This is a genomic window from Rhodohalobacter sp. 8-1, from assembly GCF_038150125.1.
Lineage (GTDB): Bacteria > Bacteroidota > Rhodothermia > Balneolales > Balneolaceae > SW132.
The window spans coordinates 1-115,343 of record NZ_JBBVMF010000002.1; the positions used below are offsets into that span (position 1 = coordinate 1).

Consider the following 115,343-nt stretch of genomic DNA (forward strand, 5'->3'; position numbering starts at 1 on the left):
ATCAGGATAAAATCCAACCCGCCTTGTAGCAACTACAATGGCTCTATGCGGAAGTTGAGCTAAAGAACATTTTGTGGGCACAGAGATAAATATTTGAAACTTTAAAAACGGTTTCGCCCCTGCGCGTAACAAAATGCCCCGGCAGGGCCCCATACAAGCGCCGTGTAGTTGACGGCGTGCAGTGCGGGGGTTAGCCCAACGCGACAACATGGATAAACTCATCGCGGCGCAGAAATTAACCTGGTTCGGGATCTGAGATTTAAGCGCCGCGCTAAGTAATCCTAAGCAGCTGTCACCCCGAGCGCAGCGCTAGCGTAGCCGAGGGGTCTCCCTGTTATTGGAAGGAGCTTTGAAAAACTCTTGACATGTACCCGTGTATTGGCGGTTGCGTAAAACAAAATAACCCTACCAATGACAGTTTGTAAAAAGTACCGTTTTTGAGCATCTAAAGACGATTTCATTTTTTATAGGCACTTGCCTTCTCACTTACAGATATACAACTGGTTTCGCCCCTGCGCGTAACGAAATGCCCCGGCAGTGCGGGCTTAGCCCAACGCGACAACATGGATAAACTCATCGCGGCGCAGAAATTAACCTGGTTCGGGATCTGAGATTTAAGCGCCGCGCTAAGTAATCCTAAGCAGCTGTCACCCCGAGCGCAGCGCTAGCGTAGCCGAGGGGTCTCCCTGTTATTGGAAGGAGCTTTGAAAAACTCTTGACATGTACCCGTGTATAAGCGATTGTGTGAAACAAAATAACCCTACCAATGACAGTTTGTAAAAAGTACCGTTTTTGAGCAGATTTCAACAATTTCAGAATCTTAGCCGCATACTTTTGGCCCGCCAAAAGTATGCAAAAGCTCCCGGCTGTGATGGCTTCCGGGCACGGTTTGCCCCGCACGGGTACACAATGAGAATGCTCACCTTGTGAGCGCTCATTGCGATTTCTCCCGTGCCTGCCCTCCGAAGCCTTGGCACAGTAAGGGCTGTGGTGCAACACATGCTATCCCTTCACCCATCAAGGCCGGACATTATTCTCCTAAATAATATCTAGAGAGCAGGAACTTGGATTTTCCTGTCACCTACAAAATGGTGTTGCACTGTTTTTGGCAAGATTAGGTGCTACCAATGATAGATGCTCAACGTGGTGTTTTCTCCCCATACTTTCCCCATGTGGACAAGTGGACCGCTACCCCGCAGTAGCGGGACTAAAAAGAAAAAGTAATCATGCCAAAGGCATCACTATGTGAAAACCTCCCCGACAGAGGTGTTCTGTCGGGGCACGGGTACACAATGAGAATGCTCACTGCGCAAGCGCTCATTGCGATTTCTCCCGTGCCTGCCCTCCGAAGCCTTGGTAAAGTAAGGGCTGTGGTGCACCATAGGCACAGGCAACCCATGCTATTTCGCTGTCGCGTTCAAAAAATGAGCTCCACCCATCAAGGCCGGATGCCTTCTTCCCAATCAACGTTGCTGGTACAATTCAAACAAAGCGAGATAGCTGGAAAAATGGATCAAAAAAAAACGGGACACCCGGTGACCATTTTTTTTAACCGTAAGTCATTGATACTCAATGCCCGAAATTTATACTCCAAAAAAGTGTGGAAGTTAGGAAAAGTTATGACATGAGCTATTTCTATCACTTTTAAAGGAAACGTATGTTTCAGTCACTACATCGCCATTTCGGGGAACTTTAGATAGCTTTTCAAAAAAGGAAATAAAGCCCGAAAGTAACCGCCATATTGTGCGGATTGAACTCTAGGTCGGGCCGGTTTCCTGAACTTAGAACCCCCAGCATAAAACGTGTTTCAAGCCCCACTTTTGTGTTTAAACCGAATTCTGAGCCCGCCCCTAGAACAATACCGACATCACGATTTTTATACTGTTTGGTAATTTCATTTTCGAACGCTTCTTCGAACTCTATGCCGATCGGGCCGCCCCGGTTTGTTCCTGAAAATTTGGCATCAAACAGGTAGCTGCCATAGATGCCGCTGGTCAAATGAAACGTAAATTCCGGCCAGGGACGCGGGAATTGACCACGATCGGGAGGCGCGGTTGTCAGTTGGAGTAGAATTGGCAGGTGTATGTAATTCAGTTCGGTACTGCTGAACGTCTGAAATTCAACACCCCTCATGATAAAGAAATCGCTGTAACCGGCACCGAGCTGAATAAATGACGGCTCAAACTGAAGTCTGAGGTTGTTGGAGAGATAATGCCGGGAGACAATTCCCGCCTGCCACCCGTTTGTAAATTCCGGTGAAAAATCGAGATTAACATCATCCAGGTTAAATTTGAAATTATTCAGATGTGAACTGAAGTTCAAACCGGCCGCTGCCCCCAATCCAATTTTTTGAGAATGTGAAACTTCGGGTTTCATCGAGATGATAACCAGCGAAAGAAGAAGAATAAAATTCCATTTTAAAACCGGCCGATGCTTATTGAATGGCATAATACACGTTTATTTTGATTCATAGGTGGTTTAACTCCGAGACTGTCCAAAAAGGCGTCATCCCGCGCTTGACGCGGGATCTCCCATCTTAAAAGAGGTAGGAGATTCCGGATCGGGGTTCGGGATGACGGTATTAATAGATACATTTTCTAATATCCGCCCTTTTGGACAGCCTCAAAAGATAAAAATCCGAGACTGTCCAAAAGTCTGGACCAATTATACAAAACTTAAACATTTTAATTGTTTGATAAATGAATTGTTAAGATCCCCTCCGGCTAAAGCCGCTCTCCTTTCGAAGAGTAATGTCACTAACATTAGCCAATTTTGACGTTTTTCCCCGTACTTTTGAACGGTCAAAAGTACACAAAACCCGCCGGGCTGGTGATTCCTTCCGTCGGGATTTGTGGTCCGCTTTGCGATGTAAAAACAAAGGTCCGCATCACTTTGTCAACCTAATCAAAGATTCGGCCGGTAGGTTTTTACACCCATCGCATGCACTCCCCACAAACCCCCAAAGGGATGCCTGCGGCGCAACCACCTCCGTCAGCAATCAAAGGCTGGGCTACCTGAAAGTTAATGAACGGCTAATTTGCCTTTATAAATTGGTACAATACCTCTTGAGAGCTTAGAATGGTTGTTGAGGGCAGGGGAATCCCGCCCTCGAAAGAACTGGCGATTGAGGGAGCCGTAAGATCTGCGGAGACCTTTTATCTTACCGGCTCTAAACAATTAATTAAGCGTTAAGAGTGGCGGACCATTGATAAAAGGTAGCAGATATTACGTGACCGCGTCTCCCGACAGCTGTCGGGATCGCAGCCTTGATTTTTTCGCCGAAGGCATCCCTATGGGAGGTTCGTTTTGCCACGAAGTGATCCCTACGGGGCATTAAGGCAAAATGAACAGGAGACCTTTTGAGATCAACAAATCCATTTACTTATCTAAATTTTTCAATAAGGAAACAGGAAAATATTCATTAAAGTTAGTGACATTGCCTCGAAGAGGAGATAACGAATGACCGCATTACTTTTAGATTTTAAATTTTATTCGGCCAAATGAGCAGACACCACCTACACAATTCGGAGGCCGGATAGATGAAAAGCTCTTACAAATTTACAAGTAATAATTTTGTCTAACCACACAAAACAACGAGAGCCATCTAAATTCTATTCAGTGGAAACTATCCTGATTAAACAAATCGTAAAGCGCATATTCGATTGAATAATTACAAATCACTTTCTGTTTTAGATCTTAAATCTATCGAACAGAGATTACAAAAATATAACTTAACAGAAAAACTCATATAAATTTTGTAAGCTTGAGCCGAAACAGATTAGGTTTCTCATTAAGAGAGGGGTATTTGCAAAAAGAACGGTTTTGCACAGCTCTCTGGGGGAATATTTACATTGGCCGGGGTATTTTAGCGCACGTCATTAATTGCTTATGATACCCAATATCTGCGAATTAGATTATAAATTGAATCATCAAATACGGTATACATGCTAAAAAAACTCAGCTTAGTCTTAATTATTAGTTTTGCATGGGGTATCACTTCGGAATTGGAGGCCCAGTTCCAGTCGGATACCGGTGGGGCGCTGGTTCGTATTACCCAGCCCGGACAACTTTCGGATACACTCAGTGTTTGGGGAGACGTTCTCACACCGGGTCGATATTTGGTTCCGAGGGGATCCACTTTAGCTGAATTCATGCAGTACGCGGGGGGGCCGAACAGCTCTCGAAACGTAGGCAGAGGTAACCCATGGTCACGATTAAGGCTATCTGTTACTGTCTCTCAGTATGATGCTGTTACGCAGGAGATGGATTTGATGAAGTTTCATCTCAGATTTAACGACGAGGTGCCGCGGGAAATGAGGGAATTCAGATTGACGAACGATGATATCGTAACGATAGAAGTTCGGCAGGCCCCGGGTTTTTTGGATGTTCTGGGGGTAGTGGGGCCTATACTTGCTACAGTTACAACGTCTATTCTGCTGTACGACAGGGTAATACGTTAAACTTTAAATATTGAATTAGAAAATTGGGTTTTGCAGACATGCCTGAACCGGAATGGGAGATGCCGCATCGGAGTGCGGCATGACGTTTAAACTTTGTGACAACCCACAAGAATATTTATTTAGAACCAAAAAGAGCATGAAGAGAAAAGCAGGTAGTGAATTCAATTTTGTTGAAAGCTCATTAAATGATTGTTATAACTAACCAATTTCAGAAAGACGTGAAAATCAGCAGATATGAAAACAGGTAAGCCTAAAAATACATTTCAGATTTTAAATTCTTATCTGGATAAGAAAGACAAAAGGAGTATTGTCTTCATCTTGTTCCTGTTTTTAACGGCATCTGTTTTAGAGGTATTTGGCCTCGCTTCACTTATTCCCGTTTTACAAATAGCAATGGACTCTTCTGCAATTCAGGAAAACCAGTATATAAAGTCGGTATATGATTTCTTTGGGTTTGAATCAGAGCGAATGTTCCTTCTTGCTACGGTTTTGAGCATTTTTACTTTCTTCCTGTTTAAGAACCTGTTTATGCTTGGCGTAAAATATAAGCAGCTGAAGTTTACGACAACTCTTTCCATGAAAATTATAAAAAAGCAGTTTGAAAAATATTACTCCCTGGATTTTTGGAAATTTAACAGGGTAGGAGTCTCAACGATTTTGAACCACGTCAATCGGGTGCCGGATGTTTTTTCTTCAAAATATTTGTACAACTACTTTCAGCTTTTTACTGAGTTCATTGTAATCACCATTATTGTACTGGGTATTGCGATCTATAAGCCCGTACTCTTTTTGCTAATGGTTATAGTTTTAGGGCCCACCACATGGTTGGTTTACGCTGGCTTAAAAGGAAAGATCCAGGAGTATGGCAATAGAGTGGATTCACTGATGCCGGAGGGTTTCAGCCTGGTCAATGACTCTTTTAAAGGATATGCAGATCTAAAACTGGCCGGGAAGTCCGACATGTTTATGGACAGGTATTTTAAGAACAGAAAAAAAGTTTATAATCTTCAGGTTAGGTCCGGAGTGCTGAATGATGTACCGGTTAAAGCAATAGAATTAATTGCAATTAGTGGTATTGTGCTGATATTTATCTATTCACTGTTCATAAGCAGCCAGCCGGAACAGGTACTGGTACTTTTGGGAATATTTGTTGCAGCGTCTTACCGAATTATGCCCTCGGTTACCAGAATATTGAGCTCATTAATGACGATTAAAAACACTCAATATTCGGTGGATTGCCTGGAACTCTATAAGGATTATATCAAAGAAGCGGAAGCTTCCCGCAGCGGCGTAGCGAAACCCGTTAATTTTATGGACTCAATAAAGTTTCAAAATGTGGGTTTCTCCTATCCTGATGCGTCGGAATATGTAATAAAAAACATAAACTTTGAAGTCAAGCGAGGTGAAAAAGTAGGGTTTATTGGCCGTTCAGGGTCCGGAAAAACTACGTTAATCAATATACTACTCCGGTTTTATGAAGAAACGGAGGGCTGCATCGAAGTAGATGGAACGCCGTTGACCCACGAGCACCTGGAGTCCTGGAGGGAAAAGTTGGGGTATGTACGCCAGGACGTATTTATTCTTGACGGTACTATTGAAGAAAATATCACGCTCGCAGATAAACATGTGGATCAAGAAAGATTAAGCCGCGCAATTCAACTGTCCTCACTGAAGGGGGTAATGGAGGAACTATCCGAAGGAACAAAAACGCATGTTGGAGAGAATGGATCAAGAATGTCCGGGGGACAAAAGCAACGGATTGGTATTGCAAGAGCACTTTATCATGAAGCTGAAATTTTAGTCTTTGATGAAGCTACAAGTGCCCTGGATAATGAAACAGAACAAGAAATCACTGAGGCGATTAACAGACTTTCTGAAACGGACATAACCTTGTTTATTATTGCACACAGGGTCACGACTCTTAAAAACTGTAACAAGATATTTGAGTTGAAAGATGGGGAAATATTCACACAAAGATCCTATAATGAACTCTTGAATGCTGTAAACTAATCTGCTGATATTAATGAGAGTAGCTTATATAACACATACAAATATTTCTATTTCAGAGACCTTTATATCTGATTTAGTGACCGGTTTAAATGAGCATGAAGATCTTGATTTGACCTATTTATCAGGCGCTGCATGTGATGGTGGAAATAAATTGAGTGATTTGAATATTAATGCAGTATATACTGGGTTTTCTTCAAAATATGATTTGGTTTCCCGTATTCTCTTCAAAATAGGCCAGATGGTTGGAGGAGGGAAAGAGAATTTATTCAAAATGTTCTTTAACCGAAAGATTGCAGAGAAACAGTTAAAGGGTGTCTTAAATGACGATTTTGATGTTGCACTGGTCGACTATGCCACAACCGGTGTGTTGGTTTACAGGCTATTGTCTAAAAAAAAAATCCCATTCATTGTACACGTTCACGGTTATGATATTACTTCATCTCTGAGCGACCCGTATTATGTGAAAGAACTTCAAAAGATATTTACCCTGGCAGAATTTATTGTTTGCCCCAGTGAGCATACGAAGCGGCGATTGGTTTTGCAGGGATGCCCTCAAAAAAAAATTAAAGTCATCTATCGCGGGATTATTCAGGATAACATTAAGCCACTATCCTGGAATGAAAGAAAACAGAAGGATCCAGGAGTGGTTTTTTTCGGACGACTGACACTAAAAAAGCACCCTGTTGCATTATTACACGCTTTTCGCATTGTAAAGGATAAGATACCGAATGCATATCTTTCTATTATTGGGGAAGGGCCGCTAAAAGAGCAGGTAGAATCAACGATTGACCGATTGTCGCTAAATAGTTGCGTCACGATGTATGGCGCATTAGAACAGAATGAAGCATTTAAAATTCTCAGAAATCACTGGGTGTATGCTCAACACAGTGCTACATCATTAGATGGAGACCAGGAAGGGTTTCCCTTTAGCCTGGCTGAAGCTGCCGCGCATGAACTCCCTGTCGTTTCTACAATTCATAGTGGGATAACTGAAAATGTGGTGGACAGAGTAACCGGTTATCTCGTACAGGAACACAATTACGAAACGATGGCTGAGAAAATTATTTACCTGATACAAAATCCGGAAGCAGCTGAAAGGATGGGGAAACAGGGAAGGCTGCGGATTCAAGAGCTTTGCAAACAGGAAAAAAGGATTAAAATGATTAAGCAACTATTAAGCAATATTGCATGAATATTCTCTCGTTAAAAGTGGATATGGCGAATATCTATATAAATTAGTTGAAGAACGAAAGTCGAAGGTCAATGGATAATACATCCGTTTTTTGAACTCTAACTTTCAACTAATAAGTAGACTAAAATATTTTAAAATGAAAATACTCAACGAACCCTTACCCGGCCTGCTCCTCATCCAGCCCGATGTTTACCGGGATGAGCGCGGATTTTTTTTGGAGACCTGGCAAAAAGAGCGTTATAGGGAAATTGGGATCGAAGAAGAATTTGTGCAGGATAACTGGTCTCGCTCAAACAAAGGAGTGCTGCGAGGACTGCATTACCAAAAGAAATATCCACAGGGGAAGTTGGTGAGTGTACGCAAGGGACGAATTTTTGATGTGGCTGTAGACATACGGAAATATTCTTCCACATTTGGTGAGTGGTACGGCAAGGAGCTGAGTGATGATAACCATCTTCAACTCTATATACCGCCGGGTTTTGCACACGGTTTTACTGTCCTGTCAGAGGAATGTGATTTTGCCTATAAATGTACGGACTACTACCGGCCCGGCGACGAGGGCGGAATTGCCTGGAATGATGGAACTCTGAACATAGATTGGCATGTAGAGAACCCGATTGTTTCGGTGAAAGATGAGCAATTGAATCCATTCAGTGCTGTTATTTTGGCTAATTCTGAGAAATACCCAACCTAAATATTACTTTCATCGGGAGATTGTAAAACCATTTTATTTGACATTAAATGGGTGTAAGAAAGTAGAGGTAAATCAAAATATTACGAATGAAGTTGAAATACATATATTCTGAACGACATATACAAGGTCAAGTTGCTTTGCAGATTGTTTATGAATCGGAATTAAATTAATAGAAATGAACATAATAAAAGTGGCAAGATTTGTTAAAAATCCAAGAAAATATATCCAGTATACAGCAAATGTAATGGCCAAAAAAAAAATAGAAAACCAAAAATTTGTTCCAATAACAGATACAAAAGAAAGCGATATATTTATTGCAGGCTATCCTAAGTCAGGAAATACCTGGATGCAAAATTTAGTAGCCGGTCTCCTTTACGGAATAGACCCAGTTTTTTTACCAGACAGGTTAACCCAAGAGCTAATTCCAGATGTACATGGAAAACAATATTATAAGCAATTTTTAGATTTCACCTGTTTTAAAACGCATAATTTACCTCAACCTGAATATAGACGCGTCATTCATTTGGTAAGAGATGGGCGCGATGCAATGGTTTCTTACTATAACATGAATAAAGCGAATGGAAAAAATTACTCTTTTGAGGAAATGGTTGTAGACGGAAAAGGTATTTTTCCATCAAAATGGCATAAGCACTGCCTGGCGTGGACAGATAATCCTTATTGTTCAGATTTATTAGTAGTACGATATGAAGATTTGATTGCTAAACCATTGGTTGAAATGCAAAGGGTCTGCGATTTTATCGGTATTGAAAGACCACTTGCCTTAATAAAAAAAGTTGTAGATGGAAATGTCTTCGAACAAATGAAAAGAAAAGAAAAAAAATTTGGATGGAACAATGAACAATGGGATAAGAAAAAAAACTTTATTCGTAAAGGAAAATTGGAAGCTACAAAGAGGAAATGCCAAAGGAGTTATTGTCATTTTTCAATCAAGAAGCCGAGAAGGCATTAAATTTATTTTCTTATGCAAATTAATATGAATATTAAATCTCCACTCTCTCCCGATAGCAAAGCTATGCTGATAGAGAAAATACCCACGGATATTATAAAAGAACGTTATTATAGGCTGTATGAAATAAATGTAGGTTTTAATATACCCTATGTTTTGAAATATAGATGTGAAGAGAGTGGATATGAGTTTTTTTATCCGTTCGACTTAGGAGGTGATTCTTCTTTTTATGAACAGCTCCAGCGTATAGACTGGTACTACATGCCTTGGAAATGGGAACATGGAAAAGCAGTAGAACACGTTGGTAAAAACGATAAGGTACTTGAGGTTGGTTCAGGAAATAGCTCTTTTGTAGAACATTTAACTAAGAAAGGTTTGCAGGCGACAGGTTTGGAACTTAACGAGGCAGCGGTTCAATCTGCGCAAGAAAGAGGATTAAATGTACTGAAAGAAAATATTGAAAATCATAGTAAAAAAAATCTTGGTCAGTATGACTTAGTATGTTCTTTTCAAGTGTTAGAACATATATCGGATATATATCCCTTTATTGCTGGAATGATTAAATGTTTGAAACCAGGAGGAACATTAATTATTTGCGTACCTAACAATGATTCTTTTATCAAAAAAGCAGAGTGGAATATACTCAATATGCCTCCTCACCATATGGGGTTGTGGAGCAAAAAATCATTGGGATATCTTTCTGAAATATTTCCTTTAAAAAACTCTAAATTTCTTTATGAACCTTTACAGTCCTACCATTATAGTTGGTACCAAGGCATAATTGAAAGTTTGATAGGTAAAATACCAATTATTCGCAACGTTTATTACCACTTTTCTTTAAGCAAAATAGCCGGCCGATTGATTCCTTTGATATCTAAATCCATTACAGGACACTCAATTATGGCTATATATAAAAAGGAATGACGACCAATGAGAATACTTCATATATCCACTTCTGACCAAGGCGGTGCTGCAAAAGCGTGTTTACGTTTGCACAAAGGCTTTTTACAACAATCAGTAAACTCAAAAGTATTATTAAAAAATAAAACGAATAACGAAATATCAGGGACCTATAAAATTTCTCACCATGCCATAGAACGCAGTTTTAAAACAAAACTAAACACAAAAGCAGTAAGTATTTTAAAAGAACTAAATCTTTATAAAGCTAAGCCCGACCCTTTTTTGCTGGAGCGTCCCGCAGGTTTGGAAATGTTTAGCTATCCATTTTCTAAGTACGATATTACCAAATCTGATCTATATAAACAATCAGATATCATAAACCTGCACTGGGTTGCCAACTTTTTAGACTATCCGTCTTTTTTTAAAAAAAACAAGAAACCTATAGTTTGGACTTTGCATGATCAAAACCCCTTTCTTGGTCTAGAACATTATTCAGAAACTATTGTAGGAGTAGATGAGAAAGGATATCCAATTAAAAGAGAATTAAGCAAATTTGAAAGAAGTAAGTTCAAACAATTTGAAGATATTAAAAAGCAAGCATTAAATACGGTAGAAAATCTTACAGTGGTAACTCCTTCTGAATGGCTGGGTAACGAAGCAAAAAACAGTCCTGTTTTTGAAAATTTTGACTCCAAAGTAATACCATATGGTCTCAATTCTGACATATTTAAAACTTTGAACAAAACATTTTGTCGTGAATTTTTAAATATACCAGAAGATAAAACAGTAATGTTGTTTGTAGCAGATTCTATTTCTAACAAACGTAAAGGTTATGAGTATCTCCAAAAGGCATTAAAACAAATAAAAAAAAATTGTGTTTTATTGTCAGTAGGGTCAAAGCAGAGCCAACTCAATCAAAAAGATAATTATTTGGAACTTGGTAGAATACAGGATGAGCGTCTTATGAGCATTATATATTCAGCAGCAGATGTATTTGTAATTCCGTCGCTTATGGATAATCTGCCAAATACAGTACTTGAATCCATCATGTGTGGTACACCTGTTATTGGTTTTCCTGTAGGCGGCATACCGGATATGATCCAAGGCGGCGAAAACGGCTACTTGACAGAAGAAATTTCCGTTCCGGCATTAGTAAAAGTGATTGAAATATTTTTAAGCAATCCAAATGTCTTTGACCTTAAAAAAATAAGAGAGAACGCGGTTAAAAAATATAGCTTGTCAGTTCAAGCAAAAGCATATAAAGCACTTTACACAAAACTTCTTCATTAAAATTTCTGTGTAAGTTTATGTAAAACTCAAATTACAGGTAATATTAAAAGCAGCAGAGAATAATAGATTAGCAACATGAAACTCTCCATCATCACCATCAACTACAACAACAAAACGGGCTTAATCAAAACCGTGGAGTCTGTTATTCATCAAACCTTCCAGGATTTTGAATACATTATCATAGATGGAGGAAGTACCGATGGAAGTAAAGAATACATACAGCAGATGCAAGAGCATTTTGACTACTGGGTCTCTGAGCCGGATAAGGGTATTTATAATGCGATGAATAAGGGGATAAAAGTGGCGAAGGGGGAATATTGTTTATTTTTGAATAGTGGGGATATGCTCTATGATGATTTTTCTTTAGTTTATTTGTTTAAAAACTCCTTTGAAGAAGATATAGTTTACACGAACTGCTACTTTCACGAAGATGATAACACCACATTAAAAAAGAAAACGTTTCCTATACCTGAAAATTTAACTATGGATTTTTTTTGGAAAGATATGCTTTGTCATCAGGCGATGATATTTAAAAGAAAATTTCTAGAAAATTATTCTAAATATGATGAAAAATACAAACTTGCATCAGATTTAAAATTAGTAGCTACTTCAATTGTTTTCGGAAAAGCTACGTTAAAAAAGGTTGAAATATTTTTATCAGTTTATGATTTAAATGGTCAATCTGCCTCAAGCAGATATTTATATGAAGATGAGAAAAGAAAAATTTTCCAAGAAGATTTTTCTTTTTTTTATGAGGATTATTGTAAATATGAAAAAACTGAATATGAGCTAAATGCTATAAGAAACCATTTTTTAATCAAGATCTTAAAAAAGATTAAAAATTTTCTAGTATTAAAATGAACATACTATTTATTACTCATGATGCTAGCAGAAGTGGTGCCCCTATTTTGTTACGTAATTTTATGGGATGGATGAAACGTAATACTAATCATGAGTTTCAACTCTTATGTAGAGTTGGAGGATCATTAGAAAGTGACTTTAAAAGTCATGCAGATGTAAAGTATTTTTATCCAAAACATCTAAATAATCCTAAAACAGTTTTACAGAGAATAATAAATAGGATAGGATATTATAAATATAGAATAAAAAAACACCATAGGGATCTTTTTTTACATTATAAAAAACAAGATTTTGATTTGATATATTCTAATACTGTCGTGAATACAGATGTATTAGTAGTATTAAAGAAATTAGATGTGCCAGTATTAACACATGTAAGAGAGTTAGAATCTACAATAGAACATTTTGGTGGAAAATATTTAATAAGAGAATTGGATAAATATACTGATAAGTTCGTAGCAGATAGTTATGCGGTTAAGAAGAATTTAGTAGATCAACATAATGTAGTTGATAAAAAAATTGATGTAATTTACGAATATGTAGAAGTACCTGAAAAACTGCCGGATACAGAAATTACTAGTACGTTGAAAAGTAAACTAGAAATTCCAGAAGATGCTTTTATTGTGGGAGCATCTGGAGGGGGCCTGTGGCGTAAAGGATATGATTTATTCATTCAAGCAGCAGTAGCAATTTGTAATAAAGAAGGAAATGAAAACGTATATTTTTTGTGGGTAGGAGGATTTAAAGAAGATAAAGAAGCGGAAATAAGATTTGATATTCATAAGGCAGGTTTAAAAGACAGGATCCTATTTGTAGGCTCACAAAAAAAACCGTTAGACTATTTTTCATTATTTGATGTGTTTGTGTTGGCCTCACGAGAAGAACCATTTGGAATCGTTGGTATGGAATCTGCCCTCTTTGAAACTCCTATCATTTGTTTTAACAATTCTGGTGGCATGCCAGAATTTATAACTGAAGAATGTGGAATAGCAGTACCGTATCTAAATATTCCCAAGTTGGTAGAGGCCATTTTATTTTTTAAACACAACCCTAAACTAAGGGAACAATATGGGCGTAATGCTAAAAATAAAGTATTAACCCAACATACTTTGGAAGTTAAATCCAAAGAACTTTTGAAAATTATGGAAAATCAATTATGGTAAGTATTGTTATTTGCCATAGAGATAAAAAACTTCTAACACAGTTTAAAAAGAACGTAAAGGAAACCATTGGTTCACCATTTGAATTTGTAATTATCGACAATAAAGCAAATGACTATAATATTTTTCAGGCTTATAATTTAGGGATTGAGCAAAGTCAATTTGATATTATATGTTTTTCACACGAGGATATAATTTTTCATACCCAAGACTGGGGGAAAAAAGTGAAAAAGCATTTTGAAGATGAAAACACGGGCATGATTGGTGTGGTTGGTGGTAATGCCTTCCCCAACTGCCCTTCTCCCTGGTGGAATAGCAACTATTTGAATGATCATTTAATTCACAACATCCAGCATTGGAAAGATGGGTTTACACCTCAACAAAGTGTAAATTCTCAGCCTTATAATAACATTAAAAACTGCACACTAGAATATCATAATCCTACAGGAGAAAACAGGATTAAAGCGGTAGCTATAGATGGTTTCTTGATGTGTGCTCATAAACGAGCTTTAAAAAAGTGTAAGTTCGATGAAAAAACTTTTAATGGATTTCACTGCTATGATACCGATATATGCTTACAGGTCGGTCAAACGCATAATATCTATGTAGTTTACGATATTTTGATTGAACATCTTTCTATGGGATCGGTGGCCAGGGAATGGGCTAAAGCTGCAGAGGCATTGGCTGATAAATGGAAAGATCAACTCCCATTTTTTGCAAAAGAAGTGGATGCTCAAAAAATCCCTCGCTATCAAGCTAAATGTTTACTGACATATTGTTATTGGATAAAGGGCATGGACATGCCAGATCATGAAATTAAAGAAATTATCCGTAAATATTTAAACCTTAACCATCGCTTTGTATCCCAAGAAAGTTTATTACTTTGGCTATGGTCAAAATTAGGGTATAAGCTCGCGAGGATTCCTTATCGTCTATCAAAAAATTTAATAAATTAAATGCAAAAAAAACCTTTGGTATCCGTTGGAATTCCGGTTTATAATCGGGAAAAATTTATACAAAACGCTATCTACAGTGTTTTAAATCAGACTTATCAAAATTTCGAAATTATTATTATTGATGATGGATCCACAGATGCTTCTATCTCCATCATTGAATCTATAAAAGATTCCCGGATTAAGCTTTTTAAAAATACAGACAACAAAGGTGTAGTTTATACAAGAAATAGATACTTAAAGGAAGCCCAGGGAGATTATATTGCTATCCTGGATTCTGATGATTCCTGGTTGCCAACAAAACTTGAGAAGCAAATCGCCTTTTTAGAAAATAATCCAAACTATGGCATTTGCGGGTCCTGGGCCTTACGTAAATACACTACAGGAAAAGAAGATATCTGGAAATACCCCAATACAGATGATGAAATTAGAGCGAGATTACCTTGGGGGTCTGCCATAGTGCACTCCTCAATGATGTTACGACGCAGCATTTTATATAAATATGATATCGAGTACAAAAAAGGATTCGATTCTGTGGAAGATTATGATATGATTCGGCAGTTTGTTAAATACTCTAAAGCGTATAATATAGAAGAACCTCTTATTGTTTATAATATTCACGGCAATCAAATTACAGTAGAGGATAATAGAGAACAGGTTTTAAAGGCTATTTTAGTGGGTGAACAATATTTAAATGATTTAGATATAGAATTTTTTAAAGAGGAAAGAGCTATTTACAAAAATGTATATAAGTTTGAGTTTTGTTTAGATGTTGGTGAACTCAAAATATTAAAAAATCTTTTGGAGAGAATTATAAACAGGATCGAAAACATTGCAAAGTGCAATTCAGATGCATTTAAAAAAACAATATCAAATAAATGGTTTTTATCCTGTTATCACAGTACGCAAAATGGTTTAAAAGCAATTACTATTTTTAATTCCAGCAAAGGCGAATTAGCCTGCGTATTTTCACCTATCCAAAAATTAAAATTTTATTTAAAAGCGATATTAAAAAGATAAATGAAAAAGTTAAAAGTAGGATGTTTTACTCATACACACTAGTGTGTCAGAGACCTTAATTTATGATTTAGTCAAATCCTTAAATAAAGTCAAGAATATCGACTTACTTTTGTCACAGGGAAATTGACTCCACCAATAGTAGATTTTGAGCTGCAATCCATAGCTACGGGATATTCCGAAAAGTTTGAAGATTTAAGCTTTAAGGCATTTAAAATTGGGCGGGTGTTTGGTAGTAAAAGTTATAAATTTAAATACTCTGTCAAGCGTAAAAATTCCATAGCGATGACTGAGAAAATTATCTATCTGATACAAAATCCGTAAGCAGCTGAAAGGATTGGAAAACAAGGAAGGTTGCAGATTCAAGAGTTTTGCAAACAGTGAAAACGGATTAAAATGATTAAGCAACTATTAAGAAATTTTGCATGAAGATTCTCTATTTAGTCGACCGATTATGAAAGTTCTGATATTTGTACAAAAGTTTGGAAGTATTACCACAACATTTATCTATAATGAAATTTTAGAGTTATCAAGACATCACAATGTATTGGTGGTATGCTGTGAAAGGGGAGATGAAGAGAAATATCCGTTTTCAAACGTTATAACAGTCCCCTTGAGAAATAACCGTATCATTAAAAAGGTTAAATGGCTGCTCTATAAATACGATATAAAAGCACTTCACTATAATCTTATCTTTAAGAGAAAGATCAATAATTTAGTGGCTGAATTTAAACCTGATCTAATTCACGGACATTTTGGTAATGAGTCGATGGTTTTCTTTAAAAATCTCGAAAAGAAGTTTTTGGAAATCCCAACAGTCGTAAGTTTTCATGGCTATGATGCGTCATCAGAATTGAAAGAAAGTTCAGTTTACATTCGAGAGTTGAGACATTTCTTTAACGGAAAATATCCGAGAAAGGCGATCTTTTGTTCAGAATATCTGCGAAATAACCTGAAAAATGCAGGTGTTCAGATCACTGACAATAATTCAGATATCTTATTCTATGGAATTAATACGAATCAGTTTTCCCGAAAGAGATATCATGAAAAAAGTGTATATCGGTTTTTGCAGATTTCATCGTTCAGGGAAAAAAAAGGACATCTTTACACAGTAAAAGCATTTGCTAAATTTTTAGAGAAAAATAATAGAAAAAATGTTGAACTTGTGTTGGCAGGAGGGGGCCCTCTGCTAAAAGAAATTAAAGAGTTCACAAAAAAACTAAATATCACTGATAAAGTTCATTTTCCAGGATGGGTGAATCATGAAGAAGCGCAAGAATGGTTAGAAAGCGCCGACTGTTTTCTTCATCATAGTGTAACGGCCAAAAATGGTGACACTGAGGGCATGCCGAACGCTATTATTGAAGCAATGGCGATGGAACTTCCAGTAATATCCACAGTCCATGCCGGAATACCCGAAATAATTGAGCATCGAGTGCACGGATTACTTACTAAGGAAAAAGATGTTGATACGTATTCAATTTACATGGAAGAAATTATGGCTTGGTATTATCTAAAGAGAAACAGAACAAAAATTGTAGAACAGTTTTCTATACCAGCTCATTACAATAAATTGAATGATATTTATCAGGATATCGCAAGTAATTGTGATAGAATCCAAGAAAATTCGGAAAATTTCTGATACTAATATATCATAGAAATCCTATATGGTATCTACGATGTGGGTTAAAGCATCTGAATCCACTTTCGATCAGGAAGTCATTTTTTATTGGTTTTGCTAAGACCTTTCCAAAAATTGTGAATTTATCAATCTATTTTGATAAATATTGAAATAATTTGAAAATTCTCAATTTCTCACCGTATCTCGGATTAAACTCTAAAAGCCTTTCAGGTTATGACACCCATATAAGAGATATGATTTATGCCTTTGAAAAGCGGGATTGTTAGGTATTGCTATTGATTATGGGAGGCACTGAGAAAACAGAAGAAAACAGTGTGGGAAATTCAGGAAAAAGGCCTGTCAGGCTCTGTAGGATATAGACCTGATTTGGTCTGATTATTTCGCCAAATGAAAATTGGATGGAGCTGTACAAAATTTTAAATAGCCTGTATTAGGCAGAGAGCATATTTATGAAAATGGATAAAAAATTATGACTTACTTTACCTTTGGGGAAGGTTATTCTGGCGTTTATCAAAGCCAAGTAATAGAGGTGTGTGAATATTTAAATCAATTAACAGATGTAAATATTCGCCTTATTTCTTTTGTTTCAATCAGAAATTTTTTTGCGAACCGCAAAAAGATAAAAGAAAATTATACGTACTCTATTGTCATACCGATGCTACCTAAGGCGTCTACATGGAAACTAAACTTACCAATTCTGGTAATTCTTTCAATTTTCCTGAAAGAAAAAAAATTTATCTGTAGAAATGTAAAAGCCACAGTACTGGTTCTCTATATGAAAAAAATTGGATGGGCAAAAATAGTATGTATGGATGGCAGGGGTGCCTATGCAGCTGAACAAACAGAGTATCTGAATAAAGAAAAAACAAACACTGAATTATATTCCTATTTAGAAAAAAAAGCTGTTCTCGGTTCAGATTTCAGGATTGCGGTTTCAACGCAATTGGTTCGATACTGGAAAAAAAATTACTCTTATCAAGGAGATGACCACGTTATCATTCCTTGTACGGTAAAAGCAAATGACACAACAAAAGCGTTTTCTAATGAAAAGTGTGTAAGGGCAAAAAAAGATTTAGGATTTTCGAACAGTGATATTCTGATGGTTTATTCAGGTTCGTTAGCTGAATGGCAGTCATTTGATTTGCTGAATAGTTTTCTTGAAAAGATGCTTAGAAATAATAGCCATAGTGGGATTCTTTTTTTAAGTAAGAATCATGAAACAATAGAAAAATTGACTCGAGAATTTCCCAGACAAGTGGCCAGGCGATGGGTAGAACCTGATGAAGTATACGACTATTTATCGGTGTGTGATTATGGTTTATTAATAAGAGAAGAAAGTATTACTAATCGAGTTGCGGCTCCAACCAAGTTTGCAGAATACTTATTAGCAGGTTTATCAATAGTTATTAGTGAAAGTATTGGTGACTATTCGGATTTTGTTCGAATTAATAAATGCGGATATGCAGTGAAAAAATTGGATGAATTAGATTTTAAACTTGATACATTAACCCAAAAAAAGAAAGATAAAAATCAACAATTGGCAAAAAATTATTTCACTAAAAAATCAAAAATAAATACGGAAAAGTATAAAATATTAATAAAAATGTTAGCATAGCTTGCATGAAAATCCTCATATTTACAGACGGCATTTACCCCTACACCATAGGCGGTATGCAAAAGCACTCCTACTACCTGGGGAAGTTTTTAGCACGGCTTGGTGTGGACATAGATATCATCATTCCCAGGCAAAAAAAAAATCCGGAGAAAAGGGCAGAGAATTTTCTTACTGACATAGAGATGAAACACATTTCATTTATTGAAGTGGACTTTCCCAGGGCCCGCTACTTTCCCGGCCACTATGTTTATGATAGTTATCGGTATTCAGAAAATATTTTGCAGAAAACTGAAGGTACGCTTACCGACTACGACTATATATACTCACAAGGTTATACCGCCTGGGCGCTACTAAAAAAAAGAAAGAATAACCGTCCACCCATCGGCGTAAACTTTCATGGAGTGGAAATGTATCAGCCATCCGACGGATTTAGATCTCACCTGAAAAAACTCCTGCTTCGGCCACCCGCTAAGTATTGTTTGAAAAATGCGGATGTTGTCTACTCTCTCGGTGGAAAGCTAACAGAACTTTTAAATCGGGTAACAGGAAAAGATCATATCGTTGAGACATCCATTGGAATTGAAGGCAATTGGCTGGACAATCCTAATTTTTCAACAACGGGAACCCGGCGGTTTGTTTTCGTGGGCAGGTATGAGAAGCGTAAAGGAATTGAACTTCTTAACAATGTGATTCAAAAGAATAAAGATGCTGATTTTACTTTTGAGTTTATTGGCCCAATACCAGATAACAAACAGGTTTCGCACCCAGCGGTAACCTACCATGGAGCGGTTTACGAAGAAGAGCGTATTATAGAGATTTTGGATCGGAGCGATGTACTTTTCTGTCCAAGTTACTCAGAAGGAATGCCTACTGTCATTCTTGAGGCGATGTCTCGTGGTCTTGCCGTGGCAGCAACGGATGTAGGAGCTGTCTCCTGCCTGGTTTCTGACAAAACAGGCTGGCTGATGGAGGCGGGTGACGTAGGTGAACTGAACGAGGTATTCCGGAAAGCAATTTTAATCAAGTCGGATGATTTAATAGAGAAAAAAAAGAATGCTCACGAATTGATTAAATGCCGGTATACATGGGAAAAAGTGGCAAAAAGAAATTTAAATGTTATCAAAGAGTTATTGAATTCAAAATAATTTCTTAAAGATTCATTCTTGCTTAAAGTTATAAATAGTGTAATAAAGAAAGTTTTAAACTGCTCAACTGGTAGTGTTAGAATCAAAAGATTTATCTTTCAATTTACCATAATGCTTTAACCCATCGGGGTGTACTATTCCAACCTGTGCCGGTATATAGGGTATTTCAAGAATGAGTGCTATTGCTAACCGGTGATTTCCTGCATGTGCAAAAATTGGGTTACCATTTCTGTCAATATGAAAGTAAATTCCATTATGTTCTAATCCATCTTCTGGAAAGCCAAGTTTGGAACTTGTCTTGAGATAATCGTCATCTTTTATCTCATTGAAGATAATGTCAAGCTTTCGATATCTGGCTTGAAGATCATTTAAAGTTCTTATGTTATCAATATAGTTTTCTCCGGATTCATAGCTCTCCTTAATTTCTTGAAAGGATTCGGTTTTGTTCCAAGGCACGCCATTGACCCAATGTTCAAAACAACTTTTTATCTTCGTGAGATTGTACAAATTTTCAGTGCGCTGATCCCAGTTGCCACTTCGAACAGTTCCGGAATAATTTCTGCCAAATGATCTATCTTCTCTTACCAACGTTGCTCTTGTACAATTTAAAGTTTTGATCCAAATTCTCTCCTTATGTTGAGGTGCAATTTTGCCGAAAAATAATCTGTTTAAGACATTTATTTTAAATTTTTGCTCGTAATAGCGCTGATATCGGTATTTGAAGATTTTAGCAATAGATATTTCCTTTATATTTAGTTTCATAATTCTCTTATAAATCGAAATAAAATCGTACCCCGAACACAGCATTTTTGGGCTTAATGTTATTAATGAAATTTAATTAAGCTTTCAATTAAAACATCCCCAACTTATGTTTTTGTGCACTAAAGTAATTTACAAAAAAAACTATTGTTGACTGTAAGAGGGTATGCCCATTTAAATCCTTTAAGCGGTTTCACGCGGAGTTGCCGTATCTGCTAACGATGTAGGGGCTGTGTCGTGCCCAGCTTCTGACGAATACGGCTGGCTTGTGGAGGCAGGAAATTTGCATCAGTTAAACGACGTCTTTTTTAGAAGCGACATCTTTAAACTCTGAAGTGTTGCTCCAAAAAAGACGAAAGCTTATAAACTGATTAAAAGCCGTTACACATGGGAAAAAGTCGCAGCAATTAATCTTGTGGCGATTCACAACATGTTGTCTCAGGATCATTAAAGCATCAATTACAAAGAATTTTAGTTTTTTAACTCCTGTTGATGCAATCTAATGCAAACTTTGCTGAAACATGCACATATTAAATGTTTAGCATTAAAATCTTTCAAAGGAATTACGAGCAAATACCGTTTCATGATAAATCAGCTCTCAATCTCATTAAGAGAGAACATCTTTTTTTATTTCCTGGCTGTAACTTGGCTGGCTGTGGGTATTGCATTAGGAAATCTTGCTATACCGGTCATTACGTTATCTGTTCTGTATTTGCTACAAAAAGGGATGTACCTGGAACTTTTCTTTGGATTTCTATTTGTTCTTGCAATTGCTAATAGCAGGGAACCGGCACTTCAGTTCGCAAAACCTTTGAGAGAGATTTATATAGTGCTGTTGCTGGTACCTTTAGTTCTAAACTCAAGAATTCGAGTAAAGATCAATCTTCCGTACTATTTTTTTCCATTTTTTTTGGTTGGCTTGGGTACACTTTTTATAAGTGTTGATCCGCAGTTGTCATTTCTGAAGCTCTTATCTTATTTCCTGATTCTTTTCATCGTTCCTGTATATGTGATGCACTTATATGAAACATTTGGTGATTATTTTCTCAAACAAATATTTTATTTCATAATAGTTATTCTTATTTCAGGATTTGTTATTCACCTCGTTAACTCGGAGTTAACTACTCTTTCGGGAAGATTCAGGGGGATCTTTGGCAATCCGAACGGGCTAAGCACCTATATTCTGTTGTCAGCTGTTTTCATGGAAATTACGAGACACTTTAAGCCTGACATTTTCACTAATTCTGAAAGATACTTTTTTTTGATAGTAGCCGCTGTTGCGTTATTAATGTCGGCATCAAGAACCGGGTTGTTTTCTCTTCTCTTATTTTACGTTCTTATATACCTGTTTAATTATTCAAGGGTTTTAGGCTTTTCTTCAGTCATAATTGCAGGATTTTCTTATCAGTTAATCTTTTCCTATTTGCCGGATATTGTTTATTTCTTAAATCTTGAGGATCATCTCAGAATAGATAGTTTGGAAGCTGCCGGTGGTCGAGTAGTTGCTTTCGAATTTGCATGGTATCATATACAAGATAGCTTTTGGTTTGGGCATGGATTTGCCTATAACGAGTATATCTTTGGAAGATTTTATGATATGCTGAGTGCATTGGGACATCAGGGTGGAACACACAATGCATATCTTTCAATGTGGCTGGACACAGGATTAATTGGGCTGTCATCCTTTGTTGGCGCCTGGGCTATACTTTTTTTGAAGGCGTCGAGGGTAAGTACAATTGCACTTCCATTCGCGGTTGTGATTGCTTTTTCCAGCTTTTTTGAGTCTTGGCTGGCCTCCTCTTTAAACCACGTGACTATTTTAATGATTATGAATATTTCACTCCTTTTAATACTTGGTTATTGTGCAAACGACAAAATTGATGAATAAAAAAAAATTCTTATACCTTTATTCTGAACTTGCTGATTATTTTGTTGCATGTATTCGCCATCTGGAAAAGAACTTTAACGTAGAAATTCACCTTGTCAGGTGGCCTGTAAATAGTGAGGCTCCATTTCAGTTTGAATTCCCCGAAAATGTAACGGTCTATGAAAGAAGACGTCTGAGTAGCTCAGAGATGGTTGATTTAGCAAAGAAAATAGATCCGGATCTTATCTATTGTTGTGGGTGGATGGATAAAGATTACCTGAGGATTTGCAAAATGTTTAAAAATAGAATTCCTGTCTTGGGAGGAATGGATAACCATTGGACCGGATCGTTTAAACAGCAGATTGCAAAAATATTGAGCCCATTTACAATTCAGAAATATTTCACCCATATGTTTGTTGCAGGGGCACCGCAAAGAGTGTACGCCAAAAAGCTTGGGTTTAATGACACACACATTTTAGAAGGGTACTATTCAGCAGACTTTTATAAGTTCAACAAGATTTATAAGCACTCTAAGGAAAATAAAGAGAGACAATTTCCCCATAAATTTCTTTATGTAGGGCGCTACATTGAGAAGAAAGGTATTAAAAATTTATGGAAAGCATTCATTGAGCTGAATAATGAAATGAATATGGATTGGGAGTTATGGAGTTGCGGAACCGGTGATCTTGAAAATCTAAAACCCACACATCATAAAATTATACATTTGGGCTTTTTACAGCCGGAAGATCTCGCTGAGATTGCGAAACAGACCGGTGTTTTTATACTTCCATCTCATTTTGAACCCTGGGGTGTTGTTGTTCATGAATTTGCCGCGGCGGGATTTCCTTTGATTTGTAGTGATAAAGTGGGATCTGCGCATAAATTCTTGAAAAATGAAGAAAATGGATTCACCTTTAGTTCAGGAAACTCAAAGGAATTAAAAAAAGCTATGAAAAAAATTATTCTAACGTCAGACTCTGAACTTTCTCAAATGGGAAAAAAAAGTGTGGAATATGCTTCATTGATTACTCCAGAAACCTGGAGTAAGAATCAAATTGATCTTATTGATTCATGACTTTATACAGTAAACAGGATGGGTAAAACGAACTAAGTAAATGATAATACTATTCAAGAGGTAATCGATTAATGTGTGGCATTAACGGAATTTTAGGGGAAGATAACAGTGATCTGCTTCACAAACAGATCTTTGCTATGAATGAATCGATATCTCATCGTGGCCCTGATGACTCAGGAATACTGCTGGATGGAGATCTTGGTTTGGGGCATCAGCGTTTATCAATTTTAGATCTCTCAGAGGCTGGACACCAACCCATGCTCAGTCGAGATAAACGCTACTCTATCGTATTTAATGGTGAAATCTATAATTATAAAGAGATAAAAGAACAGCTACCTGATTATAGGTTTAAATCAAAAACGGATACGGAAGTAATTTTAGCCTCATATATTAAATGGGGGAAAGAGTGTGTTGAGCGATTTAACGGAATGTTCGCTTTCGCCATTTGGGACAGTGATGAGAGAAATCTTTTTATCGCCCGGGACCGCATAGGAATCAAACCACTCTATTATTATAGGAGCGACAGTCTTTTTTTGTTTTCATCTGAACTGAGGGCACTGCTGAACAGTGGCCGTGTACCACGTAAGTTAAACAAAAATGCAGTGGCAGATTATCTGCGCTATCAGACGGTTCATGCGCCTTATACGATGGTTGAAGATCTGTTTATGCTGATGCCCGGGCACAGCATGACCATCAGTAGAAATAATATAGACATCAATCAATATTGGCACGCAGAAAAGTTTATCTCCGGAAGACCTGTGGGGAACTACGATCAGGTAAAAAAGAAAGTAAGAGATTTGCTTTTAGAGTCAGTAGAAAAACGATTAATAGCGGATGTACCTATCGGTGCATTTCTCTCAGGAGGGATCGATTCCAGTGCTATTGTAGGATTGATGAGCGAGGTAAGTCCCGGGAATGTGAAAACATTTTCTGTTACTTTTGACGAAGGGGAGTTTGATGAAGCTGTGTACTCAAACATGGTTGCCGAAAAGTTTAAAACCGATCATACTGAAATCCGGCTAAAACCGGATAATTTTTTGGATCTTATTCCGGAGGCCCTCAATGCAATGGACCATCCAAGCGGTGATGGGCCAAACACATATATAGTTTCTAAGAAGACAAGAGAATCAGGGGTAACAGTCGCTTTGTCCGGGCTTGGAGGCGATGAATTATTTGGTGGGTACCCGGTGTTTTCTCACTCTTTAAAACTTGAAAAATTCAGATTGTTGGCAAATCTACCTCATACATCAAGGATGTTTTTTTCAAATCTTTTAAAAGCATCATCAATCAATAGAGCTCTAAATAAGGCTGCACGTGTTTTCGAAAAAGAAGACTTTGACATATCCCATTCATATCCTGTTTCAAGGGAGATTTTTACAGATTTAGAATTAGGAGATCTTATCAATAAAAACAACCATTATCATCAGTCTAATCGGGTAAAAGATATTGTTACATATTTGAATCCGATGTTAAACTCGAATGCACTGATCAGTAAAATTTCGATTGCAGAGATGCAAACGTACATGGTGAACACACTTTTGAGAGACACGGACCAGATGAGTATGGCGTCCGGGCTTGAAGTTCGCGTTCCTTTCTTAGATCACGATTTGATCCAATATGTTCTTTCATTATCTGATGGTATTAAAGTACCATCAACTCCTAAAAAATTGCTTACAGATGCATTGGGGGATCTGCTTCCCGATGAAGTTGTGTATAGAAAGAAAATGGGATTCAATTTACCCTGGGAGCACTGGATGAAAAACGAATTGCGAGAAAATATAATCAGTAATATTGACACATTAAAAGAAAATGAGTTTTTCCATGGAGAAACTGTAGAAAGATTAAAGACCGATTTTTTTGAAGAGAAGACAAACGTTCATTGGCTTAAATTATGGCTGCTATTTGTACTGCAGGAATGGATGAATAAGAACAACGTTGAATTGTAATCTTATTTATAGGTCCATATTTGGGGTAAGATGAAAAAAAATATATTAGTTTTTACTAAATATTATCTTCCGGCCTACAAGGCTGGCGGTCCCATAAGGTCAGTATCTAATATGATTGATTGGCTGTCTGATGATTATGAATTTAAGGTGATTTCATCAGACAGGGATCTTGGGGATGAATCACCCTTTGAAAACAAGGAGTTTAACTGTTGGTTAAGTGATGGAAAATCCCAAACATTTTATCTTTCGGGTAAAGGTAGTTGGAAAAAACTCGCAGACCTTGTTAGAGATGGTAAATATGATTTGATATATCTGAATAGTTTTTTTGATATCAAATATTCTATTTTTCCTCTAATAATAAATAGACTTTTCAAAAAAAAGCCGGTTTTGTTATCTCCTAGAGGAGAGTTCTCAAGTGGCGCCCTGGCAATAAAATCCCTTAAAAAACAGGTTTTCTTAAAATTTATAAATAAAAGCGTACTGTTTGATGATATATACTGGGGTGTTACAAACGATTTGGAAAAGAATGATCTGATAAGTGCTCTAGATATAAACCAAGATAAAATCTACACGCTGCCCAATCTTCCTTCGAGTAATATTCGGCCCCTATTCTTACCTAAAAAAAAACCCGCTAGCTTGAAGATTGCTTTTCTATCAAGAGTTTCACCGAAAAAAAATCTTAAGTACGTAATAGAAATATTGTCAAAAGTATCCAGCCATGATGTCGAATTGAATATGTATGGTGTTATTGACGACAGGCACTACTGGGAAGAGGTCAAAAAGGAAATAAAAAACTTACCGAAAAATGTAAAGGCGATTTACAGAGGGACTGTCCGTCACGATAAGGTTTTTGAGACAATTGAAAAACATCATCTATTTTTTCTGCCAACGTTAGGTGAAAATTTTGGACATGCGATCTCTGAATCTCTATTGTCAGGCACGCCGGTGCTAATCAGCGATCAAACGCCCTGGAGAAATTTGGAGGAGAAAGGGCTGGGGCACGATCTCTCACTTTCTGATAGAAATGGTTATTTGAATATTATCACTAAGTATGCTGATATGAGTCAAGTTGAAATGAATCGGGTAAAAGAGGGAGTATACAGTGAAATTCGGAAAAAAAATGTTAAGTATGCTGTTGAACAGAGCCGAAGCGTACTTCAGAAAATATTAGAAGACGAAAGTTAAGAGCTCTTAGAAATTAGAATTATTTAAAAGTGTGGTTTTACAAAACCATTTATGATATAATGATTTTGATTTATCATAAATGGTTGAACTAATATTAGACAAAAATTTTTGGCTTTAGGGTTCCAAGAAAGAGGATACTATGTTTGAGGGGAAGACGCTTTTAATAACCGGGGGGACCGGATCATTTGGTAATGCTGTGCTTCGAAGGTTTCTGGATACGAACATCGGAGAAATTAGAATCTTCAGCAGGGATGAGAAGAAACAGGATGACATGCGACAACATTACAATAATGATAAGATTAAATATTTTATCGGTGATGTGCGGAATAAGCGATCTATCGATATGGCAATGTCAGGCACTGACTACGTTTTTCATGCTGCAGCGCTGAAACAAGTGCCATCCTGTGAGTTTTTCCCAACAGAGGCGGTACGAACCAATGTACTGGGCTGTGAAAATGTAATTGACAGTGCTGTTCTTAATGGAGTGAAAAAAGTAGTTGTTTTAAGTACCGATAAGGCGGTCTATCCAATTAATGCAATGGGGATGTCGAAGGCACTTAGCGAAAAAGTGATGGTTGCTAAGTCAAGGTCGTTTAATGGAGATGGAACCGTTTTATGTGGAACCCGCTATGGGAATGTAATGGCCTCAAGAGGATCTGTGATTCCGCTTTTTGTAAAGCAAATAAAATCGGGAAAGCCTATCACAATTACAGATCCGGAAATGTCCCGTTTTATGATGACTCTTGAAGATGCTGTTGAACTGGTTCTCTTCGCGTTTAAAAATGGAAACAGTGGAGATATTTTTGTCCAAAAGTCGCCCGCTTGTACTATAGGCGTACTCGCCGAAGCACTTCAGAAACTTTATCAGTCAAACAGTGAGGTAAAAATAATTGGAACTCGTCATGGAGAAAAGCTTTATGAGACGCTGGTAAACAGGGAAGAGATGGCTAAAGCAGAAAATCTGGAAAACTACTATCGGGTTCCTGCTGATACCCGTGATCTGAATTACGGTAAATTTTTTACAGAAGGGCAGGAAGACATCTCTAACGTTGAAGATTACACGTCCCACAATACGGATAGACTGGATGTGGAGGGGACAAAAAAATTGCTAATGAAACTTCGGATTATCCAGAAAGATGTACTGAAAGAAGAATTTGAACCGATTTTGGAGCCTTAATCACTATGAAGAAGGTAGGTATAACCGGACAATCTGGTTTTATAGGTACACATCTGGCAAATACGATCAGGTTACTGCCGGATGAATTTAAATTAATCCCATTTGAAAAAGAGTGGTTTAAGAATGAGAAAGCTTTGGCATCATTTGTTGCTGAATGCGACTGTATCGTACATCTCGCAGCGGTGAATCGCCATGGTGATCCACAGGTTATTTACGACACCAATGTTGAGCTTGTAGAATCATTGATTGACGCCTTAGAGACCTCGGGAACCGCTCCCCAGATAATTTTTTCATCTTCCTCCCAGGAAGAGAAAGATAATCTCTATGGGAAATCAAAAAGAGATGGGAGGAGAAAACTTGCTGCATGGGCAGAAAAACATAGCGCCATTTTTAACGGCCTGATCATTCCGAACGTATTCGGCCCTTTTGGAGATCCTTACTACAATTCAGTGGTTGCAACGTTTTCTCATCAGCTTACGCACGGGAAAACTCCTCAAATCCATCAGGATTCGATGATGAATTTGATTTATGTAGGGGAGCTTGTAGAAGAGATGCTTGATCGAATACGCAGTCCGGAACGTTCTGAGGCAGAGTATTCTCAGGTAAATCACACATCAGAATGTAAGGTATCTGAGCTGCTTGCTCATCTCAGGCGATTTAAGGCAAATTATGCTGAAAAAGGAGTGATTCCCGAACTGAAAGATACGTTTGAGCTAAACCTGTTTAATACATTCAGAAGTTATTTAGACCACAAAGAGCACTTTCCGGTTAAATACACCCTTCATTCGGATTCTAGGGGCAGCTTTGTGGAAACTATTCGGCTCAACTCCGGAGGACAGGTCAGTTTTTCAACGACGGTACCCGGAATCACCAGGGGAAATCATTTTCACACTCGCAAAATAGAGAGGTTTGCGGTAATAAAAGGGGAAGCAAGAATAGATATGCGCCGAATTGGGACTAATGAAGTACTTTCATTTCGAGTTTCCGGTGAAAAACCCGGCTATGTGGATATGCCGATTTGGTATACGCACAACATTACAAATACCGGCGAGAATGAACTGTATACGATCTTTTGGATAAATGAATTTTACGATCCTGAAGATTCTGATACCTACCCCATAGAGGTTTAGCTTTGAAAAAGGATACAAAAAGACTTAAAGTTGTAACGGTGGTAGGGACCCGGCCTGAAATAATTCGACTTTCAAGGGTTATACCCCTGTTAGATGATTATTTGAATCAGGTAATCGTTCATACCGGGCAAAACTATGATTACGAGCTTAATGAGATTTTTTTTAATGATCTGGAACTGCGCAAACCTGATTATTTTCTGGAAGCAGACCGCTCCTCGATGGGAGCTGCTGTTGGTGATATCTTAAAGAAAACTGAAATTGTTTTAAAAAAGGAAGAACCGGATGCGATGTTGGTGCTCGGGGACACGAACTCATGTCTCTCTGCATATATCGCAAAACGCCTCCATATTCCGGTTTTTCATATGGAAGCCGGAAATCGATCCTATGATTTTAATGTGCCTGAGGAGGTAAATCGCAGAATTATAGATCATATTGCAGATTTTAACCTGGTATATACCGAGCATGCAAGAAGACATTTAATTTCTGAGGGCCTGCCTCATCGAAGAATTTATCTTACGGGTTCTCCCATGAAGGAAGTACTGGATTACTACAGGCCGGGAATTGAGAAGTCAACCATACTTTCTGAGTTAGAGCTTAAAAAGAGAGAGTATTTTTTGGTTTCAACCCATAGGGAAGAGAATGTAGATAATCCCGACAACCTGAAGAAAATACTAGGCGTGCTGGAACGGTTGAACAACGAATTTAAAGTACCTGTAATTGTTTCAACACATCCCAGAACTCGAAAAAAAATAGAGGAGCTGGGCAGGGTTAAAACCAAAGCAGACATACGGTTTTTAAAGCCTTTTGGATTTCTTGACTATAACAGACTACAACTGGATTCACTTTGTACGCTATCTGATAGCGGAACAATAAGTGAGGAGTCTTCAATCTTATCTTTTCCGGCGGTTTCCATTCGGGAATCGATGGAGAGGCCCGAAGCACAGGACGCCGGAACTGTGATTTTATCCGGGTTTGATCCCGATATTATTTTGCAGGCCGTTCGGCTTTCAGTTGATAAACAGGCAAGAGGATCCATTGTAGAAGACTACAATATTGAGAATACATCGATGCGAGTATTAAAATTAATACTCGGTAATACAGGACTCAGTAACCGTTGGCACGGTATTAATTTCTAAAGGGGTAACAATGAAAAAAAGAAAAAAAATATTGGTTCTTGCGGAGGTATTCTATCCGGAGGACTTTTTAATTAATGACCTGGCTTCAGAATGGATTGATAAGGGGTACGACCTGGAAATTTTGGCAAGGGCCCCATCCTATCCCTACGGGAATGCTTATGAAGGGTATAAAAACCGTTTATATCAGCAAGATAGTTACAAAGGAGCCGTAGTCCATCGTATAGGTTTTGTGAAAGGGTATAAGAACTCGGTCATAAAAAAAATACTGAACTATATTCTTTTTGTAATTATCGGAACCGCGGTCATGCTGAAAATTGGAAGGAGGTTCGACAGGCTTTTTATCTATCATACCGGGCCATTAACACTTGCGCTCCCCGGTACAATTGCTAAAAAAATCTATAGAATGAAAGTTTCAATATGGACACAAGACCTCTGGCCCGATACCGTATATGCATATGGTTTTAAGAAAACGCAACTGCTGCATCTTTTTCTTACAAGACTTGTGCGGTTTGTTTACAAAAATTGTGATCATATTTTTGTTACCTGCAGTGGATTCTCAAAGAGAATTCAGGAATATGTTCCCGGTAAAGAAATTTCTACAGCTCCGAATTGGCCAATAATAAATAGCTTCGAAGCTCCTGATGAAAAGGTGGATATTGAACTACCTGAGGGATTTAACTTTACGTTTACAGGTAACGTTGGGAAAGTGCAGAACCTGGAAAATGTCATTATGGGTTTTGGAATTTTCCAAAAGAAAAACCCTGATGCGTACCTGAACATAGTGGGAGATGGCTCTAATTTGGATAATTTAAAAGATCTCGTACAGAAAGAGAGCATTGGGGGCGTGAAATTCTGGGGGCGTTATCCTGTCTATACCATGCCCGGATTTTATGCTAAAAGTGATGTGCTTGTACTCTCCCTAATTGAAAGTCCAATCTACGAATTAACAATACCCCTAAAGTTTCAAACCTATCTTACTGCCGGTAAACCTATTTTTGGGATTATTAATGGGGATGTAGCAAAATTAATTAAAAACAACCATATAGGTTTTACTGCAGATCCTAAAAGCTTGGTACACATATCCAATGCTTTTGAGAATATTTTACAATCACTTCGAAAATCAGATTCAGAGCTGGAAATAATGGCCGGAAATTGTAAAAATCTTTTGGAGAGTCAATTCAATCGAGAGCTGATCATTGAAAACCTGACATCTTCCAACTAGATTTTATTAAAATCAATGATTGTGATTTCTGAAGAGGACATCCCTGAGATCAACTTTTTTTGTTTCTAATTGTATACTGCGGTAATAAAATGAGCTTATATGCGATGCTTTAAATCCATCATTTCATTAAAGCCTGAGTTAAAGTCATTAGTGCAACAGCGCGGTTTTTTAAGGTTCTCTGGATGGGTAAAAGGTAATTAAATTTTTGTATGGGGTCTAATATTCAAATAGCGCTCTTCTGTTTTGTTCTGCTAATTCGTGATGTCCTTTAGATCTGTACCCTTAAGAAAAACCGGCGGATCACTCCGGTTCGGTGTTCCACGGTTCCTTTGTTATGTGATGTATAGGGTCACTGGTAAAGTACAAACTGGCATCTAGTTTTCTTGCCAGCGATTGGTGATTTGCAAAGGCCTTATCGTAATCGACGGTCACGGTTTTGATGAATGACATAGGAAACCGGGCCAGACTCTGCTCAATAGCCGTCTTCGTTAGCTCAGTATGCCGACTGGTGGTCTTTTTGAAGGTGGATGAGCAGTGTTGCTCGGTCGGTGATGTCCAATAGAGCTGCTTTGTGAGCGTTATCCGTCCATCAGGTCTATTTCCACGGCTCCAAGGCGACTGCGCTTGCCGACGACCTCTGGGCGTTGTTCTATGGAGGAGCGCCCGATGAGAAGTCCCCCCAGGAGTCGTTATAATTGTCTCATTTGTGCCGTCGCCGGCTATGCTTAATGTGTTCTTATAGAGTTCTTTGCTGGCCGGGTTCTTTTGGCCTTTTCCTCTCCAGATCTATTGATAGATCACTTCATGACTATCCGCGTCTACTCCCTGCACGCTCCAGCGTCCACTGATCAGTTCCGAGCTGAGTTTTTCGGTCTCCAGCCACTGAGTGGCCTGGTCTTTCAATCCCTCGGTAAATCGAATATGCTTATGTTTACCGCTGTGATGGTAGGTTTTACGCTAAGCCGCCTCCGGGCGATATTCGTTGGCATAGCGGCCACGGGTGGGGACATTGCAGGATAGTTCACGGGAAATAGTTGACTTCTGAACGCCGATAATTTGCGCAATTTTAGTGAGTGGAGTGAGTGGAGTGAGTGGAGTGAGTGGCCCGCCTCAGGCAGGGCTTTAATCTTGTAACGATCGTTAAGGTCAAGTTGTTTTTATTTTTGCATGATAGCACGAATATAAACCGCTTGGCCGAAAACCCTGAGGCGCGCGCCCCTCAGGGTTTAATATCGTGTTTCACTTATTACTTGAACTCAGAAAATATTATAGATTCGGAAAAAATATATTAGAATTCCCTTTTCTAATGTAACGATTGTGTAGTGTCATCATCTTTTAGAGTAGTGATAACTAAAAAAAACCAAATGAAGAGTTTAAATCTGTCTCCACGGGTATCAATTCTGGTTGCTTTACTGACATTATTGTTTCATTCGGGATATGCTCAGCTTCCCCAGGATTATCAGTACCAGGTGGAACTTCGCAATTATATGGCATCTCTTTCAGAAAGTGATTTTAATATTGAGATTACAGGTTTAAACTACCAGGACGTTAATATTTTACCGGAAGATGAACTCTTCAAAACATGGATTTTGAGAATAAATCGGGGCCGGTCTCATCCTAGCTTTGAAGGTATTACGAGGAGAGCGCGGTATTTTACTTTGGAAGAAATTGAAAGAGACGGTGCCGTCTATATGGATATAGGCCGGGGAGAGTTTCATGATCCTATTGCAACGGCCTGGTGGGCAAACTGGGACTTTTCCGGTAATCCGTACTATAATAGCAGAGCGATTAAACTTAGGGCGGCTATAACGGTTATGGTGGATATGATAATGCTGGAGAGATACCACGCAGAAGGAAAAGGTCGCAGATCCGATTTCGCAGGAACCAGTCTTCTCCGAATGGGTTATGTATATGGAATTGTAAAAGATGTGCTTCCAAATAGTGTGCGTCAAGCTTATGAAGAAGGGATGGTCCGCCTCATGTCGAGAATAGAAGATTGGGGGCCAACTTTGATACATGCTGATATGGATATGTTTGCCGTTGCCGGTGTATGGGCAGTAGCAGAAAGCATGGATAGTAATGATATGCGACAACGGGCACGCGATTACGTGTCGAGATTGTTCGATGGTGCTTATAGAGATGCCGGATACATTCATCATGGCGGAGGTTTTGATCCATCATACCAGGGAATAACTTTTGCATTTGTCGGCTGGGCTGCGATGATTTCAAAAGACCCTTTTTTATTAGAAAAGATGGAAGAAATGAGCAGATTGAAAGCATACTTAAGTTTTCCAGATCCGGATGGAAAATGGCATGGGCCCTCAAACTTTGCCACTTCAAACGATGCAGGGTCGCCAAATGATCAATGGGGCCCTTATCATAGAGACATTGGTATTTCGATGTTAACGGATGAAGCGAAATACCTGATAGGATCGGGAAAAGATCGCCCGCATTGGTACATGGTTGGTATACCTGAACCGTGGGAGCTACAGGAAATAACAATATCTGATCTTCGTAGGATTAGTGACAGAATTATATTAGATGGAAAATCAGACAGAGAACCCGCTGTTTGGAGTGAAGATCATTGGACTAATATCATAAACTTTGCACAGGAATATTATATCGATGGGTTTTACCAGGAGCTTAAAGATCTTAAAAGTAAAGACTCTCCTCTGTTAAAGGCCCCTTTAGAACGGTCAGAAAATTATACTGAGAATTTTGGCGATGAATTATTAATTGCTAAAAGAGACTCTTTCGCTCTAGCCATACACACAGGCCCCCTTTCATATTGGGGGGATGAAACCAACATCTCTGGTCTCGGTGGTGGTGGCGTTTCCACATTTTGGACGGTTGAAACAGGCCCTGTAATACTTGGAAAGCAGAGAGGGTTTCAGAACAATTCAACCGGACCCGATCGGTGGGAAGATTGGGAATTATGGCCTGTCCACGCTATCAGTGGTACTACCGAAAATGGAAAACCTTTCAGTTCTGCAAGACAACGACTGCCTGAATCTACCTTTGAAACGAATGATTCTACAATATCTGTTCGAGTTTCAGGTGTTCTTAATGATCGATATGCAGCACCGGATAATGCACTTCAGGGCGAGGTAACCTATCGCAGAAAGTTTGAAGTAGGTAATAATGGTCTATTGGTTGAGTCATCACTCATGAGTGATGGTATCGATAATTTCAAAAAACTCTATGAGATTGTACCGATTTTTATCGGGAACAGGCAGGAAATAGGTGTGAATATTTTCTTCAGGTCACAAAAGTCTGATTGGATTGAGGCAACTGCTCAGCTCCAGTATGAGATTGACCAGGTAAGAATTGATCGATTTAACGGGAGTATATACATCAAATTTGATCAACCCCAAGCGGTTCGGTTATCGCCTGAGATCTGGAGCACCGATTATCAAACCCGATCTGAAGCGCGGAATATTATGATAGATTTAACTGGTGTAAATGAAATTGGCGAATATAAAATTTCCTACAGCATATCTACTGAGGAGAAGTTTATTTTTAAAAATAGCAATGAGGATAGCAGCGGGAAGGACAATAATGATTCAATAGGAACTTCCACAAATGAGTATAGTGAAAATGTGAGAGGCAATGAGTTAAAGCAAAATTATCCCAATCCGTTTAATCCGACGACAGAAATCCAGTTTGAATTAAAGGAGCCCCAACAAGTGTCTTTGACTGTTTATGACCTAACCGGAAGAAAAATTAAAACGCTTGCTGATAAATTTCACAGTAGAGGTATTCATAGCGTAACATTCAAAGCAGACAATTTAGCCAGCGGGATCTATTTATATAGATTGGTGACGGAATCCTCTACTCAAATTATTAAAAGAATGACTTTAATAAAATAAATCAGCGGCTAAAGATTTACGATATAACTGGCTGCCTGGTCTTTGAGATTTTTTATGGTTTGGAAGAGATTGGTAAACAGTTAGAGATATCTTTTAAATGCACTGAACCTGCCGAGCGGAATTTACATATACCGCTTGATTACGGGAAATGAAATCTTTGCAAGAAAAATGACGCTAATTAACTAAACCCCTGCACTGAAAGCACGGGGGTTAGAGACGGACTAAAGTCCTATAATAAGATGAAATCTGAGTTATCATCATCTTCCTTGCTTATGTGATGCTCAAGTTACGCCTGAACCATTTGATCCGTAATATTTCTTGTGCTTCATGCTCCGTACCCTGTCGCCCAAAAGTGCCTGCCCCAGTATCTTTTCTTGTACTTAGGATATTCTTTCTATAGCAGGCGTGAGCTTCTACCTTTTACCCGTTTCACCAGATGACTTATTGAGATTGGAGGTAGATACTCAATATGAATCTGTACATGATCTTTACTCACATTACCTTTCAATACCTATACTTCCTCCACTTCACAGGCCTGATTGACCAGCTCTCTGCATCGCTTTTGAATATCTCTTTTCAGCACATGGTGTCGATATTTGGTAACCCACACGATGTGGCACGTCAGTCGAGTGGTCGTGTGGCTTCCTTTGCGCATTGGTTTTGCCATAGCTCAAACAATACCAAATATTAGCCTTTTCGTAACATTAAAGTTCTGCACTGAAAGTGCAGGGTTTTAACCCTCTGCTTGGACCAATAAATTTCGTGAAAGCTACTTTGATACAGGCAAAATTTTTCGGAATCAGTTGCTGAGAATGAATCGTGGTCGAAGCAATCCTTTAATAGCCGTACTAACCCGATTAACAAAGAATTTCATTCGTTCAATTATTGTGAGAATGAGTAAAGTTTTTATGGTATTTAGTCGCGGTGGATATATATCGCCAATCGAAGGTTGCTATGTTCGTAAGTTCACGGTAAAAGAGAATGGAGTGATGATTGGCTCAGTATAGTGTCCGATGGATTTTACAAGCTGTGTTATCTTTATGAAATAATTCCGCTCTATTTGGAAAACCGGAAGTATTTGTTGTATTATCTTAAAAATTTGAGAGTCTTATTAGGAAATGCAAAGTACTATTGTTATGAAATTAGTTTCTATACCCCGCGGATTGGTATTAAGTTGTGTCATGGTATTGGCGGGTTCCTATTCGCTGCAGGCACAACTGCCTCAGAATCATGCATACCAGGTAGAGCTCAGGAATTTTATGGGGTCGCTTTCAGAGGAAGACTTTGACGTAGAACTGCGGCCCCTCACCTTTCAGGAGGCCTATTTTGATGACGGTGATAAGGTATTCCGCTCCTGGATTTTGCGTGAGAACCGCGGCCGAAACCATCCGACCTTTGCCGGGCTTTCCAGGCAGGCGCGATATTTCACCCTTTCGGAGATAGAACGGGGTGGTGAGGTCTATTTGGATGTTGGACGAGGACAGTTTGTATCTCCTATAGAAACCGCCTGGTGGGCCGGATGGGACTACCCCGGAAACCCATACTACAATCATGAAGGGGTTAAACTGAGGGCGGCTGTAGCTGCAATGGTGGATATGATGATGCTTGAGCGGTATCACGAGGACGGCAAGGGCAGACGCTCCGATTTTGCGGGTACGAACCTTCTCCGGTACGGTTATACCTACTCGGCTGTAAAAGATGTGCTGCCTGAACCGGTCAGGGCAGCGTTTGAAGAGGGAATGGTTCGCCTGTTTTCCAGAATTGAGGAGTGGGGGCCCACGCTTATCCACGCCGATATGGATCAGTTTGCGGTAGCGGGCGTGTGGGCAGCCGCCGAGAGTATGGACAGCGACGATCTGCGCCGGCGGGCCCGGGAATATGTGGCCGGGGTGTATGAGGGGGCGTATCACGAGGCCGGGTATATTGACCACGGCGGAGGCTTTGACCCCTCTTACCAGGGAATCACCTTCTTTTTTGCGTCGTGGGCGGCACTTCTTTCCGATGACCCGTTTTTAAAGGAACGACTTTCTCAGATGAGCAAGCTGAAGGCCCATCTGAGCTTTCCGGAGCCGGATGAAAAGTGGACCGGTCCTTCTCATTTTGCTACGTCAAATGATGCGGGATCCCCAAATGACCAGTGGGGGCCACTGCACCGGGACATTGGAGTCGGGATGATCAGCGATGAGGCTAAATACCTGCTTTGGTCGGGAAAGCAGCGCCCGCACTGGTACCTGGAAGGCCTGCCGGAAATCTCTTCCATGCTGTGGGAAATTGAGTCAGATTTCAGAAGAATGAGCAATCGTATAACTGATGATGGAGTGTCTGACCGTACACCTGCCACATGGAGTGAAAATCACTGGACAAACGGACCGATGGCCGCTCAGGAGTATTATATGGATGGGGCATACAGGGCGTACAAAGATCTGCTGGATAGTAATTCGCCGCTTATGAAGGCCCCCATGGAGCGGGACGAACAGTTTAGTCATCAGTTTGGGGATGATTTTTTGATTGCAAAAAGAGATAACTTTGGGCTTGCCGTTCATACAGGGCAGCTATCCCGGTGGGGATCTGAGACAAAAATATCGGGATTGAGCGGCGGAGGCATTTCTGCATTTTGGACGAAGGAAACGGGATCTGTTATCCTGGGATTGCAAAAAGGATTCCAAAACAGCACCACCGGCCCTGATAAATGGGAGGAGTGGAGGATCTGGCCGGTTCACGCAATCAGCGGTGAAACCGCCGCCGGACAGCCATTCAGCAGCGCGAGGCAGAAGCGGCCGAAATCTGTCTATGCTATGAATGAAGGGGATCCCTCCGTGCAGGTGTCCGGTGCGATCAATGACGACAATGCGGCGCCGGATAATGCGATCACCGGGGAGATGAGCTACCACCGGGAGTTTACGGTAAAAGAGGATGGCGTGAGGGTTCACTCGCGGGTAGAGTCCGACGGAACCGATGAGCTGCGCCACCTCTATGAAATGATCCCGATCTATTTGGGGGACCGTCAGGAGTTGAATGTGGAGATCTTTTTCAAGCCGGTAACATCCACCTGGGTGGAGGCAACGGCAGACCCCGTGGAAAATGTGATGCAGGTGAGGGTCGATCGTTTTGAAGGCAGCATAATTATAGAGTTTGATGAGCCGCAGACGCTGCAGCTTTCTCCGGAAGTTTGGACCACGCGCTACCAGACGCGCTCACGGGCGCGTAATGTTATGGTGTCACTTCTAAATAACAACTCCACTGATGAAGGGTTGAATTATGGAGTTGTCTATTCTATTTATAGTGATCGCGACTATAATAATGACAGTGAGGTAGAAGCACCACCGGATTTCCCGGGTTTGTTGTCACCTGAAGATGGAACAACCGGGACCTCTCGCAATCCGAAACTGAGCTGGAAACAGGCAATTGGGGCTGACAACTATGGGCTGAGATTGGCCAAAGACTCTGGTTTTGAAGAAATAGTGATTGAACAGAATGGTATTAGTCAAACTACATATGAATTGGAGAGCCTGGATTTCCAAACCACCTACTACTGGCAGGTGACTGCAAGGAATGAAGCCGGCACAAGTAATTGGTCGCAGGGGTGGCGGTTTACCACTCGTCCGGAGCCCCCCGCCCAGCCGTCAGCGCCGCAAATTGTATCCCCGGCTGACGGGTCGACGATGATTTCTATACATCCGGTGTTAAACTGGCAGGCCTCAGAGGGAGGTGAACGTTACGGGCTTCGTGTGGCAACGGACAGTGGGTTTCGTGATGTGGTGATTGCTGAAACGGGGATTACCGGTGGCAAATTTAAAGCAGAGAACCTGGACGATGAAACCACCTACTACTGGCAGGTGACTACAATGAATAGTGCCGGCATAAGTGAATGGTCGCAGGGGTGGAGGTTTACCACCCGTCCGGCGCCCGCCGTTCTGCCGTCAGCGCCGGAGCTTGCATCCCCGGCTGACGGGTCGACGACGATTTCCATAAATCCGGTGTTAAACTGGCAGGCCGCAGAGGGGGGTGTAAGTTACGGGCTTCGTGTGGCGACGGACAGTGGGTTTCGTGACGTGGTGATAGCTGAAAGTGGGATAACCGGCGGCGAATTTAAAGCAGAGGATCTGGACTATGAAACCACCTACTACTGGCAGGTGACTGCAAGCAATGAAGCCGGCACAGGTGACTGGTCGCAGAGGTGGAAGTTTACCACCCCTCCGGAGCCCCCCGCCCAGACGTCAGCGCCGCACCTGGGATCACCGGCTGACGGGTCGACGACGATTTCCATACATCCGGTATTGAACTGGCAGGCCTCTGAGGGGGGTGAACGTTACGGGCTCCGTGTGGCGACGGACAGTATATTTAGTGATGTGGTAATAGCCGAAACGGGGATGACCAGTGGCGAATTTAAAGCAGAGGGTCTGGACTATGAAACGACCTACTACTGGCAGGTAAATGCAGGCAATGAAGCCGGCACAAGTGACTGGTCGCAGGGGTGGCGGTTTACCACCCGTCCGGAGCCCCCCGCTCAGCCGTCAGCGCCGCACCTTGGATCCCCGGAGGACGGGTCGACGACGCTTTCCATAAACCCGGTGCTAACCTGGCAGGCCTCAGAGGGAGGTGAACGGTACGGGCTCCGTGTGGCGAAAGACAGTGTGTTTCGTGATATGGTGATGGCTAAAACGGGGATGACCGGTGGCGAATTTAAAGCAGAGGGTCTGGACTATGAAACCACCTACTACTGGCAGTTGACTGCGAGCAATGAAGCCGGCACAAGTGACTGGTCGCAGGGGTGGAGGTTTACCACCGGTCCGGAGCCCCCCGTACTGCCGTCAGCGCCGCACCTGGGATCACCGGCTGACGGGTCGACGACGATTTCCACAAACCCGGTGTTAAACTGGCAGCCATCTGGACAAAGTCAACGATACGGGCTCCGCGTGGCGACGGACAGTGTGTTTAGTGATGTGGTGATAGCTGAAAGTGGGATAACCGGTGTCGAATTTAAGGCAGAGGATCTGGACCTGGACTACGAAACGACCTACTACTGGCAGGTGACTGCAAGCAATGAAGCCGGCACAAGTGACTGGTCGCAGGGGTGGCGGTTTACCACCCGTCCGGAGCCCGCCGCTCAGCCGTCAGCGCCGGATCTTGCATCACCGGGTTTGTTGTCACCTGAAGATGGAACAACCGGGTCTTCCCGCAATCCGGTGTTAAGCTGGCAGGCCGCAAAAAGAGGTGAAATTTACGGACTCCGCGTGGCGACGGACAGTGTGTTTAGTGACGTGGTGATAGATGAAACATGGATTACAGGTGGCGAATTTAAAGCAGAGGATCTGAACTATGAAACGACCTACTACTGGCAGGTGAATGCAATGAATAGTGCCGGCCTAAGTGACTGGTCGCAGGGGTGGAAGTTTACCACCCGTCCGGAGCCCGTCGCTCTGCATTCAGCGGCGCAGCTTGTATCACCGGGTTTGTTATCACCTGGAGATGGAACAACCGGGACTTCCCGCAATCCGGTGTTAAACTGGCAGGCTGCAGAGGGAGATGTAAGTTACAGGCTCCGCGTGGCGACGGACAGTTTGTTTAGTGATGTGGTGATAGCTGAAGCGGGGATTGCCGGTGGCGAATTTAAAGCAGATGGTCTGGCCCATGAAACCACCTACTACTGGCAGGTGACTGCAATGAATGAAGCCGGCACAAGTGACTGGTCACAGAAATGGAGTTTTATCACTGAATCAGATGATGATTTGGTAGATGAAATAGTCTTAATGCAAAATTACCCGAATCCATTTAATCCCAATACCACTATTATATTTCGAGTAGATGATAATCAACACGTTACATTAAATGTTTATGATTTAAACGGCCGGTTGGTTTCTACACTCTACGATGGGGTGGCAGCCAGTGGGGGGCTGATAGAAGTAACATTTAATGCTCTTAATTTGTCAAGCGGCATCTATATATACCGTTTGATTATAGGAAGTGAAGTGATTACGAAGAGGATGACGCTAATAAAATAGATATTGGTTTTGTACTTTTTTTTGAAAACAGCTGGCTTTAATCCTGCTTTTAAATCGTTGTTGTGTTCTGACAATGAATAGGTATTTAAACGTAGTTTAAATGCAGAAGATAACTTTCCCAAATTAAGGTTCTCAATATTGTCGGTAAGTGATATTTTTTCCTGACTTCCGCATTGGTACACCCTGTCAAGATTTAAATGTAAATATCATATTTATGTGACTCTTTACGCGTCTGCATTAGTTCCTGTGTTCGATTCTTTTTAATGATTTCGTCTTTTGAGGACATGTCTTGTCGCTTTTCAATTTAGGAACGGTTACGCGCCTGCGCGTAACAACAAGCTCTGGCAAGGGCGGCAGCTTACTAGCCCCGTATAAGCGCCGTGGTTCTCCCCAACGGGGTGCCTTCGGCGTCGGCGCGCAGTGCGGGGTTTAAGACGAGCAGACAACCCTAGAGTCCCGATGCGGGTGATTTCGCAGAAGAAACGTATTTAGACGAAGGGGAGAAACGGAAGTTAAACCGTGGATTCATCATGGTGTGGATGCGGGCTTTCGAAGGGTATTGTAACCTGATAGTAATAGATTGTAATCAATTCCTTTGGGCCTCTTACTTTTGACCGTTCACTTATCCCCTGGGGAAAAGTACGGGCAAAGACGTCAATTTGAGCTAATGTCAGTTACATTGCCTTCGAAGTGCGACACTCCAAAATAAGCTTTGTATTGACCAAAAAGTTAAGGGGTCTTAGTTGATACCTCGCGGGCTCTGCCCGTGGTAGTTCATTATTCTCAGTTGGTGAAATTTTTTTAAGAGTGGGGAAAAGTGATATCATCTAAATTGAAGCGAAGCACCATTAGAAAAAAGCATTTTTTGTAACATATCTATCACTTGATAGTCTTGATAGAAAATGCAATGTACTATTGTTATGAAATTAGTTTCTATATACCCCAGGTTGGTTTTAAGTTGTGTAATGGTACTGGCGGCCTCCTATTCACTGCAGGCCCAATTACCTCAGGATCATGCATACCAGGTGGAGCTCAGGAATTTTATGGGGTCTCTTTCAGAGGAGGACTTTGAGGTAGAACTGCAGCCCATCAGCTTTCAGGAGTCTTATTTCGATGATGGTGATAAGGTATTCCGCACCTGGATTATGCGTGAGAACATTGGACGAATTCATCCTACTTTTGCCGGCCTTTCCAGGCAGGCGCGATATTTCACCCTTTCGGAGATAGAACGGGGTGGTGAGGTCTACCTGGATGTTGGACGGGGACAGTTTGTTTCGCCTATAGAAACCGCCTGGTGGGCCGGTTGGGACTATCCCGGAAACCCATACTACAATCATGAAGGGGTCAAACTGAGGGCGGCTGTAGCTGCAATGGTGGATATGATGATGCTTGAGCGGCATCACGAGGATGGCAAGGGCAGGCGTTCCGATTTTGCGGGTACGAATCTTCTCCGGTATGGTTATACCTATTCGATTGTAAAGGATGTGCTGCCTGAATCGGTCAGGGCAGCGTTTGAGGAGGGAATGATGCGCCTGTTTTCCAGGATTGAGGAGTGGGGGCCCACTCTTATCCACGCCGATATGGATCATTTTGCGGTAGCGGGCGTGTGGGCAGCCGCCGAGAGTATGGACAGCGATGACCTGCGCCGGCGGGCCCGGGAATATGTGGCCAGGGTATATGAGGGGGCGTATCATGAGGCCGGGTATATTGACCACGGCGGAGGCTTTGACCCCTCTTACCAGGGAATCACTTTCTTTTTTGCGTCGTGGGCAGCGCTTCTTTCCGACGACCCGTTTTTAAAGGAACGAGTTTCTCAAATGAGCAAGCTGAAGGCTCACCTGAGCTTCCCGGAGCCTGATGGAAAGTGGACCGGGCCCTCCCATTTTGCCACATCAAATGATGCGGGATCTCCAAATGACCAGTGGGGATCACTGCATCGTGATATCGGAGTCGGGATGATCAGTGATGAGGCCAAATACCTGCTTTGGTCGGGAAAGCAATGGCCGCATTGGTACACGATAGGCCTTCCGGAGATCTCTTCCATGCTTAGTCGGATTCAATTTGATTTTGGAAAAATGAACAATCGGATAGCTGATGATGGAGTGTCTGACCGTACGCCCACTACGTGGAGTGAAAATCACTGGACAAGCGGGTCAATGGTCGCTCATGAGTATTATGTGGATGGGGCATACAGGGCGTACAAAGATCTGCTGGACAGCAATTCGCCGCTTATGAAGGCCCCAATGGAGCGGGACGAACACTTTAGCCATCAGTTTGGGGATGATTTTTTGATTGCAAAAAGAGATAACTTCGGGCTTGCCGTTCATACAGGGCAGCTATCCCGGTGGGGATCTGAGACAAAGATATCGGGATTGAGCGGTGGAGGCATTTCTGCATTTTGGACGAAGGAAACAGGATCGGTTATCCTGGGATTGCAAAAAGGGTTCCAAAACAGCACAACCGGCCCTGATAAATGGGAGGAGTGGAGGATCTGGCCGGTTCACGCCATCAGCGGTGAAACCGCCGCCGGACAACCATTCAGTAGTGCGATACAGAAGCGGCCGGAATCTGTCTATACCATGAATGAAGGGGATCCCTCCGTGCAGGTGTCCGGTGCGATCAATGACGACTATGCGGCGCCGGATAATGCGATCACCGGGCAGATGAGCTATCACCGGGAGTTTACGGTAAAAGAAAATGGAGTAATGGTTCACTCGCGGGTAGAGTCCGACGGAACCGATGAGCTGAGTCACCTCTATGAAATGATCCCGGTCTATTTGGGGGACCGTCAGGAGTTGACTGTGGAGATCTTTTTTAAGCCGGTAAATTCCACCTGGGTGGAGGCAACGGCAGACCCCATGGAAAATGTGATGCAGGTGAGGGTAGATCGTTTTGAAGGCAGCATAATCATAGAGTTTGATGAGCCGCAAACCCTGCAGCTTTCCCCGGAGGTATGGACCACGCGCTACCAGACACGATCACAGGCTCGTAATGTTATGGTGTCACTTCTAAATAACAACTCCACTGATGAAGGGTTGAATTATGGAGTTGTCTATTCTATTTATAGTGATCGCGACTATAATAATGACAGTGGAGACGATGGATCAGGAGAAGATGAGTACAATGAATCAGGAGATGATAAGCGAGAAATTGAATTAAAACAAAACTATCCAAACCCCTTTAACCCCAACACAACGATAAAATTTAGTGTAACTGAAAATCAGCACGTTTCGCTACATATATATGATTTAAGCGGCCGGTTGGTTGCTACACTTTACGATGGTACGGCAGCAAGCGGAGGACAAACTGAGGTGACGTTTAATGCTCTGAATCTGTCGAGCGGTATTTATATATATCGTCTTGTTACGGGAAATGAAATTCTTACAAGAAAAATGACGCTGATAAAATAAAGTTTTTTACCGGTTTTTTTGAGGCTGAAAATTAAAAAAAGTTTAATTTTCAAACGCTCATTATTTGTTATGTTCTACTTTTATTAAAAATAGGGTATAACATCTAAATGAAGAGTGACATAGGTTCATTCAGTACTGCTAAAGCACTGTACATCAGTTTTCGGGAGAAAATAGTGTAGATGTTATTCAATTCACTCCCGTACCTGATTTTTATTCCCATCGTTTTTTTCAGCTACTGGTACATCTTCAACCGGAGCCTGAAGCTTCAGAATCTATTCCTGATCGGGGCCAGCTATCTCTTTTATGGATGGTGGGACTGGCGGTTTCTGGGCTTAATTATTTTTAGCTCCACAGTAGATTATCTGATTGGTCTTCAGCTTGGAAAAACAGAGAAAAAGAAGGACAGAAGGAGCCTTCTCTGGATAAGTATTCTTGTTAATGTCGGTTTTCTCGGTTTTTTTAAGTACTTCAACTTTTTTGTTGAATCGTTTATTGATGCATTCTCATTTTTTGGATTACAGCTACATGCCAATACACTCAGTATAGTACTTCCCGTGGGAATTAGTTTTTATACGTTTCAAACCATGAGCTATACGTTTGACGTGTACAAAAAGCGGGTTCCCCCTACAAATGATGTAATTGCGTTTTTTGCCTATGTGAGCTTTTTTCCACAGCTGGTTGCCGGGCCTATTGAAAGAGCGGAACGTTTTTTGAGTCAGTTTCTGGAAAAGCGCAGCTTCAATTACGGCGAGGCGGTAGATGGGATGCGGCAAATTCTCTGGGGGTTTTTTAAAAAGATAGCGATTGCGGATAACTGTGCGGTTTATGTAGATCAGATTTTTGGAAATCCGGACGCCTATCCATCAAGCACCCTGTTTTTAGGCGCAGTGCTATTCGCCTTTCAGATTTACGGGGACTTTTCAGGATATTCGGATATAGCAATTGGTACTGCCCGTCTTTTTGGTTTTAATCTTATGCAGAACTTTGCCTATCCTTATTTTTCACGCGATATAGCTGAGTTTTGGCGGCGCTGGCATATATCGCTATCCACATGGTTTCGAGACTATCTGTATATACCTTTGGGGGGAAGCTGGGGCGGGAAGTGGCTGACCGTCCGAAATCTCTTTATTATTTTTATTGTAAGTGGTTTTTGGCATGGGGCTAACTGGACATTTATAATTTGGGGAGCGTTGCATGCCCTCTATTTTCTTCCGCTTTTTCTTACCGAAAGAAATAGGGTGCACATGGATGTCGTTGCAAAAAACAGGTGGTTTCCATCAATCAAAGAATTTTTTCAGATAGGCATCACTTTTCTACTAACCACTTTTGCATGGATCTTCTTTCGGGCAGAAACGGTTACCGGTGCATGGAGCTATCTGTCGGCGATTTTTTCCCGTGATATCCTGGCATACCCGGCAGGGTCCGGTTTAACAGCCGTTTGGCACCTGCTACTGTTTATGATAGTCATAGAGTGGATACAACGAGAAGAATCTCACGGTTTAACCGGGGGGGTATTCAACAATCGGTTCCTCAGGTGGGCTCTCTACTTTGCTCTGTTTTTTATGATCATGTTATTGGGCAATTTTACGGGCAGCGATTTTATCTATTTTCAATTTTGATGTATGAAGAAATTTATAAGAAATTTTGCCCTGTTTTCCGTTATATCAATTTCAGTTTTAATAGGATTGGTTTATAGGTATGCTGATGGAACTATCGATTCATTTTATCTGAGATTTACCACACCGCCTGCAAAATCATTAATCATAGGGAGTTCACGCCCGGCTCAGGGTATTCAGCCACACCATCTGGAAAAAGGTCTTGAAGATATTGATTATGAAGGGCCTTTTTTGAACTTCTCTTTTACTACAGAAAACTCTCCGTTTGGGCCTTACTATTATGAGGCTATCAAAAAAAAGCTGAATCCGAAAGCTAAAGATGGAATATTTATTATAGGTGTAGATCCCTGGCAATTTTCGGTTGACCAAGGAAATAAAAATGATCCGCGACGTTTTCGGGAAGCTGACTATGCACCGGGTAATATGACGTTTATGTCTATGGATCCTAATTTTGAATATCTCATTAAAAACTTTGACGGTGGATTTCGTGAAATAATTCGTAACAGAAGAGATCCCTACAGGAGGCTCCACAAGAATGGATGGCTTCAAATTAATATTGATACTTCAAGCGTAGATCTTAAAGAAAGGATGTATGATACAGCCGAGAGCTATATTCAAATGGGGAATGATAGAAATTTTTCTACAGTGAGATTAGACTATCTGGACAAAAAAATTGAACTGTTTAAAAAACACGGATCGGTGTTTTTAGTTTTGATGCCTGTTTCAGAAGCGGTCAGAGAGGCGGAAGAGATTTTTATACCCAATTTCAGCAAGATGATGGAAAATCTGGCAGGGGAAAAAGGTGTAACCTATTTGGATTTCACTTCATATTCAAACAGCTATCTTTATACAGATGGCCACCATCTGTACAAAGATGATGGAGCAAGATTTTCACTACTTTTGGCTGAAAGATTAAAATCACATCTTGAGTAAAGAAAAGAGCTCTGATTTGATCAACCCCTGATAGTTTAAACTGGCTCTATGTTGATCGATTTTGCTTTTATTTTTATAAATCCTTCACTGTGCCATCAGCTACGGTGGCTTGCTACTGATGAAAGATTTCAAACATGACGCTTACGCCTCATACTTTACCCGAAGGGGACAGGTGGACCGCCACGCAGGAGCGGGACTAAAAGAAGAAAGTAATCATGCCAAAGGCATCACTATGTGAAAAGCTCCCCGACAGAGGTGTTAGCCCAACGCGCCAACATGGATAAACTCATCGCGGCGCAGAAATCAACCTGGTTCGGGATCTGAGATTTAAGCGCCGCGCTAAGTAATCCTAAGCAGTTGTCACCCCGAGCGCAGCGCGAGCGTAGCCGAGGGGTCTCCCTGTTATTGGAAGGAGCTTTGAAAAACTCTTGACATGTACCCGTGTATAAGCGATTGTGTGAAACAAAATAACCATTCCATTGACAGTTTTGTCTGACCCATCCCCCCAGCACCTTTCAGTCGGTTGCCGGACAAGCACCTATGCCGCAAACGCACGACATATGGAAGGGGAGCGCTTCACAAAGTCCATCACAAATAATCGGAATCTGTCACTTCTTAAATGGTGTAGCGCCGTTTTGAGGCAAGATTGATCGCTTGAGGGAAATCCCCTCTATGAGAGGGGAAATGGTATTGAAAACTGCGGACCGCAGATTTTCAAAGCGAGGGGTGTGTTGAAATGGCCTGGAATTGGAGTATGCCTACAATTATTTCAAGGCCGGACACCTCAGTCCCAAAGAACATTTTGTGGGCACAGAGATAAATATTTGAAACTTTAAAAAGGGTTTCGCGCCTGCGTGAAACGAAATGCCCCGGCAGGGGCATAATGTCCGTAGCCCCATACAAGCGCCGTGTAGTTGACGGCGTGCAGTACGGGGTTAGTAAGTGCGGGCAGACCAGGTGCCCCGAGGCACTTGATTCCGCAGAAGAATTGAATTTAGTCGACGGGGAATTCGAATCATGTAAACCGTTTATATATCATGAGCTGATGGGGTGCTTTTGAAATTTAAATTTATCCCTATAACCGCACACTACCCTCACTCGCAAAACGCATATGGCTTTTGGATCTAAAAACGCATCCTGACACTTATTAAATAGTGTTGCCCGGTTTTTGGGCAAAATTAGGGACTACCGATGACAGTTTGTAAAAGTGCATTATCGCAGTAAAATTAGTACCAATGGTTCTTGTCTTGATACTTTTGAACCGTCAAAAGTATCCAAAAACTCTCGGCTATGATTGCTTCCGGGCATGCTTTGCCCGCGCGGTTACACAACATCAATGGCTCCCGGGGGGAGCCGATGTTGCGATTTCTTCCGCGCTTTGATGCAACCCATGCCACTCCTCCACCAATCAAGGCCGAATGGACTGGGTGCTTAGACATTTTTTATCAGTTAGACTCAGCGCAGAAACTATCTGTCACCTTTTAAATAGTCTGGCCCCGCTCAACTACGTTAAAACTTGGTAGAGCAGGCTTTTGGGCAAGATTAGTTGCTACACATGACAGTTTTGTTGCTAGAGGGAAATCCCCTCTCAGTGAGGGGAAATGGAATTGAAAACTGCGGAGCGCAGATTTTCAAACCGAGGGGTGTGTTGAAATGGCCTGGAATTGGAGTATGCCTACAATTATTTCAAGGCCGGACACCTCAGTCCTAAAGAACATTTTGTGGGCACAGAGAAAAATATTTGAAACTTAAATATCAGTTTCGCGCCTGCGCGAAACGAAATGCCCCGGCAGGGCATCATGTCCGTAGCCCCATACAAGCGCCGTGTAGTTGACGGCGTGCAGTGCGGGGCTTAGCCCAACACGCCAACATGGATAAACTCATCGCGGCGCAGAAATCAACCTGGTTCGGGATCTGAGATTTAAGCGCCGCGCTAAGTAATCCTAAGCAGTTGTCACCCCGAGCGCAGCGCGAGCGTAGCCGAGGGGTCTCCCTGTTATTGGAAGGAGCTTTGAAAAACTCTTGACATGTACCCGTGTATAAGCGATTGTGTGAAACAAAATAACCCCACCGATGACAGTTTTGTTGCTAGAGGAAAATCCACTCTCAGAGAGGGGAAATGGAATTGAAAACTGCGGAGCGCAGATTTTCAAATCGAGGTGTGTTTTGAAATGGCTTGGAGTCAAAATTTACTTACAGTTTACTTCAAGGCTCCGGAGCACACCCTCATTATACTCATCAATTCATTCCAAAAATGGCTCAAAATTCTAAAAATAATTGATTTCAAGATGATACCTCGTGGGCTCTGCCCACAGCTGGTTCATTCAAAAAACCTGACGGGTTTTATCAGACTGCATATCGTTGATTTAACTCTATAAGCTTGTGAGTGTATATTTACTTTTATTTAAACTCTCAACAGACTTTCGGATAATTTCTTCTGAGTAATCACCAAATAGAGGTCCGGACGTGACCTGATGCATATTAATGTCCTGGTTTATTAGATTGAGTTCAATCATTACAGGCTCGAACTGATTATCGATGGTAACGTCCCATGAAATGAGGTCAAAGTAGGGAAGTCTTTTGTGACGGGTGAGGCATAGTTCTACGGCTTTCCCGTAACCTTCAATCTTTGTGTCTTGAAAAGATAGCAGTGAATCAGGATGCTTAAACGCTTTCTCAAAGTATTCGTATTGAGCAAAATTATTAAATGTTCCATCAGGTTTTACGGAAATAAACAGGCCACCACCTGTAACATTGTCAATTACAGAATTGACCCTTCCAAATCTCGCAATTGTGGATAGATGTAAGATATTATCACCATATCTGAACGTGAGGATTCTCAGTGTATTAACAGATGTGCTGTTAAATTCACTTAATTGAGAGCTTTGTTCAACTTTTTTCTGAATAATGAAATCCTCAGAGCATTTTTTCAGATATGGTATAATGTCTGCTTTATCAGTTTTAGAAATTAAGGCTCGTACATCCCTGCCGCCGCCGGTTATTCTTATAGTGGGCTTAACGATTAGCGTTGTAGCCGTGTCTTTTAGTATATCTACAGCTTCCTTTTCTGAAACTTGTTCAAGTTTCGGGCTGTAAAATCTTCCATGTATATATCTGAGTACCGTTTCGGGGAGATTAAGGTTGCCGAAAAGATTTTCATAATTATTTTTATCAACGTATGCCATGGCAAGGTCATAATTTACCAGGTAAGGCTCGACAGCTAAATAGAAAATGTCTTCCGGCACATACCATATATCTTTTTTGTTGTTCAATGATTGATAAAATGCATGCCACTTTGTGTTTCTATAAAATGGAAGGGCGGCTTTAAAACTGTTCTTAACCTGTTTCAAATACGAAGAATCACTTTCATGAACAGGAATTGACTTCCGGACATATTGTTTCAGAAGGTCCCGAAAGTGATTTACTCTCTTGCGTTTGTTGTAAAAACCATAAAACTGACTAAGATTCATTCGTTTTTCTCTGATAGCTGTTTTACAAAATCTTCAACTCTTAATAAATAGCTTAAATTCTGATTAAAGAATCCCTCTTCAAAAATAAATTTACCTTCCTTAAAAACGAGCCTGCCCGGCTTTCCATCTATGTACAATTCAGATTCATCCCGTGTTATTTCCGGTGTAGTACCAAAAAGAGCGTGTACTTCATTTACAAGGAAATTGTCATCAGTCGTTTCAAAAAAATCAATGGATATATTCCTGAACCCCTGTTTTTCACTAATCTCTCTGATCATAAACAGTAGCTCATCTGGAGGTTTTCCCCAGCCTGTTAGTTTTGACCCGCTTGCAAATCCGTTTTTTAGTAATTTTCTTCTTCCAAAAAAAGAATTTCCGATTTTAATCAGTCTCCATTCCCACTTTATATCTACATATTGTTGGATTATAACAAAATTTCGTTGACTTATCGGGGTGCCGGGTAGTTTTATTTTGAGTCTGGAAGGACGAAACTTATACTTATAAAAGGGTGAAAATCGCCCAAATGCCCTGTTAATTAAAGTGAGCGCCTCACTTTTATTTTTTACTATATCTACTCCTGTTGCACTAGATCCAATGTTTGTTTTAAACACAAGCGGGAACTCATTTCTGGATATAAAATCTGTTGCATCCTCTTTTGTCTGAAAAACATGTGTTTTTAAGTGAGGGAAACCAAAGTGTTCCAGCCAGTCACCCGCAACTCTTTTGTTTTCATATAGAAAAAGAGAATCATATGATGGGTACATGGGAATACCAAGTATGCTGTGTATAAAATATAACCTCTCCATATAAATAGTATTGAACTCCTGAGTTTGACTTGGAGGTCGAACCAGCAGTCCGTCATAATTCCCTTTTTTAAGATCTTTAAGCCAATAATCTGATTTAAAGTCAATAACCTCATAATCAATGCCCAAATCTTCACAGGATGTAATGTACTGTTTATAGCTGTCGTCAAAACTTGTAAGAATTCCGAGTGTCATGTTTGGGTTGATTTTTTATTTGGTTAATAATGACTTAGACTAAATTGAGCTGAATATAAGTTATGTGTTAAAGAAGACAATATTTCCCGGGTTATAAAAATAAGCTGATGAGTTAAAAATATTTAACTGTTCTACAATTAGGGTTGAATATTCTGATATTGATCCCGGATACTAAACAATATAGTGTGGTTTCAACGGTAAATTGTTGCATGCAAGTCATCGGATGAGTCAACTATGATTGACATTTTAATCCAAAGTGGTTTAATTCCCCCTTATCCCAACGGGATCCCCGCGGGGAAAGGGGGACACTCCATAATAAACTCAATATTGGATCAAAAGTTATAGATGCTAAGTTGATACCTCGTGGGCTCTGCCCCGAGGTAGTTCAGTAATGGCTCGATTTTTCAAAATAACTCATCCGATGACTACCCGACAATTCATCTGTGACACGACAATAGTGTACTGTTGAAAAGTATAGTTTAAATGTATAAGGAGTTGGCGGCTTAGCATAATGAATCAAATTAAATTAGTTATCTGGGATCTTGACGAAACGTTTTGGAGAGGTACACTATCTGAGGAGGGTATTGTCCCTGTTCAGAAAAATATTGATCTCATAGCTGAATTGACAAACCGGGGCATTATTAACAGCATATGCTCAAAAAATGAGTTTCGGCAGGCTAGTGAGAAGCTCAAAGAGTTAGACGTATGGAGCTATTTTATATTTCCTTCAATAAGCTGGGACCCCAAAGGACCTCGGGTAAAACAGATTATTGAACAGTGTCAGTTGAGAGCAGAAAATATTCTGTTTCTGGATGATAATCATTTGAATCTCGAGGAGGTCAAATATTATAACGAAGGCGTTATTGCGGAAGAACCGGAATATATTTTCCAAATTCTGGGTAGTCCGGCACTTAAGGGTAAAGATGACAGAAGTCATTCGAGACTGGGTCAGTACAAACTTCTTGAAAAAAAAGCAGAAGAGAAAAGTGAATACTCGTCAAATCTGGGATTCTTAAGAGACTCAAACATTCAGGTCGAAAAAATCAGTGATTTAGCCCCGATCAAAGATCGGATTGAAGAGTTGCTAAATCGAACAAATCAGTTAAACTTCACTAAAAAAAGATTAAGTGAGGCTGATGTTGAAGCGTTGATCAGCGATGGTAGGTATAATAATTTTGCAGTAAGGGTAAAAGATCGATTTGGCGATTATGGAGTGGTGGGCTTCATAAGCTATGATCCGGCAGAGCACTGTCTGAATCATTTTGTGTTCTCTTGCAGGATATTAAACCTGGGTATAGAACAGTACTTTTATAAACATCTTAATGAGCCTGAACTAACTATTGAGGGAGAGGTGATCTCCTCCCTTGACGAGTTTAGTGAGATAGATTGGATTTCAGAATTAGATGATTCTGATAAAGGTGATTGCCCTATAATTGAAAATGGTAGTAGGTCGAAATCGAAGCTGTTATTTGTCGGGAGCTGTGAACTGGGCTCGATATTTAACTATCTGGCCGCATACTCAGAAAACATTCAACTGCATGGCGTAAAAACAAGTGATGAGAATTTACCTGAATTTTCAGACCACCTGGAGACAATTATCGCCGGCAACACATTACCTGAACACATTATTGATGAAAAATGCAAACTTCCATTTATAAGCCGGAAGTATGCAATGGCAAACAGGGTGAATGCTTACGATTACGATGTGCTGATATACAGTGTTGTTGCCAATTACGGCCGAAATGTATATAGTCATAAAAAGCATGGTTTCAGGGTAGCATGGGGCGAATACAAAAAGAATTTGACGCGTCCGGAGCCTGAAAAAAGGCTAATGGACCTTTTTGAGAGAAGAAATTTCGATGCCGATCATTTTTTAAAAAACTTCAGAAGGGATTTTAACCATTTAGGATATCTTGAAAGTGAGCGTTTTCTGGAGCTGCTTAAAGAATTAAGAAGCAGCATTCCTGAAACTATTCCAATTCTATTTATAAATGGTTCAGAGATTAATACAGATGTAATAAATGAGCCCGACGCTGCTGATCGACACAAAGAGATGAATAGTGTTTTATCAGAATTTATTGCCGGGTCGGATAGTACCTATTTGATTGATGTTCGAAAGCTGATTGAAGGTGAAAAGGAGATGGGCACTAATATTCGAACATTTCACCGCCAGGTTTATAAACGACTGGCTGATGAAATAGTACGGCTGATAGATAATGAAGCTGGAATTGAACTAAAGAAAAACGCATTAAAGGAAGCGCAAATTCTCTGGAGCCACTACACGTTCAGAAGTTTACTTTGGTTGAAAAGCCTGCCACTACTCAGACAGCCATTTATTATGAATATGTATAGGAAGATCAGAAAAGAGGGCTAATTTTAAAGGCTCACTATTGATTTGTGTGGGATGTGTAATTAATTAATTTGCGTATAAATGTATTGAGACCGTTCAGCTATCCGGCCATCAATTTGCCCTGGTGTTAAAATGAGCAGACATCATCTGTCACACATCTGAGACCGGGAATTTGAAAAGCCTAAAAAATCTACAGTGAATTATTGTGCACCTCACATAAATCAACAAAGGGTCAAAAATCTATTAAAAACTTGTAAGTGCGTATTTGCTTTTATTCATTTCTGTAATCGATTTTTTGATAATCTCTTCTGAGTAATCTCCAAATAACGGGCCATTAGCAACCTGATGAAAATTGATCTCCTGGTTTATAAGGTTAAGTTCAATCATTATAGGTTCATTTTGCTCATCTATGGCAATATCCCACGAAATAAGGTCGAAATAGGGTAAACGTTTATGACGCGTAATACAAAGCATTACTGCTTTTTCAAATCCATCTATCACTGTGCCTTTAAAGGGTTTTAATGAATCCGGGTGTTTATCTATTTTTAAATAATTTTGACTGTATCCGAAGTTATTTAAGCTTCCATCCGGTTTTACTGAAATAAATATTCCACCACCGGCCTTATTATCTGTAATAGAATTTGCCCTTCCAAACCTGGCTACGGTAGATAAATACAATATGTCTGTGCCATATCTGAACGTTAGTATTCGCAGTGTATTCAGAGATGTACTGTTAAATCTACTTAGTTGAGAATTTTGTTCAATTTTTTTCTGGATGATGAAGTCTTCAGTACAACTTTTCAAAAAGGGAATGAGATTTTTAATGTCACTCTCTGAACTTAACAGACGCACGTTTCTCCCCCCGCCAGACGAACTTATAGTGGGTTTTACTATAAGAGGATAGGTTGTTTTCTGTATTATATTTTTTGCTTCGGCCTCAGAAATGGGATCAATACTTGAGTTATGGAACTTTCTCTTCATATATCGAAGCACTGTTTCAGGATGATTTAAATCACCAAAAAGATTCTCGTAATTGTTTTTATCAACATAAGCGAGCGCCAGATCGTAGTTCACCAAATAAGGTTCCACGGCTAAATAGTAAATATCTTCCGGTACGTACCATAACTCTTTTCTGTTATTTAAAGACTGATAAAAGGCATGCCATCTGGTGTTTCTGTAGTATGGGTGAATAGATTTAAGGTTTTTCCTGACCTGCTTTAAGTATGACCGGTCATTCTCATAGACAGGACTGGACTCTCTCTTATATTTTTTTAGAAGATTCCGGAAGTGCACTGCTCTCTTTCGTTTACTATAAAAGCTGTAGAGTCGATCTGAAGTCATTTTTCTTATCTATAAAATATCGGCAGAAATATTTTTGAATACCTGTTTTTCGCTAATCTCCTTAATCATTAACAGCAGCAGTTCCGGTGGTTTCCCCAGCCATCGAGCTTTGAACCGCTTATAAAACCATCCTTCAACAACTTTCTTTGCGAAATATAAGAGTAACCGATTTTATCACTCTCCATTCCCACTTGATTTCCGCTAAGTAAATGAACGTGGTCGGCCATCCCGCCTATGGAATACAATGTCTGAGATTTCTCATGAACAATTCCGGCTATGTATTTATAGAGCTCTGTACTCCATTTATTCTGAATAAAACTAGATCGTCCTTTGACGGCAAAAATAAGCTTTGCGTATAGTTGTGAGTAGGTATTTGTCATAATCTCTATGGTCGAATAAGATTTTGATTAGTTTAAATTATCTGCTCTAGTAAACTAAATTTATACTGAAGATGATATGGGAATTAGACATGTCTATGGCTATGCCGCACCTAAGGCGCTTTATAACTTACGCCCATACATTTAACCCGTGGTCAGCGCTGCGCACTAACCATGGACTACGGACATATTGCACCTAAGGTGCTCACATGTAATCTACAATTTCTCATGTAAAAAATTTGGCCTGTGATTATTAATAACGCCAAGTTTAAATAAGGTACCTGGGTGTCCCAATTCGGAATTCAGGAAATTAGTCTGTTGTCTAAAGATAAATCCAAATCTGCACATTCTGTTTGGTAAAGAAACTTTGCCAGCAAGTTATATTTAATCCTAAAAATTATTTGGGTTTTATCCTTTTTATAAGAATTGGTAATGGATTGATTTTGCTTTTTACCATTTTTACAAAAATACTCGACCGCAAAACCACTGGGATTCAGCTTTTCAATCCCAAAACTAATTCCAGGAGCACTGGTATCAGCTCAATTGTGGCTCACCATGTTGAACTAGAAAGTGTGATTGAAAATTTTTCTTCAACGGCAAAATCACCCAAAGTTTTAATTACGTACTTTGAGAAAAGTCTACTTACTTTACCATATGGTTTTTATTATTTCAGATTACAAAAAACCAACCTTATCCCGCCTCTTTCATCTCTTCCGGGATATTCCACCGCTTATATTCGTCGGGCTCGGCGTTTTGCCGGCGACGGATAATTTTCAGGCGATAGAGATCGAAATTGAAAATACCGATTTTTTTAAGAATGGTTCGCTTGGTACCGTTTGTGGGGAGAAGCATGACCATCATCCCGAGTATACTGAACAGTACAATGTTATTGTTAAAACCGCTCAGTGCGATAGCTACCAGACTGATGGCTATTGATACCAAACAGATGAAAAGAGCAGTCTGCCGTGTGGTGAAGCCCATACGCAGCAGTTCGTAGTGGACATGATCGCGATCGGGGCTGAAGGGGGACGCTCCCCGGCTCATTCGCTTCAAAACGACGGTGAAGGTGTCGTACAGGGGAACGGACAAGAATGCTACAGGCAGTACAGCAGCCGCATTACCAAATATTGCACTGAAAGAGTTTATCGCCTGCAAATTGATATAGTGAACCGTCATGAACGCCAGTAAGAACCCTATGACCAGCGTACCGTTGTCGCCCATGAAGATAGAGGCAGGATTGAAATTATACAGTAAAAATGCAAGTAGTGCTGCTGCAGTTATTACTGCAAGAACTGTCATAGCTTCGTTACCCGCCGCATAAAAACCTGTGGCAAAGAAGAGTGAGGCTACAAGTCCCACACCCCCACTCAGTCCGTCTATCCCGTCGATAAGGTTGTAAGCATTTATAATGACTATGATTGTAAAAAAGGTTAACGGAACGGACAGATATAGGGGAATAGCCGATATACCCAAAACTCCATGAAAATCATTAATTAAAATGCCGGATCCAAACATGACGATAAGGGCCGAAACGAATTCAATAACCAGTTTTTTATTCGCAGATATGCTTATCAAATCGTCTTTTAATCCTGTGAAAAAAAGCATGAGCAAACCGGCAAACAGATAGGATAAACCATTTATATTTTCGGCTGCACCGCTTAGCGAAAATCCCAGAAAGATGCCCATGAAAAGTGCTACTCCGCCCATGGGTGAAATAAAATCATTGTGAATCTTCCGATCTCCATCAGGTATATCGTAAAGTTTCTTTTCGCACGTAATCTTAATAAGAATCGGAATCAGATAATACACAAAACAAAATGTAAGAATGACAGCAATCCCCGCCTGTATGTTAGTTTGTAGCATATAACTGTAATTTTTCTCCTTAGCCTAAAACGCAATGTGTAAAATCCTCTTAAATAGCTTTCCTCGAATCTACCTGTATTTTTTGAAGATTATAATTAAAATGGATTAATGTAAAAACAATCCCTTGTTTACTTTTGTAAGTCCAAGACGCTTAATTGATTGTATAAATGTTATAAAAAATAAATTTTACTGAAGTATATATGTACCAAATGATTGCAATTCAGATTTACATAGAAATGACTATAAGAAGGAGAAATTTTTATTTTAAAATGAAAAAAAATATCAGCCGTACAGTAGTGCATTACAGGCTTCAATAAACTTTCAGTCGCCCCTGATTTATATCGTAGAAAAAATCGGTATTTCGGCGTGCATAAACAGGGTTGTTTTAGTATCTATTTTGCAAGCAGACTACCGCACTCGTCCCAAAATATTCAACTGATCACACATACTTCTGCCAAATAAACCCAATCCGACATTTTACGCATCCTATCTGCTGACTTTATTGACACCGGTCAAAAGCTGGTCTTTTTATCTGACTGAATCGATTGGGATTATTTATAGCATGCATAAGCCGGGCAATACAGCCATTCCGGACAAATAGCCTGCCGATTCGTTTTTTTTGGTCGGATGCCTGTTGCTCAGTCGAAACTTCGAATACGACTACGTTAATGAGGTACCGGCCTGTGTGACACATCTTTACCTTGCATACGGCAAACCCATCCTTTTTGGCCGGTATTTATGTGATGAGGCTTATTTTCAGCACACTTTCCCCGCGATCCCGGCGGGTCTATTCATTATTGCAACCTGATTGGCCGGTATGGAGTCGCTGCATTATTTCTCTTATTCGGTTGCTGTCTATGAATTGAGAAGCCGAATCTATCGGGCCCCGACGGACACCATAATCCGGGAGGATGGATATGACGTTTTCCACCGAAGCCAAACGGGCTAGGAAAGTGATTGATCAATGTAATCGAAGCATCCATTTCGATGCAAGAAGGCCCGCTGAGCACGGGTGAAGTTACCCAACAGTTTTTTTCAGTTTTAAGAATCGACTAAATATGTATTGCAATCTTATGCGTATGTGAGCTATTATTGATGAATAAAATTTTTGAGGGCTTTGCAGAACCCCCATTATTTCGGGTTTTGATGGTTGATTTGTAGTTTTCGGCAACTGATTCAGTAATTGTTCAATAAATAGAGATTATCCATGGATAAACGTCATCAACTCAGCATCTTAGACCAATGGGCCAGCAATTCCACCCAAGTTTCGCGGTCTACCAAGCGCCTTCAGGAGATTGACGAGTGGATCGACTGGGAGCCACTTTACGAAATTGGCCGTCGCATTGACAAAACGGGCCCTAAAGGTGGACAACCCTGTAAACCGGTTCGGTGGATGATCCGCGGGTTGTTTCTTCAGTACCTGTATCAGCTGAGTGACCCACAACTTGAGGACCATCTGATCGACCGGCTGAGCTTTCGACGATTCGCCGGGTTGCCACTGGATCAGACCGTGCCTGACTTTACAACGTTTTGGCGGTTTCGCGAGGCACTGGCCAGCGAGGATCTTGTTGAAGAACTTTTCGAAGAAATCACAGATCAACTGGACGCCAAAGGCCTGCTGCTGCGGCAGGGAACCGTTGTTGATGCCACGATTATTGACTCGGTGAACCGGCCGCTGTCCGACAAGAAACGTGAGCAGCTGGATGCGGATCCCTCTCCACAAATCGACACGGATGCCAACTCTACGAAAAAGGGTGGCACCTACTATTTCGGCTATAAAGGCCATATTGGCGTGGATGCAGGCAGTAAACTCATCCGTAAGATTGCCTTTACCCCCGCCGCGCCTCACGACAGCACCGTACTTGAAGACCTGGTGTGTGAGGATGAACGCAGCCTGTTTGGCGATAAAGCCTACGACCGCGATAGCCTGAAACAGATGGCCCGGGACGACGGCTGGTATTACGGCATCCTGGATAAAGGAAAACGGAATGACCCACTGAGTTCTTCTCAGAAAAAACGAAACAAGCGTCACCAGCAGGTTCGCTCGCAAGTGGAGCACCCATTTGCATCGATCAAAGATCGCTATGGCCTGCGATGGGCCAAGGCCAAAACGAAGGTAAGAAACAAAGCCCGCTTTGTGATGGCGTCTATCTGCTGGAACATTGAACGCGGAATTACCTGGTCAAAGAAACAGAAGAATATTACCCCGGCAAGGGCCACCTGATGGGTGGAGTATGTCTGGGAGCGGCTGAATGGCTGTAAATCGGCCATTTAGCCGCTTCAACACAGCCATAATTGGCCAAAAACGACACTATTTGAAAGAACGAGACTTTAAAAATCGGAATTTCGAAAAATCAAGGGTAATTCAAAGCCCTCTTTTAAAACATTATCTATTAAGCAAGTTACCGCTGATAAGCTATAATTATCTTCTAATAAGAGAGTTTCTCAGAGGTTTTGAGAATATCAGAGATAATTTTTTCAGAGTTCACGGAAACCGTATGGATTTAAAAAATCCATCTTCATTTAGTAAGAAAGTCCACTGGAGAAAAATTTTTGACACGGATCCGCTATTAGTTCAATTTTCTGATAAGGTGCAGAATCGGGACAATGTAAGACAACGATTAGGAGATCAAGAGTCAGATAAAATTCTACTGCCAATGCTGCATATTTCGGACGACCCGAATGATATTCCATTTAAAAATCTACCGGATACATACATAATCAAACCCAATCACATGAATGGGAAAAGAGTCATTGTGGACACCAACCCTTCTTTTTCCTAAGAGCAGATCGTGAATATTTGTAAATCCTGGTTAAAATAACCACATAGTCTTTATTCACTTAAATGGGGTTACCAACCGATACACCGTTGGATATTTATTCAGCCCGTTATACTTAATTCATTGGGAAATAAACCGAATGAGTATAGATTTTTTTTAACGGTAATGTCAAATTAGTACAAGCTGACAGGCCGGGTGTAAACGGGAATACATTATACGATAGAGATGGAAATGAACTGAGGTTTATTATTTAATGAAATATGAAGATCCCGTTAAACTAACCAACGGGTTTCAAAAAATGATAGAATTTGCAGAAGAATTATCGAAAGCAAGAGACTTTATACGGATGGATTTCATGTATGGTGATAATTTTATTTTTTCTTTAGTGAAATTGCAGCCTATACAGGGTCTGGTTGCAAAAATTTCGAACCGAGAATACATAATTTTGAACTTGGCAGATTATGGAATTAAGACCGAAGTCACGCCTCTTTTTTGAATAAATTTTTATAGATCAAAAGCAAGACAAGTCAACCCACAATTCGATACTCTAGCATTTAGAGGATTGCCTCTCTGAAGTTACCCTGAAATTTAAAATCAAGTATTCAATTACAAATGCTCTATAGCAGGCTCAGGACTCATTGCTGAGTACGATTTTAGAACAAAATGATTCGGTACTTAATAAAAGTAATTTCTATCGTTCACATATCGTGCTTTTACCAGCAGAAGTTACTCTTAATTTTCACCTTAGACATTGGTGATCCGTGTAACCAATGCGGTTTTTGAATGTTCAACCTCTTTTCGACTTCCCCAGAAACAATACCTGCTGAAGTTTCGCCAGGGGAGCAAAATAGTCATGCTTTTCAAAACAGTGCATTTCATTCTCTAAAAATGTGAAACTAATCTGCATTTTTCGTATCTGCAATAGATAAGCTTTTAATTCATTTGCTTAAACCCTCGGCACCATGGAAAATCTAATCCGTACGATCATCACCGGAACAGGCTCTTATATTCCGGATAATATTGTCACTAACGAAGATTTTTTAAACAACAGGTTCCTCCAAAAAAATGGCGAGCCTTTTGATAAGAGCAACCGGGAGATTATCGAAAAGTTTCAACAGATTACCGGTATCAGGGAGCGTCGCTACGCCGATGACGATATGATGGCATCAGATATGGGAACTATAGCTGCTGAGAGAGCGCTGGAATCGTCCGGGCTTGATCCTGAAGAGCTCAATTATATCATCGTAGCCCATAATTTTGGTGATATCCTGCACAACAATCGACGATCGGATATGGTGCCGGCCCTGGCGTCACGGGTTAAAAACAGTCTCGGCATCAGGAATTCAAAGTGTGTGGTGTACGATCTGCCATTTGGATGTCCGGGCTGGCTGCAGGGGATCATCCAGGCGAACTACTATATCCGAAGCGGCGATGCCTCATCCGCGCTGGTGATCGGCACGGAAACGCTCTCACGCGTCTGCGATCCCCACGATCGCGACAGCATGATCTATGCCGATGGTGCCGGAGCCACTGTTCTGGAGGTGAGTGAGCCGGGAAGCAGCAACGGTATTCTCGCCCATGCATCCCGCTCAGATACGATGACCCAGGCGTACTTTCTGGAGATGGAACAATCCTACAAAGAGGACTACGGCGATACCCTTTTTATGAAGATGAACGGGCGTAAATTGTATCAGTATGCTATCACCCACGTGCCGGGACTGGTGAAGGAAAGTATTGACGATGCCGGACTTGAACTGGGCGACATCGGCAAGGTGCTGATCCATCAGGCCAATGAAAAACTGGACGAGTCAATACTGGAGCGTCTTTTTAAACTGTACGATGTAAATGAGATCCCCGGCGACATTATGCCCATGACGATCAACAAGTTGGGAAATAGCAGCGTTGCCACGGTCCCCACACTGCTCGACCTGGTTTTGCGGGAGAAGATGAACGGTCAAACACTGAATCTGGGGGATCATATCGTCCTCGCGTCTGTGGGAGCCGGAATGAATATTAATTCGGTGGTGTACAGGGTATAGTTCTCAGCTCAACTTCCGCAAAATTTTTTTAAATTCCGGCTCAACTATCTTTAAGATGCACTCTTTAGTACTCCATCCATTATTTTGGTGACCGAATACATTCCCTGTTCCGCTTTTCATTCAAATCCGTATTTAAATGTCATTATCGGTCCCTTTGGATACTAAGGAGCAATTCTATCAAACTACTCAGATAATGACAGTACCTCTGAGGGCTGGTTTATATCGCTAATACGATGAGCGCTATTCATTTAATCAAATCGGTTCGTATACATGCCCATTTAACGGAGGAGCAACCAAACCTGCTACCGGGCATGTACGTGGAGGCGATGATTGTGACGGATGAGGAAACGGTGCTTTCCCTGCCTGAAGAGGCTGTAATTTCAGATGGCGGACAGTCATATATCTTCATCGTGGAAGAGGAGGGAGAGCATGTCGAAATGGAGGAGGCTTCTTAATCCGGTGAAGTAGAACATCACGGTACACATGTAAGGGCTGTTCCCGTTGTAACCGGAACGAGTGAAGAAGGCTATGTGGAGGTTTGGCTGCTCGAAGACATAACCGAAGAAAGCCAGGTGATGACAAAAGGTGCGTTTTTTGTACTATCTGAATTGCGAAAAGGAGAAGGCGGGCATCATCACTGATCTGATTTATCTAACTCATAACCGCCACTGACTATTCGGTTCACTCATCTATCTCCTGGCAGAAGCAAAGAGCTCATTTCAGCGGTGCACGTCATCTTTTCTCATTTGAAACTGCTATCAGAACAGTAATGCGGCCCTTACAGACGCTTACCTTTTCGCGCCACAAAAATCATCAGTCCTACCTTGGTAGCCAGGTCGAAAGGCAGAAAGGCAATCACTTCTCCATTAAGGGTCAGCTGGCCCAGAGCAGCGGGGGTGAAGAGCCAGATGACAGGAAAAGCGAGTGTGATTAATACGTATATCGCAGCAAAACGGCGGTACGCCTTCAGCCGGCCAGGGTCAACGGAAAGCTTCTCCGCTGCTTTGGGGATCGTGAAGAGTAGAAGCAGGACGCAACCCAGGTAGGCCAATAATCCATAGCCGTACCAGATCCAGCCGATGACCGGTTCCGTTTGCAGCCCGGCCAGCAGCCCGCCAAACATGGTTAGAAAATTGGCAATCAGTAAAAGGGTAACAGGGCGCGTTAGTTTACGAATCAGCGGCCCCAGCAAGAGTACTATGCTTAAAATGATAAGCGGGCTTACGAAACAGGCGTCTATCCAGCGGGCGATGTGAAAGATCCGGCCGTCGGACAGCTGCATCGCACCGGATCCCAGTAAGATGGTCAGGTAGGTTGTGCCGGTAATCATCGGCACCAGGGCAGCCAGAAAAGTTTGCCAGTCTTTGGTTTGACCCTTCACGACCTTTATTACATGATAAAAGGCAGACCCGGCAAATACGAACAGGCCGGTAAGCAAGGCAGCGATACCCGGCGTATTTAATCCATTATTGATTTCATTCACCCAATTCATATCTGACTTTTAAAATCATCTGAAAGAATGAATCGTTCAATCGCTTGAGCTATATGGCATCAGTCACTATGAAAAGGATCAACGAATGTTACCAGGATGTAGTGGTGAATAAATGTTCAGTTTATGGATAGTCTCGGGTTTCTCCAATAAGTCCGGGGTGCTCAGTATCGGTGCCGGAACCGAGTGCATGAAGATCATCGCCTTAATTGCTTATATGTTGAACAATAGCGACAATTTTCCATTATGTCGGGCTTTACATCGTAAACGGTATGATTGAACAGTATGGAATTTTGTGAATCCTAAACGTCGTTATCTATATGTAATAGGTTGCCGTAAGTTAAAAGTTAAATATCAGTCTAACTTTTCTATAAAAAATGACAACCTTACAACTAACTACGTAAATCATAACAAGAAATTGAATAATGAAAAATCCTGCCCCGGAAATCACAGAGAAAGAACTGAATGAGCTTATTCAATCTGCAAAAGATGTTCTTCAGGCCAACTGGTCAGGATCTTTCACCCGTCCCTCAAAAAACCAGTATCCCCATCAATGGTCATGGGATTCGGTCTTCATAGCTTTTGGATACACACATTATGATAAGGATCGTGCAGAACAGGAACTTCGTCATTTGTTTGAAGGGCAGTGGAAAAATGGGATGATCCCTCAAATCATTTTCGACCAGGAACATCAGTCAGAAAAATATTTTCCGGGGCCTGATTTTTGGCAGTCAGAAACGTCTCCCAACGCTCCGGATCACATAAAAACGTCAGGTATTTGTCAGCCTCCCATTCACGCAACAGGTGTTCGGCATCTGATCGAATATGCACCGGACCGGGAGCGGGCAGTTGCTTTTGCCTCAGAAATATTTCCCAGGCTTAAAGCATGGCATCAGTATCTGGATCGTGAACGTGATCCGAATAATGAAGGATTGGTTTACATCCGTCATCCCTGGGAATCAGGACAAGACAACTCACCCATCTGGGATGGCATTTTAAATCGAATAGAAATTGAACCAAGCTATATCCCGGCATACAGTCGTAAGGATATTAATAATGTTGAGCCTGACGAGCGTCCCTCAAAACCGGAATATGATACATATGTTTACCTTGTAAATTTTTTCCGTGAAAGAAAGTATGATGAAGCAAAAATCAGAAATGATGATTGCCCGTTTTTAGTACAGGATGTTCTATTCAACACATTGCTATGCAAGGCAAACCAGGACCTGGCAGAGATCGCCGAAATAATAGGTGAAAATCCTGAGCCCTTTAAGACACGGGCCGACCAGATAGCCGATAAAATGAACGATAAGCTATGGCTCGACAGGGAACAGATGTACGTTGATTATGATTTAAAGGCATCAAAACAAATTCAGGCACGAGTACTCTCAGGGTTTCTGCCTATTTACGCCAGCATCCCGGATCAGAATCGAAAACAGCAAATTTTCGAGTATCTGAATACGCATTGTTTTTGTCAGATGACAGATAGCTGTTTCCCTGCCCCGAGTTATGACCGGAGTGGTGATGACTACTCGGCACGAACCTACTGGAGAGGCCCGGTATGGATAAACATGAACTGGTTGCTATATGAGGGATTGAAACAGTACGGGTTTGACGATTATGTTAAGCAGGTAAGAAATTCTATAATCCAACTTCCTTTTTTGAGTGGTTTCCGTGAATATTTCGATACAAATAGTGGCGAGGGATATGGCATCGAGAACTTCTCCTGGACAGCGGCACTTTTACTGGATATACTATATCGCGAAGAATCTACCGCAATTCAATAATGTGGTAAACATTGTACAGTTTACAGTGTGAAGGGTATGTTTGGACCAGCTTTATGCATCGTGTATTCGGAGAGGCCGGAATAATAATATATTTTGAATAGTACTTACCCTTTAATTCCCGGGCTGTTACTCGATAGGTTCAATTAACTCTTTATCGTTATTCTCTACGTTATTGACCTTCTTGGAGACCTGATGAAAATCCAAAGCGTCATCCGGAAATGATTGTAAAAGCTCTTTCAGCGTCTCCGTATCATCATTCAGCGGATCGAGCCATTCTTCCCACTCATCTTTCATGAGTATGGCCGGCATGCGGTCATGCAGCTCTTTTATCTTTTTATTTGCGTCCGTAGTTACGATCGTAAAGGTTGGAATGGTTTCATCGTCATCAGGCGACTGCCACACGTTATAAATTCCTGCAAAAGCGAATACCGGCTCTTCGGTAGGGTAAATATAACAGGGCTCTTTATCGCCTTTCTCGCCCGACCACTCATAGAACCCGGAGGCAGGCACCAGGCATCTGTATCGTTTGAAATTGCGCTTGTACGATCGTTTGCTGTCCAATGTCTCCGCGCGGGCATTTATCATGCTGTAGCTTATATCTTTTTCATCGGCCCAGAATGGCAAAAAGCCCCACTGAAACGGAAGAATGGACCGCCTGCCTTCTTCATTTTCGCCCACTACAGGCACCATCTGGCTCGGGGCGACATTGTAGCTTGGCTGCAATTCATCCAGCTCAATACGGTCGGCGTCAAACCATTCTTCTAAATCCTTCAGGTTTTCGATTAGCGTATATCGTCCGCACATTATTAAGGTATTTTCAATTCATGATATAGTTGTAAAAAGACATCTTCTGCTTAAAAAAACAAAGTCTATCAAGGAGATGTTCAATCTACAATAGGGGATGGGTATGCTAAATCATATGAATCAAAGATCGTTCAACCATCGGCTGTTGCCCCAATTGTAGTCAGTTGCAGCTTATACTAAAAGTGCTTTCCTCATCAAACCTGCTTATAAACCCTTACCCAATCTACATACATAAATTAAGGAAAGTCAGTCGTTTCATCAGGCCTGCCGGCCCAGGTACCGCCCACAGCTATGTTCAGCAGAAGAAAAAATTCCTGGTGGAATTCAGAGAGCTCATCTGATGTGATTGCCATGGACGCATACTGCTCTCCATCCACAAACCACTTAATTTCATTTTCATCCCACTCCAATTCGAAAATGTGAAAGTCATCCGCAAATTTGCCATCCTCTAATTCATATGGTACAGCACCCATTTGGGCATGTTCTCCGGATTCGTCAGCATAGTGCAGATTGGCTTCAACCACCGAATCGTCCTCGGTTCCATATAGTTCAAGAATATCGATCTCTCCACTCTGGGGCCAGGGGTGTCGCTACCATTTTCATCAATATTTGCACCCAGCATCCAGAAAGACGACCATATGCCTTCGCCATAGGGAAGTTTTATTCTGGCGGCAATTTTCCCGTATTTCCAAGTCTGTTTATTGGCGGTGTTAAGTCGGGCCGATGTATATTCATCCATGCCGTGAGTGTCACCTTCATGAATGGCCTTAATGACCAGATTTCCGTCTTCTACATATGAATTTTCGCTGCTGTCCGTATATCGCTGCCACTCTTCATTAAATTGACCTGCATAAACGACCTGCCGGTTCAAGTTGTTTGCATCGAGTGAATCATCATCAAACTCATCCGATCAGTCAAGCGCCCAGCCCTGACCCGGGTCATATTGCGTTTCGATTTCTGATGATGATGTCTCATTGTCTTCTGTCTCTTCACTCATGCAGGAATGATCAAGTGTTGATAGGATTAAAGTGATGCTTATAAGCGTTGGTTTGATTCTCATAGCAGATCTTTTTGCAACAGTGCGAAAAAAGCCGTAATCAAGTCTTTATCGTAACTGCGAGATAATGTCCGGCTCAGGTGTGGGGTTAATACCAGCCAATTTATCTAATAGGTATCATCATTTTATCCATCAAAAATTCCTTTATCAAAATATTTTTAACAATTTTACTATTTTTCAAAACTTGATTTAAAATATAACAGGCGCATATTTATGCGCCTGTTTAATTGGACCTGATTTCAAGGTCAACGGATTATCGTTTACAAACATTAATTTTTTACAGCCGGATCAATATGAATTTAATTCGGTTTCTGCGCCACTGCCATAATTGAATAGTTCACTTCTATAAATCATTGATTCATCTTCTGAATTTTGAGTCAAATATTTGGCAACTCCGCCTGGAACGTCAGGTACTCTCCATAACATAAGGGCAACGGATGGAGAAACACCAAATTCAAGCAGATCGGCCGTAAATGATCCTGCAGGTATTTCTACTGAAATATCTTCTTCAGTAACTGCGCCTTCAATTGACTCAGAAGTCAATTCACGAGGTGAATTATACCAGTTTTCTGTGACAGGCCTTTCTCTGGGCTCTTCATCACCAATTTTTTCGCGAATTCGGCGTATAGAACTTCGGTCTTCACTAAATAGAACTTCAACAACGTACTGATCCTCTATTTGCTCACCTTTCATTTTAATCTTCCACCACTGCCTGCCATTTTCCGTCTCTTTCAAAAAGGCCTTTCTTAAATGTACGGGATTTTCAGAATCGGGTGTATGAATCTTCCATTCTGTCCATTCTCCACTCTGGTAGTCAGATAAGTCCATCTTATATCCATAGGAACTGAACATCCAGTTAAACATCATATTATAAAACTGACCAATGTTCCCGGCTCTAAAATCCGCGTAACCTGAATAAGTTACCTTGTCGGCTAACCTGGCAGTCATTTTTTTACCTTCATCGGTCGGCATAGTAACCGTGAATGTTGATGGAGCCCTGTTGTCTGCCATCACAGTTACTGTATATACACCGGCTGCTCCAAATTCAAGAGTAGCCATTCCGGTAGAATCTGTTGATGTCTGTTCACCATTGGAAGCCTCTACTACCGCTCCGGATATGGGATTATCATTTGTGTCTAAGGCTTCAACTTTTACTTCGAATATGCGGACCTTGTTTAACATTTCTCCAGTCGAAGAACAGGAACTGATTGTGAATGCGGTTATGACGAATAAGATTACAGATAGAAATAAATTTGAATGATAACTCTTCATAAAACCCTCTATCGATTTCTTGAATTGATGTTGCAATTTTCAAATGCGGCTCTGACAAAAAAATTGGATAGTTTAATTCTCTATCAGCCCCGCATCTGCTTATTTCACAAACAGTTAGGTATTTCACTTAGTTCAAAAATGCGGATTGGCATCAGTTCTAATCAAGGTAATCTAAAGGCGTACAAGCTGCTTCTTAACTTTTCCTGTCTCATCCAAAATGATGTCGGCTTTTTTCTTCAAAGTGTTCGTTAACAAAGATGGAATGTCTGAAACAAATCCGATGTGTTTTAGCCTGTTTGGGCAAGTACCTAAACTATGCCAAGCTGTTCAGTATATAGATGATCCCCAGGGCAGAATTTTAATTTTACAGCTTAAATAGGTTAGAGCGGATGTAGCATTAAATTTTAGTATATGATTTCAATTTACCACCATGAGATCGAATCATATTTCGATACAGTGTTTAACCGTGCTGCTGTAATACGTGGAAAGCTAAAAAATAGAGGCAATTTGTCTCTATTGCAGACTAGCATCCACTTTAATGGGGGATGATCAAAAAAAGGATAACCGATATCCGGCTATCCCTTTTGTAGTTATCTCAAATAGTTAACCGCTTCACCGCGCGTCATCCAGCTGATTCAACAGTATGTTTACGGCTTCCCTCAGCTGGGTATCTTCTCCCGTTCGGTAATCGGGCGCATTGTGGACTTCGTGGTCCGGCACAGCGCCGCTGAAGTCCATATTCTGATCGCTGTTCTTTACGTACCAGCCGCGGAAGGGTAAACGAACACGTGAACCATCAATCAAACGGGCGCCACCGGTTGAAATGACCGCACCGAAGGTTTCAACGCCGACAAGGTCGCCAATGCCCAGGTTTTTATAGGCGTGAGAGAAGATCTCGGCATTGGAGTAGCTGCTTTCGTTGGCCAGCGCTACCGAGGGCTTTGTCCACGCACTCAGCGGCAGGCGCTCCGAGTAAGGGTAGTACTCGCGAAACTTATCCTTATTCTCTTCCAGATCACCGTCCACCGCTCCACGGGGAATCGTGTAGGCGTGCTGATCCACATTCAGAACCGCCATCAGGTAGTCGGTCGTCCAGCCGCCACCATTGTAGCGAACATCAATCACAATGCCATCTTTTTCGTAGCCGGATGCCATCAGCTCCCGCTCAAACCGTTCAAAGCTGGGCATGTTCATGCCGCGGATGTGGATGTAGCCCAGGCGCCCATCTGAATACTCTTCGGTGAGCTCCCGCCGGCTGGCCACCCACTCGTCATATAGCTTGTTGCCGATACTTCCAGCAGGCCTTATCACAATTTCTCGCTCGTCACCGTCAGCGGATTCCACATTCAGCAGAACTTCTTCATCTTCAGTTCGCTCAAAGTGGCGGTAGACGTTATCGCCTTCGGTCAACTCCGTTCCGTTGATGAGCGTGATAACGTCACCTTCGTAGAGTTTGCTTTGATCTCTGTCTGCCGGGGTTCCGGGAATCACTCGCGTTACCTCCACACCACCACTGTCGTGTGGCCTCAGTTCTGCGCCCAACAGTCCGGTCTCCATATCCTGAGTTTCATCGCGGTCACCGCCGTACATGCCCATGTGGCTGGCATTGAGCTGACCCAGCATCAGATTAAATACAAAACGGAAGTCCGTAAGGGTTGAGGTCGCCATCGCCAGTGGTTCGTACTGCTCCCGCAGCCCAACAAAATCCTGTCCGTGAAAATCGGGATCGTAGAACCCGCGGTTTAGAATGCCCCATGCCTCATCAAACATCTGCCGTTTTTCAGCCTCAAAATCACGTTTGTAGCTGGCTCTGAACGCTACTGTCTCTGTGTTATCGTTGCTGGCGTTAAGCATTGCCAGTTGACCTCTCGAAACATAAAAGATGTGGTGATCACCACCGGCCAGGGTAAGTCCGTACGGCGATGCTCCGCTGGAGGTGACCTGAGCCAGGTCGCTGCCATCGGTTTTCACCTTGTAGATTTCTGATGATTCATCGCCCAGTGATGAGGAGACAAAATAGACGTGGTCGCTGTCTCCGTTGAAGACGGGATTATACTCGCTTCCGCTTCCGCGGGTAAGCTGTACAAGGCGTTCGTGAATGCCATCCAAATCAATCTCAACTACCACGTCAGCCTCTTCCGTATCTTCATCGGAGTCTGTTTCATCGGTTTCTTCGGCAAAGTATAGGCCTTCCTCACGATCCTGCTGCGTTTTGTCCCAGTCTTCCTCGTTGAGCCATGCCATCCAGACATCGTAATTCATGCCGTTTCGCTCGCTGATAAAGGCCAGTTTCTTGCCATCGGGACTCCAGACAGGCGAGCCGTCACCTTTTGGATGCATGCTGACGTTTACGGGATCTGTTTCACCATCGGCTGATCGGATAAAAATCTCATTGTTGAAGTAGAGGTTGGCCTGAGAATAGGCAATCCATTTGGAATCAGGACTCCAGGCTACATCATCCGGCAGATTCCAGTATTCGTCGTGCCAGACGCTGCGATTGGTAATTCCCTCATCCGCGCTGATGTCGGCTATAATCCACTCTGAGTCCTCCACATAGCTGATTTTAGATCCGTCGGGTGAGATACTCATGTCCATTTCGTCGGCGTCAGTATCGGTAAGCTGACGCAGGTCCTGCTTCAGCGTTTCGACCAGGCTTGGTTTGTTATCATCCGTTGAGACGGCCAGGTAAATTTCGTAGTTGCCGGTCCGGTCAGACGTAAACACAAGCGTTGAGTCGTTGATCCAGGATGCATCCCTGTCACGATATGCGTGCTTCGATACATTTTTCGTCTTGGATTTCTCATCGTCGTTTTCCGTAACAAAAATCTCACCGTCAATTTCGAGGGCCGATTCGCTTCCATCGGGCGTAACGGCAAATCCGCTTAGTCCGCTGGATTTTGATTCGTATACGACCGGATCAAACCGAAAGTCACCATTATGAACCGGCCGGATGTTTTGAGCAAATCCGTTTGCGGCGACATTCACAAGATTACCGCCGGAGGTGTAGACCATACTGCCGTCATTTGCTACATCAAAATGGCGAATACCAAACTCTTCTTCGCTTGTTAACTGATCGCCAATGGTTGACTCGCCATTGTCGTCTATCGTCAATTCATGAATATTATACCGGCCGCTTCTCGCACTGATGAACCGAATTGTGCTGTCATCAACCCAGCGGGGCATGTAGTCATTTCCGTTGAAGGTTGTCAGCTTTGTGTATTCGCCTGTTTCTGTATTCATCAGCCAGATATCGAGATTGGCAGATCCGCGATAGGCTTCACGGGCTATACGACAAGAACCGCGAACCATGGCGATGTACTGGCCGTCGGGTGACATTGTCGCAAACTCCGCAAATGCATCGGATTTTCTCATGGGCGTTCCGCCGTTCTCAGACACAGTATGCACTTCTGCATCCCACTCCACGGCATTGAAATCTCGTTCGGTGGTGAAAAGGAGAGTTGAACCCGACCAGTCGGTCAGCTGATCGCCGCTGCTCCGGTATGTGATCTGCTCAACATTTCCGTTGGGTAAGCTCATTTTGAAAATATCGCCATTACCAAACCTGCTGCTTGTAAATGCAATGGCAGATCCGTCATCATTGAAAATCGGCCCGCTGTCGTACGCTTCATGTATCGTTAAACGGTTAGGGATTTGAGTATTTGATTCCAGATCTATGTGCCAGATATCTCCCTGCCAGGAGTAGACGATGGCGTCTCCGTCGGGAGAGATGCTGGGGTGACGAATAATCTCCTGTGCTGTGACAGAAGTTGAAATAAAAGCAATCAAAAAAAGAAGTGCGGATATCAAACTATACCTGAGAATTTTCATGGTGATTTTGTTATTGCGTTTTGAGTTTAGATCTGTCCCTATATGAATGTTGCCTGAATAACAACGATTTTATAACAAAAAATTCATTTCTGCGTCCGGCAGCTTCTCTTCGTACAGGATACTAAAAACTCCACTCTTGTGATGCCGGTATTATAAAATCATTTTACGGTCTAACTCTCTAAATTATTTGGTCACCAGGCCTGTTATATTTTATATTTAAGAGTGACATGACAGTGAGTGCAGACACAGAAAAATTAATAGGCTTTTAAAGAAATAGTTGATTTGTCCCACAACCACATATCTCACGCCAAAACTTACGGGAAGTCATTTGCCCTGGGCATTGGGCTGAATATCGCCTACATAATTATTGAAGTGGTATATGGTTTAATGATCGACTCATCTGCTCTGCTTGCGGATGCCGGCCACAATACCAGTGATGTTCTCAGCCTGCTATTTGCATGGTTCGCAATGTCGGTCGCTCAAAAACGCCCATCACAAAAATACACGTATGGCCTCAGGCGCAGTACCATTCTCGTATCCATCTTAAATGCACTAATGTTGTTTGGGGCAGCCGGTATAATAGGATGGGAAGCCTGGCAAAAACTGTACGACCCGGTTGAGGTAGCCGGGCAGACCGTTATGATCGTTGCCGGGGTAGGGATTGTTATCAATACAGCAACGGCATTACTTTTCATAAAAGGGCAGAAAGAAGATCTGAACATCAAAGGCGCATTTCTGCATATGGCAGCTGATGCGGGCGTGTCAGTCGGTGTTGTCCTCTCGGGGCTTCTTATTTATCAAACAGGAGTGATGTGGATTGATCCGGTGACCAGCTTTATCATACTCATTGTGATCGTCTACAGTACATGGGACCTATTTACGGATTCAATTGATCTGGCGCTTGATGCAGTCCCGGAAGACATAAATATTGACGAAGTAGAAAAGTACTTCCGCGAAAAACCAGAGATTCAATCGTTTCATGATTTGCATATTTGGGCATTAAGCACCACAGAAAACGCATTGTCAGTTCATCTTGTTCTCAAGAAACAGGCAGATACGGATGAATTTTTGAAAGAGGTAAAGGATGAGCTTCGGGAGCAGTTTCATATTGACTATTCAACAGTTCAGACAGAAGTAGAGGATATGAAGGACAGTCTGGGGCATAAACACCGGGAAAATTAATCAGATGGTAAAACAGGAGAGACAAGTAGAATTATACCTTTGGAGCAAATGAACTACAGAATTGGCTTGTAAAAGGCTGCATCACTTAATTTTATTTCTCAGTAATTGTGTAGAATTTTTATATCGCTTTGAGAGGGACGATAAAATGAATATTATTGATCAGTGAAAATTACTTCCACATATCGTTTTATCTCTCTGCTGCTCAGCCTTGCTGTATTGGCTGGCGTGTCGTTTCCGGCTGGCCTGCACGCCATGTCGAAAGAAACATGTGAACAGATGCAGGAGATGGGAATTCCCATGCAGCCGGTCGGTGAGCATGATGAGGATTGTCCCATGAATGGCCCGTCGGCTGAAATGCCGGATCAGAATCAGCATCCTGAAAACGTCTTAAACCACAATCACTCTCTTGGTCATGGAATCGTCTGCGCTTGTGCCATTGATAAGACACCGGTAAAAACGGAAGCTCAAACTCAGCTCAGAGTAAAAGTCCCCGCGTTGCCCGTTGCTGATATTCCTGAAAAAACTTTTCCTATACAGAGTGAATTCGATACCCAAGCTATCCAAATATCGAATTCTTTTTCATCTCCTCCCATCTTTCTACTGAACGAATCCTTTCTGAAATAGCGATGAGTCAGCCATAGTGTTGGAAACCTACACTTCAACACTCCTTCCTCAATTATTTTGAGTGCCAATCTAATCAAGGACCGGTCACTATCGACTTCTTATGTGATTTGGATCAGCGAATAGTTCTGCTGCCATTCAAAATTATACTCTCTTTGTCGTGAAACGAGGATTGTCAGAAGCAACCGGCTCAGCCATGATTTACTGCGCCCAATAGCCTTATTCGCTAATCAATTTATTCACTACTGATGCTAAACAAAACCATCCGGTTTTTTCTCGAAAACAAACTGATCGCCCTGCTGCTGTTCCTGGCACTTTCAGGGTGGGGCATTGCCACGGCTCCATTCGACTGGGATATCGATTTTCTCCCGCGCGATCCCGTGCCGGTGGATGCCATTCCGGACATAGGCGATAACCAGCAGATCGTCTTTACCGAATGGGCCGGCCGTTCACCGCAGGATATCGAGGATCAAATCACCTATCCGCTTACAACACAGCTTTTGGGCCTTCCCGGGGTGCGGACGGTTCGCAGTAATTCTATGTTTGGTTTTTCCTCGATCAACGTCATTTTTGAGGATGATGTGGAGTTCTACTGGAGCCGGTCAAGAATCCTGGAGAAGCTGAACGCCCTTCCCGGCGGTACGCTGCCGGAAGGCGTTCAGCCGGCACTTGGACCTGATGCCACAGCACTTGGGCAGATTTTCTGGTACACCCTCGAGGGATATGATGCAGACGGCAATCCTGCCGGCGGCTGGGATCCGCAGGAGTTGCGGTCGATCCAGGATTTCCAGGTGAAGTATGCATTATCATCAGTGGATGGCGTAGCGGAAGTGGCCAGTATTGGCGGGTTTGTGAAGGAGTACCAGGTAGATATCGATCCTGCGGCCATGCGGGAGTCGGGTGTAAATGTGAACCAGATTGCAGATGCAGTTCGAAAAAGCAATCTTGATGTGGGGGCACGCACCATTGAGATGAACCGGGCAGAGTACATGGTGCGGGGACTGGGGTATATCGAGTCGCTTGAAGACCTTGAGGAGAGTGTGGTTGCCACTGTGGATAATACGCCAATTCTTATCAGGGATGTGGCCCGTGTGAGTATGGGGCCAGCCCAGCGGCGTGGCGCGCTTGACAAAGCCGGTGCTGAAGCGGTTGGCGGCGTGATCGTTGCCCGGTATGGAGAAAATCCCCTCGAAGTGATCAACAACGTAAAAGAGGAGATTGAACGGATCGCACCGGGATTGCCGGCAAAAGAGTTGTCCGATGGCTCCGTCTCAAGGGTAGAGATTGTTCCGTTCTACGATCGCACCGGGCTAATCTATGAAACGCTTGGTACCCTTGAGGAGGCGCTTTCGCTTCAGATCCTCATCACTATTATCGTGATTATTATCATGGTGATGCATCTGCGCACCTCATTTGTGATATCTGCTCTGCTGCCGCTTGCCGTGCTGATGAGCTTTATTCTGATGAAGTATGTAGGAGTGGATGCCAATGTGGTAGCCCTTGCCGGTATCGCCATCTCCATCGGTACCGTGGTGGATATGGGGATCATTCTCACCGAAAATATGCTGCGGCATATATCAGAAAAGGATCAGGATGAAAATTTATTAGATACGATATACCGCGCTACGGTAGAGGTGAGTCCGGCCGTAATTACAGCGCTCATGACCACTATCGTCAGCTTCCTTCCCGTTTTTATGCTGCAGGCGCAGGAAGGACGCCTCTTTGGACCGCTGGCCTGGACCAAAACATTCATCCTGCTCGCTGCACTGGTGATCGTCATCACCCTGATCCCCGCCTTTTCTCACTGGCTCTTTTCAAAAAAAATTATCAGTAAACGTTTACGGGTGTTTTTGAATAGCGCGATGATCGCCACCGGCCTGATGATTGCCGTTACACTCTATGGGTGGGGTGGAGTGATTCTGATAGCTCTTGGCATCAGTAATATTGCCGGAATCTATCAAGTAAAGTATAAGCCCTGGACGCCCTGGGTCAATAATGCAATTATCTTTCTGGGAGTAGCCTGGCTGCTGGCCGGCAATTGGCTGCCGCTCGGCCCGCAAAACCCGGTTGCATTCAGTTTGATTTTTATCCTTCTGCTGGTTTTCGTGATTTTTGGGCTTTTCTGGCTCTTTATGAAATATTATGAGCAACTGCTGGATTGGGCGCTTCGTAACAAAGCTCTTTTCCTGTCGATTCCCGTAATAATTTTGGTCTTCGGCCTGATGAGCTGGCGCGGTTTCGACACCACGTTCCGCTACGTTTCTGATGGGTTTAACGCCATGGGAATTGAGATTGAAGAGACAGATGTCTGGACTTCCCTCGATAACCGATTACCCGGTTTGGGACAGGAGTTTATGCCTACGCTCGAAGAGGGTTCATTTTTGCTAATGCCCACCGCTATGCCGCACGCTGGAATGGAGGAGTCGCTACAGATGGTAAGCGAACTGGATATGCGGGTCGCGTCTATTCCGGAAGTGGAAACGGTTGTGGGAAAAATCGGGCGGGCAGAATCGGCACTCGACCCGGCTCCCATTTCAATGTTCGAAAACGTGATTCAGTATAAGGATGAATACAAATCGGACGACCGCGGCCGGCCTGTGCGATACCAGGTTGAAGAGGGAGAGTTTGTCCGGGATGAAAATGGCGACCTGATTCCGGACCGCGGCGGAGAATACTACCGGCAGTGGCGTGATCATATTCAAAGCCGGGACGATATCTGGAGCGAGATCATCAAGGCCGCAAATCTTCCCGGCATCACATCTGCACCGCAATTGCAGCCGATTGAAACGCGGCTGATTATGCTGCAAACAGGGATGCGAGCTAATATGGGTATACGAATCAGCGGGCCGACCCTGCAAGTGATTGATGAGTTTGCCTTGGCACTCGAGCCGGTGATCCGTGAAGTGGACGGCGTACGGGCTTCTTCGGTATTTGCCGATCGCGTAGTGGGTAAACCGTACATTGAAATTGATATTGACCGGCAGGAGATCGCGCGACACGGGCTATCGATTCAGGATGTGCAGCAGGTGATAAGCACCGCAATCGGCGGACAAATGCTGGGTATGACCGTGGAAGGCCGCGAACGTTATCCGCTTCGGGTTCGGTATGCCCGCGAGTACCGAAATACGCCGGAGATGATGGAGCGTGTGTTGGTGCCCGCATCAGACGGCAGCCAGATTCCGCTGGGTCAGCTTGCTGAGATCCGCTTTGAAACGGGGCCCATGAATATCCGCAGCGAAAACACATTCCTGAGTGCGTATGTCACATTCGACGGAGAGCCGGGCCAGGCACCAATCGATGTTGTAAACGGAGTTCGTAATGAGCTGGATCAACGGATTAGTAATGGTTCATTGAATATACCGGATGGCGTCAGTTACACCTTTGAAGGAGAGTTCAGAAATCAGCAGCGAGCCGCGGATCGGCTGGCTGTGGTTCTGCCGATCACGCTCCTTATTATTTTCCTGATCATCTACTTCCAATTTCGCTCATCACCGGTTACGCTGATCGTCTTTTCCGGTATCGTCCTGGTTTGGGCAGGCGGTTTTATTTTGCTATGGCTCTACGGTGAAGAATGGTTCCTCAATTTTTCAATTCTCGGTGTTGAACTGAGGGAGTTCTTCCAGATGGGAGTCGTCAACATGAGTGTGGCTGTCTGGGTCGGTTTCCTGGCACTGTTTGGCATTGCCGTGGATAACGGCGTGGTGATGGCCACCTACCTCGATCAGCTCTTTGAACGCAAAAATCCACAGGGCCGTGACCAAATTTACGCAACCGCTATCGAAGCCGGCATGCGTAGAGTCCGACCCTGCCTGATGACCACCGGCACCACGCTTCTGGCCCTGCTGCCTATATTGACATCCTCAGGAAAAGGATCCGAAATCATGATTCCGATGGCTATCCCAATCTTCGGTGGAATGCTGGTCCAGGTGCTGAGCCTGCTGCTGGTGCCGCTGCTCTATGCGTGGTGGAAGGAGTCTGGTTTACAAACTGTGAATAAATTGGAGGCAAAATAGTGATGAGTGAAAAGGCAAAAGTGAAAAGTGAGAAGAAAACTCCCCTCTCGAGAGGGGACAGACAATGGAGCGTTCAGCGGAATTGTCAGGGGTGTGTTGACGGGAGGACGAGTGGTGTTCGTACTCATTCAAGGCTCCATGCCCCCTCAGAACACACCCCTCATTCGACAAATCATCCGCCTGCTGGCGGATTTTGCATTCGCTTTTCCCCTCTCGGGAGGGGATTTATAGGTACTCTGCTCATCTTTCTGATATTGGTAATTCCGACTTTTGCCCAAGACAAAAGCCCCATCAAACGGCCAGGTGAGCTCCGGATTCTCGAATCTTATTTCCAAATCGCAATCGAACAAAACCCGGAATTGGCATCGCTTAAGAAGAATGTGGAAGCCCAGAGGCAGCGGGCTCCGCAAGTGCGCTCTCTGCCTGACCCGGAAGTTTCGATCGGTTTTTATTTGAATCCGGATATGGAAGCGGATCTCGCCAGCCGGTTTTCTGCAGGGGTTATGCAAATGTTTCCCTGGTTTGGTACACTGGATACCCGCGGAAACGTGGAAGAATCCATCAGTGAAGCAATGAACCATTCACTGACTGCCCGTCAACTCAATATTCTCAGAGAAATCCAGGATTTGTGGTTTGAATACTTCAGATTAAACCATCATGTGCATGTCAACATGGACATACTGAACATCGTCAGAGATCTCCAGTCCCTGTTGGAGGCCCGTTATGAATCCGGACGTGCCGGCCAATCCGATCTGCTTCGATTGCAGATGGAGGAGCAGCGAATCCTGAATACAATCGATAAACTTGAAGACGAGAAAAATCCGCGCAGAGAAGAGTTCAATGCTCTTCTAAACCGCGAGCCAGGTGATGAAATTGAAGTACCCGCCCGGCTGCCCGAACGAATGGCTGCCTGGTCGAAAGATGAATTATTTGAATTCGCTCAGAATCGTCATCCCGGCTTCAGCCGCCTGGAAGCTCAGCGAAACCAGTACAGAAACGAGGCTGAACTCGCACGCCTGGAAGGGCGCCCCTCTTTCGGTCTTGGACTGGAATATACGGGAAGTGATTTTGGCATGATGAGTATGATGGATCTGGATCCCATCTTCGCAGGAATGGCTACGATACGTATCCCTATTTACAGGGGCAAATACAGAGCTCAAAAAAAAGAGGCTCAGCTTCAGATCCAGGCCACGGATCATCTCGAGACAGATCTAACCAACCGTCTCCATAGTGACATCGAAAAAGCCATGAAAAGACTTCGGGACGGCCAGAGGGAATACCTACTCATTTCCGAAGAGCTTCTGCCGCGCTCCGAGCAGGTTCTTGAACTTTTATCAGAAGAGTATGGAACCGGTCAGGTTCGTTTCGACGAATTATTACAGGTTCTGCGGGAATTACTTGCTCTCGAAAATGAAAAAGTAGAGGCCCTGGCTGAACAGAACAAAGCCATGGCGGAGATTGAGCAATTGATTGCAAATGAATTACAAGTCATAGACTAATCCAATTTCTCCTTGGACACAGATCATACTGGAATATTTAAACAAACAGGAATAAAATGAACATCATAAAAACACAACTACTTAAAGCAGCAGGACTCTTGATTGGCGGTCTGTTTCTTGGCTGGCTGATCTTCGGTGGCACTACGTCAATCACAAGCCATGCTGATCACGATCAGCTGACACCTGAGGAGATGGACCAGCATGTCACAGAGGAGCATACCGATGAAGAAGGCAACATCGTCTATACATGTTCCATGCACCCCTCTGTTCGAGAGAATGAACCGGGAAACTGCCCCATTTGCGGGATGGACCTCATACCTGTTTCAAATACAGAAGAACAACCCGAAACAGATGACTACAGCATGATCATGACGCAGGCGTCGATGCAGCTGGCAAATATTCAAACCACACCGGTGATCCGAGAGATCCCGACTAAGGTACTCGACCTGCCCGGGCGCATCACGGTGGACGAACGCAGAATAACGAACATCACGACCCACTTCGCCGGAAGAATCCTAAATACCAGAGTGAATTTTACCGGTGCCCAGATCCGTAAAGGACAACCTATGGCTACGATCTATTCCCCGGATCTGATCAGCGCCCAGCGCGAGTTAATTGAAGCTGAGAAGCAGAAAGAGCGTAATCCGCGCTTGTATGAATCGGCCAGGCAAAAATTCCGCCTCTGGGAATTTACCCATGAACAAATTGACAAAATCATAGAGCAAGGAGAAGTTCAGCGCGAACTTGAGATTCTTTCTCCGGTTGATGGATTTGTTCTTAGCCGTAATATTGCGGATCAGCAGTATGTATCGGTGGGAACGATAATCTTTGAGGTAGCTGATCTAAGCAACCTGTGGGTTATGCTGGAAGCATATGAGGAGGACCTTGGCTGGATCTCCATTGGCGATTCCTTGCAATTCAGCGGACGAAATAATCCCGTGGAAATCTTGAAAACTACAGTTAGCTTCATCGACCCTGTTGTAGATCCGCAAAAACGTACCGTTGGAGTCCGTGCTGAAATTCAGAACTCCGGCAACAGACTTAAGCCGGATATGCTGGTAAGAGGGAGGCTAACTTCAGAGATGAACGAACAAAAATTGATGGTTCCCGCTTCCGCTGTACTCTGGACCGGACCCCGCTCTCTCGTATATGTGAAAGACAACTCAGCCGATATACCCCGCTTTGAAGTAAAAGAAGTAGAACTGGGCCCTCGTACCGGGGATTATTTCGTGATTGAAGACGGGCTTGAGCACGGAGAGGAAGTCGTTTTTAATGGCGCGTTCCGTATTGACAGTGAAATGCAGCTGGCTGATCGCTTCAGTATGATGAATCGCGAACCAGGGAATGGGGCAGGCCGCGGAGTTCATGATCACGGTGGCATGGAGATGAATATGGATAATACCGGAACAGAACAGGCGGATACGGTATCGGCCGACGATCATTCCGGCCATCAAATTCAGGAAGATCTTGAGGTGCTTATTCCGGAATACCTGGAACTGCGCGATGCTTTGTCCAGGGATGATTTTGATTCAGCACGGGAACAGATTGCCATGTTTACTGACAATGAATTCAGTGATATTGAGGAACTTCGGGCTGCCTTTAAGACCCTCTCAGAAATGTTAATCACAAGGGTTGAAGAGGAAGGATACGATGGTGATTTATTCAAGCAGTACTGCCCGATGTATGATGGCGGTAGTGCGTGGATCAGTAATAAGGAAGAGATTGAAAACCCATTTTATGGGTCTCAGATGCATAACTGTGGTGAGATAGTTGAAAAGATTGAATGACGTTTCTGAATTAAGTCATGTTTGAAGTCGAAGGATAAGCGGGAAAGTAACTGTAACTTAGAAATTAATGCTAACTTAAATAGAGATCTCCTGGGCCAGTTACATAATTACCTTGCAAGTTGAATTACTGCTGCAATTTATTTTTTTGACTGATTCTAAATTAATCACTCGTGTTAAATTATTACTGCATGTCCTCCTTAATACATTTTTGGGCATGAACCGTGACTTGTTCATACAATTGAGAAATATTACACATAAAAATGAATCGATAATAGAGCCAAAATCGTTATTAAATTTTATATTAAATGTTAGAAGAAAAATTATAAAATATCGATTAAAATCAAGATAAACGTAAATTTAGAGGTAATAATCATGAGATATTTCACATATATACTTTCTGCAATTTTACTTGGGTTGTTATTTGTCCAGTGCGATCGTGACCGCCAGATGGGAAATCATCAAATGGATAACCAGCAGATGGAACAGATGATGCAAAACCCGGAGATGCGTCGTGGTATGATGCAGCGAATGGCCAGTAATCCTGAAATGAGGCAGGAAATGATGGCCCAGATGAGATCAGAAATGGGACAAATGAATCAGGAAATGATGCTGGACCGCATGCAGTCTATGATCGAAAATCCTCAACAGAGACAGCAAATGCATACTCATCTGCAGAATATGCAGCAGATGTTTGAAAACGAAGAGTTTAACAAGGACCGGGTGCGCCAGATGATGAGAAACTCACCTATGATGGGTATGCATATGCGCTGCATGCAGATGATGCAACAAGCGGATACCAGCCAAGTACAAAACTAAAACATTTGTTTCATAAATCGAGAGATAAAATTTAACTAATAACTACGATGAAAAACCAAAACCACGAGAACGCCGGGCATAGCCGAGATGATGATCACGAAGATCACGGCGACCATTCGCACCGAGAACACCATAAACAGATGGTGAAAGATTTCAAATGGCGGTTTTGGTGGGTCTTTGCCCTAACGGTGCCTATTCTCGCACTCTCACCCATGATTCAGCAATTCATGGGTGTTGACTGGAGCTTTTCCGGAGACTCATGGATTCTGGCCGCGCTGTCCACCGTTGTCTTTTTCTTTGGCGGATGGCCGTTTCTTACAGGTCTGGTGGATGAACTCAAAGAAAAACAGCCGGGGATGATGACGCTCATCGGGCTCGCTATCTCCATCGCTTATGTTTATAGCACGGCTGTAGTATTGGGCTTCGAGGGCGACCTGCTTTATTGGGAGCTTTCCACACTGGTGGGCATTATGCTGCTCGGTCATTGGATTGAAATGCGATCGGTTTTGAGTGCATCGGCCGCACTTGAAGAGCTGGCCGAACTGTTGCCGGGCAAGGCTCATCGTGTGAATGAAGACGGCGATACGGAAGATGTGCCTTTGGATGAACTCCGGGAGGGTGATAAAGTTCTCATCAAACCAGGAGAGAAAATTCCAGCCGACGGAGACGTGGTAAAAGGTGAGTCGAGCGTAAATGAAGCCATGCTCACGGGAGAGTCCAAACCGGTAAACAAAGCGGATGGTGACGAAGTGATAGGGGGGTCGGTGAATGAAAAAGGATCGCTTACGATCGAGATTACCAAGACAGGTGACGATTCGTTTTTATCACAGGTGATGAACCTTGTGGAGGAAGCCCAGCAAAGCAAATCCCGCACTCAGGACCTGGCTAACCGCGCAGCATTCTGGCTGACCCTTATTGCCATAACCGCCGGTCTTCTTACGTTTGGCGCTTGGATATTTTTTACCGGTCAGGATTTCGGTTTTGCAATGAACCGCACTGTAGCTGTTATGGTCATCACCTGTCCGCACGCGCTGGGTTTGGCAATACCCCTCGTGGTATCCATGTCTACCAGCTTAGCCGCAACCAACGGATTTTTGATTCGCGACCGGCCGGCTTTTGAACAGGCCCGCAATTTGAATGCGATTATTTTCGACAAAACAGGAACTCTTACAGAAGGCACTTTTACCGTGACCGATATCCTGAATTTCGGAGATGATTATTCTGATGACGAAATCTTAAAATATGCGGCTTCCCTGGAAACCAATTCAGAACATCCGCTGGCGAAAGGAATTTTGGAAAAAGCCGATGATACCTTTAACGTGGAGGAATTTGATTCTATCACCGGCAAAGGCATTCAGGGGAAAGTTAATGGAAAATCGGTAAAGGTTGTGAGTCCCGGTTTTATACGTGAGAATGAATTCGACTATCCTGAAGAAGATGTGGAAGAAATATCATCCCAGGGAAAAACGGTTGTCTTTGTAGTGATTGAAGACGCGCTGGCCGGGGCCATTGCTTTGGGAGATGAGATACGTGAATCATCTAAAAATGCCATCAAAGCCCTGCATGATATGGGCATTGAATGTATTATGCTCACAGGTGATAATCGTGAAACGGCTGAGTATGTGGCCGGTGAACTCGGTATGGACCAAGTGTTTGCCGAGGTGCTTCCCGACGAAAAAGCTGACAAAGTGAAAGAGGTTCAGGAACAGGGTAAACTCGTCGCCATGACCGGTGACGGCGTGAATGATGCGCCTGCTCTAGCCCAGGCCGATGTGGGAATTGCTATAGGAGCCGGCTCTGATGTTGCCGTGGAAACAGGCGATATCGTGCTGGTTAAGAACAATCCGGAGGATGTAACAGCGCTGGTCAAACTTTCGAAGTCCACCTACAGGAAAATGGTTCAAAACCTGTGGTGGGCATCCGGCTACAATATTGTGGCCATACCACTTGCTGCCGGTACGCTTTACGCCTGGGGCGTTATTCTGAGTCCCGCTGTTGGCGCCATTCTCATGTCGCTGAGTACGGTGATTGTGGCGGTAAACGCGCGATTTTTGAAGATTGAGAATGAATGAAAGATTCAACAATTTCAGGACAATCATGGGGAGTTGCACTATTTACAGTAACTATAATTATCGTGCAATTTTTGGCCTATCACCAACTCATTAAGCTCTATTCGCTCATCATGGCGGTTATATGGCCCCTTTATATCGGATTTGCACTAAGAGAACACAATCTGTGCAACAGGGTCATTTGATGACTGGCTAATAATCAATTGTCAATATATTAATATCAGAAATCGGTGGTGCTACAGTGAGCACCAGAGGTGCGATATAACCGTAGCCCATGGTCAGTGCACAGCGGTGGCCATGGGTTAAGTGGGATGCGTAAATAAAAAAGCGCCGTAGGTGCGAAATAGCCCGAAATTAAGCTGATTATTTTGCCTTTAAAGTGCGAACTAATTTCACGTGATTTCTAAAGAATTTTGATACGGGATATTTGTTCGAGTTTATGAGCAATTCAAATCCAAGCTAGTGTCGCACCTACAGCGCTTATAGTGTTTGGAACACTTCTATACCCCACAGATTCACCTTGTGAACCTGTGGGGCTACGGCTATGCCGCCCCTGAATGGGGCTGACCTGAGGTTAAAAAAAGACGTTGAAGGTCTTAGCAAACTGTCATCAGATCATCCAAAATTGGCATAAACTTAATACTCACACTTGTGTCAAACATGATCTGAGTTCTCAAGCTTAACCAGCATACCGATACATCTAAATTTCTAGATATGCCAAATGAAGATTTCATCAGGTAGTTTAATTCCCCTCAGCAAACGTTTCGTTAACTAGAACAGGCTCTCCGAATCCAAGCTGCTCCAGGCGATCCATCTGGGTTCTGGCATCACCGACTACCAGCCAGATCATTTTGTCCGGGTTGGCGTAGGTGTTGGCAAGGTTTTGAATCTCTTCATTGCTAATTGACCGAACAGTTTCCTGGCGCTCCCTTATATAGTCAGGCGACCAGCCATACAAGCTGATATTTTCCAGCATGTTCAGCTTGGCCCCGGACGTCTCAAACTGCCGGGCAGAGCTTTTGATCAGGTAACTTTTTGTATTTTCAAGATCTTCGTCCGTGAATGTGTTGGGATACTCCTCAAGGATCTGCTTAACCAGCGCGGCTGACTCATACGTTACGTTGGTTCTTACGCCGCTTGAAATAGTGAACGGCCCGGCAATGTCCGATCCCGAAAATCTTGATCGAATTCCGTAAGTATAGCCTTTGCCTTCACGAAGCTCTTGTGTGAGTCTTGAAGCAAATCCGCCGCCACCCAGCTTATAGTTCATGATTGTGGCAGGGTAGAAGTTCGGGTCGGTTTCCGGCATTGCCAGGTAGCCGAACCTCAGAACGGACTGCTTGGCATCCGGTACATCATAAAAATAGACCGTGGATGATTCGGGGGCTTCAGGCAAATCGAACTCTGGCAGCTCTACAGACTTGTCTTCCCATACCTCTTCAAGCCAAGACAGAGAGCCAACGACGCTTGCCTGATCAATGGCACCCACGACATGCATATCTGTTACAGACGGTGAAAAATAGTTATTGTAATACGACTTCAGGTCATCTATGGTAATCGTCTCAACTGAGGTGGTCGTTCCGATCGGGTTGAATGAGAGAATATGGTCCTCTCCATAAAGAAGCTTGTTAAATGTATTGGAAGCAATGCTATTGGGATTTGCGCTATGCTGCGCAATCTGACTCAGCGTGCTCTGTCTGGCAAGGTCAAATTCACGTTCATCCCACCGTGGCTCCAGCATGATCTCCTCAACCAGTGCCATTGTTTCATCATAGTTTCTTGCAAGGGAATTACCGCGAATAGTGATCGACTGACGCCCTGCAGAAACGTTGATACTGGCACCCAGCAGGTCAATTGCTTCTTCGAGCTCTTCAGGTGTTTTATTAGCCGTGCCACGCGTCATCATGGTCGCCATCAGGCTGGAAACACCCACTTTGACAGGATTTTCAAGCATGAGGCCACCTTCAAGAGTAATCTCAAACTCAACAAGCGGAAGCTCTCTGTTTTCGATACCGTAGACATTAAGTCCGTTGGTCAATTCAGTTTTCCAGACATCAGGAATAGCAGGAACCGGCGTCTCGCCGTAAGGCGGTTCTACAGTCCGGTCAAAACTTGATGGCGTCCGCTCGTACTCAGTCTCTTCCGGCAGATCAAACTGTTCTCCGCGGCCTTCAGCTACGATTTGCTCTTCTTCAACATCAGCTTCAACAGAGTTATCAATAATCAGACTGCTCTGACCCTGAGGTACAAAGCTCGTTGCCACAAACGGCCGGTCTTTGATGTACTGTTCATACACGCGTATGACATCCTCTTTAGTCACGGCCAGTGTTTTCTGAATGTCTTCATTGATATACCCGGGATCGCCCGCGAATATATTATATTGTGCAAGCTGAAACGCCTTTCCAAGTACACTTGAGAGGCCGTTATAAAAATCAGTCTCAATGCCTGCTTTGATTCGCTGAAGGTCTTCATCCGTAAATCCTTCCTCTTCAAATTGCACGAATGCGTCTTTAACTGCAGCCTCAACCTCATTCAAATCGGTACCGGGATAGGCTCGCGTAATCAGTGAAATTTCTCCGGCAATCTCAGAGTTGCCGCTTCTCATGAATACGTTTGACGTGAGTTCTTTCTCTTCAACCAGTACCTGGTAGAGAGGCGCTTTTTTGCCGTCAGACAGCAGCTGGATAAGAATATCGAGGGCATAAGCGTCATCATGATACAGGCCTACTCCGGGCCACACCATACGCAGCTCAGGCAGTTTGGCAAAGTTGTCTTCGTAATAAAGCTTTTTGGTTTCCTGCAGGTTAGCGGGCTTGTCCTGCAGCGGTTCGATCTCCTCACCACGCGGTATCTCATCAAAATATTTATGAATCCACTCCCGTGCCTGTGCGCTGTCAAAGTCACCGGCGATGACAAGCGTTGCATTATTCGGCACATACCAGCGATTGTAGAAATCTTTCACGTCCTGAAGGGTAGCATTTTGCAGATCCTCAAGCGAACCAATGACCTGCCAGCTGTAGGGGTGGCCATCGGGGTAAAGATTCTGGTCAACTACGTAACTTGCGTGTCCGTAAGGCTGATTGTCCACGCCCTGGCGTTTTTCATTCTTGACAACCTGCTTCTCCTTTGCAAGCACTGATTCCGTTACGGTATTGATGAAATAGCCAAGCTTATCTGCCTCGGCCCATATCATTTTTTCAAGAGCGTCATTGGGAACCGTCTGAAAATAGTTGGTCCGGTCACGGCTGGTTGATCCGTTTGCGCCCGATCCGCCAATCCGTGAGCTCATCTGATCAAGTCCGCCTTTCCCAAGATTTTCAGATTCAAGGAAGAGTAGGTGCTCAAACAGATGGGCAAACCCGGTACGGCCTTCAATCTCGCGCGCTGAGCCAACATGAAAAGTAAGAGCAACTGCCGTAACGGGATCAGAATCATCTTTATGAAAGATCACCTCGAGGCCGTTATCGAGCGTGAACTTTTCGTAATCCACGGAAAATTTGGTGGTCTGCTGTTCAGCGCAGGAGGTGATAGCAAAGGATCCGATTAATAAAAATGAGATAGAAACGAGCAGGCGTGATTTCATATAGTGTTAGTGAATTTGGAAACAGATGAATCTGAATATAAGAGGGCCATTCATCTGATGTTGTAAATGTTTATTTGAATAACGGATTACCCGATCGAACCAATCAACCTGAGTTCGATTATAAATCAGGACCAAAAGCACTCCCCTCCTGTGTAAGGAGGGGCTGGGGGTGGTAGCCATTAGAATTTTTGGCTTAAATACAATTCAAAAAACCTGATTCAACCACCCCTTACCAAGGAATCCCTTACGGAGGATACGGGATCTCCGATTGTTGATATTTGCAGGAGATATCGCTTCGCGTTCAAAAGATGAGCGGATCGGGGTCCGGTATTACTGTTTGTTTATAAAGTTCTTTATTGTACACCCTTTTTGGACAGCCACACTTTTTGACTCTTAAAAAGCACATTATTAATCGAACTAAGGTAATCAGGTTAATATCAATCATTGACTGCCAGAGGATTTATGCTTAATATTTAGTTAAGGCTAAAAATTAATTTATTGTTATGTATAAACCTCTTCTTCTATCTCTTTTCCTTTGTCTGACCGGCTTGGCACATGCTCAATCAAACGCATCTATTTATGGCACCCTTACGTCAGATGGCGAACCACTGACCGGCGTCAATATTGGAATAGCCGATCTTCAAAAAGGTGTCACATCCGCAAGTGACGGTACGTTTAAAATTACCGGTATTCCTCCGGGAACATATCTGCTACAGGCGTCAAGCGTTGGCTATAAAACATTCAGGGAAGAAATCAGTTTCAGTGCAGGTGAGAAAATTGAACTGAATATTCAGCTTGAAGAATCTCTTCTCGAACTCGACCAGCTTGTTGTGACCGGCACCATGCGTGAAACGTATGTCAAGGATTCCCCGGTAAAGGTGAATGTGGTTTCAAGCAAGTTTTTGAATAAAAATCCCGGCAACAATCTGATGGAGTCGGTAAGCTACATCAACGGGCTCTACAACCAGGTAGATTGTGGTGTTTGCAGCACAAACAGTATCCGGATCAACGGAATGGAGGGAGCTTACACGGCCGTGCTGATTGATGGAATGCCGATCATGGGATCGCTTGCGTCGGTTTACGGCCTCAACGGCATCAATACAAATATCATCGAAAGTATTGAGATTATCAAAGGACCAAACTCCACGCTTTACGGGTCGGAAGCGATGGGCGGCGTGATAAATATCCGGACTAAAGATCCCAAAGAAACATCAAGCCTGATTCTTGAGGGATACACAACCTCTCACCTCGAGAACAATATTGATTTTTCATACACCCCTGATACAGAAGGATTTTCAACGCTATTCAGCGGCAATGGCTTTTACTTTGATAAATTTCTGGATCAAAACGGGGACAATTTCGCCGACGTAACAAAACGCGATAAACTGTCTCTATTCAATAAGTGGAGTTTTGAGAGGGCGCAAGGCCGAAAAATGGATCTGGCGCTAAAATACAATTATGAAAACAGGGTGGGCGGTACGCCAGACTTCAGTGAATCACTCAGAGGCAGCAATACCGTTTACGGTGAAGCCATAAGAACTCATCGGTTTGAACTATTGGGAACCTACGAGCTGCCGGTTGAGGAGCAGGTTCGTTTTGACTACTCCTACAGCTATCACGATCAGGACAGCTACTATGGAGACTACAGATACCAGGCTAATCAGCAGGTTTACTTTGGTAACCTGATCTGGGATAAACAGCTTCAATTCGATAAGCAGCTTATGATGGGTGCGGCCCTGCGATTCGACAGGCTTGACCAGACTTTCAACGAACAGCGATTAGCAAATGGCTCCGTTGACGAACGGTTCATTCCCGGAATCTTTGCGCAATATGAGCAGATTTTCAGTCCCGTTTTCAGAGGGCTCGTAGGGGCTAGAGTCGACCATTTTGAGGATCATGGGCTCATTTTTTCCCCTCGGGTCAATTTAAAGCTTTCACCATCCGATCACACCACGCTTCGGGTCAACGCAGGAACAGGGTTCAGGGTTGTAAACCTGTTTACAGAGGAACATGAGGCGCTAACAGGTTCACGGGAGGTTGTTATTACCGAAGATCTGAACCCGGAACGCTCGTACAATATGACGGTTAACCTCAACCAAATAGTTGATATCGGAGTGTCGGTGCTGAATATGGATATTGATGCCTTTTACACCCATTTCACAAATCAGATTATTCCGAACTATGAGTTTGCCAACGAGATCCGGTACGCAAATCTGGACGGCAATTCGGTGAGCAGGGGAGTCTCATTTAGCATTGCCCACAATTTTCCGGGACCGCTGGTTTACTCGGCAGGTGTGACCTTTCAGGATGTGTACCAGCAGAACGGGAGTGTAAAAGAGAGCCTGTTATTTGCTCCTGATTATACCGGAGTCTTTAGCTTGTCGTACGGCTGGGATTCCATTCAAACCTACATAGACTTCACCGGTCGGATTGTTGGGAAAATGAAGCTGCCCGAATATCCGGATGCAGCCGATGTTTCGAAAGTGTATACAGAGCAAAACGTAAAGCTGTCCAAACGATTCAGTGAAGGGTTTGAGATTTATGGTGCCATCAAAAATCTATTTAATTACACGCAGGATAATCCTTTGATTGCACCTGACCGTCCGTTCAGCGATGAATTTGCTACAGATCACGTCTACGGGCCGCTTCAGGGACGCCGGTTTATGCTTGGAGTCAGGTATCAAATCAATTAACGATGATATGTGGAACGTACTGTTTAAATCATTGGGGCTCTTAATCGTTGCGGCCACTGTTTTGTCCGGATTGGTAAATGCACAGGATACAAGAGAGATCAGCTGGTACACGCTGGAGGAGGCACAGGAGAAATCTCTTGAGTCAGACAAGGATATCATGGTCTTTGCTGTGACAGAATGGTGCGTCTACTGCAAAGCGATGGACAAGGAAGCTTTTGTGGACCCTGACATCGTCTCGCTCATTGCCGAACGGTTTTACCCGGTGAGGGTTGATATCGAATCTGACCGGACAGTAACATTCAATGGAGAGAAAATGACCGAATCGCAATTTGCTGAAAAATATCAGCTCAGAATCCCTCCAAAAACTCTGTTTTTAAGCTCGGGCGGTGAGGTTTTGTTTGATTACACGGGATATATATCAGAAGAAGCTTTTTCACAACTATTGACGGCCTGGAGTGAAAGGGAGATCTAGCTCAACAACCGCAAAATGGTGGTTTAGTGGCTACAAAATTGGTTTCATTTAAAGTAGTTCGTATATAAAATGAATGGCGTTCACGTATGCAGAGATGTACCCAGCCCTGTTCCGGGGCGGCATGTCCGTTGCCCCACAGGTTCAAAACGTGAATCTGTAGGGTGCAAGCAGAACAACTATTATAGAAGCGCTATAGGCGCGGCATCATTTAAAATCTGAATACAACCTCATGGGTAAGATTCGAACAGATAGCCCGAGTCGTATTCAATAAAATACATTGTGGGTAAAGATGGGCTGATAGTCTTGTAAGGGTACAGATATATCGCACCTACGGCGCTCCCATTATTGATACCTTCTCTTAACCCAAGGCCACCGCTGCGCAGTGACATTGGGCTACGGATATGTCGCACCTCTGGTGCCATGGTTATCTTTGGTAGTTGTATAATTGCTTTTTTTGTATCCCTATGTACCTAAATGCCTTCAGATGCGGGTTGTGATGGAAGGCTGAACGGGAAGCTTAACCAGTATAAAAATAATGTATGTAACACTACAGAGCGTTATTTAAAGGTAACTGAGGCTGATTTCCAAAATTGTGCGGAAGTTGAGTTAGAGGGTAAGCAGTACAATCCGTCTGAACTCAGCTTGAACGGGCTGACGGGTAAGGGCACTCTACAAGACTCTAAAATTTCAAATCCTGATCCCGAACCCATGCAGCAATATGAGCCGCAGGCCAACGTAAGTCACAAGGATAGCCGTTAAAACCCCGATGAATCTGACATTAAACTTCTCATTTGACAGGTAAGAACCAATACTGCCTCCCAGGATTACTGCGACAAGCAGCTTCAGGATGAGATCTGTATCAACGTGGAAGGTACCTGCCACATTCAAGCCGATGAGGCCGGAGAGCGAATTGACAAGGATAAAAACGGAGGCAAGAGATGCGATAGTTCGGGCGTCTTTCCACTCCATCAGGTTCAAGACGGGAGAGAGGTAGATACCGCCGCCAATCCCCGAAATTCCGGCCAGTAGGCCGACACCTCCACCCAGAGACAGTTTTTTGCTTAGGCTGAAGTTATGAGACTCCAGCCTGTACCTTACAAACTTCAGGATCATAAACAGGCCAGCCATCATCAAAGCCGCGCCGAGAATAAGAAAGAAGGCTTCCTGCGTAAGTCGCAGCTGTGCGCCAAGATAGGCCATGGGAATACTGAGGATCAGGAACGGCCAGAACTGGCTGAAATCAAACACCCGTCTTCTGATAAAAATGAGCGTTCCAATCGTCACTACACATACATTCAAAACCAGGGCTGTAGATCGGATCTCGTAGAAATCGCCCAAAAACAGACTCAGAATTGCCAGGTAGCTTGATCCGCCGCCAAACCCGACCGAACTGTAAAACAGAGCTATGAAAAAAAAGATGAAGGGCAGAATATCCGTTTCCATAATTGAAATGGCTTCAGATCAGTATTGTTTGAACCTGCTCGCCTTTGCTGATTAATGCGGGTTCGTTCAGAAATACCAGTGCATTCCCTAGCGCCATGGAGTGTATCATTGATGAGCTCTGCCTATCCAAAATTGATACACGACCGTTTTGGATACTTGCTTTTAAGAATACCGGTCGATCAGAGGTATTGTCATAATCGTGATCAATTGGTACATCTAGCCGTTGAAGTCCGGTTGAGTTGGCTCCACTCAATTTCTGAAGCAGAGGTAGCACATGAATATAGAAGCAGGTTAATGACGACGCCGGATTACCCGGGAGGGCAAAGACAAAGGTATCGTCACGCCTTCCAAAATAGAGAGGCTTTCCCGGTTTTTGAAAGACTTTGTAGAACAGCTCCTGAACGCCATTTTCCTCAAGCGCCTGTTTTACGAAGTCGTAATCACCAACGGATATCCCGCCGGATATGAGCAGGACGTCAGACGCCTCAAGAAAAGCTTCAATACCCTGCTTAATGGCTGAAAAGTCATCTTTGATATGGGTTTTTTCCTCACAACGAAAGCCATGCGATTCAAGTGCTGACTGAAGTGAGTAGCTGTTGGATTCATAAATCTGGCCAAGCTCTTTCGTGTGACCCGGAGGAACCAGCTCATTACCGGTGCTGATGATTCGCACGGATGGTTTTTGATAGACTTTCAATGAATTAATTCCGAGTGAACCAATCATACCGATCGACGCGGGAGAAATCAGGTGGCCCGGTTTAAATACAGTCTGTCCGGATGAAAGTTCATTTCCTCGGCGACGAATATGTTGTCCTTCACTGACTTCACCTTCAACAAACAGAATATTATTTTTGACTCGGGTTTTTTCCTGCATCACAACCGCCGTTGCGCTATCAGGGATTTTTGCACCCGTAAAAATGCGTAGCGCTTCACCGTCGCGAAGTTTTTTTGCTGATATGTCACCCGCCTGGATTTCTCCGGTAATTTTGTACGATTCAGAAACACCAGACACGGCATACCCATCCATGGCGGAGTTATCGAAGGAGGGAAGATCAAATGGAGAGGTAATCTCTTCAGCAAGCCAATAGCCTAAACTATCTTCGATGAGACGGTCGATAACGCTTCGCTTTACATTCTGACTCTGTATTATTTTCGCAGCCTCTTCAATGGTTAACATCATCCGCCGATTGAGGTCATGGACCGGTTCTGCTCGTAGTGCTCTTTTTTCATCTCAACGTCCATGCCGTCACGTGAGAATTTCTTCTCTTTGATGGAGTTCAGGATGGTGTCCGATATGGATTCTCCGTTTCTGTACGGCGTAAGAAGGTCTGTTTCAGCGGTAGCAAAGAGGCAGTTTTTCATCTTGCCGTCAGCCGTTAGTCGAATACGATTGCAGCCGGCACAGAACGGATTGGTGATGGTGCTGACGATACCAAAGCTCCCTTCAAAATCTGGCACTTTGAAATTGGTAGAAGTGCTGTGCTTTGGATCCTTAAGTTTCTTGTATTCACCAAATTTCGATCTGACGATATTGAGAATCTCTTCCTTGCTGACGCCCTTATCCCAATCCCATTCGTTTCCCTTAAAAGGCATGAACTCAATAAACTTCACGCCAATATTTTTATTCCGGGTGAGGTCTACAAAGTCATTGATCTCCATGTCATTAACGCCTTTAATTAAGACGATATTTAACTTGATATCAAAGTCTTGGTCTATCGCGGTGTGAATATTTTTCATGATGCGATCGAAATAATCGCGCTTCGTTATAAACACAGATTTTGACTTTTCGAGCGTATCCAGACTGATGTTGATTCGCTTCAGACCAATCTCTTTGAAAAGATCAAAATATTTATCGAGTATGATGCCGTTTGTGGTGAGCTTGAGCGTGACCCCAAGATCAGCCAGCTCACGAATGAGCCACTCTGCGTTTTTTCTGATGAGCGGTTCTCCACCGGTCAGGCGGATCGTATCAACTCCCAGCGATCTGAATGTTTTGGCAATTGATACAATCTCTTCCAGTGTCATAATCCCCGATTTGTCCGTCAGTTCAATACCATCTTCCGGCATACAGTAGAAGCAGCGAAGATTGCACCGATCCGTCAGGGAAATCCTCAGGTAGGTATGTTCACGGCCAAATTTGTCGATGATTTGAGGTTTGGGGGTTGTTTTCATGAGTCGTGTCGTTTGCCTTTTAATACCAGAAATACGTGTAGCACGTGTGGGAAAACAGCTTCTATACACTCAGCCGCTCCTTTGGAAGAGCCTGGGATAGCCAGAATCAGTTGTTGTCCTTTGATACCCGCTACTGATCGCGACAGCATTGCGTAGGGCATTCGCTGCTGGCCATAGCGCCGCATCTCCTCTTCCACGCCGGCGAGAGGTGTATCAAGCAGGGGGCGAATGGCGTCCGGCGTGACATCCCGTGGCCCCACGCCGGTTCCGCCTGTAAAAATGATCAGGTCAGAATCTGACTGCCGTATGATATGCTCGATCTCTGATGGCTCATCAGGTATCACATTGTAATCAGTCGATAACCCAAGCGCTTGTAATTTTGATAGAATCAGCTTGCCTGAAACATCTTCTTTTTCGCCTTTCGAAACGGTGTCTGAACAAACCACGACATGTGCAGATAAACCTTTTGTATTTGGTTGATAGGATGATTTTCCACCAGTCTTATTAAGCAATTTAATCGTACTTATTTCCACCCCTTTATCTACTGGTTTCAGCATATCATACATGGTGAGGGCCACAATGCTGGCTCCGTGCATCGCCTCAACTTCCACACCGGTTTTATAGATGGTCTTAACGGTTATGGAAATTGTAATCTCCAGTCCATCAATACTGTATTCAATTCCGGCGTACTCAATGGGGAGCGGGTGGCAGTCGGGGAGCAGATCCGGCGTTTTTTTGACTCCAAGCAATCCGGCTGCCTTCGTCATTTCAAACACGTTACCCTTCGGAATATCATTATTTCTGATCCGATCAATCGTCTCTGGCAAACTGGTCTTAACAATGGCCTGTGCCGTTGCCACCCTGAGGGTATTTGATTTGTGTGTGATGTCTACCATATTTCGGTATTCGGTGAACTGTACCTAATTATCTACAAAATTCGGAAGCCTTGTTGATCATTGTACCGATCATTTTACCCAAAATCTTGTATTCATTAATTAAATCATTTGATTCATTTGTATCAAGATAACCGCAATCATAGGCAACTTCTATCCAGTGTTGAGTTTCCTGTTGTTCTCCATCTGCATCCGTTAATTTGCTAATAAAATGCTTTTGGTATCGTCTTTTGGCCCAAGCCTCAGCAATTTGAGCTCCCACTGATCTTGACGAACGCCTTATTTGATCTGTCAATGAAAACTTTTCTTCATTAGGAAATTGTTTTGTCATCTCAAAGATCGATAAAGATAAATCCCTGGATAATTTGTAAACCTCTAAATCTCTAAAACTTTCTACATAAGCCATTTTGAAAACCTTAACTATATTTTAACATTTTTACCGACCACAGACCACAGATCACAGATCACCGATTCACCTTCCACTGATGGCTCTCATCTTCGAAAATCTCCTTGCCGTAGATTGGAACGCGTTCTTTGATGGAATCTACAAGAAATGCGTTGGCGTCGCGGGCAGCTTGCCGATGTGCGGATGATGTAAAGACGAAAAAGCATAGCTCTCCGGTTTTAATTCGCCCCAGGCTATGGTAGATATGAGCGCAGGTCAGGTCGAATTTATCGAATGCCTCTTCGCGAATTTTGTCAGCTTCTTTATCAGCCATCTCTTTGTAAGCGGTGTACTCAATTGCTGCCACACGTTTGCCATCAGTTTCATCAGCACGTATCTGCCCCAAAAAGATGCTGTGTCCGCCAATGGCGGTCTTAGATTGATGCTTTGCGATGGATTCTGCAATTTTTTGGGGCGAGATGGCGCCCTGTACAAAAATTGATTTAGGCATGGGTTTCCTGTTTGTTCTTTTTCATGATGGCCTGAATACCGCCTTCAACATTAACTAAATTGGTAAATCCGTATTTGGTCTGCAGTTGTTCAATCGCCTGACGGCTTCTTTTACCGGTCTGGCAAATGACATGAACCGGCTGATCATCAGGGATATCAGACTGTTTTTCATCCAACCGGCTCATCGGGATATTTATGACCTTCATGGCGTCAAGCTGAGGTTCCTCAAACGGATCGCGAACATCGAGATAAAAGGTGTTGCCTGAATCTAGGCTACACCGAAAGATTTCAATTTTGATGCCCCTATGTTTCACTTTCTTTATTTCAGCGTCGTTTCTTTGAATTTCAATCAGCTGGTCTTTGTGAGTCTTCAAATCAATAAGCTTTAGCTTTCCAGAAAGCACACCGCCGGTATTGAGTATCATCTTGATTGACTCCGAAGCCTGCATGGTACCAAGTACGCCGGGGAGCGGACCCATAACGCCAACTTCCTCGCAGCTAACGTTACGATTCGTTGTAGTGGGGAAGAGGCAGCGATAGCTTGGACCATTCTGATAGTTAAAAACCGAGATCTGTCCCTGAAATTTGTAGATCGACGCGTAAATCCATGGGGTGTCGGTCATAATGGATGCATCATTTATGAGATACTTGGTTCTGAAATTATCGGATCCGTCAATGACCAGGTCATGTGATTCAAATAGTTCAACTGCATTTTCATCGGTGAGCCAATCCGGGATAGCAGTAATCTCTATTTCTGAGTTAATTCTTTGGAGGGCTTGTTTTGCCAATTCAGCTTTAGGTTGACCTATATCGTTTTCCCGGAATAGGATTTGTCTGTGCAGATTGGATAAATTTACCGTGTCGTGATCCATCAGCCCAAGCGATCCAACACCTGCTGCGGCCAGATACTGGGCTGCAGGACACCCTAAACCGCCCATGCCGACGATTAAAACTCTGGCACCGCTCAGCGCTTTCTGGCCGTCTATTCCAACTTCAGGGAGTCGTTCTTGCCGGCTATACCTATCATTCAATTCGTGGCTATTCATTATCACCCTCCGCAAAACGGTGGCAAAAAAGCAACTTCATCACCATCTTTCAATGCCCCGACTTTGCCCATTTGATGATTTACCGCTACCTGAATGGAATCTCTGTCACTGATTGAATACGTTTCGTAGCAGCGCTCTTTTAACGAAGCAACATCCGCTGAGTTCGATTCCAGTTCTAACGTTTCCTCAGCTTTTCCTGTCTCCTCTGCAATGACGCCTAAATATTTAAGTTTTACGGTAATGCTCATAAAATCTACTTCTGATTGATTGCGTATAGTTTGTCTATATCGTCTTTGGTATCAACGTCAAAAGCACCATTATCAAAAGGGATTGTTTGAACGTTTTTGTGATGCTGCATCATAATTTTCTTTGCCCCTGTGTCGCCTTTTAAAGTCATTAATTCAGGGAATAATGATTTATCAAAGATGGCGGGTACACCAATATTATCTTTATAGGTGCATGCCGTAATCAATTGGCTACCAGTCACATGATTGTCAATAATGCTTCGAATAATAGCACTTGAAACGTACGGCTGATCTGACAGTAAATAAAGAATCTGCTTCATTAATGGATTTAATTCCAATGATTTTTCAAGACCATACCGAATGCTTGATGCAATCCCTTCTGACCAGTCATGATTAATGAAAACGCTGCTTGAATGTCTGTTTATACTCGGCAGGATTTCATCTTTTTTTGCGCCTAAAACGACTAGAGAAGGGTTGAATCCAAAATCATCGACACAATCAATAGTGTGCTGCAGAAGGGATTTTCCCCTGTACTCAACAAGCTGTTTCGGATGGCCTAGCCTGCTCGATGAACCCGCTGCAAGAATTACAGCGCCCATATTTTCGGGAGTGTTCATAGCTGTACCTTTTCAAATTGATACTGATCTTTTTGATGGATTGAGCCGTCAATTTCCCGAAGATGCTTCACGTCTGATCCGGTCAAAACAGCCTGAATTTCTGATAAAATCGAAAGCCCGATTTCCGCCGGTGTTTCGGCTCCGACCTGCAGGCCAACGGGCGCATATATTTTTGCGTGATGCTTTTCATTTAGAATTATTCCCTCATTCCTAAGATCACGAAACATACGCCTGTGTTTCTTATTGGGCCCCAAAATGCCGATGTAAGTGAGCTCATTAAAATCCAGCAGCAGCTTGAGCACCGCAAGATCATAGTTGTAGTTGTGGGTCATCAGTACAACGGCGGTCGATTCATTGATTTCAATATCATCCAGAATTGATTCCGGGTTTGCCACAACCACCTGGCAGTTACTAAAACGTTTCTCATTGGCATGTGAGGGCCGGCCATCGGCCACAGTGACAGACCATCCAAGGTGTCGTGCCATTTCGGACAGAACCTGTGAATCGTTTCCAGCGCCAACGAGAACGAGCGAATGGGGAGGAGGGATGACGTCAATAAATGCATGTTGAGTGCCGCTTTTACTAACATATTCACCAAAGTGGTTGACGCGCTTCTTTATTGTACTAACCGCAACGTCATAGATAGCTTCCGATAGCGACTCATCATTCGTTTCAGAAGTAATTGAACCGGTTTCATCAATGAGAAGCGAAGTACCTTGCTGATGCTCTCTTTTATTCAGGTTGAAAATGGAAGCGAGCGCGTAGGTTTTGTTTTTATTATTGGCTCGCCTCAGGAGTTCAACAGGATTTAAATCATTGGCCGGATCAACAGGCTCAAACAAAACCTGGATAATGCCGTTGCATCCCAGCTGTGCACCAATCACGGCATCGTCTTCATCGCTGGTGTCGTAGGTAACCAATTTATTTCTGTTTTGCTCCAATGCAAGAAGTGCTTTCCGAAGTGCATCGCCTTCGAGACAGCCGCCACTGATCGCCCCGGTCATGTAGCCGTATTCATCAACTAGCATCCGTGCACCGGCTGCGCGATAGGAAGAGCCTTTCACGTGTACAACAGTTGCCAAAATAGTTCGAAGACCGTTCTTGACGGATTCGTCGTAGGATTCTAATATGGCGTCTGATTCCCTCATCCGGCTACAGGCTTAAGTTGTGGAATGACGTCTTCAAATTCACGAATCGCTGATTCAACATCTTTGTGGGTTGTAAACCTGCCTAACCCGATTCGAATGCTCGACATGGCTTCATCAGCTGACAGTCCCATGGCCGTCAAAACATGAGACGGCTGACTGGTTGCTGATGAACAGGCAGATCCCCTTGAAACCGCAAGATTTCTGAGGCGGCGAAGTAGGTGTGTGCTATCGATATTCCTGAACTGAACATTGGTTGTTTGTGGAAGACGGTCCTTAGAATTGCCGTTAATACTTACATCAAACAGTTCGATCAATTTCTCTTCTATGTAGTTTCGCAAGTCGATGTGACGCTCCGCGTCAGCAACTAATTCATTCTCACAAATCTCGCAAGCTTTTCCGAATCCTACAATAGCAGGCACATTTAGCGTACCCGGACGAAGCCCTTTTTCCTGCCCGCCGCCTGTGAATAAGGGATTGATGGTGGGTTTATTTTCACCCGTGATGTAGAGTCCACCTGCGCCTTTTGGTCCGTATAACTTATGAGATGAGAAGGCGATCATATCTGCACCTATCTCTTTTACATCCACCGGTAGTTTGCCCACGGATTGGGTGGCGTCTGAAAAAAATGGCACGCCTTTGGATCTGCATAATTCTGCAATCTCTTTAACTGGATTAATGACGCCGGTTTCGTTATTGGCGTGCATCAGGCATACCAAAAGTGTTTCGCTTGAAATAGAAGATTCAAGTTCAGTCAGGTCAACATCTCCATTTTGGCCAACATCTAAGTAGGTGACATCAAACCCCGATTCTTCTAAACTCTGGCAGGTTTCCAGAACGGCTTTATGCTCGGTCTTGCAAGTTATAATATGGTTACCTTCGGATTTATTCGCACTGCAGAAACCACGAAGCCCCAGGTTGATCGCTTCTGTGGCGCCTGAAGTGAAGTAAATCTCATTTGCAGTGGCTCCGATCAAGTCTGCTACCTGCTCACGAGCAACATCAACAGCATCTGCAGATTCCCATCCAAAAATGTGATCTTTACTGGACGCATTGCCAAACGACCACGTAAAGAAAGGAATCATAGCTTCAAGAACCCGCTCGTCAACGGGTGTTGTTGCGTTGTAATCCAGGTAAGTTTTAGTGCTGTTTTTCATATATGAATCTAACTATCAATATGTAAAAACCTATAATCTGCGATGAATGATGAATAATAAATAAACTATTGCTAAAAATAGGAAATAGTTTTTTATTAAAAGGAGTACTGACTGATTGTGCAGTTTATTTTCAATCCATCAGAGGAAATTATTTTTCGTAATTCTGACGTTCCAAAGCAGCTTTTCTTGTGCTTAATTTTTTCACTTTCTGCTTAATCTGTTAGTAATAATGAGTTAAGCCTTTTTTATCTCGTAATTAAACTTACATATCGATTAATTAACTTATCCGCTCATGCCAGCATATACGCTTAGAATAAATGGAGAAGAAAGAGACGTTGATGTTACCAATGATACCCCGCTTTTATGGGTGTTGAGAGATCATTTAGACCTGCCGGGGACCAAATTTGGGTGCGGTATTTCCCAGTGCGGCGCCTGTACAGTTCATGTAGATGGGCGGCCGGTTCGGTCCTGTTCATATCCGGTATCAGCCGTCGGAAGTTCTGAAGTAACCACAATCGAGGGACTTTCAGAAAATGGAGATCATCCGGTTCAACAGGCGTGGCTGGAACACGATGTGCCACAGTGCGGTTACTGCCAGGCGGGACAGATTATGAGTGCAGCAGCACTGTTAAATTCGAACCCGAATCCCAGTGATGCAGATATCGATTCCGCAATGAACGGCAACCTTTGCCGGTGTGGAACCTACCTAAGAATAAAACGAGCCATTAAAACCGCAGCCCAAAACGCATAAAATTATGACAGTCGTAAAATCAAACATGGACAGACGTTCTTTCTTGAAAACGATAGCGGTTGGCGGTGGCGGACTCATGATTGGGTTTAGCTGGATGTCGTGTTCCGGCAAAGAACCTTTAGTGCAATATGACGTCAATGCTTATCTGAAGATCGATAATTACGGCGGCGTAACAATCTTTTCTCCAAACCCCGAGATAGGCCAAAATGTCAAAACATCCATGCCTCTCATTGTAGCAGAAGAGCTGGATGTGGATTGGGATCGTGTGACAGTTGAACAAGCCGCTCTCAATACAGAAAAGTATGATCGGCAGCTTGCTGGTGGCAGTCAGTCGATCAGGCATGGCTGGGATAGCCTCCGAACAGCAGGAGCTACAGCTAAAATGATGCTTGTGACGGCTGCAGCCAACAGATGGGGTGTTTCACCCGACCAATTAACAACTGAGAAAGGGGTCATAACAAATACCGCTAACGGTAAAACACTGACATATGGTGAGGTTGTGGATGAAGCAGTTAATGTCCCCATTCCAGAAGAAGTGACCCTTAAAAGCCCCGACGATTTTACGCTGATAGGTAATCGTATCAAAAATGTAGACGGTGAAGAGATCGTCACCGGCAAGCCACTCTTTGGGATCGATTTTAAGCGTGAAGGCATGGTTCATGCGATGATTATTCATCCACCCGCCTTTGGCATGGCGATGAAGTCGTATGACGATAGTGAAGCACGGTCGATGCCAGGCATTCAGGATATTTTTACGATTAATACCTCAATTGATGAGCCGCAATGGTCTGACGTAAATGCCTTTAATGAACTGCTGGTCATTACCGGGGACTCTACCTGGGAAGTGATGAAAGCAAAGCGTGCCATCAACGTGGAGTGGGAAGCCAGCGGAGAGCTCGAAAATACATCCGGACACAACAGCAAGCTCGCTGAAGCCGTAAACAGCGGATCAGGCGAGGTTGCCAGGCAAGATGGAAATCCTGATTCAGTAGCAAACAGAGCCGCAACTGTTGTTGAGCGAACTTATACGGCACCATTTATCGCTCATAATACTTTAGAGCCGATGAATTTTTTTGCGGATGTGAAAGAGAATTCTGCAGAACTGATTGGACCGATTCAGACACCTGAACAGCTCCGCGGCTCAGCATCACAGCTTTTAGGCATTTCAGAAGATAATATCATAGTTGATATGACTCGAATGGGCGGAGGGTTTGGTCGACGGCTTTATGGTAACTTTGGTCTCGAGGCCGCAGCTATTTCTAAACAGATTGGCACGCCGGTCAGGTTGCTTTATACTCGTGAAGATGACATGACCCAGGGGACGTATCGTCCTGCATACGCAATCAAATACAAGGCCTCGCTTGATGAGGACGGAAACATGCTCTCGTTCCAGGCAAGAGGCACGGGTATGTCGGAGAGTCCTCTCTTTGCAAACCGGTTTCCAGCCGGAACAGTGGATCATTATATGAGTGAAGATATTCCAATTCAAACCAATATCTCGACGGGAGCCTGGCGTGCGCCGAGATCAAACTTTACGGCAGGCGCTGAGCAGGCATTCATCGATGAGGTGGCTGAAGCAGCTGGAAAAGATCCCATTGATTTCAGGCTTGAGCTTTTTGAGCGTGCGATGAACAACCCTGTTGGCAGCGATAATGATTATGATCCCGCGCGTTATGCCGGCGTTCTGAAACTTGTTAGGGAGAAATCAAACTGGGACACAGAAATGCGCGGAGTCTACAGGGGGGTGTCGGCTTACTACTGCCATAATTCTTATGTAGCCCAGGTAGTGGATTTAGAGATGGTTAACGACCAGCCCCGCATTAAAAAAGTGTGGTCTGCGGTTGATTGCGGCATCGTCGTAAATATGGAAGGAGCCCTGAACCAGGTTGAGGGTGGTGTTATCGATGGCCTTGGCCACGCTCTATACAGTGAGCTCACGTTTGAAGATGGAGTGCCAAGTGCTTCAAATTTTGACAATTATCGTCTGATACGAAACACCGAGGCACCGCTCGAGATTGAAACGCATTTCGCTCAAAATCAGATTCATCCAACAGGGCTCGGAGAACCCGGACTTCCGCCGGTAATTGGTGCCTATGCCAATGCACTTTATAAAGCAACGGGTCAACGATACTACAATCAGCCTTTTCTCATGAAAGAAGAACAGGTTGAAAATCTGGGGCCTTGAGCCTCTGAGTGGTATTAAATTAGAGTTTATGGCAGATGAGCTTTTGACGTGAGGCGAAAAGAACGATTAACTATTTATCGTCAGTTTCTGTTTTAAAATACATGCATTTCCATTCTCAATCTGGGACAAACGACCTTCCCGACAGAGACGAATCAGCTCATCTTATCTTTTGCGTTCTGCTTATGAACGATAAGAGCCACACAGATCGGGAATGGCATATCTGAATCGAACCACCAAGCTGATCAATGGAATTGATGGTGTTTTCTACTCAGCCAACATCATATAGCTGTATCTGATCCCCGGATTTTTTGAAATTAAAATTCATACTCGTGTTGTTTAACTTAGTTTTTTGATTTAGCTTTGAAATAAAAAGTACTTTGTATGAAAGAAGAACAGGATTATATTCAGGATCTCGCTGAAATACGCTCAATGATGGAGCGCTCCTCAAAATTTTTGTCGCTCTCAGGGTTGGCCGGCGTGATGGCGGGCTTTTATGCTCTTGCAGGCGCATGGCTCGCCTACAGTGTTTTAAACTTTAATCCTGCCGTTATCAGCTACAATACGGTCCAGCCGGGTGCCAGCTTAACAAATCCTTCGCAGCTCATTATGCTGGGAGTAACAATAGTGCTTCTCGCGGTAGGTACGGCTGTCTTATTCTCACAAAGAAAAGCTCAGCAACGAGGGGAGACCGTGTGGAATGCCACATCGCGACGCCTTTTGGCAAGCATGGCGGTTCCACTTTTAGCGGGCGGAATACTTATTTTAATTCTGATATCTAAAAATCTCATTGGTTTGGCCGCCCCTTTGACACTTATTTTCTACGGAATTGCCCTCTATAACGCCAGTAAATTTTCTTACGACGATGTAAAGTATCTGGGGATGATACAAGTTGGCCTGGGATTGATAAGCTCCTGGTACATCGGGTACAGCCTGCTTTTGTGGGCGATTGGGTTTGGCGTGGTTCACATTATATATGGAATATATATTCACATCAGGTACGAGCGGTGAAATTATCGATTGATGACATGCATAAAGCGTTTGAAAGCCGCGTGAGGCTGGGCATTATGTCCGCGCTGGCTGTCAACGAGGAACTGGATTTCAGCTCCCTCAAGGAGTACCTGGATGTGACCGATGGTAATTTGGCCACCCACCTCAAAAAACTTGAAACCGAGAACTTTATAGACGTTGAAAAATCGTTTGTCGATAATAAACCCAATACCAGGTATTCCATGACGGACGAAGGTAAAGAAGCATTTGACAACCACCTGAAAGTGCTGGAACAAATCATAAAATCACAAAGAAATAACCATGACAAATGATAATACTAAAACCATCCGTATTCAATCTGTGCTGTCAATTTGTACAATTATAGCCGGCCTGATTCTCATGACATATATGATTGTTGCAGAAGATGAACTGGGAGCGATACCTCTGATATTAATTATGTCTGGCATTCTACTGTATCTGTACGATCGTTTGAAACGGGGAGGTCAATCAGGCCTGAACAAGAACGCTTCATGACTTTTTTTAACTTTAAGCTTTGAAACACAAAGTACTTTTTAAAAATGAATCAAAACCAAATAATCAATTGAGGTAATATTACATGAAAAAACAAAAAAGCTTTGCAGCGTCACTGGGTCTTGTGGCGCTTGTTACGGCCGCGCTTCTGGCAATTCCTCTGGTTGCCATGGCAATCACAAATGAAGTGAACTGGTCACTGTATGACTTTCTTTTTGCAGGAATTTTAATATTCGGAGCAGGTGCACTATATGTGTTTATCAGGCGTCAGTCAGAAAGCATGATGTACCGAATAGCTTCTGGTTTAGCCTTGCTATCGGCACTTTTTCTCATTTGGTCGAACCTGGCGGTAGGTATTATCGGATCAGAAGATAATGTAGCCAATTACATGTATTTCGGGGTGGTCCTGATTCTGATCATCGGAGTAGCCCTCTCCCGGTTTCGTCCGCAGGGAATGGCACTGGCTCTCTTTTCAACAGCACTCGCCCAGGGATCGACCATCCTGTTTGCTCTTGCTGCAGGCATGCATCGCTATTCCGGCAGTTCAATACAAGAAATAATTATGGTTAACGGATTCTTCATCGTGCTGTTTACTACCTCAGGGGTACTTTTTTGGCTTGAAAGCAATGCGCAAAAAACTGATGAGATAAGCCAGTCTGATAAAATTTAAAAAAACCGAAAACTTAAATCACGACTCCTGGAAACACAGTATGACTAATTTAAAAAATTCTTTGGGCATCCGGCTTATCATTATTGCAGCATTATCGCTACTGTTACTGATTCCGGCTATTTTGATACAAAATGTAATTTCTGAACGTGAAAACAGGAGGGATGCAGTTGCGGAGGAGATCGGCCAGAAATGGGGACGTGAACAATCAGTGGTGGGTCCCGTTTTAACGATTCCCTACAGTCATTCTGTTAAAACGGATGACGGTACATACACGAGTAAACGGTATGCTCATTTGTTGCCTGAAAGCTTGATGATCAACGGGGCGATACAGCCCGAGCTGCGATACCGCGGCATTTACGAGGTGGTTGTATACAACAGCAATGTGACAGTGTCGGGCAATTTTTCAGCTGTTACTTTGAATTCACTTGGCGTCTCCCCGGATGATTTTCTGCTGGATGACGCGTTTGTGTCTGTTGGTATATCTGATATGGCCGGGATCAAAGAGGCAATTACGATAAACTGGAATGATGATGAATTTGTCGCCAGTCCCGGCATTGAGTCTGCTGATGTATTGAGCTCCGGAATATCGATTTTTCCTGAGGTCGAAGCAGGCCGGGATTATACATTCGACATTTCATTGGACCTGAACGGCAGTTCCGGACTGCACTTTTCGCCCGTCGGGGAAGAGACATCTGTTGAACTTCAGTCTGACTGGCCCAACCCGAGTTTTGCAGGAGGATTTTTGCCGGCAACCAGGGAAGTAAACGAAGATGGATTTCGATCGGAGTGGAAAGTGCTGCACCTGAACAGGAATTTTCCTCAGCAGTGGCTGGGTGCAAACCAGGAAATTGTCAACACAACGTTTGGTGTTGACCTTCTGCTGCCGGTTGATGAATACCAGAAGACGATGCGTACGGCCAAATATGCCATTATGTTTATCGCTCTCACATTCCTGACATTCTTTATGATTGAGTTGCTGAGCGGCAGTATCATTCACCCGGTACAGTATCTGCTGATCGGTTTTGCGCTGCTTATCTTTTACACGCTTTTGCTCTCAATTTCAGAATATGTGGTATTTGGGGTTGCTTACCTTGTAGCGGCCACGGCCATTGTTTTGCTCATTACAACCTATTCCTACATGGTCCTTTCCAACCGCCGGAATACTGCCATTGTCTTTGGAGTTCTGTCACTGCTCTATGGGTATCTGTATGTCTTGCTTCAGCTTCAGGATTTTGCGCTGCTGTTCGGAAGCATCGGGCTGTTTTGTGTTCTTGCATGTATCATGTATCTCACAAGACATATTGATTGGTTTGAGATTATGGGAAATCAATCTGCTGATACCTTGCCGGTAAAATCCGCAGGATGACGCCAGACATAGTCAAGTTATGGCAGCCTGATTATTTACAGGACAATTGGCGAGCAATAAAAATCAGGGCGATAATAGTCTGAAAACTGTGCTTTTTATTCTGACTTTATCAAGTCAAACCAACAGAATGAAATAAAATCCAATCCGGTCGCAGGATAATTTAGTATTGTAATGGTAGGATGATTTGAAACTTTTATCAATCCGCCAAACCTCAAATGTTATAGATTGATGATGTTTCTTGCTTTATGATAGGTTACAATTATATCAGCGATTCGAAATGGTTTCATTTAATGAGCTGAAATCGAGTGTAACCATTTTTAGTTGCGAATTGATCTGGGCCAAAAATAGTTAGACCACTATGGCTACCATTATTTGATATTGATATATATCACGACATTCCAACACCAATACTGAACGAATACATTAGTGCCTGAAAGTCCGATTTCACATACAGCTGTTCTATATTTTAGCCTTTCCTCAGAAGCTGAAGCAAGAAACAAGACCTTTACATCAGAACACGGGTACCAGGCTAACGTTAGGATTGCCGGACTGCTGAGAGGCCATACTTACCGTCAAATAACGCACTCCGGCTTGCCGTGCTATATGTTTGATGAAGAAAATCAAACGGGGGAGTCCTTCGGTGAGAAGCTCGTGAACGCGTGTATTGCTGTCTTTGAAAAAGGATACGATCATGTGATTACAGTCGGTAATGATACACCGGGACTCAATTCCAGGCATCTGATACATACGTCTGAGCTGCTCGAAGATGGAAATGCGTCAATTGTCCTGGGACCAGCAGCTGACGGCGGAACTTGGCTGATGGGGTTCAGCCGTGACGCTTTCAACCCTGATGATTTAAAATCGCTGCCCTGGAAATCCTCTTCACTATTGTCTTCGTTAGTTGAGCGTTTTGGTGAGAAAGGTAACTTACACTTACTTGATCGGTTTAGAGATATTGACCACGCAGACGATCTTAAAATATTTTTACATAATGGTGTCAATAGCGATGGACTTCAACAACTTAGATCACTTATAAATATACTGTTTGCACAGGCCGGTAAAACCTTTTTGATAACCAAACACCTGCCCACGACGAGTGACTATCACTTCTCATTTCTGTTACGCGGCCCGCCTTCACCATCTGATATTTTTCTTATTACCACGTGATCAATCCTGGCAGGCAGATTGTGCCAAGCACATGATGGCTGCATTATTTCAAAACGTTTTTATCAGATGTACTCATGAATAAATCTATATTTATTACACTCATTTTATGCCTGTGGAGCATCACTACGTTTGCCCAGGCGGGACTTGAAATATCAGTTGTGGATCGTGACGGTGGAAGTCCGGTTCCGGAGATCGAACTGATTATTCTAAATGATGCTATCGGATTTACGGAAACAGCCACAACAGACAGGCAGGGGAAAATCAGGCTGTCGAATTTATCAACTACCGGCAGCTATCGCGTCTCAATTCCTGAAAGTAGTGAATTTTACGGGTTGTCATCTGATCCGCTGCAACTCAGATCAAATACCACGAGAAGTATTACGATGGTGATCGCATCAAAAAGTGCTGTCGAACTCGATGAAATTACAGTCAGCGCACCCATCACGCGAATTAATACAATAAACGCGGAAGTGGCATCAGAGCTGAGCAGTGACGAGCTGGAGAGTCTGCCCATCGAGGCCCGGGATATAAACTCGGCTCTCTACCGACTGCCAAATGTAACACCTGCCACCGGATTTTATCCTGAGGCTCCGACCGTTAGCATAAATGGGGCTAACTCACTCTACACAAACTACCTGATTGATGGGATGGACAATAACGAGCAGTTCCTTGGCGGGCCTAAATTTCCGATTCCCACCGGGTTTGTCCAGAATGTTACGGTGATGACCAATAACTACTCAACAGAGTATGGGCTGTCGGGCAACGGCGTGTTTAATATCACATCAAAATCGGGTGGCAATGATCTGAAGGGCGAAGCATTTTATGTCGTGAGGCCCGGGTCTGTGGTGGATGGACAGTCTGGTTTTGCCCGGCGTGATCTCTCAGGAAACCCGGTAAAAGAGGGATTTCAGCGGCATCAATTTGGATTTGGTTTTGGAGGCCCCATCAAAAAAGATCAGACGTTTTACTACATCAATGCTGAGCAGATTTTTGACCTGAAGGATAACCTGCTCAATTCTCCTGAACTTGGCGTGAATGAAAATGTGCAGGGACAGAACCGGTTTACGCTACTTTCCGGAAAATTGGATCACACGTGGACCCCAAATTTCAGATCGTCGCTTCGCCTGAACACGGGTCTCATCAACATTGAACGGCAGGGCGGCGGTCTGGACGGCGGTGTAACGTTTCCATCAGCCGGCAACAGCCAGGATCGAAACTCATTTCACTCAGCATTAAAGAACAGCTACAGGCTGGGAGCTTGGAGCGGAGAAACGAACCTCCAGTACTCAAGATTTCGCTGGAACTACAGCAATCCGAACAATGCCGATAGTCCTTCAGCAACGGTCTTGGGGCCGTCCGGTCAAACAATTGCCGTTGTTGGAAATCCCGGTTTTGAGTTTGATAACATTGAAAACACATTACAGCTTCAGCAAAATTTCAGTCTCTACAAAAATAATCACACCCTGAAAATTGGCGGCAGTGTGCTGAGTGCATCTCATGATTTGCTCGGTGGTGGAAATGAATTTGGGAACTACCTGCTTCAGTTAAACCAGTCGCAGTTAAACAATCTTCAAAATCAATCCAGCGGGTCCTCACTGAACATCGGTGACCTGCCGACGGATGCTGAGGTTCTCAGCTACTCAGTTGAGTTGCGTCCAACGCGATTTGGAACGACTCAAAACATTTACAGCCTTTATGTTGAGGATCTGTATTCCGTAAATTCGAAGCTGAACCTGACCTTTGGCCTTCGCTACGATTATGACAGCCTCTCGAAAAGTGGCGGCGGTTCCGGCGATTTTAACAACATCGCGCCACGCTTCAACTTCAATTATAAGCTCAATAATCGCAGCAGCCTGAGGGGCGGGTACGGCATATTTTATGATAAGATCGTCTATTCGGTCTACAGCGATGCCCTTCAGCAGAACTCCACAGCATCTGATTTTCGCGTTCAGCTTCAGGAATTAATCAATCAGGGTATTTTACCCGATGATACAGACCTTGAAGCCGTGACGTTTAACGGGAATGTTTCTGCAGGAATAAACAGTGCGCCGTTTCCAAATGGCCCCACATCCGGAGAAATTTCGGCCGACCGAAACGATATTTTCAGTAACTCTCTGCGCATTTTGAACCCAGAGGGTTATGACAATCCTTACACGCACCAGTTTTCGGTTGGATACCAGCGTCAGGTTGGCAATGATAAACTGTTTTATGTTGATTTTATGCACTCTCGGTCTCATAATCTTTTCAGGCTGCGTGACCTGAATGCACCGGCTCCGTATCCGCAGAATGATCCCCAAAATGTAGAGATTAGAACGCAGCAGAAAGCGGATCAAACTCGGCCTGTCCCCATCTTTTCTGATGAATCCGGTTCGTTTTCCGTCGTTAATGGTGATACACTTCGAGGCATTGGCCGTAATGTAGTGATGACGGAAACCGCGGGGCGTTCACAATACTGGGCAGCCAGTCTGAATCTTCAAAAATCCCGGTTGGATGATGATTTCTCTTACCGAATCTCTTACACGTTGTCGCAGCTCAGGAACAATACGGAGGACATCAATTTCAGGGCAGAAGACGCTAATAATTTTGAGAACGAGTGGGGGCCGTCCATTAATGATCGCAAGCACGTGATCAGCGGTTTTTTAAACTGGTATGCCCTTGATGGATTTTCGATCAACATGGCCACGCTGATGCAGAGCGGTCAGCCGATCAACCGGATTCCTAATGCCGAGGTGTACGGCACAACCGACCTGAACGGAGACGGACGGTCGTTTGGAGATGCGTACGTTGGAAACAGTGATCGCAGCCCGGGCGAATCCAGAAACAGCGATCGGCTGCCCTGGTCCGTAACCTTCGACACCGGTGTTCAATACCGTGTCCCGTTTGGCAGTGGGCAACAGCTCGAAGTGCGAGCAGATGTGTTCAACATGTTTAACACCCATAACCTGAGTGGCTACGCCAACAACGCGACGCAAAGCAACCAGATCCAGGTGGGACCGGCCTCATCAGGTCGCATCATACAAAAAAATGCAAGTCCGCCGCGGCAGGTACAGTTTACATTGAGGTATCTGTTTTAGGGGTTGGTTATTGGTGAATTTGATAATTAGTTGATTTGTGGATTTGGGAATAGGTTAATTGGTGAAACTTCTTACAATAATGAATCAACAGTAATCTAAATGTCGTGATATCGGCCACAAAGTCTCGAAGACCCGAAGAATCACGAAGGGATTTTGATTGATAAGATAACTTCGTGTACCTTCGCGCCTTTGTGCCCTCGTGGCAAAAGTTATTGGCTGATACATTTGATCAAAGGTTTTCTATGAATCACCGTGAAGGTAAGTGTATGATACTTTCACTCGGGTGAAGAAGAGGCAGGAAATTATCGAACTAAAATATATTTTTAAAATTATACAGCATAGTAAGTTTACATGAATAAATTCTATGTGACATCTCTAATTACTTTAATACTAATATTTTCGGGCTGTTCATCAACGTCTGATGAGGCTCAGAATTCCGATCCGGTAAACTTAACCTGGGAACAGATTGAGGCGCAATCAGAAGGCACACAGGTCACCATGATGATGTGGATGGGGGACCCGCTGATCAATGAATATATGAGTGAATTTGTTGTGCAAAAGGTACGAGAGCAGCTGGGCATTGAGCTGGACATCGTAAATGGCCAGGGTACTCAAATTGTATCAACCCTGATGTCTGAACTCGAAAGCGGCCGCGACGAAAGTCAGATTGATATGATGTGGATCAACGGTGAAACCTTTTATCAGCTTCGGCAAATTGATGGGCTTTATGGTCCGTTCACACAGACTCTCCCAAACATGCAGTACGTAGACCTTGACAATCCATTTATCGGAATCGATTTCCAACAGCCGGTGGATGGCTACGAAGCGCCCTGGGGAAATGTACAATTTACGCTAATCTACGATCCTGACCAAGTAGACCAGCCGCCTCAAAATTTTGAAGACTTAAAAGAATGGGTTAGACAGAATCCGGGGAAATTTGCTATCCCCACTGATTTTTCGGGGATGACGCTGCTGAAATCGTGGATGCTTGCCATGCCGGAAGATCCCGGTTTGTTTTATGGGGATTTTGATGAGGAGATCTACTTAGAATACAGTACTCGCCTCTGGGAAGAAATCAGAACCATGAAACCAGATCTCTGGCGAAACGGAGAGACCTTCCCAAACAGCGTGGCGCAGCTTCATCAGCTATTTTCAAATGGTGAGGTTAGTTTTACCATGAGTAATAACGATAGCGAGGTAGACAATAAAATATCACAGGGTGTTTTCCCTGAAGACAGCCGTGGTTATGTGCCCGAGTCGGGCACAATTCAGAATTCACACTATCTTGGGATCGCAAAATTATCATCCAACAGGGCAGGAGCGATGGCCGTCATCAATTTTATGATCTCACCAGAAGCTCAGTTCGAAAAAATGAAACCGGAAGTTTGGGGCGATGGCACTGTGCTCTCCATGGAGAAACTGCCGGACAAATGTCAGCAAACATTCACTGATATTCCCGGAAGAACACGAGCACCGGACCGAGATGAGATCCAGGACAGAGCCCTCATGGAACCCGATCCTGAATATATGATTCGCCTGTTTGAAGATTTTCGAGAAAAAGTAGTCAATGAATAGAAGTGCAGTTTTATTTTGAATTTATTACGAATAGACAAGTTGAATATGACAATGAAAACTCTTCCCTTGAGGGAAGTACAACGCCGTTTGGCGGAGGGATGGGTGTTCGTGCCGAGGGTTATATTTTTTATGTGCCATTGGCTTATATCCTCTGCCAAACTTCACATTCGGTTAGTCCTGCACCACCCTCAAGGATGGAAATTCACACAGATGTACAGTGGTCAATAAGCAGAAAATACCAGTCATTTAATAGCACAAGACATGTTACTTTTTCAGATTCTTTACCCTGGGCATCCCTCACGGGGGACCGAGTCATTGGAGTTGATGGCGAAGAGTCCCAAAGGGATGTTATCAAAGGATCTGCAAAAGCAGTGACCTATAATTTCGGGATCTTTTGAACATGTTCTGAGTGATTATTCACATATTTTTCCATCAACCCACAAACTTTCCAGTTAGATCTTAAAAGTATAGATGACCAAAAAGCTAATCATAACACTGTTCATTGCACTGATCCTGCTTCCGCTCGGGCTGGCGCTGGGATATTCTTTCCTGTACAGTATTGGAGCTGTTGGTTTGTTAAGCGACGGGCTGACCCTTGAGCACTGGGCCGATCTTTTCAGGGGAGAATTCCTGAGTTCTATTTTATATTCGCTATGGGTTGCTTTGGCCTCAGCCGCGATCGCATTAGGATTAGCCCTGATCTTTTTGTTTACATTACGAAACCAATTTGAGAAACCGGGCACATATCGGCTGCTTTTCCTGCCGCTTACCATTCCTCCCATTGTGGTTGGATTTATCATTTTTCAGATGTACTCGGGCAGTGGCGTTTTATCACGGCTGTTCTATCATGCGGGAGTTGTATCAGGTGCGCAGGAATTTCCGGTATTGGTGCAGGATCCATATGGGATTGGGATCATCCTCGCTCATGTGTTTATCGTATTTCCGTTTTTCCTTTTGGTGATGCTGAATGTTTACAAAAACGAGAATTTAAATGAAATCGGGCGAGTTGCGTCGTCGCTCGGCGCGGTTCAGAAAACCATCATCTGGAAACTCCACCTGCCAATCCTGATGCGCGGCCTGTTTCCGCTGCTGATTCTGTACGTCATCTTTTTTATGGGCGCCTATGAAATCCCGCTGCTGCTTGGTCAGTCCTCGCCGCAAATGATATCCGTCCTTATTCTGGAAAAGCTTCAGCGCTTTAACCTTGGCGATATTCCTGTCGCGTATTCCATGGCTGTTTGGTATGCGTTGATCTGTATCATCGCAATTTCATTCTTGCTGATAAAATTTCGTAAAAAAAGGGCGATATGAGCAGAAAACTTACGCTCGGTATTCTCTGGCTCAGCTTTTTGATCCCCTTTGGCGTGCTGATATACCTTTCGTTTTCGACACAGTGGTTTTACCCGTCACTCGTCGCTCACCCGTTTACACTTGAGTATTGGCACTCTTTTTTTGAAGGTAGGTCGGGCTTATTCCAGAGTACCGGCCTGTCTGTCTTTATTTCACTCACCGTGAGCTCTTTTGCCACCGCGGGAGGGTTTTTTATCAGCCGGGGCATTGCTTATTATACATCGAGCCGATGGTGGCTGGTATCAGCATACTTTCCGTATGTGATTGCTCCCGTGGTGCTTGCGGTGATGCTAAATCACTACTTTTTACAGATCGGTTTGTCAGGTACGATCGTCGGTGTGATGACTGCCCAGCTCCTGATCACTCTGCCATACGCCGTCATTTTTTTCTATGGATTCTGGAATCAAAACATCCGGAATTTTGAGAACCTCGTTGACACCATGGGCGGTGATTTTATCCAGAAAATGAGGCATGCCATTTTACCGTCAGCCAAAGGGTTGCTGGTGATTTGCTTTTTCCAGTGCTACCTTATCTCGTGGTTTGAATACGGTCTCACGCAATTCATCGGCGTCGGGAAAGTGGAAACACTCACCATTATGGTCTACCGGTACGTGGCAGAATCGAATCCATACCTGGCCGCACTTGCCGGAA

At 43.0% G+C, this 115,343-nt stretch carries 81 protein-coding genes and 1 pseudogene (1 of these 82 running past the window's edge); 55 read left to right on the top strand and 27 right to left on the bottom strand.

The window, feature by feature from the left end:
* Nucleotides 1-1,704: 1,704 nt before the first annotated feature.
* Nucleotides 1,705-2,448, bottom strand: coding sequence for a porin family protein (locus AABW11_RS01675; protein ID WP_340102789.1), 744 nt, complete (start codon nucleotides 2,446-2,448; stop codon nucleotides 1,705-1,707).
* A gap of 1,496 nt (nucleotides 2,449-3,944) precedes the next feature.
* Here AABW11_RS01675 and AABW11_RS01680 point away from each other — a divergent pair.
* The 14 genes from AABW11_RS01680 (at nucleotide 3,945) to AABW11_RS01745 (ending at nucleotide 19,906) form a co-directional block, all read left to right on the top strand.
* On the top strand, nucleotides 3,945-4,460 hold the full coding sequence (locus AABW11_RS01680; protein WP_340102791.1) for a hypothetical protein: 516 nt from the start codon (nucleotides 3,945-3,947) through the stop codon (nucleotides 4,458-4,460).
* Nucleotides 4,461-4,694: 234 nt separating this feature from the next.
* Complete coding sequence (locus AABW11_RS01685; protein WP_340102793.1) at nucleotides 4,695-6,470, top strand: ABC transporter ATP-binding protein; 1,776 nt, start codon at nucleotides 4,695-4,697, stop codon at nucleotides 6,468-6,470.
* 13 nt (nucleotides 6,471-6,483) lie between these two features.
* The gene (locus AABW11_RS01690) at nucleotides 6,484-7,662 is read left to right on the top strand and encodes a glycosyltransferase (protein ID WP_340102795.1); all 1,179 of its coding nucleotides are present in this window, start codon (nucleotides 6,484-6,486) and stop codon (nucleotides 7,660-7,662) included.
* Between the two features lie 136 nt (nucleotides 7,663-7,798).
* The gene (gene rfbC, locus AABW11_RS01695) at nucleotides 7,799-8,356 is read left to right on the top strand and encodes a dTDP-4-dehydrorhamnose 3,5-epimerase (RefSeq protein ID WP_340102797.1); all 558 of its coding nucleotides are present in this window, start codon (nucleotides 7,799-7,801) and stop codon (nucleotides 8,354-8,356) included.
* Nucleotides 8,357-8,531: 175 nt separating this feature from the next.
* Nucleotides 8,532-9,326, top strand: coding sequence for a sulfotransferase domain-containing protein (locus AABW11_RS01700; RefSeq protein ID WP_340102798.1), 795 nt, complete (start codon nucleotides 8,532-8,534; stop codon nucleotides 9,324-9,326).
* Between the two features lie 24 nt (nucleotides 9,327-9,350).
* Nucleotides 9,351-10,247, top strand: a complete 897-nt coding sequence (locus AABW11_RS01705; protein ID WP_340102800.1) for a class I SAM-dependent methyltransferase — start codon at nucleotides 9,351-9,353, stop codon at nucleotides 10,245-10,247.
* Between the two features lie 6 nt (nucleotides 10,248-10,253).
* Entirely contained in the window at nucleotides 10,254-11,513 is a 1,260-nt protein-coding gene (locus AABW11_RS01710; protein ID WP_340102802.1) for a glycosyltransferase, read from the top strand.
* 75 nt (nucleotides 11,514-11,588) lie between these two features.
* Nucleotides 11,589-12,374 (top strand): glycosyltransferase family 2 protein, encoded by a 786-nt coding sequence (locus AABW11_RS01715; protein WP_340102804.1) that lies wholly within the window; start codon nucleotides 11,589-11,591, stop codon nucleotides 12,372-12,374.
* Nucleotides 12,371-13,537, top strand: coding sequence for a glycosyltransferase family 4 protein (locus AABW11_RS01720; protein WP_340102806.1), 1,167 nt, complete (start codon nucleotides 12,371-12,373; stop codon nucleotides 13,535-13,537). Before AABW11_RS01715 ends, AABW11_RS01720 begins: the two co-directional genes overlap by 4 nt.
* Nucleotides 13,531-14,490, top strand: a complete 960-nt coding sequence (locus AABW11_RS01725) for a glycosyltransferase (RefSeq protein WP_340102808.1) — start codon at nucleotides 13,531-13,533, stop codon at nucleotides 14,488-14,490. The genes AABW11_RS01720 and AABW11_RS01725 overlap by 7 nt, the downstream gene beginning before the upstream one ends.
* Nucleotides 14,491-15,507: a glycosyltransferase family 2 protein gene (locus AABW11_RS01730; protein ID WP_340102810.1), complete on the top strand. Its 1,017-nt coding sequence runs from the start codon at nucleotides 14,491-14,493 to the stop codon at nucleotides 15,505-15,507.
* 451 nt (nucleotides 15,508-15,958) lie between these two features.
* Nucleotides 15,959-17,146: a glycosyltransferase family 4 protein gene (locus tag AABW11_RS01735; protein ID WP_340102811.1), complete on the top strand. Its 1,188-nt coding sequence runs from the start codon at nucleotides 15,959-15,961 to the stop codon at nucleotides 17,144-17,146.
* A gap of 469 nt (nucleotides 17,147-17,615) precedes the next feature.
* On the top strand, nucleotides 17,616-18,761 hold the full coding sequence (locus AABW11_RS01740; protein WP_340102812.1) for a hypothetical protein: 1,146 nt from the start codon (nucleotides 17,616-17,618) through the stop codon (nucleotides 18,759-18,761).
* A 5-nt stretch (nucleotides 18,762-18,766) separates the two neighbouring features.
* Nucleotides 18,767-19,906: a glycosyltransferase family 4 protein gene (locus AABW11_RS01745; protein WP_340102813.1), complete on the top strand. Its 1,140-nt coding sequence runs from the start codon at nucleotides 18,767-18,769 to the stop codon at nucleotides 19,904-19,906.
* 63 nt (nucleotides 19,907-19,969) lie between these two features.
* On the opposite strand, the gene AABW11_RS01750 is transcribed toward AABW11_RS01745, so the two are convergent.
* Nucleotides 19,970-20,668 (bottom strand): hypothetical protein, encoded by a 699-nt coding sequence (locus AABW11_RS01750; protein ID WP_340102815.1) that lies wholly within the window; start codon nucleotides 20,666-20,668, stop codon nucleotides 19,970-19,972.
* A 580-nt stretch (nucleotides 20,669-21,248) separates the two neighbouring features.
* Between AABW11_RS01750 and AABW11_RS01755 the strand changes: the two genes are divergently transcribed.
* From AABW11_RS01755 to AABW11_RS01795, 9 genes are all read left to right on the top strand, one after another.
* A complete protein-coding gene (locus AABW11_RS01755) occupies nucleotides 21,249-22,553 on the top strand; it encodes an O-antigen ligase family protein (protein ID WP_340102816.1) in 1,305 nt (434 codons plus the stop codon).
* Nucleotides 22,546-23,607 (top strand): glycosyltransferase family 4 protein, encoded by a 1,062-nt coding sequence (locus AABW11_RS01760; RefSeq protein ID WP_340102818.1) that lies wholly within the window; start codon nucleotides 22,546-22,548, stop codon nucleotides 23,605-23,607. The genes AABW11_RS01755 and AABW11_RS01760 overlap by 8 nt, the downstream gene beginning before the upstream one ends.
* Before the next feature lie 71 nt (nucleotides 23,608-23,678).
* Nucleotides 23,679-25,553, top strand: coding sequence for an asparagine synthase (glutamine-hydrolyzing) (gene asnB / locus AABW11_RS01765; RefSeq protein ID WP_340102820.1), 1,875 nt, complete (start codon nucleotides 23,679-23,681; stop codon nucleotides 25,551-25,553).
* A gap of 30 nt (nucleotides 25,554-25,583) precedes the next feature.
* Entirely contained in the window at nucleotides 25,584-26,738 is a 1,155-nt protein-coding gene (locus AABW11_RS01770; protein WP_340102822.1) for a glycosyltransferase family 4 protein, read from the top strand.
* A gap of 139 nt (nucleotides 26,739-26,877) precedes the next feature.
* Nucleotides 26,878-27,915 carry a polysaccharide biosynthesis protein gene (locus tag AABW11_RS01775; protein ID WP_340102824.1) on the top strand — a complete coding sequence of 346 codons (1,038 nt, stop codon included), beginning with the start codon at nucleotides 26,878-26,880 and terminating at the stop codon, nucleotides 27,913-27,915.
* Between the two features lie 5 nt (nucleotides 27,916-27,920).
* Entirely contained in the window at nucleotides 27,921-29,045 is a 1,125-nt protein-coding gene (locus AABW11_RS01780; protein WP_340102826.1) for a polysaccharide biosynthesis C-terminal domain-containing protein, read from the top strand.
* A gap of 2 nt (nucleotides 29,046-29,047) precedes the next feature.
* Nucleotides 29,048-30,181, top strand: a complete 1,134-nt coding sequence (gene wecB, locus AABW11_RS01785; RefSeq protein WP_340102828.1) for a non-hydrolyzing UDP-N-acetylglucosamine 2-epimerase — start codon at nucleotides 29,048-29,050, stop codon at nucleotides 30,179-30,181.
* A 10-nt stretch (nucleotides 30,182-30,191) separates the two neighbouring features.
* Nucleotides 30,192-31,403, top strand: coding sequence for a glycosyltransferase family 4 protein (locus AABW11_RS01790; protein ID WP_340102830.1), 1,212 nt, complete (start codon nucleotides 30,192-30,194; stop codon nucleotides 31,401-31,403).
* Nucleotides 31,404-32,767: 1,364 nt separating this feature from the next.
* On the top strand, nucleotides 32,768-35,272 hold the full coding sequence (locus AABW11_RS01795) for a T9SS type A sorting domain-containing protein (protein ID WP_340102832.1): 2,505 nt from the start codon (nucleotides 32,768-32,770) through the stop codon (nucleotides 35,270-35,272).
* A gap of 286 nt (nucleotides 35,273-35,558) precedes the next feature.
* Here AABW11_RS01795 and tnpA read toward each other — a convergent pair.
* Nucleotides 35,559-35,939: pseudogene (gene tnpA / locus AABW11_RS01800) on the bottom strand (IS200/IS605 family transposase).
* A 469-nt stretch (nucleotides 35,940-36,408) separates the two neighbouring features.
* Between tnpA and AABW11_RS01805 the strand changes: the two are divergent.
* From AABW11_RS01805 to AABW11_RS01820, 4 genes are all read left to right on the top strand, one after another.
* A complete protein-coding gene (locus AABW11_RS01805; protein WP_340102834.1) occupies nucleotides 36,409-41,274 on the top strand; it encodes a T9SS type A sorting domain-containing protein in 4,866 nt (1,621 codons plus the stop codon).
* A gap of 920 nt (nucleotides 41,275-42,194) precedes the next feature.
* Nucleotides 42,195-44,684 (top strand): T9SS type A sorting domain-containing protein, encoded by a 2,490-nt coding sequence (locus AABW11_RS01810; RefSeq protein ID WP_340102836.1) that lies wholly within the window; start codon nucleotides 42,195-42,197, stop codon nucleotides 44,682-44,684.
* Nucleotides 44,685-44,863: 179 nt separating this feature from the next.
* Nucleotides 44,864-46,303, top strand: coding sequence for an MBOAT family O-acyltransferase (locus tag AABW11_RS01815; RefSeq protein ID WP_340102838.1), 1,440 nt, complete (start codon nucleotides 44,864-44,866; stop codon nucleotides 46,301-46,303).
* A 3-nt stretch (nucleotides 46,304-46,306) separates the two neighbouring features.
* Entirely contained in the window at nucleotides 46,307-47,233 is a 927-nt protein-coding gene (locus AABW11_RS01820) for a hypothetical protein (RefSeq protein ID WP_340102839.1), read from the top strand.
* 2,372 nt (nucleotides 47,234-49,605) lie between these two features.
* Here the strand turns inward: AABW11_RS01820 and AABW11_RS01825 are convergent.
* Nucleotides 49,606-50,703, bottom strand: coding sequence for a sugar-transfer associated ATP-grasp domain-containing protein (locus tag AABW11_RS01825; protein WP_340102840.1), 1,098 nt, complete (start codon nucleotides 50,701-50,703; stop codon nucleotides 49,606-49,608).
* Nucleotides 50,700-51,701, bottom strand: a complete 1,002-nt coding sequence (locus tag AABW11_RS01830; protein ID WP_340102842.1) for an ATP-grasp domain-containing protein — start codon at nucleotides 51,699-51,701, stop codon at nucleotides 50,700-50,702. Before AABW11_RS01830 ends, AABW11_RS01825 begins: the two co-directional genes overlap by 4 nt.
* A gap of 511 nt (nucleotides 51,702-52,212) precedes the next feature.
* On the opposite strand from AABW11_RS01830, the gene AABW11_RS01835 reads away from it, so the two are divergent.
* Nucleotides 52,213-54,075 (top strand): HAD-IIIC family phosphatase, encoded by a 1,863-nt coding sequence (locus tag AABW11_RS01835; RefSeq protein WP_340102844.1) that lies wholly within the window; start codon nucleotides 52,213-52,215, stop codon nucleotides 54,073-54,075.
* 219 nt (nucleotides 54,076-54,294) lie between these two features.
* On the opposite strand, the gene AABW11_RS01840 is transcribed toward AABW11_RS01835, so the two are convergent.
* From AABW11_RS01840 to AABW11_RS01850, 3 genes are all read right to left on the bottom strand, one after another.
* Nucleotides 54,295-55,125, bottom strand: a complete 831-nt coding sequence (locus AABW11_RS01840; RefSeq protein ID WP_340102846.1) for a sugar-transfer associated ATP-grasp domain-containing protein — start codon at nucleotides 55,123-55,125, stop codon at nucleotides 54,295-54,297.
* Nucleotides 55,126-55,460: 335 nt separating this feature from the next.
* The gene (locus AABW11_RS01845; RefSeq protein ID WP_340102848.1) at nucleotides 55,461-55,772 is read right to left on the bottom strand and encodes a transposase; all 312 of its coding nucleotides are present in this window, start codon (nucleotides 55,770-55,772) and stop codon (nucleotides 55,461-55,463) included.
* Between the two features lie 687 nt (nucleotides 55,773-56,459).
* Nucleotides 56,460-57,632 (bottom strand): MraY family glycosyltransferase, encoded by a 1,173-nt coding sequence (locus AABW11_RS01850; protein WP_340102850.1) that lies wholly within the window; start codon nucleotides 57,630-57,632, stop codon nucleotides 56,460-56,462.
* A gap of 1,207 nt (nucleotides 57,633-58,839) precedes the next feature.
* On the opposite strand from AABW11_RS01850, the gene AABW11_RS01855 reads away from it, so the two are divergent.
* The 5 genes from AABW11_RS01855 to AABW11_RS01875 all read left to right on the top strand — a co-directional run bounded on the left by AABW11_RS01855 (nucleotide 58,840) and on the right by AABW11_RS01875 (nucleotide 62,906).
* On the top strand, nucleotides 58,840-59,856 hold the full coding sequence (locus AABW11_RS01855) for an IS5 family transposase (protein ID WP_340102852.1): 1,017 nt from the start codon (nucleotides 58,840-58,842) through the stop codon (nucleotides 59,854-59,856).
* Nucleotides 59,857-59,947: 91 nt separating this feature from the next.
* Nucleotides 59,948-60,415, top strand: a complete 468-nt coding sequence (locus tag AABW11_RS01860) for an ATP-grasp fold amidoligase family protein (protein WP_340102854.1) — start codon at nucleotides 59,948-59,950, stop codon at nucleotides 60,413-60,415.
* A gap of 250 nt (nucleotides 60,416-60,665) precedes the next feature.
* Complete coding sequence (locus AABW11_RS01865) at nucleotides 60,666-60,908, top strand: hypothetical protein (RefSeq protein WP_340102856.1); 243 nt, start codon at nucleotides 60,666-60,668, stop codon at nucleotides 60,906-60,908.
* Nucleotides 60,909-61,374: 466 nt separating this feature from the next.
* Complete coding sequence (locus tag AABW11_RS01870; RefSeq protein ID WP_340102858.1) at nucleotides 61,375-62,451, top strand: 3-oxoacyl-ACP synthase III family protein; 1,077 nt, start codon at nucleotides 61,375-61,377, stop codon at nucleotides 62,449-62,451.
* Between the two features lie 233 nt (nucleotides 62,452-62,684).
* A complete protein-coding gene (locus tag AABW11_RS01875) occupies nucleotides 62,685-62,906 on the top strand; it encodes a hypothetical protein (RefSeq protein ID WP_340102860.1) in 222 nt (73 codons plus the stop codon).
* Between the two features lie 323 nt (nucleotides 62,907-63,229).
* Here AABW11_RS01875 and AABW11_RS01880 read toward each other — a convergent pair whose 3' ends face one another.
* Entirely contained in the window at nucleotides 63,230-63,943 is a 714-nt protein-coding gene (locus AABW11_RS01880) for a bacteriorhodopsin (protein ID WP_340102861.1), read from the bottom strand.
* Nucleotides 63,944-64,365: 422 nt separating this feature from the next.
* Between AABW11_RS01880 and AABW11_RS01885 the strand changes: the two genes are divergently transcribed.
* Nucleotides 64,366-65,727, top strand: coding sequence for an amylo-alpha-1,6-glucosidase (locus tag AABW11_RS01885; protein WP_340102862.1), 1,362 nt, complete (start codon nucleotides 64,366-64,368; stop codon nucleotides 65,725-65,727).
* Between the two features lie 126 nt (nucleotides 65,728-65,853).
* Here AABW11_RS01885 and AABW11_RS01890 read toward each other — a convergent pair whose 3' ends face one another.
* The 6 genes from AABW11_RS01890 to AABW11_RS01915 form a co-directional block, all read right to left on the bottom strand.
* Nucleotides 65,854-66,531 (bottom strand): SOS response-associated peptidase, encoded by a 678-nt coding sequence (locus AABW11_RS01890; RefSeq protein WP_340102864.1) that lies wholly within the window; start codon nucleotides 66,529-66,531, stop codon nucleotides 65,854-65,856.
* A 236-nt stretch (nucleotides 66,532-66,767) separates the two neighbouring features.
* Nucleotides 66,768-67,055, bottom strand: a complete 288-nt coding sequence (locus AABW11_RS01895) for a family 16 glycosylhydrolase (protein ID WP_340102866.1) — start codon at nucleotides 67,053-67,055, stop codon at nucleotides 66,768-66,770.
* On the bottom strand, nucleotides 66,980-67,402 hold the full coding sequence (locus AABW11_RS01900) for a glycoside hydrolase family 16 protein (protein ID WP_340102868.1): 423 nt from the start codon (nucleotides 67,400-67,402) through the stop codon (nucleotides 66,980-66,982). The genes AABW11_RS01895 and AABW11_RS01900 overlap by 76 nt, the downstream gene beginning before the upstream one ends.
* A 39-nt stretch (nucleotides 67,403-67,441) precedes the next feature.
* A complete protein-coding gene (locus AABW11_RS01905) occupies nucleotides 67,442-67,591 on the bottom strand; it encodes a hypothetical protein (RefSeq protein ID WP_340102870.1) in 150 nt (49 codons plus the stop codon).
* 285 nt (nucleotides 67,592-67,876) lie between these two features.
* Nucleotides 67,877-68,770 carry a carboxypeptidase regulatory-like domain-containing protein gene (locus AABW11_RS01910; protein ID WP_340102872.1) on the bottom strand — a complete coding sequence of 298 codons (894 nt, stop codon included), beginning with the start codon at nucleotides 68,768-68,770 and terminating at the stop codon, nucleotides 67,877-67,879.
* 702 nt (nucleotides 68,771-69,472) lie between these two features.
* Nucleotides 69,473-72,688, bottom strand: a complete 3,216-nt coding sequence (locus AABW11_RS01915; RefSeq protein ID WP_340102874.1) for a S41 family peptidase — start codon at nucleotides 72,686-72,688, stop codon at nucleotides 69,473-69,475.
* 282 nt (nucleotides 72,689-72,970) lie between these two features.
* Between AABW11_RS01915 and AABW11_RS01920 the strand changes: the two genes are divergently transcribed.
* From AABW11_RS01920 to AABW11_RS01950, 7 genes are all read left to right on the top strand, one after another.
* The gene (locus AABW11_RS01920) at nucleotides 72,971-73,870 is read left to right on the top strand and encodes a cation diffusion facilitator family transporter (RefSeq protein WP_340102876.1); all 900 of its coding nucleotides are present in this window, start codon (nucleotides 72,971-72,973) and stop codon (nucleotides 73,868-73,870) included.
* Nucleotides 73,871-74,032: 162 nt separating this feature from the next.
* Entirely contained in the window at nucleotides 74,033-74,494 is a 462-nt protein-coding gene (locus tag AABW11_RS01925) for a hypothetical protein (protein ID WP_340102878.1), read from the top strand.
* Between the two features lie 245 nt (nucleotides 74,495-74,739).
* Nucleotides 74,740-78,504 (top strand): efflux RND transporter permease subunit, encoded by a 3,765-nt coding sequence (locus AABW11_RS01930; RefSeq protein WP_340102880.1) that lies wholly within the window; start codon nucleotides 74,740-74,742, stop codon nucleotides 78,502-78,504.
* Between the two features lie 2 nt (nucleotides 78,505-78,506).
* The gene (locus AABW11_RS01935; protein ID WP_340102882.1) at nucleotides 78,507-80,003 is read left to right on the top strand and encodes a TolC family protein; all 1,497 of its coding nucleotides are present in this window, start codon (nucleotides 78,507-78,509) and stop codon (nucleotides 80,001-80,003) included.
* 56 nt (nucleotides 80,004-80,059) lie between these two features.
* Complete coding sequence (locus tag AABW11_RS01940; RefSeq protein WP_340102884.1) at nucleotides 80,060-81,790, top strand: efflux RND transporter periplasmic adaptor subunit; 1,731 nt, start codon at nucleotides 80,060-80,062, stop codon at nucleotides 81,788-81,790.
* Between the two features lie 372 nt (nucleotides 81,791-82,162).
* Nucleotides 82,163-82,606, top strand: a complete 444-nt coding sequence (locus tag AABW11_RS01945) for a hypothetical protein (RefSeq protein ID WP_340102887.1) — start codon at nucleotides 82,163-82,165, stop codon at nucleotides 82,604-82,606.
* Between the two features lie 47 nt (nucleotides 82,607-82,653).
* Nucleotides 82,654-84,678, top strand: coding sequence for a copper-translocating P-type ATPase (locus AABW11_RS01950; protein ID WP_340102889.1), 2,025 nt, complete (start codon nucleotides 82,654-82,656; stop codon nucleotides 84,676-84,678).
* Nucleotides 84,679-85,417: 739 nt separating this feature from the next.
* Here the strand turns inward: AABW11_RS01950 and AABW11_RS01955 are convergent.
* Nucleotides 85,418-88,258, bottom strand: coding sequence for a M16 family metallopeptidase (locus AABW11_RS01955; RefSeq protein ID WP_340102891.1), 2,841 nt, complete (start codon nucleotides 88,256-88,258; stop codon nucleotides 85,418-85,420).
* 503 nt (nucleotides 88,259-88,761) lie between these two features.
* Between AABW11_RS01955 and AABW11_RS01960 the strand changes: the two genes are divergently transcribed.
* Complete coding sequence (locus AABW11_RS01960; RefSeq protein WP_340102893.1) at nucleotides 88,762-90,951, top strand: TonB-dependent receptor; 2,190 nt, start codon at nucleotides 88,762-88,764, stop codon at nucleotides 90,949-90,951.
* 7 nt (nucleotides 90,952-90,958) lie between these two features.
* Nucleotides 90,959-91,423, top strand: coding sequence for a thioredoxin family protein (locus AABW11_RS01965; RefSeq protein ID WP_340102895.1), 465 nt, complete (start codon nucleotides 90,959-90,961; stop codon nucleotides 91,421-91,423).
* A 687-nt stretch (nucleotides 91,424-92,110) separates the two neighbouring features.
* Here AABW11_RS01965 and AABW11_RS01970 read toward each other — a convergent pair.
* Genes AABW11_RS01970 through AABW11_RS02020 form a run of 11 tightly spaced genes read right to left on the bottom strand, consistent with a single transcriptional unit; the run spans nucleotide 92,111 to nucleotide 101,036 of the window.
* Nucleotides 92,111-92,866 carry a sulfite exporter TauE/SafE family protein gene (locus AABW11_RS01970; RefSeq protein ID WP_340102897.1) on the bottom strand — a complete coding sequence of 252 codons (756 nt, stop codon included), beginning with the start codon at nucleotides 92,864-92,866 and terminating at the stop codon, nucleotides 92,111-92,113.
* Between the two features lie 13 nt (nucleotides 92,867-92,879).
* The gene (locus tag AABW11_RS01975; protein ID WP_340102898.1) at nucleotides 92,880-94,046 is read right to left on the bottom strand and encodes a molybdopterin molybdotransferase MoeA; all 1,167 of its coding nucleotides are present in this window, start codon (nucleotides 94,044-94,046) and stop codon (nucleotides 92,880-92,882) included.
* Nucleotides 94,043-95,038: a GTP 3',8-cyclase MoaA gene (gene moaA, locus AABW11_RS01980; RefSeq protein WP_340102900.1), complete on the bottom strand. Its 996-nt coding sequence runs from the start codon at nucleotides 95,036-95,038 to the stop codon at nucleotides 94,043-94,045. Before moaA ends, AABW11_RS01975 begins: the two co-directional genes overlap by 4 nt.
* Entirely contained in the window at nucleotides 95,035-95,934 is a 900-nt protein-coding gene (gene moaCB, locus AABW11_RS01985; protein ID WP_340102901.1) for a bifunctional molybdenum cofactor biosynthesis protein MoaC/MoaB, read from the bottom strand. The genes moaA and moaCB overlap by 4 nt, the downstream gene beginning before the upstream one ends.
* A 28-nt stretch (nucleotides 95,935-95,962) precedes the next feature.
* A complete protein-coding gene (locus AABW11_RS01990; protein WP_340102903.1) occupies nucleotides 95,963-96,337 on the bottom strand; it encodes a four helix bundle protein in 375 nt (124 codons plus the stop codon).
* A 58-nt stretch (nucleotides 96,338-96,395) separates the two neighbouring features.
* Nucleotides 96,396-96,827, bottom strand: coding sequence for a molybdenum cofactor biosynthesis protein MoaE (locus AABW11_RS01995; RefSeq protein WP_340102904.1), 432 nt, complete (start codon nucleotides 96,825-96,827; stop codon nucleotides 96,396-96,398).
* The gene (locus AABW11_RS02000; protein ID WP_340102906.1) at nucleotides 96,820-97,872 is read right to left on the bottom strand and encodes a HesA/MoeB/ThiF family protein; all 1,053 of its coding nucleotides are present in this window, start codon (nucleotides 97,870-97,872) and stop codon (nucleotides 96,820-96,822) included. Before AABW11_RS02000 ends, AABW11_RS01995 begins: the two co-directional genes overlap by 8 nt.
* Before the next feature lie 2 nt (nucleotides 97,873-97,874).
* A complete protein-coding gene (locus AABW11_RS02005) occupies nucleotides 97,875-98,120 on the bottom strand; it encodes a MoaD/ThiS family protein (RefSeq protein ID WP_340102907.1) in 246 nt (81 codons plus the stop codon).
* A 5-nt stretch (nucleotides 98,121-98,125) separates the two neighbouring features.
* Complete coding sequence (locus tag AABW11_RS02010) at nucleotides 98,126-98,734, bottom strand: nucleotidyltransferase family protein (protein WP_340102909.1); 609 nt, start codon at nucleotides 98,732-98,734, stop codon at nucleotides 98,126-98,128.
* Entirely contained in the window at nucleotides 98,731-99,882 is a 1,152-nt protein-coding gene (locus AABW11_RS02015) for an XdhC family protein (RefSeq protein WP_340102911.1), read from the bottom strand. Before AABW11_RS02015 ends, AABW11_RS02010 begins: the two co-directional genes overlap by 4 nt.
* Entirely contained in the window at nucleotides 99,879-101,036 is a 1,158-nt protein-coding gene (locus AABW11_RS02020) for a cysteine desulfurase family protein (RefSeq protein ID WP_340102912.1), read from the bottom strand. The genes AABW11_RS02015 and AABW11_RS02020 overlap by 4 nt, the downstream gene beginning before the upstream one ends.
* A gap of 292 nt (nucleotides 101,037-101,328) precedes the next feature.
* On the opposite strand from AABW11_RS02020, the gene AABW11_RS02025 reads away from it, so the two are divergent.
* The 12 genes from AABW11_RS02025 to AABW11_RS02080 all read left to right on the top strand — a co-directional run.
* Nucleotides 101,329-101,787, top strand: a complete 459-nt coding sequence (locus AABW11_RS02025) for a (2Fe-2S)-binding protein (RefSeq protein ID WP_340102914.1) — start codon at nucleotides 101,329-101,331, stop codon at nucleotides 101,785-101,787.
* Between the two features lie 4 nt (nucleotides 101,788-101,791).
* The gene (locus AABW11_RS02030) at nucleotides 101,792-103,972 is read left to right on the top strand and encodes a molybdopterin cofactor-binding domain-containing protein (RefSeq protein WP_445263730.1); all 2,181 of its coding nucleotides are present in this window, start codon (nucleotides 101,792-101,794) and stop codon (nucleotides 103,970-103,972) included.
* A 381-nt stretch (nucleotides 103,973-104,353) separates the two neighbouring features.
* A complete protein-coding gene (locus AABW11_RS02035; RefSeq protein WP_340102918.1) occupies nucleotides 104,354-104,980 on the top strand; it encodes a hypothetical protein in 627 nt (208 codons plus the stop codon).
* A complete protein-coding gene (locus AABW11_RS02040) occupies nucleotides 104,977-105,291 on the top strand; it encodes a winged helix-turn-helix domain-containing protein (protein WP_340102919.1) in 315 nt (104 codons plus the stop codon). The genes AABW11_RS02035 and AABW11_RS02040 overlap by 4 nt, the downstream gene beginning before the upstream one ends.
* Complete coding sequence (locus tag AABW11_RS02045; RefSeq protein ID WP_340102920.1) at nucleotides 105,281-105,493, top strand: hypothetical protein; 213 nt, start codon at nucleotides 105,281-105,283, stop codon at nucleotides 105,491-105,493. Before AABW11_RS02040 ends, AABW11_RS02045 begins: the two co-directional genes overlap by 11 nt.
* An 82-nt stretch (nucleotides 105,494-105,575) precedes the next feature.
* A complete protein-coding gene (locus AABW11_RS02050; RefSeq protein ID WP_340102921.1) occupies nucleotides 105,576-106,160 on the top strand; it encodes a hypothetical protein in 585 nt (194 codons plus the stop codon).
* A gap of 40 nt (nucleotides 106,161-106,200) precedes the next feature.
* Nucleotides 106,201-107,526, top strand: a complete 1,326-nt coding sequence (gene creD / locus AABW11_RS02055) for a cell envelope integrity protein CreD (RefSeq protein ID WP_340102922.1) — start codon at nucleotides 106,201-106,203, stop codon at nucleotides 107,524-107,526.
* A gap of 426 nt (nucleotides 107,527-107,952) precedes the next feature.
* Complete coding sequence (locus AABW11_RS02060; protein ID WP_340102923.1) at nucleotides 107,953-108,693, top strand: TIGR04282 family arsenosugar biosynthesis glycosyltransferase; 741 nt, start codon at nucleotides 107,953-107,955, stop codon at nucleotides 108,691-108,693.
* Between the two features lie 74 nt (nucleotides 108,694-108,767).
* Nucleotides 108,768-111,767: a TonB-dependent receptor gene (locus AABW11_RS02065; protein WP_340102925.1), complete on the top strand. Its 3,000-nt coding sequence runs from the start codon at nucleotides 108,768-108,770 to the stop codon at nucleotides 111,765-111,767.
* Between the two features lie 351 nt (nucleotides 111,768-112,118).
* Nucleotides 112,119-113,342 (top strand): ABC transporter substrate-binding protein, encoded by a 1,224-nt coding sequence (locus AABW11_RS02070; protein WP_340102927.1) that lies wholly within the window; start codon nucleotides 112,119-112,121, stop codon nucleotides 113,340-113,342.
* A gap of 471 nt (nucleotides 113,343-113,813) precedes the next feature.
* A complete protein-coding gene (locus AABW11_RS02075; RefSeq protein WP_340102929.1) occupies nucleotides 113,814-114,653 on the top strand; it encodes a hypothetical protein in 840 nt (279 codons plus the stop codon).
* Nucleotides 114,650-115,343: the 5' portion of an ABC transporter permease gene (locus AABW11_RS02080; RefSeq protein ID WP_340102930.1), read on the top strand. Its footprint extends 77 nt past the window's final position; the window shows 694 of its 771 coding nt (coding positions 1-694); the start codon lies at nucleotides 114,650-114,652; its stop codon lies beyond the right edge, outside the window. The genes AABW11_RS02075 and AABW11_RS02080 overlap by 4 nt, the downstream gene beginning before the upstream one ends.

Coding starts and splice junctions, on each gene's coding strand:
- AABW11_RS01835 (WP_340102844.1), top strand. CDS start 52,213: ATGAATCAAATTAAATTAGTTATCTGGGATCTTGACGAAACGTTTTGG.
- AABW11_RS01815 (WP_340102838.1), top strand. CDS start 44,864: ATGTTATTCAATTCACTCCCGTACCTGATTTTTATTCCCATCGTTTTT.
- AABW11_RS02000 (WP_340102906.1), bottom strand. CDS start 97,872: ATGAATAGCCACGAATTGAATGATAGGTATAGCCGGCAAGAACGACTC.
- AABW11_RS01825 (WP_340102840.1), bottom strand. CDS start 50,703: ATGAATCTTAGTCAGTTTTATGGTTTTTACAACAAACGCAAGAGAGTA.
- AABW11_RS01700 (WP_340102798.1), top strand. CDS start 8,532: ATGAACATAATAAAAGTGGCAAGATTTGTTAAAAATCCAAGAAAATAT.
- AABW11_RS01690 (WP_340102795.1), top strand. CDS start 6,484: ATGAGAGTAGCTTATATAACACATACAAATATTTCTATTTCAGAGACC.
- AABW11_RS01770 (WP_340102822.1), top strand. CDS start 25,584: ATGAAAAAAAATATATTAGTTTTTACTAAATATTATCTTCCGGCCTAC.
- AABW11_RS01710 (WP_340102802.1), top strand. CDS start 10,254: ATGAGAATACTTCATATATCCACTTCTGACCAAGGCGGTGCTGCAAAA.
- moaCB (WP_340102901.1), bottom strand. CDS start 95,934: ATGGTAGACATCACACACAAATCAAATACCCTCAGGGTGGCAACGGCA.
- AABW11_RS01715 (WP_340102804.1), top strand. CDS start 11,589: ATGAAACTCTCCATCATCACCATCAACTACAACAACAAAACGGGCTTA.
- AABW11_RS01685 (WP_340102793.1), top strand. CDS start 4,695: ATGAAAACAGGTAAGCCTAAAAATACATTTCAGATTTTAAATTCTTAT.
- AABW11_RS01675 (WP_340102789.1), bottom strand. CDS start 2,448: ATGCCATTCAATAAGCATCGGCCGGTTTTAAAATGGAATTTTATTCTT.
- AABW11_RS01775 (WP_340102824.1), top strand. CDS start 26,878: ATGTTTGAGGGGAAGACGCTTTTAATAACCGGGGGGACCGGATCATTT.
- AABW11_RS01915 (WP_340102874.1), bottom strand. CDS start 72,688: ATGAAAATTCTCAGGTATAGTTTGATATCCGCACTTCTTTTTTTGATT.
- AABW11_RS02010 (WP_340102909.1), bottom strand. CDS start 98,734: ATGAACACTCCCGAAAATATGGGCGCTGTAATTCTTGCAGCGGGTTCA.
- AABW11_RS02015 (WP_340102911.1), bottom strand. CDS start 99,882: ATGAGGGAATCAGACGCCATATTAGAATCCTACGACGAATCCGTCAAG.
- AABW11_RS01750 (WP_340102815.1), bottom strand. CDS start 20,668: ATGAAACTAAATATAAAGGAAATATCTATTGCTAAAATCTTCAAATAC.
- AABW11_RS01960 (WP_340102893.1), top strand. CDS start 88,762: ATGTATAAACCTCTTCTTCTATCTCTTTTCCTTTGTCTGACCGGCTTG.
- AABW11_RS02045 (WP_340102920.1), top strand. CDS start 105,281: ATGACAAATGATAATACTAAAACCATCCGTATTCAATCTGTGCTGTCA.
- AABW11_RS01935 (WP_340102882.1), top strand. CDS start 78,507: ATGAGTGAAAAGGCAAAAGTGAAAAGTGAGAAGAAAACTCCCCTCTCG.
- AABW11_RS01735 (WP_340102811.1), top strand. CDS start 15,959: ATGAAAGTTCTGATATTTGTACAAAAGTTTGGAAGTATTACCACAACA.
- AABW11_RS01830 (WP_340102842.1), bottom strand. CDS start 51,701: ATGACACTCGGAATTCTTACAAGTTTTGACGACAGCTATAAACAGTAC.
- AABW11_RS01890 (WP_340102864.1), bottom strand. CDS start 66,531: ATGTGCGGACGATATACGCTAATCGAAAACCTGAAGGATTTAGAAGAA.
- AABW11_RS01820 (WP_340102839.1), top strand. CDS start 46,307: ATGAAGAAATTTATAAGAAATTTTGCCCTGTTTTCCGTTATATCAATT.
- AABW11_RS01845 (WP_340102848.1), bottom strand. CDS start 55,772: ATGACAAATACCTACTCACAACTATACGCAAAGCTTATTTTTGCCGTC.
- AABW11_RS01790 (WP_340102830.1), top strand. CDS start 30,192: ATGAAAAAAAGAAAAAAAATATTGGTTCTTGCGGAGGTATTCTATCCG.
- AABW11_RS01945 (WP_340102887.1), top strand. CDS start 82,163: ATGAGATATTTCACATATATACTTTCTGCAATTTTACTTGGGTTGTTA.
- AABW11_RS01795 (WP_340102832.1), top strand. CDS start 32,768: ATGAAGAGTTTAAATCTGTCTCCACGGGTATCAATTCTGGTTGCTTTA.
- AABW11_RS02070 (WP_340102927.1), top strand. CDS start 112,119: ATGAATAAATTCTATGTGACATCTCTAATTACTTTAATACTAATATTT.
- AABW11_RS01885 (WP_340102862.1), top strand. CDS start 64,366: ATGAAAAATCCTGCCCCGGAAATCACAGAGAAAGAACTGAATGAGCTT.
- AABW11_RS02020 (WP_340102912.1), bottom strand. CDS start 101,036: ATGAAAAACAGCACTAAAACTTACCTGGATTACAACGCAACAACACCC.
- AABW11_RS01740 (WP_340102812.1), top strand. CDS start 17,616: ATGACTTACTTTACCTTTGGGGAAGGTTATTCTGGCGTTTATCAAAGC.
- AABW11_RS01940 (WP_340102884.1), top strand. CDS start 80,060: ATGAACATCATAAAAACACAACTACTTAAAGCAGCAGGACTCTTGATT.
- AABW11_RS01780 (WP_340102826.1), top strand. CDS start 27,921: ATGAAGAAGGTAGGTATAACCGGACAATCTGGTTTTATAGGTACACAT.
- AABW11_RS01930 (WP_340102880.1), top strand. CDS start 74,740: ATGCTAAACAAAACCATCCGGTTTTTTCTCGAAAACAAACTGATCGCC.
- AABW11_RS01730 (WP_340102810.1), top strand. CDS start 14,491: ATGCAAAAAAAACCTTTGGTATCCGTTGGAATTCCGGTTTATAATCGG.
- AABW11_RS01990 (WP_340102903.1), bottom strand. CDS start 96,337: ATGGCTTATGTAGAAAGTTTTAGAGATTTAGAGGTTTACAAATTATCC.
- AABW11_RS02025 (WP_340102914.1), top strand. CDS start 101,329: ATGCCAGCATATACGCTTAGAATAAATGGAGAAGAAAGAGACGTTGAT.
- AABW11_RS02075 (WP_340102929.1), top strand. CDS start 113,814: ATGACCAAAAAGCTAATCATAACACTGTTCATTGCACTGATCCTGCTT.
- AABW11_RS01810 (WP_340102836.1), top strand. CDS start 42,195: ATGAAATTAGTTTCTATATACCCCAGGTTGGTTTTAAGTTGTGTAATG.
- AABW11_RS02005 (WP_340102907.1), bottom strand. CDS start 98,120: ATGAGCATTACCGTAAAACTTAAATATTTAGGCGTCATTGCAGAGGAG.
- AABW11_RS01745 (WP_340102813.1), top strand. CDS start 18,767: ATGAAAATCCTCATATTTACAGACGGCATTTACCCCTACACCATAGGC.
- AABW11_RS01850 (WP_340102850.1), bottom strand. CDS start 57,632: ATGCTACAAACTAACATACAGGCGGGGATTGCTGTCATTCTTACATTT.
- AABW11_RS01705 (WP_340102800.1), top strand. CDS start 9,351: ATGAATATTAAATCTCCACTCTCTCCCGATAGCAAAGCTATGCTGATA.
- AABW11_RS02065 (WP_340102925.1), top strand. CDS start 108,768: ATGAATAAATCTATATTTATTACACTCATTTTATGCCTGTGGAGCATC.
- AABW11_RS01720 (WP_340102806.1), top strand. CDS start 12,371: ATGAACATACTATTTATTACTCATGATGCTAGCAGAAGTGGTGCCCCT.
- AABW11_RS01870 (WP_340102858.1), top strand. CDS start 61,375: ATGGAAAATCTAATCCGTACGATCATCACCGGAACAGGCTCTTATATT.
- AABW11_RS01955 (WP_340102891.1), bottom strand. CDS start 88,258: ATGAAATCACGCCTGCTCGTTTCTATCTCATTTTTATTAATCGGATCC.
- AABW11_RS01975 (WP_340102898.1), bottom strand. CDS start 94,046: ATGATGTTAACCATTGAAGAGGCTGCGAAAATAATACAGAGTCAGAAT.
- AABW11_RS01855 (WP_340102852.1), top strand. CDS start 58,840: ATGGATAAACGTCATCAACTCAGCATCTTAGACCAATGGGCCAGCAAT.
- AABW11_RS01725 (WP_340102808.1), top strand. CDS start 13,531: ATGGTAAGTATTGTTATTTGCCATAGAGATAAAAAACTTCTAACACAG.
- AABW11_RS01950 (WP_340102889.1), top strand. CDS start 82,654: ATGAAAAACCAAAACCACGAGAACGCCGGGCATAGCCGAGATGATGAT.
- AABW11_RS01755 (WP_340102816.1), top strand. CDS start 21,249: ATGATAAATCAGCTCTCAATCTCATTAAGAGAGAACATCTTTTTTTAT.
- AABW11_RS01865 (WP_340102856.1), top strand. CDS start 60,666: ATGAAATATGAAGATCCCGTTAAACTAACCAACGGGTTTCAAAAAATG.
- AABW11_RS02035 (WP_340102918.1), top strand. CDS start 104,354: ATGAAAGAAGAACAGGATTATATTCAGGATCTCGCTGAAATACGCTCA.
- AABW11_RS01970 (WP_340102897.1), bottom strand. CDS start 92,866: ATGGAAACGGATATTCTGCCCTTCATCTTTTTTTTCATAGCTCTGTTT.
- creD (WP_340102922.1), top strand. CDS start 106,201: ATGACTAATTTAAAAAATTCTTTGGGCATCCGGCTTATCATTATTGCA.
- AABW11_RS01965 (WP_340102895.1), top strand. CDS start 90,959: ATGTGGAACGTACTGTTTAAATCATTGGGGCTCTTAATCGTTGCGGCC.
- AABW11_RS02050 (WP_340102921.1), top strand. CDS start 105,576: ATGAAAAAACAAAAAAGCTTTGCAGCGTCACTGGGTCTTGTGGCGCTT.
- AABW11_RS02030 (WP_445263730.1), top strand. CDS start 101,792: ATGACAGTCGTAAAATCAAACATGGACAGACGTTCTTTCTTGAAAACG.
- AABW11_RS01805 (WP_340102834.1), top strand. CDS start 36,409: ATGAAATTAGTTTCTATACCCCGCGGATTGGTATTAAGTTGTGTCATG.
- rfbC (WP_340102797.1), top strand. CDS start 7,799: ATGAAAATACTCAACGAACCCTTACCCGGCCTGCTCCTCATCCAGCCC.
- moaA (WP_340102900.1), bottom strand. CDS start 95,038: ATGAAAACAACCCCCAAACCTCAAATCATCGACAAATTTGGCCGTGAA.
- AABW11_RS01910 (WP_340102872.1), bottom strand. CDS start 68,770: ATGTTAAACAAGGTCCGCATATTCGAAGTAAAAGTTGAAGCCTTAGAC.
- AABW11_RS01880 (WP_340102861.1), bottom strand. CDS start 63,943: ATGAATTGGGTGAATGAAATCAATAATGGATTAAATACGCCGGGTATC.
- AABW11_RS01680 (WP_340102791.1), top strand. CDS start 3,945: ATGCTAAAAAAACTCAGCTTAGTCTTAATTATTAGTTTTGCATGGGGT.
- AABW11_RS01995 (WP_340102904.1), bottom strand. CDS start 96,827: ATGCCTAAATCAATTTTTGTACAGGGCGCCATCTCGCCCCAAAAAATT.
- AABW11_RS01905 (WP_340102870.1), bottom strand. CDS start 67,591: ATGAGAATCAAACCAACGCTTATAAGCATCACTTTAATCCTATCAACA.
- AABW11_RS01875 (WP_340102860.1), top strand. CDS start 62,685: ATGAGCGCTATTCATTTAATCAAATCGGTTCGTATACATGCCCATTTA.
- asnB (WP_340102820.1), top strand. CDS start 23,679: ATGTGTGGCATTAACGGAATTTTAGGGGAAGATAACAGTGATCTGCTT.
- AABW11_RS01760 (WP_340102818.1), top strand. CDS start 22,546: ATGAATAAAAAAAAATTCTTATACCTTTATTCTGAACTTGCTGATTAT.